Origin of the sequence: Halalkalibacter sp. APA_J-10(15) (genome assembly GCF_023017105.1) — a bacterium.
Taxonomy (GTDB): Bacteria; Bacillota; Bacilli; order Bacillales; family Bacillaceae_D; genus Halalkalibacter.
In genome coordinates, this window is sequence record NZ_JALKEV010000006.1 from 54,206 (window position 1) to 169,548 (window position 115,343).

Here is a 115,343-nt window from a genome sequence, read left to right on the forward strand (position 1 = left end):
TGCTCCGTAGAAGGAAGCATGGATTGAGCGAATATCTATGCGCTTACGCTGTAACTCTCGAAAAAACCAATCTACACTCTCTTCTGCATGAAAAATAATATGCTCATATTGTTCATATGGGAACGGGGGTTCATTTGTGTAATCATTCATTTGTATTCGCGGAAATTCGAATACATCTGCCCCATAATCGCGTAATTGATTCGCTATTGTGCTTTTTCCATTAGAAGTACGAGCAAATAAGATATGTTTGCTAAAAAGTGGTTGTAATTCAAACCAGCTTTCTTTCGTACGTAATTTTGTCACATCTCCAACAAGTGTAATAGCCGGATTCGTAAATTTTTCTTGCATCACTTTATTCACAATCGTCTGTAATGTCCCTGTCAAAACACGTTGCTTACCAAGTGTTCCCCATTGAATGAGCATAACGGGTGTACTTGGGTTCCGGCCGTTTATTGTTAATTGTTCACAAATATAAGGTAAATTTTTGACACCCATATAAAAGGCAATTGTATCAATTCCAGTTGCTAATGCTTTCCAATCTATTTGAGGTTGTCCATTCTTCGACTGATCATGACCAGTGACAATCGCAAATGAAGCGCCATATTCACGGTGCGTAACAGGTACACCTGCATAAGTTGAAGCTCCTATCCCAGCTGTAATGCCAGGAATAATTTCATATTGTACCCCCGCTGCTTCTAACGCTGCAGCTTCCTCACCGACACGACCGTACACACTTGGGTCTCCCCCTTTTAACCGAACAACGATTTTGCCCTTTTTAGCATAATCTACTAACAATTCTTGTATCGTTTCCTGTCTAAGAGTATGACGATCTGGTAATTTCCCACAATAAACTAGCTCAATATCTGGTTTTGTTTGTTCAAGCAATAACGGGTTGACAAGACGATCATACAAAACCACATCCGCCTTCTCTAAACATTGCTGTCCTTTTATCGTCATTAAACGAATATCTCCAGGTCCTGCACCTACTAAATATACATAGCCATTATTCATCCAATCCGCCCCACATTCTAAACCTACTATTTTTATCTATTTAATCAATTATAGTATAGACTTCCATTCTCATCAACGACCTTCGCTAACGCTGTCGCTATTGTACTACTTTATCGACTTATATTTAAACTGACAATAAAAAATGTTAGATAATCTGACATAAGATATCATGATGATTAAAAAGATGTGCTACTATATAAGAAAAGATTAGACATTCAAGCAGAAAAGTTGTGGGGTGGAAAGGATGTCATCATCGTATAAAGATAAAAAGGTCATCACAATAGGAGTAGTGAGTGAACTAACAGGACTGTCGGAGAGAAAAATTCGTTATTATGAGGAAAGAAAGCTTGTATACCCCGAACGTACAAAGGGAGGTACGAGAAAGTACTCCTTTTTGGACGTCGAACGGTTAGTAGATATTGCAAATAAGATGGAAGATGGAATGCAAACATTTGAAATTAGACGAATGGAGCAGAAGCAATTAAAGAAAAAGGAAGTTCGCGAACGCATGCTTCGTGGTCAGTTAAATGCCGCTTTCAAGATGCGCAAATAATGTTGACGAAAAACATCATACACGTAGAGAATTTTCATAATCTTTTGATTATACATTTCTCTATACAAAAAACAAGCATTTCACGTAATGCTTGTTTTTTGTATAGTTCATTCTCATATTTAGGAACAACTGTGACAAACTACACGTAACCCGTTGTTTACTCGAATACAGGAGGAAAGAAAATGAAACGAGTATTTCTCACGTCTCTAATCATATTTACTTTTTACAACTTTATGTATACGACGTCCCATTCATTGGCTCAGGACGTTCATAACGTTGCTATTATCATTGACGATTTCGGAGGACCTGTTAAAGGTGTTGATTCCTTCCTCAGTGGGGATATCCCCATTACCGTTGCAATAATGCCTTTTTTAGAGCAATCAACTGAGCAAGCCGAACTCGCTCATTCAGTAGGTCTCGAGGTGATGATCCACTTACCTATGGAACCTAAAAAAGGTAAAACTTCTTGGTTAGGTGAAAAAGCGATTACGAGTAATTTGTCTAAAAAAGAAATACGAAAAAGAGTGAACGATGCAATTGACAATGTTCCATATGCTAAGGGGATAAACAATCATATGGGCTCAAAAATTGTTGAAGATGAACAGATTATGCGAACGATACTCGAAGTTGTTAAAGAACACGGTTTATATATTATTGATAGCGGAACAAGTCCTAAATCACTTATTCCCACATTAGCAGAGGAAATGAATATTCCATATGCTAGCCGAGACCTTTTCTTGGACGATACACATTCTTCCCACAAACACGTTTCAAAACAAATGGTCAAACTACTCGCAATCGCTCAAAAGAAAAAAACAGCCATTGCTATAGGTCACGTTGGAATTGAAGGAGACGAGACATATAAAGGTATTTCAGAAAGCCTGCCTTTACTTAAAGAAAAAGAAATTAACATTGTACCAATGTCACACCTCATTCATACAAACATCGATGACGATCACGAGAGGTTTTGGCATCCAGTAGAGGAGGAGCATTCATGATCAAACAAATGGAAGATCGATTCGTAACAACATTTACCGCAAAAGATGGTCGTTTCGTTCGGCTTCGACCTGCAACTATTCAAGATGCCGAAAATATTGTATCATCCGTTGAAAGTATTATAAATGAAGGAACCTATTTACAAAAGGAACAAGTCCGAACTGTAGATGAAGAAAAACAGTTCATTCAACATATGCAACAATCAAACAATATGTACACGGTTGTAGAGTTAGACGGTGTCGCCAGAGGAATCGCTCGTGTAATTCGTGGAGAATTAAAAATGAAGCACCATACAGGCATGTTTCGGACATGGCTCTACGAGGATGCTCAAGGTATAGGAATCGGCAAACAGTTGATGAATTATACACTAGAATGGTGTCGTCTGAACAAGCTACGCAAATTGTGTTTAACAGTTTTTTCATCTAATGATGTAGCTGTCAAGCTTTATGAGAAGGTAGGATTTGTGATTGAAGGTATTCAACGAGAGCAAGCATTTATTCACTCTCAATATGTAGATGAGATATGGATGGCTTACTTTTTTCATAAGGATGGTGTTAGCAAGTGAAACGATTCATAACAGGTGCCATCATCCTGACCATTTTCGGACTTGGTCTATTTATTATTAAACAAACCTTTATGACAGAACCTCCCTTCTCTGTGCAAGAAATTGATATCAAAAAACAAATTGAATCCACAGCCATTGACCATTTATTAGCGGAAGATTTGGCATTGTCAACGTCAATTTTTATCAATCAATTATCCGAACAGCTTCAACGTTGGTCCGAGCAAGACTTTTCAGATCGTACGTACTATGAGAACTTCAAAGAAGAATTATCCGAACATCCACATTTCCAAAGCTTCGCTATCGTTGAAAACGATGAAATAATTGTACAAGCAGGTACATTAAAAGAAATCAACCCAGGCGAACTTACACACCGACATCACAAGAGCTTATTTTCTGATCCATACAACGCAGATGGTACACATTACATGATGATCGGTGAAACTCTTTCTGATAATAGAATCGTTATCGGAGAAGTCGATCTCACGTTTATTCAAGATTATATGGAAGATCTTGCTTCTGTAGCTGATACAAATGGGTCCTTTTTCATTTCAGGAAACAACCCAGATGTTGAATGGAGAACGACTGATGATTTACCGAACGATCTACAATCCGAAACAGTCCCTGAGCTCGGTTGGAATATTTATGTTCATTCTGATCATAAAACGATTGATTTAGAAAGAGAATACATCGAACATCAAGCAGTTATTAAGTTCCGTGATAAAGAAACTGCATCAATTTGGTTTGCTGACCAGCCGGAACTGACAATTCTTGAAAATAAGAACCCGTTATTTCTTATTGAATCCAAACAAGATGATACGATCGAATTCATCAACCGCTTAAAAAATGATCGTCACCTTGCCATTGTTGAACCGAATTACACGTTATCAAAGCAAATCAGTACTATTGCAAATCCTGTCTCTACTACTCGTCAATTAAGTAATGTGGAACCAAATGATGAATTTTTCAAGCCATACCAATGGAACTTAAACCAAATCGAAGTTGAACAAGGATGGAATTTTTCTAATGGTGAGCAAATGACGATCGCTATATTGGATACAGGTGTCGATCCTAATCATTCCGATTTAAAAGACAAGCTTATTAATGGATACAATGCGTTAGATGACAGTGATGACTTTAACGACACACATGGACATGGAACTCATGTAGCAGGTATATCTGCTGCATTAACGAATAATATAACGGGAATCGCTGGTGTTTCTTGGGATAGCTATATAATACCTATTAAAGTATTAAATGAAGAAGGAGAGGGCTCATCATACGAAGTCGCTAAAGGAATTTATTGGGCTGTCGATCACGGTGCAAATGTCATTAACATGAGTCTCGGCGACTATCATTCATCCGAATTACTATACGACGCCATACGTTATGCCTATGAAAAAGATGTTGTCCTAATTGCCGCTTCAGGAAACGATAACGTCGAAGACCCTATGTATCCAGCACGTTACCCTGAGGTATTAACTGTTGCTGCTGTGAACGATAAGCGAAATCGAGCATTCTTCTCAAATTTCGGTTATCATATTGACGTAACAGCACCTGGTGAACATATTCCGAGTCTCTTCCCAAATAATCATTATGTCGTCATGTCTGGTACTTCAATGGCAGCGCCACATGTTTCTGGATTGGCCGCTTTGCTACGTTCTAACAACCCACAGCTCTCAAATGATGACATCTATCAAATTATAACGAATACATCAACTGATTTAGGAACAAAAGGCTATGACCCTTATTACGGCTACGGAGAAATTGATGTAAATGAAGCTCTTCGTGCTGTCCATCAATAAACGTAAGCACGTAGCCTAAAAGCATAGTAGAGGCTTGTTTAAAAAGAAAAAATGGAATGACTCCGTTTGTACGCGTCTTATGGCGAGAAAAGCACTCACCACAAGACTTAAAAGATGTCACACATTGCTTCGAGGTTATTCAAAAAGGGAAAAACTCCCTTTTTGAATAACCTCTTATAGAATTTCATTTTCTTTTAAATAAGTTATAATCGTTTCAATTGATTCCTCCACTGAAAGCTGATCAGAGTCAATAATTAGCTCTGGGGATTCTGGTTCTTCGTACGGTGAGCTAATACCTGTAAAGGAAGGAATCTCACCAGCACGAGCTTTCTTATATAAACCTTTAGGATCACGTTGCTCGCATGCCTCTAAGGAGCAACGAACGTAAACTTCGATAAACTCCCCCTCCTCAACCAACTCACGTACACGGTCGCGATCCTCTTTAAAAGGGGAGATAAACGCCGTACAAACAACCGTTCCAGCATCTACAAATAGTTTAGCCACTTCTCCAATGCGACGAATGTTTTCTTTACGATCCTCATCACTGAAACCTAAGCCTTTATTTAAGCCGTGACGAACATTATCTCCGTCGAGAATATAGCTCGCTTTACCTTGACGAAACAATTGCTGCTCTAACGCATTTGCCAATGTTGATTTTCCTGCACCTGATAATCCCGTAAACCATAAAATACAACTTTTATGACCGTTTCTTTTTTGCCGTTCTTCTTTTTTTATCGTTGTATCATGCCAAACAATATTCTGATTTTGTCCCAACTTCTTCACACCTTTTCTCCAACAATTCATTCCTATATTCCTGCACCATCATCATAAGTCGTTCGACGATTTTGTCTTACCGTTCTGTATAAGCTATATGCGCCCGCAGTGGCTATTAAAGCACTTAACAATACAGCTAGTGAATAATAATCTCCTTCTTTAAAAAGAAGAATGAATCCATATGAAAGCACGAGTGAAAACAACGGTGAAACAATCCACACTTTCACAATTTGCTTTAAAATACTTTTTTGCCATAGTCTAAATCCGCCATCGACTGTACCGATTCCAATAATGGCTGATGTCGTCACTTGAGTTAACGGCACAGGTAACCCAAATACTGAGGCTGTAATAACGAGTGAGCCACCCGTGATCGAAACCGTACTTCCTTGCAATAGACTCAATTTCGTAATACGTTTCCCATTCGTTTCAAGTACTCTGCCACCAAGTAAAATCGCTCCTAATGCTACAAAGAAGCCTCCCATTATGATCCCGATATGAATATCAATAAGCCCTGCTCCAACAAGAGGTCCTACAGCATTAGCGACATTGTTCATTCCAGCAGCAAATGCTTCCATGCAAGCACTCACAATTAAAAGAATAGTCAAAGGCTTACGCCATTTCCCTTTTCCATTTAACATCGGATGTTTTTTTTCAAGTCTTTTCACTAAATGTCCAAATACAAAGGCTAACAAGAAAGCAACAATCGGTACAATTACCCAAAACGAAACGATAACGAATAGCGAATTAAAGAATAACGATTGATAGGCTATCCCAGCGCCAACAATGGCTCCAACTACAACTTCACTTGTCGATAGCGGAATTCCAAGTAAATTGGCAATAAAAAGTGAAAGGCATGCAGCAGCAAGAATGATAATGACGACCTCAACATCAACAATGGAAGTCGGAATAATCCCGCTGCCAATCGTGCGAACAACCTCTCCTCCAGACAAAGCTCCTAAAAAAGCAAACGCGCCAACGAGTAACATTGCTACTCTCTTTTTCGGTATGGCACCACTTCCATAAGCTGGTCCCATTGCCGCTGCTGTCCCACTTGCACCGATATTCATTGCGAAAAAACACGCAATTACAATTGCGACAATGGATAAAGTCATACAGGTTCTTCCCTTCTATTAAGCATGAACTTGCTTCTTCATACCTCTAATTAATACCTCTACTACTTCTTTACGACTAAATTCAGGGGGTGGAGTTATACCATCTGAAAGCATTTGACGAACCTTCGTTCCTGATAAGATGACACGATCTTCTTTTCCATGAGGACATGTTTTCGTAGAAGCCATATTCCCACAAGCTTTACAATAAAAACTATGCTCGAAGAAAAGCGGCTCAATTGCTAATTCTCCTTTTTCAAACTCAGAAAAGATCAGTTGAGCATCATATGTTCCATAATAATCACCAACACCCGCATGGTCACGCCCGACGATAAAATGAGTACAACCAAAATTTTGTCGAACAATAGCATGGAATACGGCTTCACGAGGGCCTGCATATCTCATCGCCGCTGGGAAAACAGCTAAAAAGACGCGATCTTTCGGATAATATTTATCTAGTAACACTTCATAGCTTTCCATCCGCACATCTGCTGGTATATCATCAGATTTCGTTTCACCTACTAAAGGATTTAAAAATAGGCCATCAACAATTTCTAAAGCTGATTTTTGAATATATTCGTGTGCTCGATGGACAGGATTTCGAGTTTGGAACCCAACTACACGATTCCACCCTAGCTCAGCAAACTTCTTCCTTGTCTCTTTCGGATCTAAATAATACTCTTCAAAGCGATCACGCTTTAACCGTCTCGTTAACACGATCGGCCCAGCTACATATATATCATGACGATCAAATAACTTCTTCACACCAGGATGAGCTAAATCAGAAGTACGATAGACATTTTCTGCCTCTTCTTTCTTATTAGGCTCATACACTTCTTCAACTGTAATGACTCCATACACATCTCCATTATGAACGAGCTTAACTTGTTCACCTCGTTTTAAAGAATCAGCCACACCTTTATCAACTGGTAATGTAATTGGAATACTCCAGATCGTCCCATTTGAAAGCCTCATATTACGCACGACACTTTCATAATCTTCCTTATTCAAAAAGCCCGTTAAAGGACTAAATGCCCCAACCCCAATTAATTCTAAATCTGATAACGCAAATGAATCTAATTGAATTTCTTTTGTAAGTGATGAAACATCATAGTCAGGTTCAAAAAGTTGAACTAATGTTCCACCATGTGCTTGAATTGTTGTCATATTTCATTTCCTCCTTATTATATGCCACTACCATTAACATGGAGTCCGCACTCTGTCTTTTCTGAATTCGCCCATCTGCCACTTCTAGGATCTTCTCCTTCGGCAACGGGTTTCGTACAGTATTCACATCCAATGCTAGGATACCTCTTATCATGTAATTCATTGTAAGGAAGTTTGTGAAGGCGGATGTACATCCAAATTTCTTCTTCTGTCCAATGAATTAACGGACACACCTTTATCGACTTAAAACGGTTATCCTGATTAACAAATTGAGTGTTTGCCCTAGTGGGCGATTGTTCTCGACGCAATCCTGAGAACCATGCATCGTATTTATTCAATTCCCGTTGTAATGGCACAAGCTTTCGAATTTGACAACATGCATCAGGCTGTCTTTCCCATAGTTTATCTCCATACTTCTCAACCTGTTCTTCAGGTGTCAATTCAGGCTTAGCCAGTTCGATTTTCAATGAAGGGTATTTTGATTTTACTTGATCAATCAAATCGTACGTTTCTTTGAAATGAAAATCTGTATCTAAAAAAACAATTTGTGCATCTTTTTTCACCTTACTTATTAGATCAATTAAGACCATTCCTTCTGCACCGAAGCTACAAGAATACACGATGTTATCACCGAACGATTCATACGCCCATTTAATGACTTCAAGTGTATCTTTATGTTCAAGCTCTTCATTAATTTGTTTATACTCGTTCTCTTGCAATTGCTCATAGGTTAAATTCATCAGCCTCTCCCTCCTCACAAAGTCGAAATTCATTTAATTCCTATAAAAATGATATGATTTATTTGTTTAATAGTATTCTATCTATTTCCAATGGTTTTGTCAATTGAGATTTCATATATCTAACATGAAAATTCATTATTAATAAAACGACCTAAAACGTTTCTTCGATTCTCACTTATCTGTACAAAAAAAGCCTAGAAAACAACTCAATTACGAGTTCTCTTCTAGACTTTCAATTATTCGACGAAATTAACAATCTCCCCAGTAACATTTTCAATTTCTACATTCCCTTGAGCACTTTCAATAATCGTCACATCGCCATCAACATGATTAATCGAAATATGACCAGCCCCACTTCGAACAGACACTGTGCCGTTAAAGCCCTCTAGTTCAACATCGCCCGTTCCATTCGTTATGACAATATCTCCTGCAGAATCAGCAACAACTGTATGACCTGTTGCATTATTTATTCTCGTCTCCCCTATAACATTCATTAACTGAACGGAACCAGCACCATCAGTAATCGTTACATTTGCTTCAACATCTTCAATGACAAGACTATCCGTCCCGTGCTGAACTGCAAGTTCTTCCTGTAATCCTTGAATATGTAACATTCCCGCATTCTGTTTTAGTTCAACCTTCAAATGCGCAGGCACCGTAATCTCTAAATGAATGTCACCCTCTTCAGATTCGTTTGCTATACGTTTGATTGATGTTTTCAACATAGCCACACCATCAACATTTTCTAATGATAATGTAAGATTGCGCTCTAAGAAAGCCGCAGCTAGCTCTTCTTCACTACTTATAGCAGAAAACGTCGCTTCAACTTCAATCATATTCGCACTGTCGCTTGAACGAATCTGAACATCACCTTCATCATGATCAATCAAAAAGGAATCTATATGACTTGCATCAAGCTCTAATACTTGCTGCTGTTCGACCGTTTCTAAATTGCAACCTACTAATAAAATAGCAAGCGCCAAACTACTAATTTTTAAAAAATGTTTCATTATGTACCCCTCTCCACATGTTCTTCATTCCTTAGTTTACAGGAAGTCAGATTAGAAACAAACAAATAAAATCGTCATGATTGTGACAATTACTCACCTTATAGGTACAATCACAGCAGGCTGCTTCGTTTGATAAACAAATTCAACTTTATACCCTTGCTTCCTCCTTTTTAAAAACGTACGTTCAGTAATTGGTCTAGGAGTTGACCACTGTAACGAATCGAGACAATCCCATGAAAGGTGTGTAATGATTTCACTTTTATAATAATAGCAATTCCCTGATGGATAGTGATGACAAATATATTTAACTGTTTGCTTTGTATGCATCTAAAAAGTACCTCCTTTTTATCGTAATTGTTCCCGAAAAAACAGAAGCTTATAATTCGATATCGATAAACAAACATGCTACTATATAATTTGCAAGATACTAATAGCGATATTGGAGGGACTTCCATGACGAATAAATTATTTTCACCCGTTACGTTTAAAGGAATTACGTTAAAAAACCGAATTGTGATGTCACCTATGTGTATGTACTCTTCTGACACGAAAGATGGTCATGTGCGTCCTTTTCATATAAGTCATTATGAATCTCGGGCTGTTGGGCAAGTTGGTCTTATTATGGTTGAAGCAACAGCCATTACCCCAGAAGGACGCATCTCAGATCAAGATTTAGGTATTTGGGATGAAAAGCATACAGCAGGACATCAACATATCGTCGAGCGCGTTCACGAGCACGGCGCGAAAGCTGCGATTCAACTAGCTCATGCCGGGCGTAAATCAACCGTTAATGAAACGATATATGCTCCTTCATCTATAGCATTCGATCAAATAAAGAAACCAACCGAATTAACATCTGACCAAATCAATGAAATGATTACCGCTTTTACAAACGGAGCGAAACGTGCAAAAGAAGCAGGCTATGACATTATTGAAGTCCACGCTGCTCATGGGTATTTGATCAATCAATTCTTATCACCTTTAACAAATAAACGAACCGATCAATATGGTGGAACGTTAGAGAATCGTTTCCGATTTTTACGTCGTATTATCGAAAGTATACAAAATGTGTTGAGCGGCCCGCTTTTCGTTCGAATTTCAGCAGATGAATATTCCGATCAAGGAAATTCGTTAGAGGATTTCATTGCATTATCAACTTGGTTGAAAGAATTAGATATTGACTTAATAGATGTTAGTACTGGTGGAGTCATTCCGGCTGGTCCAAGCGAAGTGTATCCTGGATATCAAGTGCCTCATGCCGAAGCCATCCGGCAAGGAGCCAATATCGATACAGGTGCAGTTGGTCTTATCACAACTGGTATTCAAGCTGAAGAAATCCTTCAAAACGGCCGTGCAGACTTAATCTTCATCGCGAGAGAGCTTTTGCGAAATCCTTATTGGCCACTTAGCGCAGCAAAGGAATTGCAAACAACCATCCAAGCACCCAACCAATACGAACGAGCTTGGTAAGAGGAAACGCTTTGCAGTTTGTTTAACCTTTTGTATTCATTTAAAACATATCCACAACGCTATCCGCGTATCATTCCCTAAATAAGCACAAATAAAAGGATCTCTAACGCTTCATTCAACGTAAGAGATCCTTTCTCATTTTTAATACTTGTATAATTGACGACGCAACAACTCATCTTTGTCTTATCATCTTCACGCATAAATATTCACGAGCAAGCCTTTAATTTCACCAACCATATTCAATATATCTAATCCTTTTTTTTGTTTATCAAGAACGGCATCCGTTAAATCAAGGAGCTTTCGATCAACTTCCTTGACGATTTTATAAATTTTCGTTCTACCTCGACGATTAAAGCCCCGTCGTTCCTCTAGACTTAATCCAAACTCAACAGCATCTTCCATAAATTCTTTCACAAGCTTTTTATATTTTCGCAATTCGTCAACTGTACGAGTTTCCGACAAAACTTTCCCTTGGTCATCAATCTTTTGCATTAATGCCGATAGTCGATCATAGGCCTTCTCATTACGCTGCTTGCCGATGACTTCCTTAAATGACACACTCGCTTCCGGTCCTTTAGGCTTCATGTCTGTTTTATTGATACCTGCTTTTCCGACTCGCTGAACATCCACGCTGTCACACCACCTTGTTCCCATTTCATTAGTACGATTATACCAAATGATTCGTGTTTCGTCTCTATGTAAGAAAAGCGCGGTAGCGTCTTTTCTTACTAGCGTTGTGCGGAGCCGTTACAACGAAGCCAACGCTCTTCTTTGAATGATCCCACTTGCTTCTTCGGTTCTTCTCACATGTCTCCCTCTAATTTTATACTTTCTTAGAAAAAGAAAGAGACATCTCTAGAAGTGACTCTAGGAGATGCCTCCTCTACTCGTTATATTATTGTAAAAGCTGGAGTACACCTTGTGGTAATTGGTTCGCTTGCGCTAACATCGCTGTCGCAGACTGGTTCAAAATGTTATTTCGCGTGAATTCAGTCATTTCAAGCGCCATATCTGCATCGCGAATACGAGACTCAGATGCAGTTAAATTCTCATGAGTCACTTGTAAATTGTTAATCGTATGCTCAAGACGGTTCTGAACAGCACCGAGCTTAGCACGCGCATCAGACAATCGGTTTACGGCTTGATCAAGAGCAAAGATCGCTTGGTTCGCTGCTTCGTTCGTTAATACATTCACATTTTCGATATTTAACGTCACAACATCCATTTTCGGAATATCAATCATGACGTTTTGATTCGTATTCGGTCCAATTTGGAAAGATAAGGCGTTGTTTGTGATGGTGAATTCTAGTGTTTCATTTTCTTCAATGGACGTGTTAAATTGATATTCAACTCCACCGTGCTTAAATAAGCCATTCGTTGATGTTAATTCTCGAGGCGACTTGATCGGATTACCATCCGCATCATTTAAAGTAATCGTCGCCGTAGCTTCCATTTTCACTTTTACCGTTCCAGCAGAGTCGATTTTTGAAGTATCAATCGTGATACCAAAAATGTCCATTTCTGCCTCACCTTCATCTCCTATACCAACAACTTTCGTTCCGATTGGCAAGCCGTCTGGATCAAGGATTTCAACCTCCGCATCTTCATTTGGGCGCACGTCTCGAATGCGAATCGTATACTCACCAAACTTCATTTCTTCGTCAGCATCAGCAGCAGGGAAGTTTGTAAACTTAATGTCAGGTTGAGGAGCCGTCGTTCCTAAACCCGCTGCTGGTTGAGTAATTTCATAATACTCTACAACATCTCCTACCTCCACTTCATATTGACCTGACTTAAAGTTCGCATCAGTCACAACAGGATAACCTTGTAAATTAATATCATTTCCTGTTTGGTCATACGTCGTCATTACCGCACTATAACCATTCAACAGCTTTCTCGTATTGAACTCTGTCTTCTCCGAAATGTCATCAATCTCTAGTTTTAATTGATCAATTTCCTTTTGGATTTGCTCACGATCATATTCTGTATTTGTATCATTTGCCGCTTGAACTGCTAATTCACGCATTCTTTGTAACATCGTATGTACTTCTTGCATCGCACCCTCTGACGTTTGCATTAAAGAAATCCCATCCATCGCATTACGCTCAGCCATTTTCAAGCCACGAATTTGTGAACGCATTTTCTCTGAAATCGCTAGCCCCGCCGCATCATCCGCAGCACGGTTAATTCGTAATCCCGAAGATAACTTTTCTAAATTCTTCGATGTACTAAATTGATTTGCATGAAGGTTACGATACGCATTTAACGCTTGAATATTGTTGTTAATTTTCATTGTTCAATCTCCTTTTTTATGACTCATACATGGAAGTCGATTCATATGCTTGAGCTTTTTGCTTAACAAGTGATGATTGCGGATCTTTCTTCACCTTCATCGCCTCATTCCAAGCTGACATAATCGATTCTACTATTTGGATCACTTCACGTATGATTTCATTGTCTTTTTTATAATTAGCTTCAATAATCTTGTCAGCGATATAATTGTAAACTTGATCTAGTTGATCGGCTACGATCCCAGCTTCATAGTTTAAACCTGCACCTAACCGATAAACAATATCGCCTGCTTTTTTTAATTTTTCATTTGCGTCAATATATTCCTTTTGTTCATTATGTGCAAGCGCCTCTTCTAAGTTCGTTAAAGCTGCTTCATATAACAAAGCCGTAATTTGCTCAGATGACTTTTGATGAAGTGCTTCGTTTGTGAGGAATGCAGTCAATGTTTCCACCTCCGCTCTCTCATTATTACTATCGGTTTGTTTCTTCTAATTTTTAATAGTTTTTCTCCATTTCTTCTATTAATAATAAAACCTCTGCCATAATTGAATAGAGCTGTGGAGGAATATTATCTCCTAGATCCATATCTAGTAAATTTTCAACGAGTAATGGATCTTCTTGCATATGAATATCGTTTTGCTTTGCAATATCAATAATTTGACTTGCGACTTGACCTTTCCCATGCGCGACAACCTTTGGTGTATCCTCATTATGATCATAGCGAATCACTGCTGCAGAAGGTCCATTACTTAGCTTTCGTTGCTTATGATTAATATGCTTGGAAATAATCATACTTTAAAATCAAACCCTTTCTCCGTAAATGTCGCTCGTTGCCGAGGTTCATCCATCTCTTTACCTTTTTCTTGGTCATTATCCTCTTGTAAATGTGCAAAGTGTATTCCCTTAATGTTAAAACCAAGCTCTCCAAGCTTATCAATCGATTGTTGAACAAAAGGCTCCATTTTTGCCTGAAAGTCCAGTTGATCATTTTTCAACGTAACAGATAATTGACGATCCTTTACCGATACGAGAATACCAATATCCCCCATCTTAGGTGTTTGCATTAAGAAATAGATACTACAATTTTCCCAATCAACTTGCTCGTCTTCATTACGAGAATTAACGAATACTTTTAAGTTCTCTACTTTCTCTTCTAATAAAAACGGTAGCTGAAAGAATAAGCTTTGCATATTTTGCTGATCAGACCGACTTAATAGCTGTTGGCCAGTCAAGTTATTTAATGCTTGATTTGCAAGCTGATTGGCACGTGTTCCCTCTTCTTCTCCACGCGCAAGCTGCATTAACAATGATTTCAGATTCTGTTGTTGTTCATGAGTGTGCTCACGGTTACCTGAAGCAAATTGTTGTGCTAATTCACTATCACGATTTAAACCAAGACTACGAATTAATTCAAGCATAGCTCGAGGCGATGGTTCAGCCGGTATCGGTCTTATCGTTTCTGACATCTGTCTCGGCCCGTTTTGCTCAGGCAATTGCATATTTCGAACCGCCTCTTCCCTAGCAGCCGTATAGTGCTTAACCTTCGTTTCAGAAGGTTGAAAATGGACTTTTTCAACGAGCTGACTTACTTCTCTTACGATTTGATTTGCTTCTCGATGAGAGCCTCTCGCTAACAATTGCTTGGCTTCGGCTAAACGATTACTCGCTTGCATTAATTCTCTTTCTGTTTTCATATCTGTAAAGAGCATCATTTCACTTTTTAAAATCGCATTGTCTAACCGTTTAATCGTCTTTTCAAGCATTGGTTTCGCTTGTTGCTGTGCTTGGCTACGAAATTGTTCAATCAATCTAGCTGTTTGATCTAACGATCGATGTAGCTCTCTTTGAAATTGTTTAAAATCAGCCGTTAATTGTGCCATTCTCTCTGTCACAGTCGTAACAGCTATCATTTTGTTTGCTGATTGCTGACTCGTTTGGAATTGCTCATTCTGAATATAAATTGATTCTCTACTCGAAGGTGTTGGTTGAGTTTGTTGTTCGAGTTGCTGCAAAGAATGAGCGACTTCTTGCCTTGCTTTCATCTCTCTTCCTGACTGTTCTGTTTGTTGTGCTGCTGCTATTTGTTGCTGGATATCATTCTTTATCGTCTCTGAAAACGGACGATTTACTAGCTGAGTCTGGATTTGTTCGATCGCTCGTTGAAAGTTCGGTTCTGTTTGCAATGAACGTAACGATTGCTCAACAAATTGATGAATGACGTTGGATAATGATCCTGGCGAACTCGTTTGAGTATTTAGCGTCATCGCTTCAGCAGAATTTGTTTGTGAAAGCGTCATTGCGACTTGTTGAATTGCTTGTTCAGCTCTTCCTTGACTTAAATGCTGACGTACACCTTCAACTAATTGCTGTATTTGTTGTATCGTTAGGGATGTACGATTCTCGTTCGTGAGTAATACGTGTAATCGTTCAGCAGTTCGACCTGTATCCGTTGTCGACTCGATTATTCGCACTACTTGCTGGGTAATATCTTGTTTTGCAACTGTATGAGATTGGTTATGAGACAAAGCTTGCATAACACGTTCATTTGCTGCCTGTTGTAGCTGAACGGATTGTCGAATAGCTCGATCAAGTTGATCACGATTTGGCAGATTCATTTGAGCTAGTCTCTGACGTATTTCCTCCGTTACGCCACGTTCTTGTATTTGTTGTCGTAATGAGCTAAATTCTTTCGATTGTGGCAAAGCTTGAAGGATCCGATCAATTGCCGCTTGCTGCAGCTGTCTGGCCTCTTTCGCTAAACGTTCCGTTGCTTGTGACCCTTCAGAAGAATGACTCAAATGTTGTTGCATTCGTACAAGTCTCTCAATTGCTTGTCTAGGATCAGATTGAAGGAGTTGACGTATTTCTTCAACATGAACTCTTTGCCCTTGTCCTGATTGAGAGGCATGTTCTCTAGAAGGAGGTTTGATTTCTTGCTTTATTTCTCGCGCAAGATCGGTTAAGACTTGGTTTAACGGTCTTCCGTGTAGAGCTTCATCAACAGCCCGTAAATGACTTGGCGTTATGTCAAGCCTTTTATTTGCTATCGCTTGAATCGTTTGCAAGCGGTCATTCGCATTCCCTGTTTGTATAAATTGTTGTAAGTCACGTACAGCATTTCTATTTAACGAAACACCTTGTTCATGTAAAATCATAGCAGCCCTTGTCAATTCGCGACTTGGTTGTTGTACACCTAAATGCTGCAATCGTTGCTGCATTTCACCTTGGCTACTTGTTAATGGTCGACCTTGTCCCGTTTGCCTAGTTTGCTCTTCTGCAACCTTAACCCGAATTGAATCTCCACGATTCTCTGTTACCTGCACATGAACACGCTCTTTTGACGGTAAGGAGCCTTCAAATATTACAGGGACATCGCGCCCTCTAATGGAAACAATGGCGTCCCGTTCTCCTGTTCGCTCCTTTATTGTTGCTCTATAAACATCTCCCTCTCTTAGTTGATTTTGACTGTCAAATTGTTTCGAAGAAGACGTCAATTGCTGCTGAATTTGCATGTGCTTTCACCTCCGCACTCTTTCATCCTACTTACTATATCGGCAGATGTGAAGAAACTATTAATGATAATTGTCATCATTTATTTTCTTCCTATATCCCTTTTGAACACTTCCATCCCCGAATTTTTTCCGAAGATGCTTTATCGTTTGCTGTAACCTTTCCATTTTTTCGTCTTCCTTATAGGAAAATAAGTCGAGTTGTCTGTATGCATATTGTTGATCGATTAAATCATACGTGCTAATGCCTAATAATCGAACTCGTTCACCATTCCAAGCATGGTCAAACATCCGTTTTGCTTCCATTAAGAGATCTTGCTCACTTTGAATAGGGTCAACAAGCTTTTTACTTCTTGTAATCATTTTCCAATTAAAATAACGAATTGTTATTTGAACTCCGTATGCACACACTTTTTTCGCATGTAATCTATGTTGTACTTGAACAGCTAATTTTGAAAATGTTTCATTGATTAATTCACGATTTGCTGTATCGGCATGTAACGTTTTTGAATGGCCAATTGATTTAAATTGACTATATGCATTAGGATCTACTTTTCGGTGATCAATCCCATTGGCCCTTTCCTGAAGCTTCAACCCACGATCACCAAATTTCTTTGCTAACAATTCTTTGTCAGCCACTGCTAAATCACCGATTGTATGAATCGATGTTTTTTTCCACTTTTCTACTGTTTTTCGTCCAATACCGTGCATCTCTTCGATCGGCATTGGCCAAAGCACCTGAGAAACATCACGTTTTCGTACGATCGTTATACCATTTGGCTTCTTCATATCACTGGCCATCTTCGCTAGAAATTTATTCGGAGCGATTCCAATACTACAAGGTAGTCTTAGCTCGTCAAATATTCGTTTTTGAATTTGTTTAGCTAACGAAACAGGGTGAATATCAGTCATATCCGTAACATCCATATATCCTTCGTCTATAGAAACTTGCTGTACGTTTGGCGTATACGAAAACAAAATATTGAAAATCGCCTGTGATGCTTTACGATAGGAATCACCATTAGGCGGGAGAACAATGAGCTCTGGACAAAGCTTCTTCGCCTGCCAAATCGGCATCGTTGTTTTTACTCCTTTAGCACGCGCTTCATATGTACTCGTCACAATAATTCCTTTACGTTCTTTGGGATTTCCGGCAATTGCTAACGGTTTTCCTGACAACGTTGGATCTTTAGCAACTTCAACTGAAGCAAAGAAGCTGTTCATGTCTAAATGGAAAATGATTCTAGCGAGCACATTGTTCTCCTCCTTTCTTTTTTATTAACGAATTTATGTTAATAGCATGTTAAAAAATTAAAAAAGCACCAAAAAATATAGCAATGACTGCTTTCGTCCTCTTGACTCCCCCACAGTACTTCTAAGAATTTTACACCTTCTTATCTTTTCAAAAAGGAACAAATCGTCCTCTTTGAACAACCTCTAAAAGTTGATGTTCTCCTTAAATTACTTTAAGCTGAGATTAGAAAGTATGTTTATACAAATTGAGAGGTGAGTGTTCGCATGACGAAACAAACTTCATACAATCATCTTTTTCAACAAGTATATCAAATTCAAGCTCATTCAGGCTCAAAGCAAAAAAAATCACCAACAATAGCTGAACTAGCTGCGATCGTCGGTGACACTGAAGAACATATATTAGAATGCCTTGAGTTTGGAAAAGACGTTTTTCATCATTAACCCTTTATTGTATTTGTTGCAACTTTTTTAATAATAGCCACTACAGCTTCTGATAATTTCACTAATTCAACGATTGGCATTCGTTCATTCTTCGTATGTATTTCTTCATAACCGACAGCTAAATTAACCGTTGGGACACCATGACCAGCAAAAATATTCGCGTCACTACCACCGCCACTTTGTAACAATTGAACTTCTCTACCTATTTCAGCCATCGCTTTTTTGGCAACCTTTACGACTACGTCATCTTCACTAAGTTTAAACCCTGGATACATAACGTCTACCTCTACTTCAGCCTTAGCACCATATTTTGCAGCCGTTTCTTCAAATGCTTTCTTCATTTTTTTAACTTGCTTTTCCATTTTTTCTTGAATAAGTGAACGTGCTTCTGCGACAATTGTTACGTGATCACATACGATGTTTGTTTGCGTACCGCCTTCAAACCGACCAATATTTGCCGTCGTCTCTTCATCTATTCTGCCTAGTGGCATTTTAGAAATAGCTTTTGCAGCAACTGTTATAGCTGACACCCCTTTTTCTGGCGCTACCCCAGCATGAGCGGTTTTCCCTAAAATCGTTGCACTTATTTTTGCTTGCGTAGGAGCTGCAACAATAATGTTTCCTACTTGACCATCACTATCTAGAGCAAACCCAAACTTTGCCTTCATATCATCAGGATTCATTTCCTTCGCTCCAACTAGACCTGATTCTTCTCCAGCAGTAATGATAAATTGAATGAGACCATGTTCAATTTTATTTTCCTTTAGTACTCTTAACGCCTCAAACATAGCCGCAATACCCGCTTTATCATCTGCCCCTAGGATTGTAGTCCCATCGGTTACAACATAACCATTTTCTATTTTAGGTTTAATCCCTTTACCGGGCACAACGGTATCCATGTGAGAGGTAAAATAGATCGGTGTAGCATCCTTTTGTGAGCCTTCTAGCGTACAAATTAAGTTACCTGCTCCATGTCCCGTTCTACTTGCTGAATCATCCTCCACTACGGAGACACCTAATTGTTGAAATTTCTTTTTTAATACTGGTGCTATTAATTGTTCTTCTTTTGTTTCTGAATCAATTTGAACAAGCTCTAAGAACTCTTCGACTAATCGTTGTTCATTTACCATAACATACTAAACCTCCTTTATTTCCCTTCTTATCGTAACGCTGTCGCTATAAAACAGCAAGTTATATCATCGTTTATCTCAATTTATAACAGTTACTACTGTAAACCCTCTTGTCCTTTCAACGAGTAACAAGTAAAATAGACGTATAGACTTGATAGCGATTACGCCATAAGCATGTTTTAAGAGGAGGGGTCAGTATGCCACGTAAATTCCAGAAGCTCATTATATATATTATGATCATTACGATGGTTCTAGGAACGCTTTTAATGGGAGTCTCAATCTTCTAATCATTATTATCATATTGCAAAAGGGGATTCCATATCAGGTCATCCCCTTTTTGCGTTATGGAGTATTAAATTGCCCCATACTCTTTCGCTAATTCCACTACCTCTAAATCTGTTGTATCAGTTATTAACATCTTTGTTCCTAATGGGATTTGTTGAAATAGTTCCTCTACATGCTCATTAGCCATTCTTATACAACCTGCAGTAACAGCCTTCCCAATTAGATCAGGTCGATTTGTGCCGTGAATACCATATATACGCCCGTCCGTATTGTTCGCATCAAAGCCAATCCAGCGTGACCCTAATGGATTTTCTGGTGATCCACCTTCTATATTTAACTTGCGATAATATGGATTTTTGGCCTTTACAATAATTTGAAATAGACCAATCGGTGTCTCATCGCCATCTTTTCCAATTGCAATTGGGTATGTTGACTGAACTTCACTTTCATGTATAAAAGAAATCTGCTTGTCTGACACACTCACTATTAGAAATGGGTCTCCCACTGTCGGATTCTCTCCTAAAGGCCATATAGGCGAAACCGCAAGGACAGTTAATAAAAAGAAGCAAAGTGATCTCACTACAAACAACCCCTTCTTTTTATTCTATAGTGTGGTCATTACAGTTTCTTCTTATCCAACTCATTCCATAAACGATCTTTAATATGCAAATATTCACTTAGTTCATTCATAATATAAAATAACGATGCGCGAATTTCGAATTCTTCCCGTGTTTTCGGAAGGTTGGTTTTTTGAAATCCTTTCTTAATGTCCTCAAGCTTTTCTAAGAAATAAGGAACTTGATTAGCTGGACTAATGGCCGCACCTAATTCCTCTAGAAAACCTGCTAGTACGACATTTTGTTCATACGTCTGGTCAATAGAGGATATATAAGGCATAAGTCTCTCAAGTAACTCAAATTGCTTTTCTCGCATTTTAAAGTAATAGTAATAACGATCCTCATATCGAAGGAAGTGGTTATGTATATTAACTAACGCTTCATTTTGTCCTGCTTTTAATAATTCATCTGTTTCATATATTTCTTTCCCGTCCCAGTCACTTTCGCCATACCTTAAATAAACAGCCAATTCAAAAAAGATTTTCTTAAAATGCGCTTCGATCTCTTTATGATAATGTCGAAGCTTCCTTTCACTACTTGGCATATAAGCATTCATAATTAACGCGACCCCAACACCGATCATAATCAGTAGCAATTCATTTATAATTAAAGAAAGAGTTACTTCTTGAGCTGTATACATATGCAAAATGATGACAGCGCTTGTGACAATCCCTTCTTCTACTTTCCACATGACTGCTATTGGAATAAAGAGTAATAAAACAACAGCTAAAGCCCATGGAGCGTAACCAATTAAACTAAAAACAATTGAGCTGACAACAAGGCCAATTAAACATGCTGCAATTCGATACCATGACGCCTTTACAGAATCACGTTTCGTTGTCGAAATACAAAGTAACGCCAAAATCGCCGCAGACCCATAAAAGTCTAAATTCAGCATTTGTGCTATGGCAACAGCTACTCCGACTCCAATAGCTGTTTTTAATGTACGATATCCAATTCTAAATGGCATTCATTAGACTCCTTTTCTGTTCAAACTAGCACTATTATTATTCGTATTTTATCATATGAAGCCACGATACATTCCAACATGTATATATTCTTTACGAAAAATCTCTTCGCGGCCTTTTCTATTTCAATGAAAAAACTCGAATAATAAGTCTCTGAAAGACCTTTATTCGAGTCACTATATTGATTTATAATACTTTATCAAGGAATTCTTTTGCTCGATCGGAAGTTGGCGCTTCGAAAAACTGTTTCGGTGGTGTATCTTCAACTAACTTTCCCTGGTCAAGGAAAAGAACACGATCGGCAACTTCTCGGGCAAAGCCCATTTCATGTGTTACAATAACCATCGTCATACCTGATTGAGCTAGTTGCTTCATGACATTCAGTACTTCCTTAACCATCTCAGGATCTAAAGCAGAAGTTGGCTCATCGAATAACATCACTTCAGGCTCCATCGCTAATGCCCGTGCAATCGCTACTCTCTGCTTCTGACCACCAGACAAACGACTAGGGTATTCTCCACTTTTTTCCAATAATCCAACATCCTGAAGTAATTGCTTTGCTCTAGTTACAGCACTTTCTTTTTTCTCTCCTTTTACGTTTTGAGGAGCATACGTAATGTTTTCAAGAACGGTCATATGAGGAAAAAGATGAAAATGCTGAAACACCATTCCAATTTGCTGTCTAGCTATTCGAACGTCCGCTTTAGGGTTTGTCAATTCCTTCTCTCCGACCCATACTTGACCTGAGGTAGGTTTTTCTAATAAATTCAAGCAACGCAAAAAGGTAGACTTCCCTGAGCCCGAAGGACCAATCACCGCAACGACATCACCTCGTTCTATTTCTGTTGAGATCCCTTTTAACACTTCAATTTGCTGAAATGACTTATATAAATCATCAACTTTAATCACTGCGTTGCAACCTCCTCTCAATAAATCGGCCAATTAAAGTCAATCCCATCACAAGAATGTAATAGACTAGTCCAATTAATAGGAACGTTTCGAAATACGTGTACAGTTGAGCATTTACAATTTGAGCTCTTCTCATAAGGTCCATAACCCCAATAACAGACACAATAGCGGATTCCTTCGTTAAATTAATAAACTCATTAAAGAGAGCAGGTAATATGTTACGAAAGGCTTGAGGTAATATAATATGAAGCATCGTATGTCTGTAAGGAACCCCTAATGCATCAGCAGCTTCTTGCTGTCCTTTATCAACTGCTTGAATTCCTGCACGAATAATTTCTGAAACGTAAGCAGCCGAATTTAAACCAAAAGCAAGAACGCCTGCTACATATGCACTAATATCAATTCCAAATTGAGGGACACCAAAATAAATGATTGATAACTGTAGTATAAGAGGAGTACCACGAAAAATAGATGTATAAGCATTTGCTAAAAAGCGTAAAATTCCAACGCGTCCAATCTTAAAAAATGCCAATATGATTCCTAACAATAAACCAATAATCAATGAAACACTAACGAATTGTAGCGTAACCCATATCCCTTCTAGGATAAAAGGAATATGGGGCACGATTCGATCAAAACTCAAATCCATGCCCTCACTCCTTCCCTTAACCAAAAATTGGTTTATTCATCTTCGGCATCAAACCATTCTAAAATAAGTTCATTCATCTTGCCATTTTCCATCATTTCATTTAGTTTTTCATTAAAAGGTTCCACTAATTTACTTTCTTTCGGAAAAGCAATAGCAGCTCCTAATTCCTCTTCATCTTCTACTGGCACTTCAAAACTCATTAGTCCTTCTTGAGCTCCTAGAAACCCTTCTGCTACTTTATCTTCCATTAAAATGGCATCAATACGACCAGCTAATAACTCTTGGACAATTTCTGGAATACGGTTTAATTTAACAACTTCAAAGCCAAAATCATCAGCTATTGCTTCTGCTTCTTGCTCTTGAATTGATCCGAGCTGTACAGCGACAGTCTTTCCTTCTAAATCTTCCATCGTATGAATATCAGAATCTTCTGTTGTGACAATTAAATTCTTCGCTAAATAGTAAATATCAGAGAAGTCAACACTTTGACTACGTTCATCATCTGGGGTCATTCCCGCCAATACAAAATCAATTCTTCCTGATTCTAAAGCTGGAATTAACGAATTAAAATCCATATCTTCAATTTCAAGTTCATATCCTAGCTCATCTGTAATATAACGAGCAATGTCAATATCAAACCCAACTATTTCTCCTGTTGCTGTATCAAATGATTCATATGGTGGATAATCAGCAGATGTTCCCATTACTAGTGTTTCTGAATCATCCGAGCCACATGCAACTAACGCAAAGCTAACGATAATAGTCATTACTAAGTACACGAATATTTTTTTCACTTTAAATCCCCCAACTATTTTCAATATAATAATTATACTTGTATATGCATATTAACACACAGCCTTTAATTTGCAAATACTTTTATAATCTCTTAATAAATACACGAAATTTTTTGTACTATTTTTATTTTCGGAATAATCGAGTTATTAGAATAATCAATTAAATTATTCCAATATATTAAATCACTTAAAAAAAGATGACTATACTAATCATTTATATAAGTCACCTCTTTTCTTATCTATTTAATTTGTCAACCATTTCAATTAATCCATTCAATGGATCTTCAGTTATATAAAATTAGCTACTAAAAAACTGTCCCAAGTTAACTGACTTGAGACAGTTTATTTTATATAGTCAAAGTGTAGTACCATTAGCTTCTATTCTAATCCGCCATCATCCATCGGCTCTTCCATTCCTGGGTCATTCATTCCTGGCTCATCTACTCCTGGCTCTCCTTCTACATCTCCACATGCTGCTAATACACTTACAGCTAACGCTCCTGCTGCTAATCCTGATAATAACTTTTTCATTATTCTTCTCCTCCTATATTAATCATTATTTTTTATAAAGCTCCTACTCTTACTCTAATCCTCCATCATCCATTGGCTCTTCCATTCCTGGGTCATTCATTCCTGGCTCATCTACTCCTGGCTCTCCTTCTACATCTCCACATGCTGCTAATACACTTACGGCTAACGCTCCTGCTGCTAATCCTGATAATAACTTTTTCATATTCATCATGATTTCCTCCTTAAATTTTATATAATTGGTTTGTGCTCATCTATCTATACCCATTATTTAATATTTAAAACAAAAGCTACCTAAAAAGTTAAAATAAACTTATTAGGTAGCTTTTCTAGTTACTAGATTGGTAACTTTACATTATTATTCTAATTCTAAATCTTCGTCACCAATCGGCTCTTCATCAAGTTCTGGTTCATCATCTAAAGGCTCATCTCCAATCGGATCTTCACCTACTGGATCTTCAATAGGTTCTTCATCTCCTACTGGATCGCCACCATCTACATCTTCTGGAGCTGGCTCGTCTCCACAAGCTGCTAATACGCTAACTGAAAGCGCCCCCGCTAAAAGTGTATAAAGAAATTTCTTGCTCATCTAAAATTCCTCCTTAGAATTGTTCGTGTTGGAATTTAATTTGATGTGCTTCCAACTAGTGCTCATTGTACAGAACAAATTTCTTGCTTGAAAGGGAATTGGGTCTATTTACAACCTTTCCCTTTTTCATTTGATATTTTTTCAACTTCTATCATGATTTTATAGGCAGATATGTATTTGTGCCATTTTATAGGCATGCTCTTTTATTTAGCGCTCAAACACAAAAAAGATACCACGATGATGTGATATCTCCTTTACTCCTTCATCACGACAAGCTTTTAACGTCTTAGAACATAGGTGGAAGATGAGGCGGATTCGGTAAAGCCGTATTATGCATATACGGTGGAGCTGGTTGTAGCCTTGGTTTCTTGCCAAGTGGCTTAGGATTAGGAACATACGTAAACTCACCCAATCCATCCATACTTGGTCCTTGCGCCCAACGACCATGCTTGCTTTCCGTTCCTCCTGATAAATCATAATAATCATATGCAACTTCATGCTTTTCTAACGAGCGTGGGAACGTACTCGGTACAACAATGTTTTCTTTTTCTTCTAATTCGCATATTGCAGCATACCATTGGTTTTGATGCATCGTATCTCGTGCAATAAGCCATGATAGCATATCTTTGACACCCTCATCGGTTGTCATCTCATATAAACGAACTGCTTGAAGACGCCCCTGAGATTCATATGTTAAATTTAGACGAAAATCAGCTAGTAAATTTCCACTTGCATTAATGTAACTAGCTGTCCAAGGATTCCCGACACTATCTGCAGGCATCGCTCCTAGTCCAGCAACAATGGCATGCTGTGGGTTCATTCCGCCTAATATTGCTCCAACAACAGGGTCTTTAGCTGCTACTTCTTGATCTCCGACAGGAGCATTGTCTAACAAACGTGCGATCATCGTTGCTAGCATTTCAACATGCGCTAGCTCTTCTGTACCTGTCGCAAGTAACAAATCTCTATACTTCTCTTCCCCTCTTGTATTCCATCCTTGAAATAAGTATTGTAAAGCAACGGAAATTTCACCAAATTGCCCCCCAAGTATTTCTTGCAACTTTTTGGCAAATACAGGATCTGACCTTACAGGCTTAGCATGATATTGAAGGTTCTTTACATGATAAAACATTGTATCGGCTCCTCTTCTTATTAGTCCTCTATACTTTATTCATACAAACGCCTATATGTTCCATTCATATAAATACGTCAATTTAAATGAGCATATTTTATTAGCAAAGTTCACTATAAAAGCTTAAAAAATCCGAATGCTAAATTAGCATTCGGATTCAGCCTGTCGACAGGTTTTTGCGAGACATTGTCGACAGGTTTTTGATTAGTAGTCAGGGTGCGGCTCTTCGACCTCGCTACCGGGATGGGGGGCACGCTTTCCGCAGGCGGGCGTTGAATGAACCGGCTGCGCCGGTGGATTTCAACCTGCCCTTTCTTCCTGAAGGAGTCGGCCCTCCCATCCCGTCCGCTTTTTCTAGTGAAAAAAGGTCATTTACCGCATACTAGAAGACGCATTGGACAAGGGTATTTCCGCTCCTTTCTTAACTCTTTTCTTTCTGCCACATCACATGACGATTCAATTTTTTGGTCATACTCTGAAATAACATCCTCTACTTTCTATACCATCTAGGTAAGTTCTTCAAGTGTGACTTGTTTTTCACTTCTACTTTCCATTTCTTGAATAATTTCCTTTTCGAGAAATTCGTTGTAAATTTCATTGGACTTTTCAATTAATCCTTGATGTTCGTTCTCAATCGACTTCTTCCAGCCAAACGTAAACGTATTCGCATTTGCTTCGATCTTTGTACCATAAATAAAGATCGATTCTTGATCGATGAGCTTTTCTTCAACTGGTTGACAGCGGAATTGAATAAAGCATTGGCGGTTTAATTCCTTTACTTCTGGTGAAAAGCGATATCATCCGTTTGTCATTTCACTTCTAGATCTAAAGGTAAAACGATCTGATTCATGTTATCATGTTTAAACATAAGGACACTTCCTTCTGATTTGATTTGGTGTGGTACCTTGATTTTATCAGAAGTTGTCCTTATTTTATGGTGTAAAATATGCTGTTTTTATAAATATTTCAGCTCTAAACCATGGGTTATGTTCATAGTGAAATGGAGCGGAAGCCACTCGACTCCTGCGGGACATAGAGGAAGGACGAGACCCCACAGGCGTAGCCGAGGAGGCTCGGCACCTCCCCGCGGAAAGCGAGTGGCTGGAGCGCAATGAAACGAACCTTTGGCAGCTACATATACCGTGAAATTTGAGGAAAGCCCAAAATAATGAAAGCCGGTGAAAATTTACTTGACGTAAAATCTCACCGGCTTTTCATTTCAGAGGAGGGTTTTGTCCCAGCCCCGTTTTGTCTACGGTCTGAATCCGAATGCTAAATTAGCATTCGGATTTACTTTGATTCATACACATGACACCCTTAAATGGATTATAGAATGTCTAAATTCACTAACAGAGCAAGTAGGATTTGAAGCAACAGTTGGATATTTATACCAATTTGAGTATCGGTAGTCGTAACATTAACATTTCTTGAATTTTCAATAACTGTTTTTTGTAAAGAGATTTGTTTAATTTTTGCGGACTGTAACAATTCCTGAGTAATCTGTTCAGCTTCTTGACTGTCAGCAATTGAGATACTAACGACGAGAGCGATGGCCGCTTGTAATGCTGCTTGTAGCTGTACAGCTGCTTTCGTATCTGTTGTGGTGACAGTAACATCACACGAATCCTTAATGAAAATATACTCTTCAGACTGTTGAAGCGTTTTATTCACTTGCTGAGCACTTTGATCAATATCACCTTCATCAGCTGGTGAACAAGGATGCTTTGCTTTTCTATCTAATGCTGACCACGTACTTGTATCTCCTCGATCGTTAGAATTAGAGTAATATACATCTTGATTCATATTATCTTCCTCCTTTCCAGTTCTACTTTCACTGTATGCTTGTCGCCAAATAAGGAGTGTTCGATTACCCTAGTACTTTAACCTAACTTTTAATAGTCGAAGGATTTATCTTTTTTTCTTGAAGATTTTTACTTGTTTAAGGTCATTTTTACTTTCAACCATTTTTTTATTATCCTGAATTTGATTTACGATATTGATTTTATTTGATGGGTTTTCGACTGTATTTTTAGTCTCATTAGCTTCCGATTCCGTAAACGTCTTCTCCTGATTCTCAATAAACTCCTCGACTTGATTTTGCAGCTTAGTCACTAAATCCTTTAATGCTTTTTTATCAGCTTTATTATTTATTTTCTGAAACGAGTGTTTTTTCATCACTTTTTTTACGAATACATCTACTAACTCCTGTTCAATCATTTCTTCCTTCATATGATCACCCTCCTATAAAGTTATTGTAGTAGGCTTAAATAGTATATGTATGCGTAGGTATAATTGTATGGACATATGTCATCCTCTTTGTAAATTATCATCTCCACTCTATGCAAGAAAATCCCATATTCCAAAAAAACTGGTTCAGTCATATGACCAAACCAGCTTTCTCATCTTATTTCTTTGAATCTGAATCATCATTAAATTCCTCATAAAGTTCTTCCTTCACTTGTTCGTAAATGTCCTCTCGAACTTCTTCTTTCACCTGCTCATAAACATCTTCTCTTACTTCTTCCTTTACTTGTTCATAAACATCTTCTTTTAAATCATCATACAAATCATCTCTAATTTCTTCGCTCATTTTCTTTTGTCGCCGTCTTTTTCTCTTTACATTTTCCTTATTATAATCCCTTCCTATCATGATTAAGACGGAAATAATCATGAATGTCATAATAATAGCAAATGGTAATGCTGCAATAATCGATGCAGTTTGCAGAGCTCCGAGTCCCCCATCTCCACTTATCAAAAGTACACTCGCTGTACCAGCAATTAAAACACCCCACAACAACTTCACTGTTAAACCTGGGTTAAGGCTACCTCTAGACGTCATCGTTCCTAACACATAAGAAGCTGAGTCTGCAGAAGTAATAAAGAATATTAATATTAAAATTACGGCTAAAAAGCTTGTAAGCATACTTAATGGTAGTTCACCTAACGTAGCGAATAAGGCAATTTCAACATTGTCCATGACCAAGTCCCCGATTGGAACCGTACCAGCAATTTCAATACTTAATGCTGTTCCTCCAAATGAAGTGAACCAAATAACGGCTAAGAAGGAGGGGACTAGTAGAACTCCTGCCATAAATTCACGAATCGTACGTCCGCGAGAAATTCGTGCAATAAATATTCCCATAAATGGCGCCCACGCAATATGCCATGCCCAGAAGAAAATCGTATTCCTCCCTAACCAACCACTCTCTGCAAATGGTGTCATCGTTAAGCTCATTTCTGCCACGTTCGTAATATAACCACCCAATGTGGTAACAATGCTTTCTGCAATAAATAAGGTTGGACCCACAACTATGACAAATAGTAATAACAATCCAGCAACTGCCAAATTAATATTACTAAGTCTTTTAATTCCTTTATCTAAGCCTTTCGCTGCAGAGAACATAAATAGCACCGTTACGATTGCAATGATCGTAGTTTGAGTCCATACATTGTTTGGAATAGTGGAGATGTATGACAAACCACCTGTAATTTGCAGGGCGCTTAACCCAAATGTTGTCGCAACCCCCGTACATGTAGCAATAACTGCCAGTATATCAATAGAACGACCAAACCAACCATTTACCTTATTACCAATTAACGGATAAAATGCAGAGCTAATAAGTGCAGGCCGCTTCTTTCGAAATTGAACATATGCAAGTGTTAATCCTACTATTGAAAAAATGGCCCATGGGTGTAAAGCCCAATGGTAAACAGCATATCGTAAGCCAGCCACAGCAGCAGCAGATGTTTCTGCTGTATACCCCATAGGTGGATCTAAATAGTATAAAACAGGTTCAGCCACTCCCCAGAAGACAAACCCTACTCCGATTCCAGCAGCAAATAACATGCCAATCCACGAATACCAGGAATACTCTGGTTTCTCATTCGGTTCTCCTAAACGCATCTTTCCGTATGGACTAATTGCTAATATAATGACAAATACAACAAAGAAAGCAGTAACAAGCATATAAAACCAACCAAAATTAACGAGCATCCAATCTAAACCATCATTAGCAGTCCTACTTAGTGTATTTGGTGATAATGCTCCCCATAGTACAAATAAACCAACGATAATAGCGGAAATTATTAAGACACTGCTGACTTTTTCTTTTTCGACTATTCTTTGATCATTCATTGTCAAACCTCATTTCTATTCAAATTATAAGACCATTTCCAATGATGAAGGAAAAACCTTAATTGAAAAATAAGACAAAGAAATATACCCGTAACAAGTTACATTCAAACGTGTGTTATTACTTTCTCAACGATCACTAAAAAGTATGCAACAAATCGATATAGAGTATGAAGGAGGTGATCATATGAATGAACAACAAAACAGCCGCTTATCGATTCTATTTATCGTCGGTGTTGACGATGAAGGAGCAAACGTGACGAAGGCGAAAACATTCACGAATATTAAAGGCACAACAACAGATGAAAGCTTACTTCAGTTCACTAACGCGATCGTATCTTTGCAGCAGTATCCTGTAGCCGATTCCATTCGAAACAATCAGTATTCCATTATGTAAACATTAGGAGGAGAAAAAAATGAGTAAACGGTTAGAATTACAATTTGAAAATGAAGAAGGACGTCTTGTCACCATTTCTGTTGATGATCCAATTGAACCACTTGATGGTGAATTAGTTGCACAATCGATGAATCAAGTTTTAGCAGAAGATGCAATTGAATCTAGTGGTGGTAACCTTGTAGCAATTCGTGGAGCACGGATTGTCGAACGCAATGTTACTGAAATTGAATTACCTTAATGGATGCGGCCATTGATCTTTTTGTTCCTCTTATTGGTGAATATGGATTTCCACTTGCTATTACACTCTATCTTCTGCATCGATTAGAGCAAAAAATCGATCGAGTTACAATGGCGGTGGAACGTTTGCCAGAACAGTTGGAACAAAACAGATTACCTGCTCGACTCGCTAAATAAGACATCTAACTTTACGTGGGCACTGAAAAAGTTTGGTTTTTAACTTTTTTGGTGCCCTTTGGTCAGCTCGATGTCCCATTTGGAATATTCTTCAATTCATATCCTCCTATATTCTTGGATAAAAATTGGAAATCAGTAAACACTATCAGAGCACCATATAGAATATAGGTTACAGAATAATTATTACGTTAGCGCAGGTGGAGAACATGGGAATCGAAAAACGTGCAGAAGTATTATTTTGGAGCATTGCCTTCCCCGGATTTGGACAGTTCCTTAATAAAAAGTATGTAAAAGGAATCTTTTTTATTATTTTGGAATTCACCATTAATGTTCAAGCTAGATTAAATTTTGCTATTATGCCTAGCTTTTATGGGAAAGGAGAACTTGCTAATGCAAGTGTTGATTATCAATGGATTATGTTCTATCCTTGTGTCTATTTATTTTCCATGTATGATGCTTATCGTGATGCAGGTGGAGAAGCCATTCGCTATGCTTTCATTCCATTTGTCACATCTGCATATTTCGGTACCGTCGGAATCATTTATTCTAATAGTATAACAATCTTTAATCATATACTTGGGGTAATTTGGTCCCCAATTCTCTTACACTTAAGTGGATATGTAGTCGGACTATTAATTAGAAAATTAGTTATGTTGATTATTTCTCGTAAGCAAGTACACAGTCAATAAGTCAAAATCATGGTATACTTCTTTAAAGAAGGAGGGAGCAATCATGGTAGCTAATTCCGTTGAAACAGCAACATTTGCTGGTGGATGTTTTTGGTGTATGGTTAAACCTTTTGACCAATTTGAAGGAATCGAACGTGTCATATCTGGCTATACAGGCGGGCATACAGAAAATCCAACTTACGAAGAAGTTTGTTCAGAAACAACAGGACATTTTGAGGCTGTTCAAATCACATATGACCCAATGATTATTTCCTATGACCAGCTACTTGCTATTTTTTGGTATCAAATTGACCCAACTGATCCTGGAGGTCAATTTTACGATCGCGGCAATTCGTATCGCACCGCTATTTTTTATCACAATGAAACACAAAAACAAAAAGCTGAATTATCTAAGCAGGAATTGGAAAGCAGTAATCGTTTTTCCGAAACGATTGCCACACATATCTTACCTGCTAAAACCTTTTACCCTGCTGAAGATTACCACCAAGATTATTACAAAAAAAACCCAGCTCATTATACAAGGTATCAAATCGGCTCAGGACGCAAAGCATTTATTGAACGCCACTGGTATGGAGGAGAGAAATAATGTCTAACGATCATAAAAAATCATTAAAAGAACGATTAACACCGATTCAATTTCATGTTACGCAGGAAAACGGAACCGAGCCTCCCTTTCAAAATGACTATTACAATCTTGAGGAAGAAGGAATTTATGTCGATCTTATTTCAGGAGAACCTCTATTTAGCTCAAAGGATAAATTTGACGCAGGTTGTGGATGGCCAAGCTTCACAAAACCAATCAATGAGAATGAAATTAAAGAAAAAAAGGATATGAGCCACGGAATGATCCGAACTGAAGTTAGAAGTACAAAGGCGGAATCCCATCTCGGTCATGTTTTCCCAGACGGACCCGCACCAACAGGGCTTCGATACTGTATTAATTCAGCTGCACTACGTTTTATTCCGAAAAAGGACTTAGAGAAAGAAGGATACAGTAAATATATAGAGCTTTTTTCTTAACAAACACCAAGTGATCCAAGAGAATCTCCTTTGATAATGGGAGGAGATTCGAGGGCACTGAAAAAGTATTAACCAACTTTTTCAGTGCCTTTGATTTGATAGCAGTGGCTTCCCTTGTTGCGCTCCTGATACGAGAAACCTACTCGTATTAGCCTTTTTAAAACAGGTAATCGTTTCGCACATTGCTCCAAGGAAACCGAAAAAACTAAAAATCAATATTTCTCAGTGCCCCATGGGAGTCTCGTATTTATTTAACTCTCATCATATGTATATCTGACAACATATCGCTTTGATTTTAATCGCTTAATTTCGACAAGTGGACCAATTTCGTGACCATTGATCCAATTATCTTCTATTTTTGCTTTGACGCAGCCAGCTTGAAATTTCGAATAAAAAACTTTACTATAATAAATCCACTTTGGTGGTTGCTTCAATTTGAACACCTTCTTTTCATGTTTTATTTATTTTACATAATCACTTTGAATTACACAAAGACTTCTTCTTGGCAATCATTATATTATTTTTGTACACTAGTATAAGTATACATAGAAAGGAATTTAATTTATGGCAAAGAAACCGTTACAAGGAACGATTCGTGATGATCGTATTACAAGTAGAGAATTAGACGAGGATATTCCACTAATCGTTTATACCCCTCCTCATTACACCCCCCTCCAATCCTACCAAGTACTTATATGTCAGGATGGGAACGACTATTTCCAAATCGGACGAATTCCACGGGTCGTTGAGGAACTTTTAGATGAGGGAGAAATCAGTGAAACGATTATTGTAGGAATTCCTTATCCTTCTGTCGACATTAGAAGAGAACGATATTTTCCAAAGGACATCCAAAATGAAGCATATATTCGCTTTTTAGCAAACGAACTGCTCCCATACTTAGACGAACATTATCCGATTGAACCACTTGCTCATGCAAGAACGTTAGCAGGCGACTCACTAGGAGGAACGGTTTCGTTAGTGGCAGCAGTTCGATACCCTAGTCTATTCGGGAAAGTGATGATGCACTCTCCATTTGTAAACGAGGATGTGATCAATGAAGTAACAAATTGTAAACATTCAGAAGATCTCTCCGTCTACCATGTCATCGGACTACAGGAGACTGCTGTCAATACAACTGATGGCAACATTGTTAATTTTCTCCCTCCTAACCGTGAATTGCGAGAGGTTATGGAGCAAATGTCATTCACTTATGAATACTATGAATTTGATGGCGATCATAAGTGGGTTCATTGGCAAAAAGATTTGCCTAGAGGAGTAAAACATTTATTATCATAAATGAAATGAACATCGTGAGAAAGAGGAATGATTGATTATGGAGATAATTCAAGTAACGAATATACATCAACGACAAGATGCCTACGATGTACGTACTAAGGTATTTGTCGAAGAACAACATGTTCCACTTAATGAGGAAATCGATCAGTACGAAGAGGAAGCGATTCATTTTGTCATGTACAACCACGATTTACCGGTAGGTGCAGGTCGCCTTCGTTTCATTGAAGACGTCGGTAAAGTAGAACGTATTTGTCTTCTCAAGGAAGCTCGTGGAACGGGAGCCGGACATGCATTAATGGAAAAAATTGAAGAAACAGCCTACTCAAATGGTTACAATAAACTGAAGCTACATGCTCAATGTCAGGCTGAAGGCTTTTATAAAAAGCTCGGATATGTGACTGTATCCAATGAGCCTTTTCTAGATGCAGGAATTCCTCACGTTGCGATGGAGAAGAACCTTTAAAAAGTTTTAACTAGTACGCTTGTCTTATAAAGGGATTCTTTCCACCGACGCTATTGGGATTGGTGCACGCTCAAGCAGACGGGCACTGAGCTTGTTGGCTATACCATTGAATTTAAGTTCGCCCTATCCTCCTGCGTGCGAGGCTTGTCATTAAATAACCAACGGAGAAGGAGCTTATGTTATCTAAGCTCCTTCTCTTTGCATGCTATTCTTTTTCTTTTAGCTTAGTTTGTACAGATGCTAGCTTACTAGACATTGATGCTGCTTTATCTCTTCGATCATCAATGCGAATATTGGTTGCAACTCGATGGATTCCTTTATTAAATGGCGCTTCGTGAATTGCTTGAATAACCTCAAACAAGATTGGTAGCTCCCCTTCAATGATCGTATTCATTGGCGTCAATTCAAATTCGATTTTTCCCTCATTCTTATAAGTCTGAAGGATCGTTTGTATATCTGCGACATACCGACTGACGCTTGCTGTCTCTGTCCCGACTGGTATAACCGTAACGTCTACAATCGCCATACGTCTCACCTCACTTTGAACCGGTTTTCTTTTCACTTTTAATTTATTTGGAAACTCTTCTGCTGCAAGCTTTCGGTATGATTGAATGGAGGCAACTAAATGTATACGCTCAGGTTCAGTTGTGGTCACAAATTTCTGTAGCCAATATGAAATCGCCAAGATCGGCTTTCGGATAAATGAGAAAGCTTTTACTCTCATTAAACGAATCACTATAGGAACTAGAATAACACTCATATATGATGCAAACATTAAAGACTGGCTCCACTCATTGAAAACAAGCCAAAGATATAAAGTCAAAATAATCACACTTAAAAAATACACAACAACGCTATTTGTTGAACAGTTCCGATTAGTAATAGCAGCTTTTTCTATCATCTTTAACCTTCCACGACTAATAATCCCCTTATCACTAAACACTTTATGCTCAGCCCCGTGATACTTTTTTAATGGTGTCGGAAAGATAAAGTGAGTTCCGAATAGACAATAAAATAACGTATAATATGGTAACCCATTCCACTCGAAATCTGATACCACTTTTGGAACTATGATCAGTACAACAACAAGCATGATGAGCCCTTTATACCATAGCGGCATCGATAATGTCACTTGTGCAATCATTTTCATTAGTGTTTGCCCGTTTATTGGTTTAACCCAACTTCGTAATCTGCCGTTTTCATGATAAGCACATGAAACATGGTTCTTTCCTATATAAAATATGCCATTTTGAAAAGACATTCCTCGAATGCGCATCGAGCATCACCTAATCTATTGATTTATCAATTGATCTCTGTTCACTTCACGTGAAATAATCCAGTGGGGTACTTCCAATGCTTCTCCGAAAGTGGGAGATTCAAAAGCCGCATCTTCAAGATCCATAGGTACATGATTGGTCCACGTATGTAAATAATGTACATGCAGTTCTTTATCCGCTATTTCATTGTTTCCAAATTCAATTTGAAAACGTCCGCTATTTCCATAGCTTACTTGTTCAACAAGCTCATTTGGAAACACAAAGATAATGCCGTTTTCAACATCAACACCTTCGATTTGCTCAATCACTTGGTCTCCATATGTCAGTTCAAGCGTCGCATTTGTATAATTTAAATCATGATTAGCTGAGTATATCCCGATATAATCATCACCATATAAGCCTTCCGAAGGCATGACGTTCCAATTCCATTCACCATTTATAACAATAGAAGATTCCCGCTCTTCATATTTCACATTGAGATCAACATGATCCTGCAACTGTTCATTTGTAATTGATTCTACCCCATTTAGAAAATAATAACCACCTACAAACATAATGACCATTAGTAAAATAGGTAAAATCAATACAGTTTTATTACTGTTTAACATTTAAGATAATCCTTTACTTTCTCGGTTTTGACGATAAGCTGCATGATTCGTTGGTCCGATACCACTTCCTATTTCTAATGAGTACGTAATAGCTGCTGTTATATAAGCCTTAGCCTCTTCCACGGCCTTAATAATCTCGGTTCCTTTTGCAAGCTCTGCTGCGATCGCTGCTGCAAACGTACAGCCTGTACCGTGCGTATGTTTCGTATCCACACGTTCTGTAGTAAGCTCATGCATCTTGTGACCATCATAAAGAAGATCAATTGCTATACGATCCTCAAGATGACCACCCTTCAATACAACATACTTCGGACCAAATTGGTGTAGAGCCTCAGCTGCTTCTTTCATCTCTTTTACTGTCTTAATACCATCTAACCGTAACAATTTTGCCGCTTCTGGGAGGTTAGGCGTAATCACGGTTGAAATGGGTAACAAATCATCTACTACTGCTTGTACTGCTTCATTTTGCAGAAGAGTTGCACCACCTTTAGCAACCATAACAGGGTCAACAACGATGTTCTCCACTTGATACTCTTTCAGCTTACGAGCGACAAGCTTAATAATGTCAGCAGAAAATAGCATCCCTGTTTTGACAGCATCGGCTCCAATATCAGACAATACAGCATCCATTTGTGTTTCAATCGCTTCAAGTGTTTGCGGGTATACTCCATGAACACCTAATGTATTCTGAGCTGTTAAAGCCGTAATCACACTCATGCCATACGTCTCTCTCTCTTGAAACGTTTTTAAATCGGCCTGAATACCTGCGCCACCACCACTATCTGACCCAGCAATTGTTAAAGCTTTTGCAATTGACATATTCCTCTCCTCCTATGAAAATCGTTCAGGTATACACGATTGTAACGGTGAATAAATTGACTTACGACCATCTAACAAATCAGCGACTGCAACGGCAGTAATTGGGCTTAACAATATTCCGTTGCGATAATGTCCTGTTGCAAAGGTAATATGTTCGGCTTCTTGGAGCTTCCCAATCAAAGGGAAGCCATCCTGCGTTGCCGGCCTTAAACCTGCCCACGTATGAAAGGGGTTCTTTTGCGTTAAATGCGGAAATACTCGCTTATTCCAATTCGTTAGTCGTTCAATTCCTTTTTCGGTAACAGATGTTTGAAATCCAGCTATATCTTCTGATGCCCCATTCACTAATGTTCCATTTGCCTTTGGAACAAAGTATCCTTGACTTGTATAAATAATATGATTCACATCATTCTCTTGCATGTCATACGCACAAATTTGCCCTCTAATTGGATACACAGGTATGCGAATATGAAAAACATGCTCAAGCTCACTAGCCCACGCCCCAGAACAAATAATAAGTTGTTCTGCCCGGAAATCCTTGCCTGACTTAGAACGTAGATGAACCGCTTCCTTCCATTCTAAAATCTCAACAGACTCTAATCGGTCACTAATGGTTACACCATTTTCACGACAGGCTTGTTCTAATGCGAGAACATAATCAGGAGCAAAGACATGACTTTCTTCTGGATAATACATTGCAGCTTTTAAATCCTTTGACAACAACGGTTCCATCTTTCTTAGCTGCTCACCAGTAAGAAGCTCAGCTTCTGTCCCCCATTGTTCTTGCCATGACTTACGTGTTTCAAGCGCTAGCACATCTGCCTCATGATACACAGCATGTAAACTACCACTTTCGCTATATTCAAAATCTAGCTTTGATACTCGTTTCACTTCTTGCTGCCATTTCTTATACATTCGTAAACTATCTAGACATAATTGAAAAAAATCATCCGGATCCTCTCCAATTTCTGAAAAGGGAGCAAGCATTCCTGCTGCTGCACCCGAAGCTTGTCCTCCACATACTGTCTTCTCAAGAATCGTTACGGCATAGCCTCTTTGACTTAACTCAAAGGCAGTAGCTAAACCAATAACGCCTCCTCCTAAGACTAGAACACGTTCCCCCAAAGTTGCTCCTCCTTAAATCAATTCGAAATAAAAGATGGTAGTCCACTGCTAGCAGTAGCATACTTTTTCTTTTGAATTCGACCTGCTTCATATGAAAGTCTACCTGCATCTATTGCATACTTCATCGCCTGTGCCATTTTGACTGGATCCTTCGCCTTAGCCACTGGTGTATTCATTAGAACTCCATCCGCACCTAATTCCATTGCTTGTGCTACGTCCATCGCTGAGCCTAAACCTGCATCGACAATGATCGGTACTTCCGCTTGCTCAACGATAAGCTGAAGGTTATAAGCATTCAAAATTCCAAGGCCAGTTCCTATCGGAGCACCACCAGGCATGACTGCTGCAGCCCCTGCTTGCTCTAACTTCTTACACAAAACGGGATCATCTGACGTATATGGTAATACGACAAACCCTTCGTCAACAAGGACTTCTGTAGCCTTTAACGTTTCGATCGGATCAGGTAATAAAGTCTTCTCATCTACACTAATTTCAACTTTAATCCAATCACTTAAACCAGATGCTTTAGCAAGACGAGCAATTCGTACAGCCTCCTCTGCTGTTTTCGCACCAGATGTATTAGGCAAATACGTAAAAGACATTCCTTCTAAATGCTGTAAAATTGCATCCTCAGTAGGTGCTTCTAAATTGACACGGCGTATCGCAAACGTTAAGACTTCAGCCTCCGATGCTTTTATCGCTTCATTTTGGACAAAGGGGTTTGGATACCTACCTGTCCCTAAGAAAAACCGTGATGATAATTCCTTCCCTGCAATCGTTAGACGTTTATTATTCATCGAGATCATCCTCCTCCAACAAATTGAACGAGTTCAATTTTCATTCCTTCTTTTATCGCTGTCGTTGTCCAATTTGAACGGTCTATAATCTCACCATCAACTTCTGTTACAACTAATTGTGATTCCAATTCAAAATGTGCGACAACTTCATCAAGTGTACCAACGTTTAACTGATGTTCCTCACCATTAATTAGCAGTTGCATCACACACACTCCCCTTTACTTCGATAGTTTCCTTACAAATTGTTGACAAACTGACTGAATATCCTCAGCACCAACAATTTCACTAATCATACAAATTCTAGAAGCTCCGGCCTCTAACACTTGATCAACATTATGCAATTTAATCCCGCCGATTGCGACAAAAGGAATCGTAATTTCGGCTACAACCTGTTTAATGTATTCAGTTGTTACAGGATCAACGACATCAACCTTGCTTTTAGTTGAAAATATCGGACCGACACCAATATAATCAGCGCCAGCCTTAACAGCTGCACGAGCCTCTTCGATATGGTGGGTCGATAATCCAATAAGTTTGTTCCCGACGATTTTCCTTGCTTCTTCAATTGGTAGATCATCTTGACCAATGTGAATACCATCAGCATCAACAGCTAATGCAACATCGATATGATCATTCACAATAAAAGGGACATCATACTGCAATGTTAACTGACGTAATTTTTTTGCTTTTTCAAAAACCTCTTTTTTACTGCTTCTTTTATCACGAAGTTGAATCATATCGACTCCGCCTTTGATAGCTTCTTCCATAACGTCAATTAAATCCCGACCTTGATGGAACTCCTCACCCGTAATAGCATATAATTGAAACTCTTTCATTTCTTCTCCCACCCTTTAATAGAAAACAATTTGATAAGAAAACGCGATAGCGACTTTTCTTAAACGCTAATAACCGTACCCGATCAACGGAATACGGCTACATATGAAAAAATCATGTGTATCGACTTTCCTACGCTGGTATCAGCCAGATCAGGTACAAGGGTATAAGATAAACACCTTATTCTCAGTCTCTTATGAGACACCCCTAGTCTTTTTATTAGAGGTTGTTCCAATAGGGCAAGTATTTCCCTATTGAATGACCTCAAAGCAATGAGCGCAGTCGCTCCATCTTTTAAAAGTCTTGTCGTGAATGTTTTTCTGACCACATAACACGTAGCGAACGGAGCCATTGCCGTTTTTTGGTACTTTTTGAATATGCTCAATTACTATTCCATTGACTCCATTATGACAGAGTTTCATTCAAAAATGCAAGCTACTCATCCTCTAATAAATAAATCATGTTTCCTCGATCAACATCATATATTCGCTCATAGCGATCACCAATTAACACTGCATCTCCTGATGGTGACACACTTAATGGCTCATGTCGATCAAATGTTGTAATCTTTCTCTCTGAATCTTCTTTCACACTATAAGCGACTAATTCATAGCCATCTTCATAGCTAAAATAATCACTGCTATATTTAGGACGCAAATAATAGAAAACATCATTTACTGAGTCATACGTGTAAAAGGGAATCCACCATTGCTCTGAATACGTATTTAATATCGGCATTTCTATTTTTCGATACGGCTCTTGATTTTGATAGAACGTATACGTTGAATAGAGTGAATCTGGAGATTGAACCGTAACAGCTAGCGACAGTTCATTTGTAAAACTTGCAAAAGCAATAATATCCTCTTGCCATGACGTCGTTTCCTTTGTGTCAGTATGATAAATGACTAAAGGAGCATGGTAACTTGGCTCAAACTCATCCCAATTCAAATAAGCAAACGTTGATTCGGATAACCATTGAACATAAGGGTGCGTTAAATCAACTTCAGTTAACTGATCTACTGTTATATCTAAATGATAAGCTACAAACTTCCAATCAGGTAGAAAAGAGATAAGAACCATCGACGTCGGATCATAAGAATTCCAAAAAACAGAATATTCCTCACCAAGATCTTCAATGATTCTTTTTATTTGCCCTTCTTCATTAATCACCACTAATGTCGATTTGTTATCAGTACTATATGTTTGTATAGCAAACAATGATTGATCAGCATTACCTTTCAAATCGACAACCCATCCATCGGTCTCAAACAATAACTCAGATGTTCCCGTAAAAAGATGGTACGTATAGACGTAGGACCGTCCATCAGACTCCTCTAAATAAAGAATATGGTCTTCATTATACCAATCAACGATTTCAATAAAAGAGGACGATACATTCTGAAACGGTAGGATGTTTGTTCGCTCTAAAAATGATGATGGCAATTCTTTCGGTACACTTGAATTCATTGTTCGAGTGGGGTTAGGACTAGCCTCAAGCTCAGCCATTGAACAACCATTTAATACAAAAACAATAACGAAAAAAAAGATATATTTCTTCAAAATTCTCCCCCCACTCCATAAGATGTCTATCACTATCATATCCGACTTTTATCCTCTTTACTATATAGACGTTTCAAATTCAAAAATGTTTCATTATTTTGAAAACAAATTAAGTAAAAAAAATCAGCTTCTTTTTTAAAGAACGACGTGCTCTTTCATAATAAAGCAGCTAATCATGTTATCCATATGAAAAAAGGCACTTCACCTCAGAAGACGAAATGCCTTTAAATGCACCATAATTATTGCCCTTCGAAAAACCTCGCTCCAGAAATCCCAGGCTTTGTCATCTCATCTGGATCTAATATCTCTTTTAATTCCTCTTCAGACAAAATGCCACGCTCAAGACAAATATCTCTCACTGATGCCCCGGTCTTAATTGCCTCCTGTGCTATACGTGATGCCATTTCATAGCCAACGTGTGGGTTAATAGCTGTTATCACACCAACGCTCTTTTCGACTAACTCACGACAACGTTCAATATTTGCTGTCATATCTTGAATAGCATACTCCCTAAATACTCGTATTCCATTTTCTAAGATAGAAAAAGATTGTAACAAGTTAAACACAAGAACAGGTCCCATCACATTTAATTCTAATTGCCCAGCTTCTGAGGCTAATGATATCGTATGATCATTACCCATTACTTGAAATGACACTTGATTAACAACCTCACACATGACTGGATTCACTTTACCTGGCATAATGGATGACCCCGGTTGCCTAGGTGGCAAATTAATCTCATGAAATCCTGTACGTGGGCCCGAGCTCATTAAACGTAAATCACTGGACATTTTCGACAAGTTCATAGCCAAGATTTTTAATGCACTCGAAATTTCCGTGTACGCATCTGTATTTTGTGTGGCATCAATTAAATCTTCCGCTGTTTTGAATGGATAGCCAGTGCATTTGGCTAAATGGTACGAAACCTTTTTAATGTACTCCATTCTTGCATTTAAGCCCGTACCAATTGCCGTTGCCCCCATATTGATTGCATATAAATGTTGCAAGGATCGTTTGATTCTAGTTAAATCTCGTGTTAGAACTCGTTGATAAGCACCAAATTCCTGCCCTAACTTAATAGGAACTGCATCCTGCAGGTGAGTACGTCCCATTTTTAAAACAGAGTCAAATTCATGTTCCTTATCTTTCAACGCTTCAATAAGCATATTTAATTCCTCTAAAAGCGAGTCTGCTAAACGCAAGCAAGCAATTCGAATTGCTGTAGGAAACGTATCATTTGTTGACTGCGCCATATTAACATGAGTATTAGGACTTACACGCATGTAAGCCCCTTTTTTCCCACCTAACAATTCAATGGCACGGTTGGCAATAACTTCATTTGCATTCATGTTAAAAGATGTACCCGCTCCACCTTGAATCGCGTCCACGATAAAAGAGTCATTTAATCTACCAGCTATGACCTCTTCTGAAGCTGTGACAATCGATTCTCCTATTTCTTTAGTCAAGGCACCTGCTTCCAAGTTAGCTAATGCGGCAGCCTTCTTAATAAATCCAAATGCTTTAATGAGCTCAGGGTGAGGGGGATAGCCTGTAATCGGAAAATTTTCAACAGCTCTCATTGTTTGAATTCCATAATAAGCCGCTTGCGGCACTTTTTTTTCTCCGAGAAGGTCTCGTTCTATTCGATATTGTGCCATTTATCAATCCCCTTTGTAAAAGACATGATGATTGCATTCGTATAATAGTATATGATTTCTAAGGGGAAGCTAACACTCCATTTACCCTTGCTTCGCTAACCAAGCACCACCAATAATTCCGGCATCATTACCTAATGAAGCAATTTTGAATTCCGCTCCTGATGCCACTCGTTCGAGTGCAAAACGGTTAAACTCTCGTGCTAAAGGATTTAACAAATGATCTCCAGCTTTTGATACACCGCCACCGATAACTATTTTCGCTGGATTTACGGTATTGGCTATATTGGCAAGCGCTAACCCAAGATGAAAACAGACTTCATCGACAACCGAAAGTGCAACAACGTCACCTTCTGCAGCAGCCTCAAACACTTCCTTTGATGTGACAACATCTTTATTAGCTAACCTTGATTGAGGGTTTATGTCGATTGCTTCTTTTGCTAAGCGTGCAATTCCAGTAGCTGAAGCGATTGTTTCTAAGCATCCTGTTTTTCCACAGTTACAAGGTGCGCCACCTTCTGGGATCGATGTCAGATGACCAATCTCTCCTGCCATTCCATTTACTCCATGGAGAATTTGTCCATTCGTTACGAGTCCTCCACCTACACCTGTACCTAATGTGACACAGAGTAAATCAGCAGCTCCATCTCCTGCCCCTTTCCACATTTCGCCTAAAGCTGCAATGTTTGCATCATTATCAACCGTTACCGATAATCCCGTTTCCATTTCAAGCTCTTCCCTTAACGCAAAGTCTTTCCAGCCTATGTTTACTGCTTGATAAATAAAACCCGTTTTCATTTCAATAAAACCCGGTGCTCCAACTCCGATTGCTTGAAGACGATCATATGATTCATTTAATTCAGAGCACTTACTCTTAATCGCCTGTCCGATATGAACCGTAATATTACGTCCGCCATTATTTGTATCTGTCGGAATTTCCCATTTCGTAACGACCTCACCTGCTCCCGTTACAAAGCCTAACTTAATTGTTGTACCACCAATGTCGACACCTACATACCATTTGTCCATGATTATTCACCCTCTACTCCTTCTACAATTCGCTGTTCTTGCCGAATGATGTGAAGAGCTTGCATATATAACGTCGTCTCTATCATTTTCCATTCATGCAATTCACGTAATTCATCTACCATTAATGACAGATCAAGAGAACGTTCACCTGTATAAATAATCGTTCCGTATTTTTTTAACAGTTGACGAACATCATACATTGACTTCATCACATTCACCTCATAATCTATTATAACAGCTTCAACATACCTACGAAAAGAAGCCAAATGAGAGGAGTGTACACATGATAAGAATATCGCCATAGAAATTGTCTTATTTGTATTTGAATGACAATTCCAAATGCCATAGCAAAAAAGAATAAAAGCCCCGCAAATAACGTAAAAAACGTTCTCATTTCCAGAATGCCCCATTCAAAGCCCATTAAGAAAAAGAGTAGTGCGAGCAAAGCTGGTAGCACCCGATCCTCTGGATGAAAAAATCCTAAAGTTGGATGATAACGAGTAACTGCTGCAATAATAATCAATAATGAAACAATCGAAATGACGATTTCAACAAACCGAAACGCAAACCAGCTAGGCATAAACATGCCAAAAATCATACCAACATAACAAATAAAGCTAAAGGCAAGCGCAAATAAAATGACTTGTAATGGGCGGGGGGGATATTTAGGTGCTGCTAATAAACCGCCCATTGTTAAGCCGATTGTTGCGACAAACATCACAACGATGATCAGAATCCACATACCCTCTCCTCCTTCACCAAATAGACTCTTTATATCCTATGAAGAAAAAGGTAAGATAAGAAGGACAAACATTAGAAAGAGGGATTAGCATGGATCAAAAAATGAAGGATATTCTTGACCGTGGCGTTTTCGGTGCACCAGAGATAAAAGCTGAAGAACGAAATGTTTTTCTTACTACTATAATTGAACGTATTTACATAGCTCTTACTAAGCGACAAGTATACAAAAAAGGAGCCTACCCTGAAGTCATTGCATTTATGAAGAAGTATCCAAATGCACATCTCTATGTGAATAGTGATCTAAGCTATCAGCACTACTCAAATTACCTTCAAGAAGCAACCAAGCACCATATTTCGTATACCATTGTTAATTCAGCCAAACCAACTTCTATCGGACTCGTATTAGCACATCCAACACAAGTCGTTCCAGAGAAGGAAATCTTCCTCAAGGACGACCTGTACAAAAAAGACATGAAAGAAGAATAGACGGACTTTTCTTGTTCTTCTTTTCATCGGTCTGGATCACCAGGATGTAGAATACTCGGCCTTTGATGCTTATAAGGCATCGCTTTACGAACTAATACATCACTAAAGGCTTTTGCATCAAAAGGTAGAAATGGCCATAAATAGGGAACACCTAGCCCTTTGTAATGAACTAATAGTAGTAACCAAAGTGTAGTCCCTACTGTGAAACCTGTTACTCCAAAGGCAGCAGTCAAAATAAGTAGTGCAACTCTTACTAAACGATTAGCTAAGCTCAATTCATAGCTTGGTGTAGCATAAGACCCTATTGCAACAGCCGCTAGATATAGAACGACTTCAGGTGAAAATAAACCGACTTCTATTGCTACTTCACCAATTAAAATCGCGGCAACAAGGCCTAATGCAGTAGCTAAAGCATTAGGAGTGTGGATAGCGGCCATCCGTAGCATTTCAATTCCAATTTCAGCAATGAGAAATTGGACAAATAATGAAATGACTCCTGTTTCCTGTTCACCAATAAATCCAAATGCTGCAGGTACGAATTGTTCATGTGTCGCTAATAAATACCACATCGGCAAAAGAAATAAAGATGCCCAAACAGCAATATAACGAATAAACCTATGTACAGCTCCTACAAGTGGTTTTTGTCGGTATTCCTCTGCATGCTGTAAATGGTGCCAAAAGGAAGCAGGTGTGATCATAACACTTGGTGAACCATCTACCATAATTAAGATGTGGCCTTCCAACAGATGAGTTGCAGCAACGTCTGGCCTTTCTGTATACCTTACAAGTGGATAAGGATTAAGAGAGTGCCCATAAATATACTCTTCAACCGTTTTGTCAGCCATCGGAAAGCCATCTGTATCAATTTTCTTTAACTCTCGCTTTAGTTTTTTAACAAAACGTTGATCAGCAATGTCTGCTACATATGTAATGGCCATATCCGATTTTGAACGCCTACCTACTTTAACATATTCTACTCTCATTGTTCGATCTCGAACTCGTCTACGAACAAGAGCAGCATTCAAAACTAACGTCTCGACAAAACCATCTCTAGCCCCTCTAATCACTTTTTCCGAATCAGGTTCTTCAGGTCCTCGCACAGGATACTCCCGTGTATCAATTAAAATCACTTGATTAATTCCATCAACAATGAGAGCCGCTGGCCCTGATAAGACTTGATCAATGACTTCATCAAGATCATCACTTTTTTCAATCTCGACATATGGAATTTGATGCTTCATTAATTTTTCCAATGGTTCAATTTGTAAATCTTCATCTGACAATTTAGTCAATTGCTTTTGGATCTCCGTTAGTGCCTGATCTTTTCCAAAGCCATCGACTAGAAATAAGCTCATTTGCCGGCCACCATATTCGAGCTCCAAATGAATTAAGTCAAAGTTATCATCAATAGCTAACTCTTTTTTCAAATAAGAAATCGTCTTATGATAATTTTTGATTGCTGGATTTGTTTGTTCTTCATTCACTTGATTCCACCTCACTTATGTAGATTATTTGCATAAGCAAGTAATTCCATACAACTAGATATTCGTTGCATATCACCATAGGATGTAACATATACATGACAAAAACGGTTGTCCTATAGGTGGAGGAACAAATTATGAACAAATGGAAATATGCAATCGCTCTATTAAGTTTATCCTTTTTCGTCGGCTTATTTCTTGTCTTTTCGCTAAGGCCCGAACCATTACGAGAAACCTTAATCTTTTTTCCGATTGATGAAAGTGCTCAATTTCTTGAATCTCGATCTGCTATTACCATTTCATCTTCTAAGGATGAAGATGAATACATATTAAATTGGGAAACCTCTTCATTACTAGACCAAGAAGCCTTTTTACGACAAGATGTATCGTTATTATTTGAAGATGGATTGCTAAAAGACATCCAATCCACATGGAAGAAACAGACAGACTCGATAACAATGAACAAACATGTTCCTTCAGATGATAGTGGACATTATCGTGTCGTAACCTTCCACCATGCCGAAATTCATTACCCTAATGACCATATACGTAGCGCCCAAGCGCTAAGCTTTGATCGTCTATATGTGGTCGATTCCCCACTCTCGCCATTGGAGGCCTTTAGAATTCCAGAAACTGAACAGCAATGGGAGAGCAAGCGAGTATTAGATTACATTTTGCAACAACAACAACAATATGATTGGGAAGATCTATTTGAATATTATCATTTACCTGAGGACGAATATGTCAAAATACCATTAACTGATTTCATTCAATATGAACAGCTACCTGGATTAACAAGAGAAGAATCACAACGATTTCTAGGTGGGTTATGGGAAGGATTGTACAAACACTATATACTGGGCATAGCACAAGAGGACGGAACGGTTTCTAGTCCAATTGGAAGTACCGTCCCGCTCATATTATTACCGAAAACGACTGATCACTTTTTTATTCTATTCCGCACACCAGATGGAAATCCCGTTCAATTTATTCAAACGATAAGCTCCTAATCTAATGTTAGACTTCTTTCTAATTCCACATATTCCTCTTTCGCTTCAATTTCAATTGCACGGGCAACAGCTGTCCGTGCTTGTTCATATTCACCAAGCTCTGTATAAATAACAGCCATATTGTAATGGGCTTCGTGGAAATCCGCTCGTATTTCTACAGTCTTTTCCAATAAAGGTAAAGCCTCTGCATAGTTACCGTTCATTGCTTGAGCAACAGACAATAAAAATGTCGCTTCAGGCATAGTAGGCTCCATCTCATATGCTCGCTTTACATGTGGATACGCTGCTTCGACCTCATCATCCTGTAAATACATTTGACCGATAATGAGCTCTGTTGTCACATTAGTCATCTTCGCTTCATTCACCCAGCCAAATGCGATTAAACTAGCGATTACAATTAGAGTGATGATCGCAAATACGAATCGCTTCCATGTTCGATGTTGCTTTGGTAATTGAACGATAGCGGCAGCAAGAAATCCACCGACCAACCCTCCGATATGTGCACCGTTATCGACTACTGGCACGACAAAACCGAATACGAGGTTAATAGCCAAAATAACGATTACGTTCTTTCCCATTGTGCGAAAGAATAAAGATGGATGAACAAATCCGAAATAGAGCAACGCACCAAAGCAGCCAAATATGGCTCCAGATGCACCTGCAGACACACTAGCGTTAAAGGCAAAGCTTGCAATCGACCCTAACAGTCCAGCAATGAGATAAATGATGACGAAGCGAGTGGTCCCGTACATTCGCTCAACGACTCCACCTAAAAAGAACAATGCCAAAGAATTCATAAAAAGATGAATAACTCCAATATGTAAAAACATTGCACTAATGAAGCGCCACCATTCCCCATCCATTATGCGTGGATTGTACTTCGCACCAAAATCAATTAGCGTCATGATATCTGTACTACTCCCAGCCCATTCCGTAATGATAAACATCATCGCAATACTCACTAATAAAAAATAAGTCGCATAAGGTTTTTTTCCATGTTGGAACATCGATTTTTCCTTTTCTTTTTCTAGCTCATGGACATGTTTAATTTGTTGCTTTAATAAATAGGTGTGTAGCTCAAGCTGCTCCACTTGTTCCGAATAATATAGATCTCTTAAATCGCGTTTCTCTATTTCATCTTTTGTGAGCACAGTTGAAAAGACGCGACTCTTTCTTCTTTTATTTGCGGCAAGAGGCTTTTGAATATCCTCCCAATCATCAACCGGGGGATACAACGATACATAAATATTCTTTCCTTCGACCTCTCGATAATGAAGTCTTGTTCGAATAGATTCAAAGAGAATAACCGCCTTTTCGACATCACGCCTTAACTCTCCAGCCCAATCCAAATCACGGCGAACAAATCGCACAATTTGGCGCGGCTTCGACTTTTCATTAACGAGCCACACCTCTTGATCACGCATAGAAATTAACCGCCACTTTTTCTTTGTTACATAATCATGTACAAGCATCCAAAACAAATAATTTAGCCTTACCTGATCCATACTGACCCCTCACTTTAATCCCGCATCAATTATGCTCACATTACTGTCATTATACTAAAAGATAGACACGTAACGTCACATTATGCTTAAAATGAAAAAAAGCGGTCGTTTTCACACCGCCTTTTTTAAAATATACTGTTGTTAAAAAGTTTGGGGACGATTAAATTGTAACACTGAGCCGACAATTTTATCACGTACAAAGGGAATTTGCATAGCAAAACTAACAGCAAGCTTACGTAACAAACGCTTACTTAACAGCAGGTTCATAACACGATAACGGTACTTATACACAAAATAAATCGTTATAACAATCGAAAACATTGAAATGAGACGTTGCAACATAAAATGCCTCCTTATGCTTTTAATGAATGCCAATGAAAAAAGACAAGCCGTCGCCATTGAAAAAGCACAAATCACCTTTTTCACTGTTCTCCTTTTAATGTGCAACGAATCACGCATTTTATCCTTATCAATTGTTTACATTATCCTCCAATATATTGGTTAAAAATGGATTTCGCTCTTGAGACATCTTCTGTGCCTTGAACAAGCACACGTCCATCAGGAAAAAGAACAAGCCTTTCTTCACCTGATAGATGAGCTCGGAGTAGAAATGGCGTCTTTTTCACTTCTGCTACTTTTGATAGCCTTTTTGACCAAGCTGCTAAGTTCAGCTCTTGTCCTGTATGAATTTGAACCGTTTCTCGACCGCATAACGTCGTAATATGATCCTCTTCGTCAGATAATGCGGGAAATTCTCTCTTCTGGCAAGTTGGACAATGTTCCTTCGGCTGATCCATTTTCAAATCAAATTGATGATTGCCCCAAATATCAAAGCTTTTCAATGTATGGCGTAACGCTTTACGATCATCGACTAAATATTTCAGTACTTCTACGACTTGGTATGATGCAACGATATCAACGACAGGACTAATCACGCCAATCGTATCGCATGTTTGTCCGTCGCCTGCACCTTGGTTAATGAAGCACCGTAAGCAAGGAGTTTTTCCCGGTATAAAGAGGGCAGACATTCCTCTTGAACTAACTGCTCCGCCGTAAGCAAAGGGAACACCTGCTTGAAACGCCATATCATTTAATAAAAAACGAGTTCGAAAATTATCTGTACCATCCAGCACGATATCAATTCCATCCATTAAAGCAGGAAGAGTATCCTTCGTAACATCTGTCACATATGCCTCTATTTCAATTGAGGAATTAATACGCTCAAGTTTTTGTTTTGCTGCAATTGCCTTTGGGGTAGCAGCGAGCACATCATCCTCATCAAAAAGCATTTGGCGTTGAAGGTTACTCTTCTCGACATAATCGCGATCCACTAAACGAACAATTCCAATTCCTGCACGAACAAGATGGTTCGCTAACACCGTACCAAGTGCACCGACTCCGACAATTAGAACAGACTTTTTCGAAAGAGCCTCTTGCCCTTCTTTCCCAATTGGAGCAAAAAGCATTTGACGTGAATAACGCTCTAATTGTTCTTCGTGATCCATTTCAATTACCTCCTATACAATAAACCAAGCGATAATCATCGCTATAATGGCGGCACTAATCGTACAGCTCATATTTACGATATCATTATTGACCCACTTTAAGCCTCTTATTTGCTCAGTCCTACTTCCACAATGTATTTTTCTCTCCGTATTCATTCTACAACGGTTGCAGCGATAAAGAACTTGACTGTATGCTCCAATTAAAGTATCCATAACATTTCCAACAAAACCGGAAATCGCTATAATAATTATCATAAGTAAACTATTCGTGACATCGAATAGTAACCCTATACATGCGATAACGAAGCTACCAACTAAAGCCGCAAAAGTGCCCAATGTAGAAATGGCACCAGATGTGCCTTTATCAACTCGTTTACACGTTGCGATATGTACAGGTCTCTTTTTACTAAGTGGACCTATTTCTGATGCCCAAGTATCCGCATTGGCCGCTGCTAAGCTAGCAAAAAAACCAATCGCATAAAGCGGAGAAAGGAATACCCCATAAAGAACAGACATGACTGCAGCCACTCCACCATTAGCCAGCACTTGCATGCCATCTCTTGTACTCCCTTTTTCATTAATGTCATCCTCTTTAAGATGCTGCTTAAATGAACTTAAAAAACTAGAACTAAAAAAGAACAGCCCTAATGTGAGCAGTCCTATCCAGCCAAAACCCCAAGTAATCGCAAACCCTACGAAAATAGCGGCTATCGTTCCCGATGCCGTCAATTTCTTCGCAAGCTTAGCGTATATAGCTAACAGTAATACACCTACATAGGGAAGCACTGCTAACATGTCAAACACCTACTCTCAGTGATGACGTAATCAACTGGTCGATCATGAGGCTCAACAGGCAGCTCTGGTTGGATTTGTACATCTGTTGCTAGCGCGACTGTTTGACCTTCGTAATTCGTTAAATATCGATCATAAAAGCCGCCACCATAACCAATTCGAAATCCATTTCGATCAAATGCAACCCCTGGAACTACGATCAAATCAATGTCTTCACTTGAGTACTCTGCCGCCTTTTGAGCAACTGGTTCAAAAAGATGCTTCGGTGTTTGTACGACGTCATCCCAATTATTAATTCGGTAAAAGTCCATTGCTTTTGATTGAAAATTGGTTCGTGGTACGACGATATGTTTGTTTTCCTTCCAGCCTTGTTCAATAATTGGATATGTATGAACTTCACGCTTTGTTGAAATCGTGATCGCTATGACCTGTGACTTATTCCAAAATGTCGATTGAAGGAAGCGTGAAGCAATGAATTGACATGTTTTATTGAAATTTTGATCTGAAATACTCTCAAGCTTATTCAATACGTTTCTGCGAATCACCTGCTTACTGTCCACTAACGTCACCCTCTCCCTCTTATGTCAAGGTAGCCCTATATCTATCTATAAGAAAAAAGAAGCAGTGGAAAATCCAGCTGCTTACTTTGTTTCGCGGTGAAGCGTATGACGCTTTAATCTTGGGCTATATTTCTTAAATTCGATACGCTCAGGATTTGTACGTTTATTTTTAGTCGTAATATAATTGCGATCGCCTGTCTCAGTGCAAGCAAGAGTTACTTGTACACGCATGTGATATCCCTCCAAACTGTGCTTAGTTCATACTTGAATATAATAGCAAAACTTTCAGCAAGGATCAAGTTCTTTTTCATTAAGGAGTTAGGATAATTGCTGTTTCGATGTTGTGTCGTGCTGTGCCATCCATTTTTCCATGTGACGATTGTATAACTCCTCCTCACAATGTCCAGTTATATACCAAATTCGACCAATCCTCTCCCCGTAGCCTTCAAGATCGATATTAATCACTGCCATTCGTGAATGCTCTCCACGCCAAATCGGTGATAACGTTAATACACCAAGCGCTTCATTCCATATAGATTTCTCATTTCCAACTGCTAATTGATAACGATGATCTTGAAAAAAAGACGTTGACAGAAGCGTTACACGGTCTCGCTCATACGTAACAATGGATTGCTTCGTTCGAGAGACCATCGAAACAGGGATACCTTCTGTTACATATTGCTCTTTTTTCACAATAACTCGAACTTGCTGTGATTTTTTTGTGCCGTTTTTCACAATGAACGTTAATTCAGACAGTTCCCATGAGCTTGCAAGATCTTTTACAATCGTTACTTGTATGTGCCAAAAACGATGATAGGCATTTAATACTGGACTTTCCGTTCCTTTTCCTTGTTGCAACGAAACATTCCACTCTTTCGATTTCAACCATGATACTTGTCCATCTAACCATATACCTAATGATCGAATAATTGTAAACCATTCCATATTCATTGTAGCTACCTCCCGCTTTTATTTGTCGCCATTTAACACACTCTATCTGAAAAACCTTTGTACATCAGATCTTTTTGTGCTTGTCTGTAATGATGAACCGCTTTAATCGGCCGCCAATAGCCTGCAACGTAACAACCATAAATGGGGCTTTCCACCTTGTTAAAGCCATTCAAAATCAATGTCTTTAAGGAATTTATCCAACCGGGTTCTATGATGTATATGTCCGTATTAATCGTATGAATAGGTATACGTTGATTTGCCATACCATCATGTTTCACCTGAACAATTTGACCCGTATTTGTCGTTGTCATAAGAGGCTTTTCTTTCACTTTCACGGACTCTTTCGTTAATAAGGTGCATGGACTTTTGCGAATCATATGAACGTGAATGGCTTCTCGCAGGTTCATCTCGGTCAGACACACATCATTTAAGAACACAATGGGCTCGCTAGCTAACTCCCTCAACCATTCGAAGGAATTGACACTCTTGGGTTCTTGATCAACGTTCAAATAAGTAATATGACAACCAAACTTTCTTCCATCTCCAAAATACTCATTCAGATGAGATAAGCGATCAAAACCGATGATGACAATTTCATAGATACGATGTTGCTTTAACCAAGCTATCATATATTCTAAAATGGGCTTTTGTAATAATGGGAGCATTGATTTAGGAACTGAGCTTGTAAATGGATGTAACTCGTTCATCCGACCATCTGTCATAATCACTGCTTTCATAAGAAGCCTCCTCTAGTTATTTGTCATTCATTTACGATGTATATTTATCATACCGTCCACTAGGTAGAGGAACAAGGAGGTCAATCTGTCTTTTTTTGTCATATGCTTAATAGAACGATGCACACAAACGGAAAAAAAATTATTCGTCATCATTCGCATGCAACCTCTTGTCAAAAACAAAGTCGTTTTAGGATGAGAATCGACGAAACCGAGAATTTTGTTCATGAAAAACGGGGTTTCTCGTCACAGGCTAATAGATGTATAATGATAGAAGTGTGAACAGAAAGAGAGGACAACAAAAAGTTATGGTAGAAATCATGATAATCGTATTATTTAGCTGCTCATTCCTCCTTTTTATCCTATCATTCATGAAGAAGGATCGAACAGTCGAATTAGAGCAGCAAATAGAAGAGCTTTCCATTCGTCATATGCAGGAATTGTACAAGCTTAAGAAAAGAGTCGATGAGCTAGAAAGTCAAACTCGTTTAAATGAGCAGCAGTCAGCTTTTGTCCAAAAGGCAAAGTCAAGCTCACAGCAGCAACTTCTCCGTGAGGTCATAGGTTTATTTAATCAAGAATTAGAATTGGAAAGCATCGCAGAGGAAACAGGCTTAACCGTTATCGAAGTCGAACGCTTATTACGTCCTTATATTACCGAACTGCAGGAGAAGGAGGAATTGTAATGGCAGCAAAAGGGTTACAGCAGTTTGCTGGTGGATTATTTCTAGCAACGGCACTTATCGGTGGAGCTCTGTACGTTTCTCATAGTCAAGAGGAAGTGACAGATGCTGAAGAAGACCGTGAAGCACCACTAACTTCTCATGAAGAACTTTCAACGACACAATTAATTGAACAGCTCGAACAAGAGCAGTATGTTGTCATATCTGAAGATGAGTTCGCTGAGCTACATGCTCAGTTAGACGAACAAGAAGATAGAACTGAAGAGAATGAGGATGAAAGACAGACGACCTACGTCATGATTCTGGAGATTTCTCAAGGGATGACTAGCTATGATGTCGCTGAACAATTAGTTCGTGGGCATATTATTAATAACGAGCAAGACTTACTTTCCTATGTACAAAACGAACAGCTCTCTCACCGTCTACGAACCGGAAAGTATGAGGTAACGAGTGACATGACGATCGAGGAAATTGTCGAGTTAATGACATAGAATGAGTATAAGTACTAATTACGTCGTAAAAAAGAAGAGTGTCTTAATTAGCACTCTTCTTTTTTTACAACTATTCAATTACATCAGGATCATTCTCATCACTATCGACATTCTCTAAGAGCGGGGCATCTGGCTTGACCGGTCCATGACGCATCGAGTCTTCACGTTCAAAGTACCAATCTAAAACGTCCTTAGCAATCTCTTGTGCCATTCCGCCTCGTCCACCTTGATTATTTAACTTCACTTGCGGAACAACAATCGCAAAGGCTATTTCCGGATCATCATATGGGGCGTAACCGACTAACGTTTGATTATTCCCATCTACAGCTCGGCGATTTCCAGGCTCTCCTACGGCTACTCGTACTTGGGCCGTTCCTGTCTTAGCAGCTAAATTATAAGAGGTGCTGCTGAGATTTCGATAGCCAGTACCTCCTGAATTAGTTACAACATCGCGGAACCCACGTTGTACTTGTGCAATTTCATCGTCTGTATTATTAATCCGATTTAATAATTTCGGTTCAAACTGTTGAATAATCGCTCCTAATTCATTTCGATCAGCGACAGGCTCTCTTATTTCACTGACGAGTCTTGGCTGCATCCGGTAGCCGTCATTAGCAATCGTTGAGACATACTGCGCTAATTGTAAGGTCGTATACGTATCAAATTGACCAATCATAAAATCGGCTAAATTACCTGGGTTTAATTCCGACCCGTGGAGACCATTTGATGTAGATGGTAAATCTACCCCCGTCTCTGTCCCTAGACCAAATTGACTGAAGTTATATCGAGCACGGTCAAACGCTTGATGAGTAGTTGCTGTCGGAAACGAGCAGCTTGCCGTATTAGAGTTATAGCAGCCAGCCATTCGAAGACCGATTTCAAACATGTAAACGTTTGACGACACCTCGAGCGCACGACGGTCACTAACCCAACCATGCGTACTTCGGTTAATTGAGCTTTTCTCAATAAAACCTCCTTGCCCATCATTAAGACGAATAATTCGGTCGTTCAATTGATCACCAGGTGAAATAATCCCCTCTTGATACCCTGTTAGTACACTCGCTCCTTTAATAGATGAACCCATTTCAAATACTTTGTTCACAGCACCGAGATGATCGGCATACGTCGAGCGTTCACTATCATGAGGATCGAAATAACCAGCCATTGATAAGATGTCACCTGTTTTCGGGTCCATAAAGATCGCATAGGCCGCACGATCTGATAGGAATGGATTACCTGTTGTCACTTGTTTCTCAATCGCTTGCTCGACGACTTGCTGTAGCTCCATATCTAGCGTAAGAACAAGATCATTCCCTCTTTGTCCTTCTCGTTCCTCAATAGCACGATTAACGGTTTGGTTTCCTGATTGTGTCATCACACTTTCGACAACAGCCTTCTGCCCACGGAGCACATTTTCATATTGTGCTTCAAGAAAGCTCGTTCCAACAATATCAGAACGGTCATACCCACGTGCAAGGAAAGCATCTAATCGCTCTCGCGGAATTTGACCTGTTGAGCCAAAGAAGCTCCGGAATGATTCTCCATATACATAGGACCGTCGTGAATCTCGTAAAATATCAACTCCATCCAAACGATAGAGATTTTCACTAATGACATGTGCCTCATCTTCTGATATATCTCGTTTAATTCGTTGCGGTGTATTCGCATAACCACGTACCATTTCACGAAACACAGCGATTGTTTGCAGCTCTTGCTCAGAAACGGCTTCAACCATTTCATCGGTGATCGCTTCAATTTCCAATAAATATTCTTCCGTATTATCTAAATCTCTGCGATCTTCTGCTGGAACTAGCTCCAATCGATCTTCCTGACTCATATTAATAAGAATATAATCACGTATATCACGATCGGTTACTCGACTTGCATCCATTTCTAACAATGGAGAAAGCTCAGACGCAATTCTCATTAATTCAACATTACTCGTTCCCTCAGATGGGTTTGTATATGTGACAGATAGCTCTAATTCATTGTCTACAACAACATGACCATAACGATCAAACATAACCCCTCTAGGCGCATCAATGCGGGCTGTCGCATTGCTCGTTCTTTGCAATTCCTTCACATACTCTTCCCCTTCAACGATTTGCACCATTCCTAATCGCAGTATTAACGCTGCAAACAGAATGAATACTGCGAAAAAGAGTACATTTAAGCGTGCAGGAACATGATGCTTTTTCTTGCCCTTCTTCATTCTCCCCACATCCCGTTCCTCCTTGCATAACAGAATAGACACCCACTTAAGGTGTCTATTCTGTTCATAAAGTGTAACCCGCGTATGCCGTTGCTTCAATTGTTTCATGAACCTACACTCGTAGGTGGGTGTTCGCAGAATGTCTTCCAGTGTCCAAGTCACGTTGGCTTACTGTCTAACATTCAATATAGAACTCCCTATTTTCAATCAAGGTTCGAAACAAGGAGAAGCTGACTAACACGGCAGGCGACGTTATTTGTCTTATTTGATTCTATTATACCATTCGATTGACGGTTGTCAAATGAAAACGCTATCATTGTATCGTTATTTTTATACTGTTGAACTACCTGAATCACCCTCACCTTTATCCTGTCGTGAGAAAGCATAATTGTCTCCGCCCTTGTTCGGCTTGAAATCAACCTTTCGGATAAAGAAGTATATCACAGCATGTCCTGCCCCTAAAATAAGGAGCAATATCGGAATGCCTCTTTCTTCCGAAAAAAAGGTAACCGTTGCAATAAACGTTAACACTGATACAATTCGACCTGTATTTAAAAATAATTCTCTCACAACAATGTATTCAACTCTCATCTCTGCAGCCTTCCAGCCCTTTCCAATTACATCATACGTAAGCGAAACATACGGAACTAATAGTAATGGATAAGCCATTGAAATAATAACCCCGTATGTGATTAATTTTGTAAATGTTAAGTCTCCAAAGACAATAATAAATATAGCTAAATACAAAATAGTCCCACCAATGAAAATAAACCTTTTTCTACGTGTTGACTTAATCACTCTTGTTACAACGTAATAAGCAAGAAATTGCACCCCTGATGCAACGAGTCCGTATGTACCAATCGCTAGCTCACTTCCCGTTGCAATGTACACCCATACTACTATGACGAACATAAACGTCCCTTCACGTAACCCTTGAAAAAAATGAGCATGTAATATTTGCTTCCAATTGTGATTTTTTTTTCGTTCTGCCAAAATCCGTTTGAAAAAAAAACGACCTTCTGCAGAGCGTCGCTTAAGCATAAAACTCATTAATACTGCAATGACAAATAAAATTAATGATATCGTAAAAATGACCGTATATCCGGTGAATTTATTCATTTTAGTAATAATAATACCTGACATAATCGGTCCAATCATTCCAGCAAATGATGTTAAAAGACCTAAAAAGCCATTAAAAAAGTCCCTTGTTTCAGGCTCCGTAATTTCAAAGGTTAGCACATTAAATGCTAGCCAATAAAACCCAAACCCCATTCCTAATAATACACCTAACAAAATTAAATACGAGTTGGCTCGATCCCCTAGCAATAGTACTGTCGTAAAAAAGACGGCCAATGTTATAACTCCTGCTCGCAACACGATAACTCGGTCGATTTTCTTTGCGACTTTCCCAGCAAAAATGAAAGCAATAGGCTGCATCACGACCGAGCCTAAATTATACAAAGCCAAATCAATAAATTCACCTGATTGCTTCCATAAATACACGTTCACAAATGTATTTGATAAGGCTACACTTAAAGCGTATAACCCGCCAATTATTAATAACAAAACTAAATCACGTGTTACCTCTATATCTCCAATGACCTTCTTTATAAACGATACCTTCACGAATCTCCACCACCCTCACAGATAGTGTGTCACGTAAGAAAGTCGTTATACACACGAAAATACAAAGAAGAGTTACGAGAAGAATGAATGCCCACAACGAAAAAGAAGCTTAAGCCAAAGGCTCAAGCTCTCGAAATACATTGTTATTTTGCTGCGCTATAAAGCTTCGCAACCTCGTCCCAGTTCACTACATTCCAAAATGCATTTATGTAGTCTGGACGACGATTTTGATAATTTAAATAGTATGCGTGCTCCCAAACATCTAATCCGAGAACAGGTGTCTTTCCTTCCATTAATGGTGTATCTTGATTTGGGGTACTTGTAATTGCTAGCTTTCCGCCGTCAACAATTAACCAAGCCCATCCTGAACCAAAGCGAGTTACACCAGCATTTGCAAATTCTTCTTTGAATTTGTCAAAGCTTCCGAACGCTTCATCAATGGCTGCTGCAAGCTCACCTGTTGGCGCGCCTCCACCATTCGGGCTTAGAAGCTTCCAAAATAATGTATGGTTAGCGTGACCACCACCATTATTACGAACTGCTGTACGGATGCTTTCTGGAACAGCATCAAGGTTAGATACTAGCTCTTCTACACTTTTACTTGCAAGCTCATCATGTCCTTTAAGTGCATCATTTAACTTAGTTACATAAGTGTTATGATGCTTTCCGTGGTGAATGTTCATTGTCGCTTCATCAATGTGTGGTTCTAATGCGTTTGCTGCATAAGGTAATTGTGGTAATTCGTATGACATTTAAATCTCCTCCTACAAACTAGTTTTTTAAGGTTAACTTAATAAACAAAAATGTTTAAAAAGTCTTTCCAACACTTACATTACCAAAATTTAAATATCGTTGCAACAAATAATGCTTACAAATCTAAAAAGAGGCAATGAATACTTAAAAACCTTTTTTACTATACCCATGAACGTCTATCCTTAAACAAAATAAAAAAGCCCCTCTAAGGCGCTTTACTGATTTCTTATGTATGGCGGAGGAAGAGGGATTCGAACCCCCGCGCGGTTTAACCCGCCTGTCGGTTTTCAAGACCGATCCCTTCAGCCGGACTTGGGTATTCCTCCATAAATAAGTTGGTGGACCCTGTAGGACTCGAACCTACGACCGATCGGTTATGAGCCGACTGCTCTGACCAACTGAGCTAAGGGTCCTTATTTCTTTTTATGTATAATGGTAGCGGCGGAGGGGATCGAACCCCCGACCTCACGGGTATGAACCGTACGCTCTAGCCAGCTGAGCTACACCGCCACATGGCTCCACAGGTAGGATTCGAACCTACGACCGATCGGTTAACAGCCGATAGCTCTACCACTGAGCTACTGTGGAACATTTCAGAAAGACAAGGATTATAATAACATGACCTATTTAACGTGTCAATCATTTTTTCAAAACTCGTTTAACACTGCTTTCATAAAGTACCATAAATGCTTAGAAGTGACAACCATTTTTAAAAAATACCGTCTCAACTTTTTCAAAACTCTCAACAAAATCGTTAAATTTCCATAACAGAGACGTCCTAAAAAGATACAAAATAACCCTTTATTAGACGCCTCCAACTCATTAAGTCATTAGTGATGATCGTCTGCGATAACCGCTTCTGCAATATTAACTGAATGATCACCAATCCGCTCTAAATTACTAACAATATCAACAAAAACAATCCCGGCAGATCCTGTACATTTTCCTTCATTGACACGTTGGATATGCTTCTTTCTTAGCTTTCTTTCCATCTTGTCAATCTTCTCTTCCTTTTCAATGACAGAATTCGCCATATCATGATCAAGAAGCTCTAATGACTGTATTGCTTCTTTTAGTGTTGACAAAGTTAAATCGCACATTTCCTTTAAATCATCCACTGCGCTTTCTGTTAAATTGACCTTGTTTGCTTTTTGATAATCCTTAAGCTCTACAATGTTTTCAATGTGATCACCAATCCGTTCAATATCGCGAACCGTATCCATTAAAACCGAATGGAGCTTCGAATCTTGAACTGATAACGACCTAGAGGAAATTTGAATTAAGTAATCGGTAATTTTCCGGTCTAAATTATTAATCGCTTCTTCAAATTGAACAGCGATCTCAGCATGACGCTTTTGGCCATTCACCAAATATTGGCTAACTTCAAGTAGACCTTTTTCTGAAAATTCAGCCATACGTAACACTTCCTGCTTCGCTTGTCCTAAGGCAATAGCTGGTGAACTTCCGATGAAACGAGGGTCAAGATGCTTTGCTTTATACTCAATGTTGATCTCATCACCTGGTATAAGCTTCGTCACAATCACCGCCAATACGGCTACGAATGGGAGCTGAATTAATGTATTTGACACATTAAAAATACCGTGCGCAAATGCAATTTGCATTCGTTCATTTAAGCCAAGCTCTACTGATAAGTACGATACTAATTCGTAGAATGGAATAAACAACAATAACACAATAATCGTTCCAATTAAGTTAAAAATGACATGAGTTAACGCAGCACGTTTCGCTGCAATCGAAGCTCCAATTGAGGCTAATATCGCTGTAATCGTCGTTCCGATATTATCACCAAATAAGACTGGCAATGCCGCATCTAATCCCATAGCCCCTTGTTCATATAACTGCTGTAATAACCCAATCGAGGCACTTGAGCTTTGAACCGCAACGGTGAAAATAGTACCGATTAAGACCCCAAGGAGCGGCATATTGCTCATACTTACTGTCAAATCAGCAAACACTTGTAAGTCACGGATTGGTCGCAAGCCATCACCCATTAATTCAAGACCGTAGAATAAAGCTCCGAAACCAAATATAACTTGTCCAAAGTTGTTTACTTTTTTATTTTTAAAGAAAAAAATCAGCGCTGCACCGCATGCGATAATCGGCAATGCATATGCGGAAATTTTAATTCCAATAATGAAGGCTGTAACGGTTGTCCCTACATTTGCCCCCATAATAACGCCAATCGCTTGCTTTAATGTCATAAAGCCGGCGTTCACTAATCCAATTGTTAATACAGTCGTTCCTGTACTTGTTTGTAACAATACGGTTACAAATATTCCTGCAAATACCCCCATTACAGGATTTGTTGTAAATTTGTCTAGAATATCACGTAATCTCTCCCCAGCTACCTTCTGTAGACCATCCCCCATAAATTTAATACCGAATAAGAAAATTCCTAGACCACCAAAAAACATGAACAAGAGCGTCTGTAAATCCAAAATCCTCATCCCTTCATTTGAAAGTCATGTCGCTTCTTTTTTTCTATTTTTTCGACAAAGCTCAACATGGACACCTAGTCTATTATTAAGTATTACATAACGTTTTGTAAACACAAAAGTGAGAAATAATTTAAATAAGTTTTACCATTTTAAAAGAAGCTATGTAAATGGTTCATTTCGAACTCAACTTTCATCAAAAGATCACATTTTAATAACTAAAAACTGACTATATGTTAAAGTTTTGATAATATATATTCGTATCGTTAAATCGGAAAGGAATGTCGTATGAATTTTTCCAGTTGGTTTTATAAAAGCCTTACTCAATTTAAAGTGATCGCTTATAGCCGCTTTCGTCCAATTACATCAACCATTGGTCATGTGTTTTTATTCGTTCTCATAGCAAGTCTTCCATATTTCTTTATCATGAATACATCGATCTATCATTCCGTGCAGCAACTTAAAGATACAATCCATTTAGGATTACCATCGTTTTCCATTGAGAATGGAGAACTACTACTAGAAGAAGACACACCCTATTTTCAATTAAAGAACGATCAGCTAGGGACGCTTCTTTTTGACCCAAATCAATCCTTTTCAGAGGATCACTTAGCCGACAGTCGAGGAATTGTATTCTCACAACATGATCTACATATAATTGATTATAACGAGTCATTGACTGTATCTTACTCGCTATTAGGTTTAAATGGTGTAAATGAAGGAGACATCAATGATCGTGTAGAACAGCTGCATAGCTTCATACCGTTGTTATTAATCATTATCACTCTATTCCTATATGCCATTCTATCTGGTTCTGCTTATTTAGGGATTACTTTATTAGCGTTTCTTGCTCTACCTATTCGACAAAAACGCAACCTTGAATACCGCCACCTTTGGAGCATAGCTGCACATGCGATCACATTACCTACCCTTCTCTTTTTTTGGGTAGATACTTTAATAATCGACCTTCATATCATTTGGTATATCATTGTTAGTATGAGTATGATTACTCTTAGTATTCGTCAAATCCCCCTACCTCGTAAAACAACTTGAGAAAAAACACGATAATTAATATCATTCTGAACTGCTAAAAAGAGTCACATAAGCCAAAAAACAGCTTATGTGACTCTTATCTAGAATCCTCTATTCTATTATTGCTCGTCATTTTCTTCAATCTGTTTAACGACAATGCGAGTTCCATCAACAGAAACGACAATGATATCGGCATTAGCCTCCAGCCACTGTCCACCACTCGTTGCACTGTACTGACGATCTTCAATGACAATTGAACCAGTAGGGCGAAATGGACTTAGTGTTCGACCTTTCTTTCCTACAAGCTCTTTGTATTCATCGTTAATGGAGTTATATCCTAAGTCACCAGTTAGCCGATCCTTTAAGGTCATCCTTGCCCATAAATCCCTTGAAGGAAATACTTTCAAGAAGAGCAACGAGCTGAACCCACCAAGGATAAACCCCATCGAAACAAATACACCATAGAGAAAGGTCGGTGAAGGAATTGCTAGACCTACAATCATTAAGACAACACCTATAAGTGCAACCGAACCATCAGTAATTACCTTCCCGTCTATAATAATGAGTAATAGACCTATAACATATAAAATAACGACCCACATACCTGCATCTGTTGAAACATGGTAAGAGAAAAAAGTTGCCATAATCGCAACACCAAGAATAGCAAAAATCCCTTTCGCTCTCACAAACAATTCACCAATCAAAAATAACGTACCTAAAAATACAAATAAAAAGCCAATTGTTTCAGAATCTAACCATTGCATCATTCCACCTCCTATTCTCACTACACTTTTATTTACGATCATCACATCAATTGGTTTCACTTACTTTCAAAACTAATTATAACAAGTGATATTCTATAAAAAAAGAGTACCGCACATTTTAAAAGGTTGTCCAAAGGAGCTATTTTCTCCTTTAAGAACAACCTCTAGCAAAGTCTATCGCATTGATCGTAAAGATTAACTAAACCAGCCTTTAATGACATCAATGAGACGACTGAAGAAATCCAATACGCTCCGAATAAAGCTTTGTGTTTCTTCACGGTTCAAATAATCACCTAGGTTATCACGTACATTATTAATTTGGTCCTGTACTTGATTCCAGTCAATGTTTAGATCTTTCATTCGCATAAACAACGAAATAAGCCCATTAAGCTCTTCATCTGTTAATGTAATTCCCATTTCATTAGCAATACGTTGGATGAGCGCACGAAGATCCTCTTCCGATTCAATCGGCTGATCTCCTATTTCTTCTTTAATACGATTCATTAATTCAGTCGCATTTTCAGCACCAATCGTATGGCTTAGCTCCCCAGTCTTCACCATCTCTTCATTGGCAATTTGCTTCTGCTCCTCAGGTATTTCGATCTCCATTGCCACTTCGTACGCTTTTAACAGTCCCGTTAAGGCAGCAGTACCCGAAACATCTATTGGTGCTGTTACATAAATGTCTGCATCCTCTACTCCTGCTGTAATTAAAGCATTCATATACATTTCATCAGAAATCCAATCAATTCGATTCGTCTCAACCGAAAGACCTTCTCCACTTTCAAGCAACGTAATTTTTGATGAAGAAAGAGCGTTCGTTCCAATTCTGGCAGCACTAATATAGCTTCCTAAATATTGATGCTCCTCCTCGTTAGAGACATAAACAATGAGGTTGTCCTCTGTCACACCCATTTCATTCATTAGCTGCTGATGCTGTGACTCACTTAAATCCTCTCCTAACGTTACAATGACATCGCCAGGCATTGCATCTGCCAACGCAACAGCAGGTAGAACCGTTGGTAGAAGAAGAAGTCCTATTAAAAAGAACAAAAAGCTTTTTGTTATCAGTCGTTTCATCGTTTTCACTACTCCTCTGCATTCATACTTCCATCATAGATCAATAAAGTACGATCTATTCTTTAAAGAAACACCTTTTCCGACAATAAGAAAAGGGACTTAAGACTTATTTTTAGCTTATATATGTGACATTTTCTCGTGATCACAATCATGTCCAATCGGAAAACAGTGCCAGCTCATCGTCATAAATAAAGCTAATCCACTTATAAAAAAGAAAGCATTAAAAATAAGTTGTTCCATATTTGTCATCCAAATGCCAAACAGAACAGGTCCAAAGGCGACACCTAAAAATCGTATCATTGAATAACTTGCAAAGACTGCACCTCTCGTTTCCTTTGACACAATAGCTGCTAATGCCGCATTAGCAGCAGGCAAGAAAATACCAAGACCAGCTGCAAAGAAAAACATAGCTAGTACAATAAATGAAAAGCTTTCACGAGCAAACAGTCCTAATGTTCCAGCGACCATCAGCATCACACCATAAAGCATCATCCGTTTGTACATATCTGTAGTATTTTTCAAAAAACGTCCAGTTACATAGGAACATACAGTTAGTCCTATAAGAGGAAAAGCGATTATGACTCCATTCCATTCACTTGGAAAAGGAGAAGCTTGTTCTGATACATACGATAAATAAAATAAATAACCGAACAACAAAAACATTCCAACTCCTCCACCATACGTAATTGGAAGAAGCCAACGCCAGTGCTCTTGCCACATTTGATTTTGCGAACGAATCAACTGTTTCAGCGATAGCGACGAGTTAGTTATTGATTCTTTTCGTATTGAAATAAAAATCCCTGCTAAAGCAAGTAGTGCAATAGCTAAATATAAGATAAAACTTATATTCCACGATAAGAGTAACATAAAACCTCCTAAGATTGGACTGATCAATTTCCCCACTCCATTATACACTTCAATTGTACCGAACGCTTTTAACCGTTCTTTCCCATCATATAATTCAGCAATAAAAGCCATTGCTAATGGGCTTACGATTCCAGCGCCTACTCCTTGAATGACGCGTCCTGCAATAAGAAAGTTCCAGGAAGCACTTACATAAAATAAAGAAATTGTGGAGAGGATACACCCTCCTATAATGAGAATCAAGCCAATAGCGCAAATCCGCTTCCGGCCAAAATGATCTGAAACGATACCACCAATTAGGACAAAAAAAGCAGCGGGAACCGAGAAGCTTGTTAAAAACCAACCACTTTCAACAGTTGTTAATTGAAATGTTTTCTGAATAGATGGCACTAGTGGGATGAATAAAGAATTCCCCATTACCATAATAAAAGGCAATAATCCAATAAAAAATATCGAAATCGACATATTGGACCCCTTAGTATTCACTTTATTCACCACCTTTTGCATTATACGAAGAATTTTTTTCCATATTAAGCATAAATCATCCTTTGCAATCATATACTTCTTAAATAAGAGAAGACGGAGGAGGACAAGCATATGAAAAGACTGTTGGCATTTATTCTTATTTTCATTTTTTTATACAGCACTTATTATGATCTAACGATTGGCACTTTACCCAACGGACTCTCTCAAAAAGATCAACAAAGAGACTACTCGTTAGAGTCAGAAACAGAAGCCAATGAAGTACATACAACAGAAGTCATTACGTCAAACAATGAACCATACGAGGTTATTCAAGTAGAGCATGGACAAACCGTTCTTTCTGTCGTCGAGCATTTACATACAGGGCCGATTCCAGCAACGATCCAAGAAATTATATTTGATTTTAAACAATTAAATGGAATTGAACCTGAAGAAATGCAAGTTGGACACGAATATTTATTTCCAATCTATCCCTAATTACCCTTCACTGTTCCGTTTGTTATGAGAAAGATGCACCCTTTTTGTACAACCTCTTAAAGACCATTTATTATGTGAATTTTTAAGTCAGTGAGTTTTATCCTTGCCAAATGAAACAAGTCATTGATAAAATGAATGAGACTGTCTTAGGAATTTGTGAAGGTTTCCCTTCAAAACAAAGGAGCGATTGGTCAATGACCGAACTAGTTCATCGTACAAAAACTCGTCCCGTAAAGGTCGGAAATTTGACGATTGGAGGAAATAATGAAGTTGTCATTCAAAGTATGACAACAACGAAAACACATGATGTAGACGCGACCGTTGCAGAAATTAATCGACTTGAGGAAGCAGGCTGTCAAGTCGTCCGAGTTGCATGTCCAGATATGCGTGCAGCCGAAGCGATCGCAGATATTAAAGCGAGAATTAACATTCCACTTGTAGTGGATATTCATTTTGACTATAAGCTAGCCCTAAAAGCCATTGAAGGTGGAGCTGACAAAATTCGAATTAATCCAGGAAATATTGGTAGACGTCATAAAGTGGAAGCCGTCGTCAAAGCAGCAAAAGAAAAAGGAATCCCTATTCGAATTGGTGTCAATGCAGGATCTTTAGAAAAGCGTATTTTAGACAAGTATGGTTATCCAACAGCAGATGGGATGGTTGAAAGTGCTCTCCATCATATTAAAATTCTAGAGGATCTTGATTTTCATGACATTATCGTTTCGATGAAAGCATCAGATGTGAATTTAGCGATAGAAGCATATGAAAAAGCGGCCAAAGCATTTAGTTATCCCCTGCACCTCGGAATTACTGAATCTGGAACACTCTTTGCCGGAACTGTAAAAAGCGCTGCTGGACTGGGAGCTATTCTAAATTTAGGCATTGGTAATACGGTTCGTATTTCTTTAAGTGCCGATCCTGTAGAGGAAGTGAAAGTTGCTCGAGAGTTATTAAAATCATTTGGATTAGCAGCCAATGCGGCAACTCTTATATCATGCCCTACTTGTGGTCGAATAGAAATTGACCTAATAAGTATTGCCAATGATGTTGAAGAATATATCTCTACAATTAAAGCGCCAATTAAAGTAGCCGTTCTCGGATGTGCCGTAAATGGACCAGGAGAAGCACGGGAAGCTGACATTGGAATTGCTGGCGCTCGTGGTGAAGGCTTGCTTTTCCGCAAAGGAGAAATTGTTCGTAAAGTACCAGAAGAAACAATGGTTGAAGAGCTAAAAAAAGAAGTCGATAAGATAGCGGAAGAATTCTTTGCCAAAAAGGCAGAAGAAGAGACGACTGTTTAATTGTAAAGCAAAGAAAGGGAGTGCTGTTGCACTCCCTTTCTTCATGATCTCCCGCTAGAAAAATGGTGAAAAGAATACGGTCATAATAATGGAAACCGCACCAATACCAATTGCCCAATTCCCCATTGCATTTGATCCAACTCTCCGTGAAATAAATCCTACAACAATACCTGCTGCACCAAGCAAAATCGGTAAGAAAAACAGTGACAATATAGAAAGTACGATCGCAAATGTGCCGACGCCACGACCCGCAGCTACGTCATTCGGATTAGCTTCAGCTGTTTCTGCATCCTCAGAGCGTCTATCTATTCCAATCCCATTTGCATATTCCATCGCTGTTTCCTCATCGTAATCCTCATCATACGTATATTCAGGAGCATACTCTTCGTCGTAGTTTGCTTCTGAATTAAATTCATCATTCGGTTCTGAACTCAAGCCTTGTCCATTGTCACGACCATCAACATGGTTATTAACCAATGTTAATGAGCGATCATTATCATCGACTAAACGAACAGGCTCATTTTGATTTGGCCCTTTGTTTTCTGCCATAAGAAGTCCCTCCTTTTTGAGATATGTTCGGGGAACAGTTTTAGTATGACTCAACCTTTTCAAAATTATCGGTGTTAAACTTTACAAATTTATAACTAGACCTCGATTCAAAATTACTGTAAGGTAAAGTTGTTGAGGTGATAATATGAAGAAGAAACGTATGGGTTTTGACATTGACGGGACAGTTACCGATCCAAATACATTTATTCCCTACCTAAATAAGCATTTCAAAAAAAATTTAACGCTAGATCATTTGATTGAATACGACTTAACGTCAATATTAGGTATTACTGAAGAACAATTTTGGGAGTGGATGGGACAGTTTGAAGGAACGATCTATTCAGAAGCTCCGATTGCAATGAATGCAGAACAAACGCTACATGAGTGGAACAAACATCATGATCTTGTTTACATTACAGCAAGAAGGAAGCATTTAACTGATATTACCCATCAATGGTTTACCGAAAAACAATTACCTTTTGATCACATTGAATTAGTTGGCAAGCACGATAAGCTAGACGCCATTAAAGAACACGCAGTAGACATATTTTTTGAAGACAAGCATGATAATGCAGTCGCGATAGCTGAAGAGTTTCAAATTCCTGTCATCTTATTAGATACTCCCTACAATCGCCTACCAGCACCTGAACTCGTCATTCGTGCTACAAATTGGTTAGAGGCAAAAGCATGGGTGGAAAGATGGTTAGCAGAGCAAGCGTTACAACGCCAATAAACATCTTTCACTATAAAAAGAGTGTGGCTAAGAAGAACGCCACACTCTTTTTTATTTTATTTACATTTCGGTTTAAACGTATGACAGCACGTTTGTGCAGGCTCCTGTGCGTGATTCGTTTGCTCACTTAATTCTTCACTAAATTCTGCAGAATAGTCACGTTCAGCATGCGCATCCATTTCCACTAAAATCGCTTCCGCTTGACAACGGTTTCCATTTCCCCAATAAGAACAGTTTGATACATGACACTTCACAACCGGCTTGGCCATTTGTATCCCCCTCCTGATTTTTAGCTTGTACAAGCGAAGGGAAATCACTCGTGTGAAGTGTTGGCATTATGACTTACAATCTTCACACTTACCATAAATTTCGAATTTATGTCCTGTTACCTCAAAGTCAGGATATGAACTTGAAATCGAATCCATTGGACAGTTATCAATATGCTTTGTTTTCCCGCATTCTAAGCAAATTAAATGGTGATGGTGAGAGTTCGTAGAACATGTAAAACGAAATCGTTTTTCTCCGTCTAATTCTGTTGTTTCCAATATTCCTAATTCCGAAAACAAAGCTAAATTACGATAAATCGTGTCAAAGCTCATACCTGGGTAATCAGGCTGTAAGAACTCTAACACATCTTTAGCCGACAAATACCTTTTTTCGTTCGCAAATAGATGTAGCATATCCTCACGTTTACCTGTGTGCTTATATCCACGTTCCTTTAGGCAATCCATTGCTTCTGTTACATTCATTCCTAACCACTCCTCTTACCGATGTAGCCTGTATATAATTGACGATTTATTTAAATAGTACCTGCTTTCCTTTCTTATATACTAACACCAAAGTAAGAATAAACAAAGCAACAATCACGATCATCCCACCTGTAGCAATCATAAACTGATAAGAAAGGTACATGCCCATTAATACAGCAAGTTCAGCAAAGATAATCCCATATAAAAGGAGTTGCTTAAAGCTTTTCGCTAATTGAATACTCGTTGCCACGGGAATGACAATCAAAGCGCCTATTAACAAAATACCGACGACTTTAATCGACATCGAAATCATAAATGCTGTTAAAATGGCAAAAATTAAATTGATTGCTCGTACAGGAATTCCTGATGTTTTTGCGAACTCGTGATCAAATGATACGGAAATAAACTCTTTGTATAAAAGTAAAACAACCGATAAGATCACAATTGTCGTTGCTAAAATAAAATAGATGTCACCCATTGTTACACTGACAATGCTTCCAAACAAGTACGAATACCATTCCTGATAGCCCGTCCTTGCTAAGCTAATGAAAATTGCACTCAATCCAATCCCTGTAGACAAAATGATTGGAACAGCTAATTCCTGAAAATCCTTATAAATCAATCGTAGCCGTTCTGTCAACAGAGCCCCTACTATCGCAAACAATAAACCGAAGAAAATAGGACTAACAGATGAAAACCAATGACTCATCGTTCCTAATAAAACACCTGCTGATATTCCTGTTAACGTAATATGTGAAATCGATTCTGAAATAACAGACACTCTTCGAACGAGTAAAAACGAACCAATAATTGGTGCTATCAACCCAATGATCACTCCTGCAACGATCCCACGTTCAATAAATGATAATTCAATCATATAAGTCGACCTTCTTTCTCTTGATTGTCGTTTTTACCGTTAGTGAAAGAAGTAAGATACAAACAGCCACCATCACAATCATTCCACCAGGTACAACATCGAGATAAAAGGCTGAAATAAGACCAACAATAACTGAAAGCTCACCAAATACGATCGAATAAACAAATAATTGCTTAAAGCCTTTTGCAAATCGCATCGCTGCTGCAACAGGTAACGTCATAAGTGCTGATACGAGTAAAATTCCGACGATTCTCATTGAAACAACAATGACTAAAGCCACCATCACAATAAAAATAAAATGAACGAGCTTTCGATTAATTCCTGACACAATGGCTTGATCTTCATCAAAGGATAAAAAGAATAATTCCTTAAAAAATAGTACAATCACAATAAAGACAAAGCCTGTAATGACAGTTATTGTCCATACATCTTGTCTACTGACTGCCATAACAGTTCCAAATAAATATTGAAACAAATCATTATTAAAACCATTTGCTAATGAAAGAAAAACAACACTTAACCCAATACCACCTGATAAAATAATTGGTATCGCAATTTCTTTATAATACGTATACGCTGTTCTCAGCTTTTCAATTAGCAATGAGCCAATAACCGAAAAGAACATCCCCATCGAATAAGGACCAACAACAGGAAGCTGAGGCCATGTCTTACCGATAAATAAACTTGCAGCAATTCCAGCTAGCGCAATATGAGATAAGGCATCTGCAATAAGAGAGAGTCTCCTCACAACAAGAAAGACACCTAATAGCGGAGCCAAAAAACCAATTAATATTCCTGCATATAGTGCATTTTGTAGAAACTCGTACCGTAAAAACAACTCAACCATTTCGTTAATGACCCCCATGATTATGAGTGAGCAAATGTACGTCATGACCATAAAAGGCCGATAAGTCTTGATTGGCTTCAAAATCAGCTGTGTTGCCATGAAAATGAAGAGACTTATTAAGACAGGCAACATCTGTTACATGATTAGTCATTGCCCCAATGTCATGAGTCACCATAATCAATGTAATGCCTTTTTCACAATTTAATTGATCAAGTAAGGAATAAAATTGCTGTACACTTTTCACATCAACACCAACTGTCGGTTCGTCAAGAATAAGAAGCTCAGGATCACTAACTAAGGCACGAGCGATAAAGACACGCTGCTGCTGACCCCCAGAAAGTTCGCCAATATTTTGGTGAAGATATTCACTCATTCCTACTATTTCAACCGTCTCTCTAACTTTTTGCCTATGCGCTTTTGTTAAGAAACGAAACATCCCCACTTTTCCATACAATCCCATTGATACGACCTCAAATACAGTAGCAGGAAAACCACTATTAAAACTGTTAGCCTTTTGTGAAACAAACCCAATTTTATCCCACATACGAAATTTAGACACTTTCGTACCGAACAATTCTATTTGACCTTGTTGCATCGGTAACAAGCCAAGCATTAACTTAATAAGTGTAGATTTACCAGAGCCATTTGGTCCAACTAATCCTAAAAAGGCTCCCCTCCGTACAGTAAAAGATATATCCTCAAGGACGTTTCGATGATCGTAACGAAAAGAAACTTGATTCATTTTTATGGCTTCATTTAATTGCTGTTTCGTCATCTTTGTCCACCTTCTTTATTCATATAATTGAGTAAGAATAATTACGATTTAAATTGTATCCTTTCCTATTATAGACCTTTTTTGTCATCTGTCCACCCATAAGCTATACTAATGAAAAGTTCCTTCATTTTATTGAAAACTGATTTGGTTAGGAGTGCTAGTATGTCTACTTTATTTGCGATCGTTGATATGGGATCGAATTCGATACGTCTTGTCATAAATGAAATTGAAAAAAATGGACGTTATAAGGAGCTATATAATTTTAAAACCGTTGCACGATTAAGCTCTCACCTTGATGATCAAGGTATTTTATCAAATAATGGGATTCAATTGATTCTTGATACGTTATCTCGTTTCCAAACCATTTTGAACGCTCACCGAATTAAAAATGTGCAGATTATTGCTACTGCTGCGATGCGCAAAGCTGAAAATAAACAAGAAATTATCAAATTAATAAAAAAGAAACTAAACCTCGACATCCAAATTTTATCTGAATATGAAGAGGCTTTTTATGGTTACTTAGCAGTCGTTAATTCGATGTCAATTGAAACCGGACTTACGATTGATATCGGTGGTGGAAGTACAGAGATTACTTATTTTCATAACAGAAAGCTCGTTTACTATCATAGCTTTCCATTTGGAGCCGTTACGTTGCAAAAGCAGTTCTTTTCTTCTGATCGGTCGCAATCGAAACAAATTCAGCTATTACGAAGGTTCATCTTAAATCAACTCAAGTCCTTATCGTGGCTAAAGTCACTAACAGTCCAATCTGTTATCGGCATTGGCGGGAGTGCTCGTAATTTATCTTTGATACACCAGAGGCAATCACAATATCCACTTACGGGTATCCATCAATATGAATACCCTACAAGCGAACTCATGCAGTTGAACCAACAGCTTCAACGAACGAATTACGAACAGCGTTTAACGATTGATGGTTTATCAAAAGATCGAGCGGACATTATTATACCTGCAGCTGAAGTAATTGCATCCATTGTTCATTATGTTAAAGCCGAAACATTCATTATGAGTCGTAAAGGATTAAGAGACGGTGTCTTTTATGAAGAATTACTACGTAAGATGGAAACAACCTTTTTTCCTAATGTCGCTGAGGAAAGTTTATTTCAATTAGCAAAATCCTACGAAATACAATTGAATCAAGCTAATCAAATTCATTTCATCGCAAAGAAATTATATGAACAACTCTCACCTCTTATGGTGAACCATAATGAAGATGAAACCTTGCGCATCCTTCGTTATGGAGCGAATGTTTTTTATATGGGGCAATACATTAATCAGGAAATGAGTAGTCAAAATACGTTTTACTTGCTAACAAACATGACCATTGATGGTTTAAGTCATCAGGAACGGCTCGCGATCGCTTTACTTGCTTCCTTCAAATCAAAATCTCAGTTACAAGCATACGCGAAGCCTTTCAAAAAACTTTTATCTAAGACCCATTTGAAATTATATGAAACATTAGGTGCTATTTTAAAAATCGCTTATGTCCTTGATTGTACACATCAAAAAGCCATTATCGATATCGGACAAATAAAAAAAGGTAAAACAGGCTACGTCATTCCTATTATTTATAAGAATGACCCTTACTTTGAGCAATTTTACGCAGACAAATATATAAAACATTTAGAAAAAGCGCTAAAACACTCCTTTGCCTTACATTTTCAAGAGGCTACCGTTCTATCTCACTAATCTTTACATAAAATTTACAATCGAATGTTAAAATGAAGTAATGAACTGTAGAGGAAGGTTGAGTTACATGGTGCAAAGTCAAAATGATACTAAAAAAATAATGATAGACCTTGAAAACCCAGCTTATTATAACAATCGAGAATTAAGTTGGCTTGCATTTAATGAACGTGTATTAGAAGAAGCTATTGATGAGCGAAACCCTTTGTTAGAACGACTTAAATTTTTAGCCATATTTAGCTCAAATCTTGATGAATTTTTTATGGTCAGAGTGGCTGGACTCCAAGACCAAGTAAAGGCAGGATTTAATAAACCAGAAAACAAGGCTGGATTAACACCTAAGCAGCAGCTTAGTCGCATCTCGAAAAAAAATCACGCATTAGTGCAATTACAAGATAACGTGTTTACTGAAACATTGCTACCGATGCTTTACCATGAAGGATTTCAATTCTTATCTATTGATGAATGTGATGTTGAACAACTTTCCTTCCTAGAGGATAAGTTTCAGCACTACATTTTCCCAGTTTTAACACCAATGGCAATAGACGCCTATCGACCTTTTCCAATGCTTCTTAATAAGAGCTTAAACCTCGCTGTCTTATTAACGAAGCATGGTCAATCAGACCGTGATCAGCTCGCTATCGTTCAAGTTCCTGCAGTACTAACAAGATATATACAGCTACCTGAAACAAAAGGTAAGGAACAATATATATTACTTGAACATGTCATTAGCCATTTTATTTATCAATTATTCAAGGGATATACTGTGAAGTCCGTTTCACCTTTTCGAATAACAAGAAATGCCGATTTAACGATTCATGAAGAGGGGGCACGAGACTTGTTAAGTGAAATTGAAAAGGAATTAAAAAAACGAAAATGGGGCGAGGCAGTCCGCCTTGAAATGCAAGAAGGAATGATGGATCAAAATGTTCTGCATTTGCTTCAAGATGTACTTGAATTGCACGAGAATGATATTTATTCGTTACAAGGGCCTTTAGATCTTACCTTTTTATTTAAGCTTTATAAACAACTATCTATAGAACATGAGCATTTAGCCAATGAAACATGGATTCCACAACCTCCAGAGGATTTAATTGGTGAAGAAGATATTTTTGATGCTATCTCAAAAAAAGATATTTTCTTACATCATCCATATGAGTCCTTTCAGCCTGTCGTTGATTTCATGACTAAAGCGGCTGATGATCCAAATGTATTAGCCATTAAACAAACGCTCTATCGTGTGAGTGGCGATTCACCGATCATTCACGCATTAGCACTCGCTGCAGAAAATGGAAAACAAGTGACCGTCCTAGTCGAGTTAAAAGCACGCTTTGATGAAGAGAATAATATTCAATGGGCAAAAAAACTAGAAAAAGCTGGCGTTCACGTCATTTATGGCATTACTGGCTTAAAGACACATAGTAAAATTACGCTCGTTGTACGTCATGATCACGGACAAATTCAAAGATTTGTTCATTTAGGTACTGGTAATTATAATGATTCGACGGCAAAGCTATATACCGACATGGGGCTATTAACTTCAAATGAGAAGATTGGTATTGATGCAACGAATTTTTTTAATCATTTAAGCGGCTATAGCGAAAAGCCTAATTGGCACTTTCTATCTACCGCTCCACTTGATATTCGCGATACGTTCGTCATGCTTATAGAACAAGAGATTCAAGCTCATCTCGAATCAGGAAACGGACGAATTATCGCCAAAATGAATTCACTTACTGACAAACCGTTGATTTTAAAGCTATATGAAGCTTCTCAAGCCGGAGTAGAAATAGATTTAATAGTAAGAGGAACTTGCTGTCTTCGCCCAGGTATCGAAGATGTGAGTGAAAATATTCGTGTGATCAGTATCGTTGACCGTTTTCTTGAGCATAGCCGTATTTTTTATTTTCATCATGGCGGAGACGAAAGGTTCTATCTGTCTTCGGCAGATTGGATGACACGCAATATGGAAAAAAGAATCGAAATTCTCTTTCCGATTATCTCACCTTCCATACAAGCGCGAATTAAAGATATTTTAGAACTCACCTTAATGGATAATATGAAAGCACGTGAACAAAAACCCGATGGAGATTATCAATACATCGAACGCCCCGCTCAAAAGCAACCGATACAAAGTCAACTGTACTTCTATGAAATGGCTTCCCGTTTTTTTATAAGCGACGCTGAATAGGCAAAGACGGTTCCTCCGTCTTTGCTTTTCTTATTTATTGGCTTTCCCTTTCCATATGTGTTGGTATAGTAATAGTCACCGTTGTACCTACATTATACGTACTTTTAATTTGAAAGCTACCACCATGATCCTCAACAATTTTTTTACAAAGGGCCACTCCAATACCCGTTCCACTTTTTTTAGTTGTGAAAAAAGGGCGACCGATTTGAGCAAGAACGTCCTCAGGAATACCTTTTCCATTGTCCTCAACTGAAATCGTATAGTATTCGTTATTCAAAGTAGTCTGAATATGCAACCTGCGTTCTACGTGCTCCTGTTCAAAAGCTTCAATTGCATTTCGTAAAAGATTTAACATGACTTGCTTAATCATTGATTCATTTACAAGAACTTTAACCTCTGACTCAATAAATTGATACGATAAATGAACGTTATGCAATAAACATTCTGATTTCATAATCTCGACTAATGACTGCATAATATCCAATGGTGAATGAATATTTCGACCACTTTTCTTCTTTGATACCGAAAGAAAATCTTCTATAATCGCATTCATACGATCAAGTTCAGATAAAATCGTGGAATAATATTTTTCATAATCATTTGTTAAATTAGATAGCTGCATAAATCCTTTGATGACCGATAATGGATTACGTAATTCGTGAGCAACACCTGCAGCAATATGTGACACCGCTTCCATTTGATGATGAAAGGTTAATAAATTTTGAAACTGCTTTTGTAAACTTTTGTCTTCTATACAAATGATCACACGATCCATCGAGTAAGGTAATGCTTTCACAGAGTAAAGATTTTCTTCTAGTTCACATTCTACTGTCACACGTTCCCCACTCATCAATACTTTTTTTGTAGCAGTTTTCATAGCTGAAAAAATCGGATGACTTAATTCCATTTCAGTTAATGATTTGTGTACAACATTATTTTCTTCAAGACGTAACGATTCTAAAACCGAATCATGACATTTAACAATATACAGCTGGTTATTTACTTCAAGATAAGGAATGCCAAGATACTCCATCAACTTGTAGTCTGGTTCATTCGAATGACCTTTTTTTATGGATATGATCGAATTCATATGAGATGCATCCATTAAATATCGCACTCCTTTTTTTACCTTTGTAAAGCAATTTCTATCACATTCCACAAATTAACAAGGCTATACATGCACATGTATTCATTAATAAACTTTCGACTAACTTTCTAGAAAATCCTTTTTTTTACTTAAATTATTTCTAGTTTTTCGAATTATACTCTTTGATTAAATCACCATTTATGATCGTTTTCATATACTAAACACATAAGCGTAGCCCATTTTATCATTAAGTATGTTGAAAGAGGTGTCCTGATGAATAGTATTATGCAACAGCTTGTTAATCAGAAAGTTAATTCGATCACATCACCTGAACTTATTCAATTAGCAAAGCAATATAACGTTGCTTTAAGTAAATCACAAGCAGATAAAGTGATCACTATTTTACGTTCAGAACATATTAATGTCGCTGACCAAGCACAACTCGAACGCATGCTACATCGTCTCCAAACGGAAGTCGATCCATATGTCACATCCGTCATTCAGCAGCTTTTAAAGCAATTTCTATAGGCGTTGTGCGAAGCCGTTACAACGATTTTAAGGGTTGTTATGAATTTGGGTTCTTTCAAATATCGTGTAACGAGTGAAGCGATTACCACCCGCGAATTCACTTGGATCTTCTTTGATTTCTCCGTAACCACTTCTGTAAAATATAACGTTTTCATTTTTATAAAAAAACGTTTAGTCCGCTTCCTCGCATAGACTAAACGTTTTTTATTTTTAAATGGGATATCACTATCCATTTGCACCGATAATTTTTTCAAGCAAACTATTTTCAAATTCACCTTTTGTTAACATTTCAATTTCATGCTTATATGGTGGTTTTTTGTTTTTCTTATCTTCACCAACATATGGCGTTTCCAAAATTTTTGGAACGTCTTTTAATTGTGGGTGGTGCACAATATAATGAAGTGCTTTATAACCAATATGACCAAAGCCGATATTTTCGTGACGATCTTTCGCTGCTCCTCTTTCATTTTTACTATCATTTACATGTAATACTTTTAATCGATCTAATCCAATAATGCGGTCAAACTGATCTAATACACCATCAAAATCTTCTACAATGTTGTAACCCGCATCGTGTGTATGACATGTATCAAAACAAACAGATAACCTCTCATTATGAGTAACACCATCCATAATAGCAGCTAATTCTTCAAATGAGCGCCCACATTCAGAACCTTTCCCTGCCATTGTTTCTAAAGCAATTTGGACATCACGCTTTTCTTCAAATACTTCATTTAATCCTGAGATAATCTTTTCAATTCCTGCTTCTGAACCTGCTCCAACATGAGCGCCTGGATGCAGAACAATTTGCTTTGAGCCTAGCGCCTCTGTCCGTTCAATTTCAGAACGCAAAAACCGAACTCCCAATTCAAATGTTTCTGGTTTAGTTGTATTTCCAATATTAATAATATACGGTGCATGAACGACAATGTCGGACATGCCATTTTGTTTCATATGCTCTTGTCCTGCTTCTATATTTAATTCATCAATGGCTTTTCTTCTTGTATTTTGCGGAGCACCTGTATAGATCATAAACGTCGTAGCGCCATATGATACAGCTTCTTCACTTGCACCTAATAGCATTTTCTTTCCATTCATGGATACGTGTGAACCAATTTTCAATGTCATCATTTCTCTCTCCCTTTAGGCATTGCTATTTTTTCTGTCTTCTTTTTCGCCTTGCTTGTTCATCCTGTAATCGCTTTGCTTTTTTCTTATATCCTGGTTTTACTCTTTTTGGCTTAGCAACAGCTTTTCCACCTGTATTAACCTTCTCCACTTTTTTATGTGGACGGCTATCTTCTGTTTGACGATTTATACTTTTTCTCTTTCCAGGAACCCCTAATGGTGGTCGATCTAGCATGATCCAGTTTCCTTGCTTATAATCAGCGTACGTAAATGAAATACCTCTCTTTAATAGCTTCTCAATCGCCTGTTGATCCTCTGATTCAAAAATAGTAAAAGCAATACCATCTGCACCAGCACGCGCCGTTCGGCCAACACGATGAATATAAAAATCTAAATCTTGAGGCAAATTATAATTAATAATATGACTTACTCCTTTAATATCAATACCTCTTGCTGCTAGATCCGTTGCAACTAAATATTGAACCTTCACCTCATTAACAAGTCTCATCACTTGTTTTCGTGCTCTCGGTTGTAACCCGCCATGCAATTTCTCTACATTTAGGCCCTCATGCAGCAGCCTATTTGCAACCTCATCAGCTTGTTCCTTCGTATTTGTGAATATAATCGCTAAATATGGATTAATTGATTTCGCTAACTCAGCAACAAAGTCTAATTTAGCTCGATGACGTAACGGTACAATTCGATGTTCTATTTTTTTCGCTGCCACTTGATTAGGTTGAACTTGTACATGACGTGGATCATTCATATATTTTTTCAAGAAAGGCTGTAGCTTTTCAGGAATGGTCGCAGAAAACACCATCATTTGCAACTGTTCGTCCATCCTAGATGCAACTCGATCCACATCATCAATAAAGCCCATATCGAGCATTTGATCAGCTTCATCGACAACAAGCATTTTTGCTGTATGAACATGAAGAACTTGATCTTGCACTAAATCAGCTAATCGACCTGTCGTGCCTACGACTATTTGAGGCTGTACTTTCATCCCTTCAACAATTCGCTGTCGATCCGTACCACCGACTAATAACTTTACATGAACACGCTGTTCCTCGTTTGCGACATCAACGAGATTCTTTAACTCATTAAAAAGCTGAGATGCTAACTCTCTTGTAGGCGCTGTAATGACAGCTTGTACTTCATGTCTTGCTAAATCAATCTTATCAATGATCGGTAATAGAAAAGCCAACGTCTTTCCTGTTCCGGTTTGAGATTGTCCAATCACGTCTTTTCCACTCTTAATTGCCGGGATAAGCCGCTCTTGAATATCTGTTGGAAGCTGAAACCCTTGTTCACTTAACGCTTCAATTAAATATGATTTTAGGTTAAATCGTTTAAAATTATCTGCTTTCATATCAATTCCCACTTTCTCCTGCATCATCGCAATAGTTCATTTTACCATACTCTTTTATAGCTTGGCTATAATCACAGCAAGTATCACATATGCATATAACTATTTATAAGGAATCTGATAAGAAAATTGGAGTAGCAGCTTTTCTTAATTGCGTCGCAGGTAATCACTATAATGATTCTGAGTTGCTAAAAACGTGACCTAACTTCATATCCACGTGTAACGTACGAAGCAGACACTCTTCACAGAATGACTTACTGCTCTTTTATTTAATAAATGTCTATTGAAAGGAGTTTCGATTATGCATCAATTTGGACCACCATTTGGCTCAATTCCTATGCAATCAGCTATGACAAGTGGTATGATTCCACCAACCCCTCCTCCATCTTTCCCTGGGTCAGCAGCAGGTTCACTTTTATCGGGTGGAGGTGGTGGTGGGCTTTTATCACGTCTTTTCGGTTTAGGTGGCGGAGCTTCTCAAACAATGGGAGGCTTAATGGGAAGTGGCCTTTCATCTGCCACAGGTAGTGGAATGAATTTAACAACAATGCTTACAAATGCTCAACGTATAGTCGGTCTAACACAACAAGTCATGCCAATGGTTCAACAATATGGCCCTTTAATCCGCAATATGCCGATGATATGGAAGATTATGAGAAGTTCTGATAGTTCTGATGACGGCGAAACAGTATCCGGCAACGAAGGTGTGGAAGATCATAACACCTCTACCGCCGATTCAGAGGGAACCACGCCCGTTACAGTAAAAGAAGAAGTAGAGGTTACGTCCAAACCGTCTAAACAATCAAACAAAAAAACAACAATCAATGGAATTCCTGCTCCAAAATTGTATATTTAAATGAATTTTGCATATGAATAGAATAGACTTTTTAAAATTTAGTAATTGACAAACAAACCCTATCAGTAGTAAAATTTACTTTTTGTATTTTTTTTGGTATAATAAAGGTAATACTCGATTGGAGGAATGCCCATGTTTAATGTCGGCGACCATGTTGTCTACCCTTTCCACGGAGCTGGAACAATAAAGGATATTGAAGAGAAAGACGTATTAGGTGAAATCCTTTCCTACTACATTCTTCATTTTCCACTAGTTGATGTGACGTTAATGCTCCCTGAAAACCGTATTAATGATTCTGGTTTACGAAAGGTGATTGATCAATCCGAACTAGATTCACTTATAGAAGCCTTACAAAATGGACCTGACTTACCGCCAACTACAAGTCATTTCTCTCGCGAAACCGAAAATTTATTAAAAAGTGGTAGTATCATCGATGCTGCACACTTAATATCGTCTCTTTCACGTAAACAGACAGAAAGAGCAAACGGTCTCCATATTCAAGATCGGAATCACCTGCAAAAAGCCCGACAGATGATTGCAAGTGAGCTTGTTCTTGTCAATGATATGTCTGAAGAGCAAGCATATGAATTTATTGATGATGCTTTACTTGAAATGAAACAAGCGTAAGGATTGTCACATTCGATAAACTCCTTTATACTAAAAGAATAAATAAGCATAGAGATGTTTCAACTAATCATTGGAGCATCTCTATTGTCTTTGTATACCGTTGGAAAACAACGAGGAGGCCAAAAGCTATGAATGTTAAGAAAATATCTCCAAGAGGCTACTGTTACGGCGTTGTCGATGCAATGGTTCTTGCTCGCCAAGCAGCAGCAAACCTAGATTTACCTCGCCCTATTTATATTCTCGGAATGATTGTCCACAATAAGCATGTAACAGATGCATTTTCTGAGGAAGGAATCATCTCATTAGATGGACCAAACCGATTAGACATTTTACAAAAAGTTAATAAAGGTACAGTCATCTTCACGGCTCATGGGGTTTCTCCAGAAGTCCGTAAGCTAGCAAAAGAAAAAGGCTTAACAGTCGTAGATGCAACGTGCCCTGATGTAACCCGTACTCATGATCTCATTAAAGAAAAGCAAGCTGAAGGGTATGAGTTCATTTATGTTGGAAAAAAAGGGCATCCTGAACCCGAAGGCGCCATAGGGGTTGCTCCACAAGCAGTCCATTTAGTAGAATCTGTGGAGGATGTAGAAACATTGCACCTAAGCTCTTCTAAAATCATCATTACAAATCAAACGACAATGAGTCAATGGGATGTAAGTGACATTATGAAAAAAGCGATGGAGCTATACCCCCATGCTGAAGTTCATAATGAAATCTGTTTAGCCACTCAAGTTCGTCAAGAAGCTGTTGCCGAACAAGCTAAGGAGTGCGACCTTGTAATAGTAGTAGGTGATCCTAAGAGTAACAATTCAAATCGTTTAGCTCAAGTATCTGAACAAATTGCTGGTACGAAGGCTTATCGAATTGGAGATTTATCTGAATTGAAATTGGAGTGGCTTTCAAACGTCGAGACTGTTGGAGTTACTTCAGGAGCTTCTACACCTACTCCTATAACGAAAGCAGTTATTACCTTTTTAGAACATTATGATGTAAGTAAAGAAGTGACATGGGAAACACAACGCGAGATTAATCTCAAGAAAATTCTGCCTAAGGTAAAATTGAAATAAGCATTGACTCTTAATGGGTTTCCTTGGACAAACTGAGGAACACCTTCCCAAGTGTTATCAACAAAAAATAAGCGAAAACGTAAAAACGCTATTGAGAGTCATTTCTCAATGCGTTTTTACTACAGATGAGTTAACTTGGCATCCTATCCATTTTACACAAATTGAAATGGATCTGTATGTATTTTTGATGCGATTACTTCCGTTGAAGCTTTTTTCTCGTGAATAACATTTTCAAAGAAGTGTTTAACGGACTCCTTCATAATTTTCTCTACATTGTGACCAGGATCAACAACGGATAAACCAGCCATCATAGCATCATGAGCAACATGATAGTATACATCACCCGTTACGATAACATCTGCTCCTTTAAAAACCGCATGATTTATGTATTTATTTCCATCTCCACCTAAAACAGCTACTTTTTTGATCGGAGTTTGAAGGTCACCAACGACACGCGCACCTTTCACACTAAATACTTGCTTAACATGTTCCGCAAAGACTTCCAAAGAAATTTCCTTCTCCAATACTCCAATTCGCCCTAACCCTAACACATTACCTGTGTTATCAAGTGGATAAATGTCATAAGCAGGCTCTTCATACGGATGAGCTTTTATTATTGCATTGAGCACCCTCTTCTTCATAGTCACTGGAAGAATTGTTTCAATTTTCACCTCTTTCACTTCCTCTAGCTTTCCGCGTTCACCAATATGCGGGTTCGTACTATCACCAGGTAGGAAACGACCGATACCTTTAGAGGAGTAACTGCAATGACTATAATCGCCAATGTTCCCTGCTCCTGCTTCCCCTAAAGCACGTCGTATATCCTCTTCATGACTTTCCGGTACAAAAACAGCTAACTTTATTAAATCAACGGACTGTGTAGGGGCCAATACATCTATATTTTTTAACCCTAATGCCTCAGCCATCCTATCATTCACACCACCTGGAGCCACATCCAAGTTTGTATGAGCTGCATAAATCGTAATATCATGCTTTATCGCTTTTTCAACAATTCGGCCATGAGGTGTATCTGTATCAATTTTCTTTAACGGTCTAAACAAAAGTGGATGATGCGCAACAATTAAATCCACCTTTTCATTAATCGCTTCATCGATTACTTCTTCAAGTACGTCCAGTGCCACCATAACCTTGCAAATCGGCTTGTTTAATGTACCAATCATTAATCCATTTCTATCCCCTTCAACTGCATAGGATTTCGGTGACCACGCCTCAAACTCTTGAATAAGCACTTGTCCATTTAACGGTTTCATTGAATGACCTCCTCTACCATCTCAATTGTTTTCTTTAGTTCCATTTTCTTTCTTTGTATTTCCTTATCTTCCTGCTTTGCTTTTTCAAGTGATCGTATAATACGTTTCCAGCCTTCAATTTCAAGCTCCCACTTTTTCCTGAAGACAGATGATTTTTCTTTCATTAAATACGGACCTACTAGCATTTTCACTTCTTCATTGTCTAAATATATCTCTTGATCATCTCCACGTTCAGCTACAAGGATTTCATAAATCTTACCATCTTCTTCTATAATTGATTCATGAATAAGCTTCCAATTTCGTCTTCTTAGCCAGTTACGAACTAGATGTGCTGTTACATTTGGTTGTAAAATGAGCCTTGAAACCCCGTCAAGCTTATCCTTTCCTTCTTCTAATATCGTTGAAATGAGTCCTCCCCCCATTCCGCAAATTGTAATGACATCAACTTCACCTGACATCATGACATTTAAGCCGTCGCCCTTTCGCACAGAAACATCTTTCTCTAAACGTAAACGTTTCACTTGAGCTTTAGCTGATTGATAAGGCCCTTCATTCACTTCTCCTGCCACTGCAAATTTCACTTTATTGTGCAGGCTTAAATAACACGGTAAGTAAGCATGATCTGAACCAATGTCTGCTAACATAGCACCTTCTGGAACTTCCTTAGCAACTGCCAACAACCGTTCTGACAATTGAATTGCATTCACAGCATATCCCTCCTTTCCTTTTTCAGTGCCCGCGAATATATTTTTTGTGTCTTTTAAACACTCTTTTATAGGAAAAGAAAAGGTATTTCAAAAAGGATCCCTCCCTTTTAAAATACCCCCTTCTCATTATTCAGACTCTGATAATAAATATTGTGCAATCGCATCTGCCTCTAGATCACTCAAATTATCAAAAGCAGGCATCGTACCAGGTCCTGTATGAATAATATCAACGATCTCTTCGGCTGTTAGTTCTCCTTCAAGAGCATTCAATGCAGGACCAGATGTCCCCGCTAAATCTCCGCCATGACAGGAAATACATGAACGTGAATATAATTCTTCTCCTGCTACGATTGGGTCATCAATGACAATCTCTTCTTCTGCTTCTTCGTCTGAATCCATTTGTGCTCGTTGATCCATCGCCCAAAATGATAGGGCTACCATTAATAAAATTCCAACAATTGCTGTTATAGCAAAAGGTAATAGTGGTTTTCCTTTCAATGTCATATCCTCCTTCAATTGTAATGAAAGCTCGTCAAGTTATGAAGACGTTAATAATTCCCTATCTCATTCTACTGTAAAATGAAATGAAAGAAAAGGGATTGTCTCTAGTTTTGCTTTTTTTGTCACTCTTTTATCGAATATAGATGACAATCGCTAAAATGAAAGCCATTACTCCAGAAAGGAAAAATAATTTTGATTTCCATTTCCAACCTATTAATGCCCAGATTAACCCATTTATGAGTGTTGCCAATCCTAAAACAAGCATATGATTTTCCATTATGGCAAAGCCTATTTGCATCATCAATAAATAAACAATCATCACAGCCATTAATTGATATAGACGAGCGAGTACTAATGAATGCTGTTCGACTTGCTTAGCAATCATAAAAATAGCTACAGTAAAAATAATCGCAATTCCGATTTGCAATAATAATGGAAATTGAGTAAAATAAAAGATAAGAGCTGTTAACAAAAACATAGCGTACACCATTATTAACGGAATTAGAGTGAATTTTTTAAAGAAGCCTTTTTCACTAGCTCCTTCTCCTTCCATATATAAGGTTAATAAAAAATCACAATAATGCTCTGGTAACAGCTTAGAATTTCGCCAATGCTTAATTTCTTGAATAACGATTTCTTTTCGCTCTTTCCTCATGTTCTCCTCCTGGATTTAAAAGAAAAGGACTGTTCTTTTGTTTAAAAGAGAACAGCCACTTGTGATCTACCTATTACTCCTTTTAACCTAGAGCTTATTCTAAGAAATCCTTTAATCGTTTACTTCGACTAGGGTGACGAAGCTTTCGAAGTGCTTTCGCTTCAATTTGTCTAATTCTTTCACGAGTAACCCCGAACACTTTCCCAACTTCCTCAAGTGTACGTGTTCGACCATCGTCTAAACCAAAACGCAGACGGAGCACATTTTCTTCACGATCAGTTAATGTATCTAGTACATCCTCTAATTGTTCTTTCAAAAGTTCATATGCTGCAGCATCTGACGGAGCTAAAGCCTCCTGATCTTCAATGAAATCTCCTAAGTGTGAATCATCCTCTTCACCAATTGGTGTTTCCAATGATACAGGCTCTTGGGCTATTTTAAGAATCTCACGAACCTTTTCAGGAGTTAATTCCATCTCCTCTGCCACTTCTTCAGGGGTAGGCTCACGACCAAAATCTTGTAGCAATTGCCGTTGCACACGAATAAGCTTATTAATCGTTTCAACCATATGAACGGGAATTCGAATCGTTCTTGCTTGATCTGCAATCGCACGAGTAATCGCTTGACGAATCCACCATGTTGCGTACGTACTAAATTTAAACCCTTTATCATAGTCAAATTTCTCAACAGCCTTAATTAAACCCATATTGCCTTCTTGTATTAAGTCAAGGAAAAGCATACCACGACCAACATAACGCTTCGCAATAGAAACAACAAGACGTAAATTAGCTTCAGCTAATCGGCGTTTCGCTTCTTCATCTCCTTGCTCAATTCTCTTTGCAAGTTCAATTTCTTCTTCAGCTGACAAAAGCGGTACTCGACCAATTTCCTTTAAATACATACGAACAGGATCATTTATTTTTATACCAGGAGGAACACTTAAATCATTAAGATCAAATTCTTCCTCTTTCTCAGTCTGTTGCAGACTTGGCACAACATCATCAGAATCATTGGAAATTTCAACACCTTGCTCTCCAAGGTATTCAAAAAATTCATCCATTTGTTCCGAATCCTGGTCAAAAGCGGCTAATTTCTCTGTAATTTCGGTATATGTTAACACACCGCGCTTTTTCCCTAGCTCTACTAATTGTTCTTTCACTTGATCGATTGATAATTCACCTTCCGCTAACGGACGTAATGGCTTATCAGTCATTCGATCCCCTCCTTCCATTGTTCCAACCAACGCTTAATTTAACTTTCTTACAGCATCTGCTTCAGTCGTTGAATTTCTGTAAGCATCATTGCTGCTTTTATTGGATCCTTTTCTTTCTTCACTTCAAGTTCCTTCTGCTGTAACTCTACCCGTTTTGGATAAGTTTCAATCCATCTCATGTAATCATCAAGCTCTCGTTCGTCATATTCATCATTGACACTAAGCAAAGTAAGCTCAGTTGCTAATCTTGTCAGTTGTTCATCCGTCAACTGCTGGATAAACAAACTAGGGTCAGCCTCATAGCCTTTAGCATAATAAGCAAATAAATAAGCAGCTAAAGCTTGATGCTCATCAACATTAAAAGCACCACCGAGTCGACTTTGGACAACTTCAGCAACATGTTCGTCTCTTAACATGTGTGCTAGTAATATCCGCTCTGCATTTTGATATGCTGGCAAGAGCTTCTTTGTTTCAAACACTTGCTTTCTAACGTTGATAACATCTGACTTCTCTCTTTTTGATTGACCCTTCTTTTCTCGAAAAAGGCGATATTGCTCTTGCTTCAATGCCTCTAATGAAAGAGAAAATTCATCAGCTAGCTGGCGAATATAATGATCTCGTTCAACAGCTTTTTTCAAGCTTGCAATTTCGCTTAGAACCACTTCAATATATCTCATTCGCTCAGATTCATCTTGAAGATTTCGACCTTGCCGTAAGTACAACATTTTAAATGCCATTAACGTAAGACTTGACCCTATTACATCCGTTTTAAAACGTTCTGCACCGAACGCTTGAATGTAGTCATCGGGATCATAACCGTCAGGCATTTTGGCAACCTTAACGATACAACCTTCATTCTGTAAGATTGAAGCATTCTTATAAGCCGCTTCTAATCCCGCCGCATCAGAATCATAACAGAGAGTCACCATTTCTGCATTACGGCGCATCATTCGAGCTTGTTCTTCTGTTAGTGCTGTCCCAAGTGTTGCTACACCGTTCGTTACACCAGCAGACCAAGCAGCTATGACATCCACATACCCTTCAAACAAAACAATAGAGCTTTGCTTTCGTATTGAAGACCTGGCTAAATGCAGTCCATATAATGTTTGACTCTTATGAAAGATAGCTGAATCTGAGCTGTTTAAATATTTTGGTTTTTCGTCTGATATCGTTCGCCCACCAAACGCGATAACTTGACCTTTAGCATCCCAAATCGGGAACATGAGCCTATTACGAAATCGATCATATGTCCCACCGTCTGACTCACGTTCGCCTAATAAACTAGCTTCAACCATCTCTGCCTGATTAAAATTTCTCTTTGTTAATAACGTCGATAACGCATCCCACCGATCTGGTGAAAAGCCAATTTGAAAATATTCAACCTGCTCTCTAGTGAATCCTCTTTCTTCCACGTATTCTCGACCTGGTTTTCCTTCTTCAGTCAGCATCAGTACATGATGATACATTTTTGCAGCTACGCTATGTGCCTTTTTCATATTCTGCTGAGGTTTAGAAACATTCGTTGAATGAGTTCCTTCAATAGAAACATCGATATTTGCTCTTTTCCCAAGTTGAACTGCTGCTTCAACAAATGACAAATTTTCTAGCTCCATTAAAAAGGTAAAGGCATTTCCTCCAGCACCACACCCAAAGCAATGATACAATTGCTTATCAGGTGATACAGAAAAAGAAGGAGTTTTCTCTCCATGGAATGGGCATAATCCACTATATTGTCGACCTTGCTTTTTCAATTGAACATGATCACTGATTACATCGACAATATCAGTAGAACGTCTGATTTGTTCAATGACTGAATCTGGAATACGAGTCGTCATTTGATTCATCTCCAACATGCATTTATTCGAGCTTTTTTGCTATAATCCTGCTTTTTTTTCTAAAATTTCTTTCAGGCTCGCCTTAAATTGATCTCGATCCTCCTGTTTATAAGGTTTTGGTCCTTTCGTACGCCTTCCCATTCTCCTTTGTTTTTGAGAAAGAAAGCGCACATCTAACAATTGATCCATATCTTTCTCCGTGAATTCTTTACCTCGTGGTGACAAAACATACATACCTTTAGCTAGCAATAATGACGCTAGAGCATGGTCTTGTGTCACACATATGTCGCCTTTTTTTGCATGGTTAGCTACATATAAATCGACTGCTTCTTTTTCTTCGTCGACCGTAACTATTTTTGCTGGTTTTGGTAAAGACAAAAAATGCGCATAGGAGGATACAAATACCATTTCTACTACATACGCTTTGCACAAATCAACGATTTCATTTTTCACAGGACATGCATCAGCATCAACATATACTACGATTGGTGAAATGTTCATATTACTATCATTCAACATCCCTTTCAAATTTCCTGCTTCAATCGTAAAGAAATTGGTTGATTTTTGTCGATTGTAAAATATAATCTCTTCCCCGCTCGTTTTCCTTTACTATCTTTACCAAAAAACGAAGAATAAGTCTTGACTTTTTAAATTTATTTGATCTTTTTGCAAATATGCCATATTAAAGACGAAAAATTTAGTTTCATTTTTCTTCACTTGTTATTGTCTAAACATATTAGAAATTAAATTAGCTGTTTCTTCGACTGCTTTATTAGATACGTCAATAACCGGACACCCAATACGCTTCATAATCGTATCAGAATAGGCTAGTTCTTCTTTAATTCGAACCATATTAGCATAATGTGCGTCTTCCTTTAATCCAAGCGCTTTTAACCGTTCGGCACGTATACCATTCAGCTTTTCTGGGCTTATCTTTAACCCTATACACTTTTTAGGAGAAACTTCAAATAATTCCCTTGGAGGCTCAACTTCTGGTACTAGAGGCACATTCGCTACTTTTAATTGTTTATGTGCCAAATATTGAGATAATGGTGTCTTTGAGGTTCTCGAGACACCAATGAGAACGACATCCGCTCGCATAATCCCCCTTGGATCACGACCATCATCATATTTTACCGCAAATTCAATTGCTTCTACTTTACGAAAGTAATCTGCATCTAGTTTATAAATAAGACCAGGTTCAGAACGAGGATGTACATTAGTTAATAATTTTAATTCTTGTAACATTGGCCCGATAATATCAACAGCATGTACACGTTCCTCTCGTGCCTTCAAAATAAGGTAATCTCGAACCTCAGGAACAACAAGTGTGAAAGCAATCAGAGCATGTGTCTTTTTAGCCAATTGAATAATTTCAACAATTGTTTCCTCATCATCGACAAACGGAATTCTTCTTACTTCAATTCCAGCCCCATTAAATTGACTTGCCGCCGCCTTTACAACGAGCTCAGCAGTTTCTCCTACTGAATCCGAGACAACATAAACAATTGGCTTTGTTTCATGTCCTTCCACTACTTATCCCCCTTCCCTTTTCTCGAATATTTACGTAGTAAACACAAGCTCTTGAAAATTGGCAACAGATTGTATGACAGAGGCAAGTGCCACCATCTGATTCAATCGGTTTTCTCGAATGTCATGAACTTCAGACATGACCATAATATTGTCAAAGTAAGTATTAATCGTTGGGGTGATACTGCTTAATGCATCTATAGCCTGATTCACCTCACCAACTGATAATGCTTCATTTATCGCTTGCTCTAATGTTACACATGCCTCATATAAATGCTGTTCTTCTTCCTTTTCAAATAAATCTGTTAAAACTGAACCAGATTTTGTTGCCTTTTTTGAAATATTCGTCACCCGACTTAATGCATCAACCATATTTTTAAAATCAGTTTTTTGACGTCTTTCTGAAATGACTTGAGCCTTCTTTACAACTGTTGGAATGTGCCCTATTACTTGTGCTAACACAGCATCAATCACATCATACGCCATACCACCTTCTTGTAACGCTGCTCTTACACGTAGCTGGAAGAAGTGCTGTAATTCACGCTTGACCTCTTCACGATCCCTTTTTAAAACCTTCTTTTCTTCGGCAATGTCAAGAATTTGGACCAATAATTGTTCTAGCGTTACATTTAACTCATAATCTCGCAGCATTTGAACGACACCTGCAGCTTGGCGTCGAAGCGCATAAGGGTCCTGTGATCCAGTCGGAACGAGGCCAATCGCAAAGCACGTGACAATTGTATCAAGCTTATCAGCCATACTAACAATGGCGCTAGCGAGCGTATCCGGACTATTATCACCCGCATAGCGAGGTTTATAATGTTCGAAGATCCCGTGAGCAACAGCCTTTTCTTCACCAGCAAACTCTGCGTACACTTCACCCATTCGCCCTTGTAACTCGGTAAACTCACCAACCATTTGAGTAACAAGGTCAAATTTAGCAATGGATGAAATACGTTCAGCTACTTGCTTAGTTTTATCGTCAACCGCTACTAGCCGACTAATGATCGTAGTCCCTTTTTGAACACGTCGAACCTTATCCGCAATCGAGCCTAATTCTTCATGATAAACTATTTGCTCAAGTTGTGCGAGCGCATCGTCGATCGCTAGCTTTTGATCCTCTGCATAAAAGAATGCCGCATCTGATAGTCGTGCCCGAAGTACTTTTTCATTTCCTTTAGCTACATTCTCTAAATGATCTCGGTTACCATTACGAACAGTGACAAAGTAGGGCAACAGTTGACCTGCTTTGTCTTCTACAGGAAAATACCTTTGATGTTCACGCATCGAAGTAATCAACACTTCTTTAGGCAATGAAAGAAACTCTTTATCAAAGCTCCCAAACAAAGCTGTTGGGTACTCAACTAAATGATGGACCTCGTCTAACAAATCGTCATCCACTGGTATAACCCATTTTTTTTCATTTTCTATTGTCTCAAGCTGTTGACGAATAATAGCTTTTCTTTCATTCGCATCCACGTAAACAAACTGTTCTAATAACAAACTTTTATAGTCTTCCGGCCTCGCAATTTTCACTTGGCGTCCAAGAAAACGATGTCCGTAAGTTATGTTATTTGTTTCAATATCCGTAATAGAGAACTTCACGACCTCATTCCCAAACAGGGCAACAAGCCATTGGATTGGCCGAGCATACTTTAATGAATGTGAGCCCCAGCGCATATTTTTAGGGAAGTGAAGAGACGTAATAATCTCCTTTAATTCGGGTAATAGCTCCATTGTTTGTTTACCAGCAATAAATTTATGAGCATAAATATACTCGACACCCTTTAACTCTTTAAAGAATAAATCATCAGTACTAACTCCTTGCCCTCTAGCAAATCCCTGTGCCGCTTTACTCCAATTACCTTCTTCATCATAGGCAATTTTCTTCGCTGGTCCTTTTGCCTCTTCTTCAATATTAGGCTGTGTTTCATCTAAATTTGAAATAAGAATCGCTAATCGACGAGGAGTTGCATATGCTTGAAGATCACTATACTGTAAACGTTTTTCATCTAACCAGGCCGCTACCTTTTCTTCTAATTGATTAATGGAAGGAGTGACAAATCGTGCTGGCAATTCCTCCAAACCAATTTCCAATAGAAAACTCTTACTCATATTTACTCTCCTCCTTCCTTCAACATTGGGAACCCAAGACGTTCACGCTCGTCATAATATAGCTTCGCCGCTGTCCTTGCGAGATTTCGTACACGACCAATATAACCTGTACGCTCTGTTACTGAAATCGCACCACGAGCATCTAACAAATTAAACGTATGTGAGCACTTTAGAATATAATCGTAAGCAGGAAACACAAGATTCTCATCAAGCGCCCTTTTCGCCTCTTGCTCATACGTTGAAAATAAAGAAAATAGCATGTTCGTATCAGAAACTTCAAACGTGTATGTGGAATGTTCAAATTCAGGTTGCTTAAAAATATCACCATATGTAAAACCTTCTACCCATTCAAGGTCAAATACATTTTCTTTATCTTGAATGTAAGATGCTAGGCGCTCTATTCCATACGTAATCTCTGCAGATACAGGGCTTGCTTCAAGTCCACCCACTTGTTGAAAATAGGTAAACTGTGTGATTTCCATACCATCTAGCCATACTTCCCAACCAAGACCGGCACACCCTAATGTAGGATTTTCCCAATTGTCTTCTACAAAGCGAATATCATGCTCAAGCGGATTAATTCCAAGTGCTTTTAAACTATCAAGATACAGTTCCTGAATATTTATCGGTGATGGCTTCATGATAACTTGAAATTGATGATGCTGATAAAGCCGATTTGGATTTTCACCGTAACGTCCATCGGCAGGTCGTCTTGATGGTTCAACATACGCTACATTCCATGGTTCAGGACCGATTGTGCGCAGTAATGTGAACGGACTCATCGTCCCTGCACCCTTTTCTGTATCATACGCTTGCATGATCATACAATTTTGCTTTGACCAAAATTCTTGCAGCGTTAAAATCATTGTTTGAACGTTCATTTGCTCGCTCCTCCTGCATTCTTCATTTAAAGTGTAAATATATCTCTAAAGGCTTTCGAACAACAAAAAAACCCTCGTCCTATGCCTTCATTTGACATAGGGACGAGAGCTATATCCCGCGGTTCCACCCTATTTATTAACGTAATAATTTACATTAATCTCTTTCAACGTTATGCTCCAGAACGCCTTCCTTACCGTCTTAAGCCCTAGCTCGCACCACCCTAGGTTCGCTTTCTTAAGATACAGTAAATACTACTTTCCTTCAACGCATCATATTCATATAATATGCATCATACTCAAATTCTAGCCTGCTGTCAATAATATTTCAAAACTAATGGACGTCATTTTATTCATTTAAATCAAATCGCTCTAATTGTTCCAAAAACCGCTTTGATTTTAACCTTAGACCTGAATACTCTTGATAATAAGAATCAATAATCATTTGAATATACTTTTTTGTCTCATTTTTCAGTGAGATGTGACCAAGTCGCTCTAAATCTACATAATAGAATAAACGCAAAAGCTTCACATGCTGTGGATTTAGTTGGAACGCATGAGGATCTTTATTTCTACATTTTGGACAAAGAAATCCAGCATTCTTTATGGAAAAAGCAATAGGCTGATTTATAGATCCGCAGCTTGAACATTGATCCAGCTCGGGCTTTATTCCGGCAACAGCAAGCATCTTTGTCTCAAAAATCATTTTTAGGACATCTACATCTAATCCCTCATCGATATAAATCAATATTTGATAAAGCAATTTAAATATCTCTGAATACCTTGTCTTTTCATCCGTTAGTTTATCCGTTAACTCCAGCATGTAGGAAGCATGAGCGGCTCGCCTAAGATCACTCCTAATATCACGAAATGAGCTTGTAATATCAGCTTGTTGTAAAACACCTAGGCCACTACTCGTTTGAATCACAAAAATACCATACATAAACAATTGAGAAGCAGCTGACAATCGACTTTTAGGCTTTTTCGCTCCACGAGCCATCACGCCGATTTTTCCTAATTCTTTCGTAAATAACGTCACCACTTTATTTGTTTCTCCGTAATCAATCGTACGAATGATAATCCCTTCAACTTTTTGCATCATCATAACACAAGCACACCTTCATGTTAGGTGTCAATCATACTCAATGGGTAGGTGAATCAAATGTTTCACTTTGTTCCACGTCATCTTGTCCAAATTGTTCATCTGAATCTCGCTCTAATTCCTTCAGTAACAAATACGTGTCTACGTTGCCTGTCATTGAAAAGACTTTCCATGAAAAATCGAGCATATCAGACTCCACCTTTCTAAAAGATTAACGTCCTATACTAGTATGATGACCGCTATTTTCTATATCATGTTAAGGAAAAATTGTTAATTAAAAAAGCTTGACAAAGCCAATTCTCCTTATTTTTCTACTGTCATTCCTTACTACAATGATAATCGACTAAACCAAAAAAAACAATGGCTAGCAGCCTAGCCATTGTTAAACTCTCATTACAAAGAGTAGACAACTTTCAGTATTCGTCCTCTTTAAAACCATACTCCTGCAAGTGCCTTGCTTTGTTACGCCAGTCCTTTTGAACCTTTACCCATAATTCTAAGAACACCTTTGAACCAAGTAATGATTCAATATCTGCACGAGCTCGCTTTCCTACTTCCTTTAGCATCGAACCTTGTTTTCCGATAATAATCCCTTTTTGCGAAGAACGTTCTACGATGACCGTCGCTCCAATGTAAACAGTCTCATTGCTCTCTCTCTTCTTCATTTGCTCAATGTTAACAGCAACAGAATGAGGAATCTCTTCACGAGTTAAATGTAGAACCTTCTCTCGAATTAGTTCTGCTACGACAAATCTTTCTGGGTGATCTGTCACTTGGTCACTAGGATAATATTGCGGCCCCTCATCTAAATATTCAGTAATTTGTTCGAGTAAAGTTGGAACATTATTCCCTTCTAACGCTGAAATAGGAATGACCTCTTCGAATGGATATTTCGTATGATATTCATCAATCACACGCATGACCTTTTCAGGCTCAATTTGATCAATTTTATTTATAACAAGAAAGACCTTCGCTGAAGCTTCCTTTAATCGTTCAATAATATACTCTTCACCTGGACCGTAACGTTCAGTGGCATCAATGACATATAGGACGAGATCGACATCTCGCAACGTATTTTGCGCTACTTTCATCATGAAATCACCAAGCTTATGTTTCGGTTTGTGAATGCCTGGAGTGTCAATAAATATAATTTGTGATTCATTACTCGTATAAACACCTTGAATTTTATTACGTGTGGTCTGTGCCTTATCAGACATGATTGCGATCTTTTGCCCAATCACATGATTAATAAGTGTGGACTTCCCAACATTAGGGCGTCCTATAATCGAGACAAACCCTGATTTAAATTTATTTGCTTGATTATTCATTCATATCCTCCGCTTTAAATGCTCCTGGTAATAAATCTGAAACAGTTGTTTCCTCAATATCGCCCTTCATATTTGACAAAATGACGGTTGTAAGCGGATGGCATAACTCAGCCATCACTTGACGGCAAGCTCCACATGGTGATACAGGTGCATCTGTATCAGCTACAATCGCAATCCGCTTCACATTGCGTTTTCCATCAGAAACAGCCTTGAACAACGCAGTCCGTTCAGCACAATTCGTTAATCCAAATGAAGCATTTTCAATATTTGCACCTCTTACAATTGAACCATCCTCTAACTCCAAAGCAGCTCCTACGGGAAATTGGGAATAGGGCGTATATGAATAGGCCCTAGCTTCCATCGCTTCTTTAATTAATTGCTGCTTGTTCATATCCTTTCATCCTTTCGTTTCCTTACTCTAACGACCATTTGACCTTCTTCATATTCTCCTTCAAATGATTCACCTTGACCTTCATCATCAGGTGGCACAACCACTCCTCCTGAAATAATAAATTTAAGCCCTTGCTCTACTGTCATATTCAAGAAAACAACATCTTCACGAGGAATTAAGACAAGCCAACCAGATGTAGGGTTCGGAGTAGTCGGTAAAAAGACATTAATACAGCTTTTTGATGTCAACCTTTGCACCTCACCACGCGTTTCACCGGTCTGAAATCCAACCGTATACAACCCTTTCCGAGGATATTCAACGAGTACAACATTTTTAAAAGACGACCTTTCCTGAGCAAAAGCGTGAATAATTTGCTCAACAGAGGTGTAAATGGAATTAGCTATAGGTATCTTTCGAAATGTATGATCAATCGAATAAAAAACTTTCGAACCCTTCCCTTGGAGACGCATCGCGCCAACCCATGTCACTAGAAGAATCGTTAGCACAAACCCAATGCCTAGCAACCGCTCTGAAAAAGGGGTGTACACGCCGAGAAAATAAATACGATCATACACGCTTGTAATAACATTTAATCCTTTTAAAACGTCCGTTATAAATGAACCTAAAAAAGCATCCACTAAACTAAACAATAGTTGCAATACATAAATCGTTGCAATTGCAGGCAATAGAAAAATGAGCCCTGCTATAATATTTTTTTGGAACCTTTTCCACATGACTGAAAGTACCCCTCTCCCAACCATATAAGAAACATGAAGCAAACTTTTTCTTAATGGCACCTATACTAAGTCTAACAGATATTACTCTTAATCCGAACGACCCATACCATTAAGATAGACGCTTTTCACTAAACATAAACCATTCCATTACGACAATAGCTCCAATAACGGAGGTAGAAATATAAGTATACCTATTACAACAGCAAAGAAGCAATAAATAAACACGCCCGCTGCAGCAATATCCTTTGCACGTTTAGCTAATGGATGATACTCATTTGTCACTAAATCAACCGTACGTTCAATAGCTGTGTTCATAATTTCTAAAGCAAGCATGCCGGCTATGACTAGTAATAGAATGAGCCAGTGGATCAACGGAACACTTAAAAAGTAAGCGCTCAATAGAGTAATAATGGCAACAATAAAATGAATATTCATATTTTGTTCATGCTTAAGTACATAAACAAGCCCTTGCGATGCATAATAAAATGATTTCAGCAGTCGTTTAAAGCCACGTCTATTTCTATCTTGTAAGTCCATAATCCATCAATATGTTCTCTTGCCTCGAGAACATTTCCTTCTCTTCGGCTTCTGTTATATGATCATAACCTAGTAAATGTAGCATACCATGAACCGTTAAAAAACCGAGCTCTCGTTCAAACGAATGATTGTATTCATCTGCCTGCCTTTGAATATGGGAAACTGAAATAATAATATCACCTAACATATTTGGCAAACCGTCACCTATAACACGAACTTCTTCTTCTGATTCTTCATTTAACGCAAAAGAGATCACATCTGTAGGATGGTCCTTATTACGATATTGTGCGTTAATTTGTTGAATTTGTCCTTCGTCAACAAAAGTAACAGACACTTCAACCTCTCCCTTTACCTGTTCATATTCAACGGTCTTAATTATAATTTGTTCAACAAGGAGTTTATGTGTTTCCTGTAAAGTATCTGTTTCATCAATAAGGTCAATAATGACACTCATTTTTTATCTCCCTTTCCTTTTATATCTTCGGGGTACTCAATTCGTTGATGAAACGTTCCCTTTAACGTTTCACACATTGATCGTGCAACTTGATCCAATTCTTTTAGTGTCAAATCTGACTCATCAAACTGACCATCCTCAAGCTTGTCCCTAATAATCTTACGTACTAAAGATTCAATTTTATCTAGTGTTGGCTTTTGCATCGAACGAACAGCTGCTTCCACACTGTCTGCAATAGCCACAATAGCTGATACCTTCGTTTGCGGCTTCGGACCTGGATAGCGGAACTGGGATTCAGAAATCTCCTGTTCACTTTCTTGGTTAGCCTTATGATAAAAATACTTCAATAGTGTTGTTCCATGATGTTGCTCCGCAATATCAATGATTTCCTTAGGCATTTTAAATTCTCTAAGCATTTCCGCTCCATCATAAGGGTGTGCCGTTATAATGGTTCGACTTAACTGTGGTGATATTTTATCATGCGGATTTTCCATTTTCATTTGATTTTCGATAAAGAAATGAGGACGCTTCGTCTTACCTAAATCATGATAATAAGAAGCGACACGTGCTAGTAAACCATTTTCACCAATTACCTCACAAGCACCCTCTGATAAGTTTCCAACGACCACACTATGGTGGTACGTACCTGGAGCTTCGACTAAAATTTTTCTCAGCAGTGGATGATTCGGGCTCGACAATTCTATTAGTCGTGTAGACGATAGTATTCCAAACCCTGCTTCTAAAAACGGTAACAATCCAATCGTTAAAACAGATGCAACAAAACCTGATAAAAAGGCAAAGCCAAGATGCATGCCCAACTCAATCCAAGAAGGTTGAACAGATTTTAAGAAGAGCAATGTCACGACAACGACGATGTTAATACCTGAGACGAACAAGCCTGCACGGAGTATTCGAGATACTCGATTCGACTTTTCGAGGAAATAAGCGCCTGCAAATCCACTAAACAGCATATAAAATCCATATGTGAAATTAAATGTACCTACCGTATCATTATTAAAAAAGACACTGCCCATTATCGCGAATATGACACTTGTAAATAAAGCAATTCGAGTATGAATCAATAGCGTAATCAGCATCGCTCCAAGTGAAACAGGTACAGCATATGCTAATCCGATAATTCCTATGACTTCTAATAAACTAACGACTTTCATTAAAATAACCGTAATTAAGAAAATGATAATAAACATGAGTAAATGGCTATTATTCGTTTGAACAGACGTCTTAGCTTGGCTTAAATAGTAAGATAACATCGCCATCATTAACATTATTAACATGGCGAGTCCTATATAAGGTAGAAAATGCACTTGATCATCCAATAAACCAACTATCCGCAATTGCTCATACACTTCATGGCTGATCATTTCTCCTTCACGAACAAGAAGCTCTCCTTCACGAATAAGAACTGGCTCGACATTTTCAGCAGCCTCCTCACGAAGTTGCTGAGTCGCATCAGCGTCATAAATATAATTCGGTATGATCGCAAATTGTGCCACTTCAACCATTGCGTCCAGTAATCGATTACTTACAGTAAAAATTGCAATTTGGTTCTCAACCTCTCGCTTGGCATCAGATACATCACGCGTCGAGATCGATTCACTCATAATTTCATAAACCGCATTTGTAGTCGATTCTCGCGCTATTTGCAATTGTGAATCAGTCGCTTGTAAAAAAGTTAATAGTGTATCATCAGAAAGATCATTGCTTGTCCCAGGTGAGAGTACCTCCTTTATATACACAAGTCGCTCTTCGAGTAATTCCTCTTCAGTACTTAAGGCAAGTTCATCCTCCTCAAGCTCCTCTTCTTCAAGCTCTTCTTCCTCTTCGTTACGAACTTGAGTAATGAGGTCAAATATATCATGCACTTTGCCCACCTGGTTTTCAGCATATTCGCGCTTTAATTCATAAACAGGAGCGATAGAATCTCGTGCTTCTGCTCGTCTCTCATCTGTTTCAGACCTATGCTCAACTGTAAAGGGCGAACGGATATCACGGTCGGCCATTTCAGAAAGTCGGACATCTAACGTATCATGTATAATATTCCCAATCATCAAAAAGTATAAAAGTACGCTAACAATCATGAATAATATAATACGTATGTAACGATGATCCCTTAGGCGTTGCCACCATTTTAATTGATCAATCGGTGATTGTTTTTTCATCAATTTCACCCCAACTTTTTAAGAAAAGCGATCAAAATTGTTTATTCACTAAGCACTGACAGTATTGAAAGATCGCAAATGAGTATGATCTATGTACGTTAGTTATATAAAAGTCCTGCCATAATAGCAGCTTATAGCAGGACTTTTGAAATAAAATCAGCGTCACTTATTTAAATAGATTCCATTACTTTATAGACGTTTCATCAACTAGTATGGTTTCATTCATTGTGCTGCTCATAAGCATTTACTATTTGCTGAACAAGCGTATGTCTAACAACGTCTGCTTGTTGCAAGAAAATAAACCCAATCGAAGAAACATTCTGCAGGATATCCATAGCAACCTTCAAACCTGATTTTTTCCCACGGGGGAGATCAACCTGTGTTAAGTCGCCATTAATGACCATTTTCGATCCAAATCCAAGTCGTGTAAGAAACATTTTCATTTGTTCTGGTGTCGTATTTTGGGCTTCATCTAAAATAACAAATGCATCATCAAGAGTACGACCTCTCATGTAAGCTAGTGGCGCTACTTCGATCGTTCCTCTTTCCATAAGACGTGTCGTATGCTCTGCGCCTAATACATCGTGCAATGCATCGTATAACGGTCTCAAATAAGGGTCAACTTTTTCTTTTAAATCCCCTGGTAAGAACCCTAGACTTTCTCCAGCCTCTACTGCCGGTCTTGTCAGTACAATTCGTTTCACTTGACCAGCCTTTAACGACGCGACAGCCATTACTACAGCTAAATAAGTCTTTCCTGTTCCAGCAGGACCTATTCCAAAAACCATGTCCCGTTGCCTTAATGCTGTTACATAATGGCGCTGCCCTAACGTTTTCGCCATTATTGGTTTACCTTTAATCGTTGTAGCTACAGGCTCATCATATAAATCAACCAATTCATCGAGACGATTTGTTTCAGCTAGTTTGATTGCATATACAACATCACGCTCAGAAATCGTAATACCTTTTCGAATTAGTTGTGTAAGAGTCATTAATATATGTTGAACGAGCTCACCTTGAGCCTCGTTCCCTGTAACGAGTACTTCTTCACCTCTCGTTACAAGTGTAACACCTAATTGCTCCTCAATTCTTTGTAGGTGACGATCATTTGGTCCAATGAGCGCTTGTGTCTCGTTGGCATTTTTGACTTCTAACGTAATTGTTTTCACTTCTGACAATAGACTCAATCTCCTTGAATAATCGGCTGCTCCGATGTAATATCTTCTATTACTTGGTAATGTATTTGTAACTTTACTTTACCATTCTCAAGTGCTTCGTGCAAAACTTTTTCTCCAATCACTTCGGCATCATTCGGCAAATGTTGTATAAGTTCTGCTTTCGCTCTTTTTTTTGCAGCAGCAATTGCTTCGTCTTTTGTATATGTCCGTTCATAATCGACTGATTCATAATAAGTTACACGTTCATATGAAATCGGCAATGTCCATTGAAAAAAGCGAATTGGTTTCACATGGTTATCCTGTTCTACTTGCTCAAATGAATGCTTCCCAAACCCCCAAATAGGTAATGATATTCCACCAATCTCCAAATGATGTTTAACCTTTCGCTCCCCACTTAATGTTGTAAACAACGCTTCTAATGGTACTTCCACCTCGGACTTGTACCAAATCTCACCCAATATTACCGCTTGTGCAGCGACAATCTTCTGTTCTTCTTCACCCTCTTTACCGATGTATCCTGATACTAAAAGGTCTCCTTCACGAACAAAATCATTTATTTTCACTACTGATTGTCCATGTTCAACAAAAACTTTATTAATAATGGCTTCCTTAGTGGCTACTAAATGGCGCGGACTGTAACGCTCAGCCTCTTCAGGCAATTGCTGTTCAACGACTTCAAATTCATAAGTTGTCCCTTTTTGCCGTACACCAATCCATGTTGCATCTTCAACTCGTTCACTCACTTCACGTTGTATATACTCTACATTCGGTAATGTAAATTGAAACACACCTCGTTTCACACCTAGTTCCTGAATCACTTGACGTAATTCATTTTCAACTTTCGGTGAAGCACCCTTCACCTCAATATTCCAAACGACATTAGATAACAGAAGGATAAGAACAAAGAAAACAGCTATACCAGCAACAAATCCAAATCTACTTCCCATGCTCTTTAATAGAAATGGCCATCCTCTTCGATGGGTAAACACTATTTTACACTGAGACTGTCTTAACAATGGCCTTAACCGTTTAACATCCTCTAGATGGAGAGATGCAATAATTGCATCATTATTTACCCTTTTAACATTCCATATCGTAATACCTTCATTTATACAATGATTTAATACTTGTTCAACATATCTCCCCGTTACTCGAATGCGAACAACTCCTGAGATATTAGACAGCCATTGATTCCTCAATAATAACCCCTCCTTAACAGTAAAAAATGCCTTATGTACTTTTATTCTCATCAACATAAATCACTTGGTCTATTCTTCCTTCTAAAAGCAATTCTTCTGGCAAGATCGTTTTAATAACAAATTGATCTCCTTTTATCAAAAGCTGACCTTGTTTCAATAACAAACGTAATTCTTGGTTGGAAAATCGTAAAACACCTCGATGATTCTCTATATAAATATGAAGTTGGCCAATCATTGTAATCCGCGGCAGGTCCATCATTACATCAGCGGGTAGGCCCATCTTCTTAGTCATCCAGCTTCGCACTTGTTGACGCCACTTCTTCATTTTCAGACCCCCTCTCTCATATCTCTATGATGCAAAACAAAAGAGAAGAACTATTCTTGGGATGGTTTTTCCAAGAGTATTCTTCTCTTAACTCACTTATTTTTCGTTACCGTTTCTTATTTCTATTAGCTGAGTGCAAGGAGACCAATTCGTCTAAACATAGTCAATTACGGTTCTATCCTATGTTAAAAAACAACAAAAGAGCACAGAATGAATCCCATGCTCTTTTGTTTCATTATCCATTTCTTCGATTTCGCACAAATGTTTGATGAGGCTGTCTTGCGCGTGGTCGCCCAAGAACCTCAGCCCAAACAACACCCTTCATCGCTTCTTTATTTGAAATTTGATCGAATTGCAAGTTTAATCCATTCGATTCAGATGCGACAGGTTCTCCAGACTGAGCACTAGAACGTTTTCGAATTTTCTTTAAGCGCTCATCAAGTTTGCGTTTTTTCTCACGCTGTCTTTCTTGCTCTTGCTTTAGATCTGAATTCTGTTGTTCAACTTCACTTGCTTTTACAGGCTCAGAACCTGGCCATGATGTCTTTTGTTCAAATTCATCTGTGTTAAAGAGGTCACGCCAATCGATTTGTTTTTCATTGGCCGTTTCAGCTTTTGGCTCTTGCTGCGGTTGTCCAGGAGACGTTTGCTGCCGTTGCCGTTGCTGTTGCTGTTGCTTCTCATTGTTTTCCTTCGTCATCCGACCAAAAAAGCTAATCAACCCACCTACAATAATAATAAATGGTAGCAAGCTCGAGAATAAATCAAAAACATTCATGATGTTCCTCCTTTCCTTTTTTGGGAGGATTACAATTTTTTTTAATCTTTGTTTTTATCGTTTGTTTCATCAGAGGCTTTGCTAATTGAATCACGCATGTCTGTATCTGCCATTACATTTTGATAGTTCATGTAATCCATGACACCCATATTCCCTTGACGTAATGCCTCTGAAAGCGCCATAGGTACTTCCGCTTCCGCTTCAACAACCTTCGCACGCATTTCTTCAACACGAGCCTTCATCTCTTGCTCATGAGCAACGGCCATAGCACGACGCTCTTCCGCTTTCGCTTGAGCAATTTTCTTATCAGCTTCTGCTTGGTCTGTTTGTAATTCTGCCCCAATATTTTTACCGATATCGATATCAGCAATATCAATCGACAGGATTTCAAACGCTGTACCAGCGTCAAGCCCTTTACCTAATACTGTTTGTGAGATCATATCTGGATTTTCAAGAACTTTCTTATGGTTATCCGCAGAACCAATTGTCGAAACAATCCCTTCACCTACACGGGCAATAACCGTATCTTCTCCAGCACCACCGACTAATCGATCAATGTTTGCACGTACCGTAATACGAGCCTTCGCTTTCACTTCAATCCCATCCATCGCTACACCGGCAATAAATGGTGTCTCGATTACTTTCGGGTTAACACTCATTTGAACCGCTTCTAATACATCACGCCCAGCTAAATCAATCGCCGCTGCACGCTCAAAGCTAAGATCAATGTTGGCACGTTGCGCCGCGATAAGTGCATTAACAACACGGTCAACATTACCACCAGCTAAGTAGTGTCCCTCTAACTTTGATGTACTTAAGTCAAGACCTGCCTTAACCGCTTTAATTAATGGATTAACAACGCGTGCTGGAATAACTCGACGTAACCGCATTCCAACTAATTCAAAAATTCCGATTTTTACCCCAGCTGCTAACGCCGAAATCCAAAGCATGACTGGAACAAACGTAAATAATACAGCTAACAAAATTAAAATAATCGCAAGACCAACGAGCACCGTAATATTTCCTGCATCTAATGGCATTTTCCATTCCTCCTATAAAGTTATTTACTTTCTCTCACAACAATTCTTGAGCCTGCCGTATAGACAATCTCAATTTTGCTTCCTTGTTCAATATATCCTCCCTCAGTGACAACGTCAAGTCGTTCATTTTCAAAAACGGCTGAACCCGCAGGACGAAGGGGGGTTAATGTTTCACCAATTTGTCCAACTAAGTCTTTTCTCGTTTCATTTGTAATATACCCTTTTTCATTGCTTGTCGAATCAGTTAAGACCATTTTCTTCATCGGCCCTCTGAACCCAAAATATTTAAAGATCAACACAGCTGCAACAGCTGTCACAATGATCGCAATCGCAATGTAGATCAACATACTCGTCATCGAAAATGAAGCTAACAACATTCCACCGATAACTGAGCCAATACCAAGCAAACCAAATATTCCGAATCCAGGTATAAATATTTCAATTAAAATTAACGTAAAGCCGACTCCTAATAAGATAAATGATTCCCAGCCAGCAAATCCTGCGATCATATGACCAAAAAAGAAAAGCAATAAAGCTGAGGCACCCATAATGCCAGGTACGCCAAAGCCAGGTGAGTACAGCTCTAACACAAGTCCTAAACTACCAATAGACAGTAAGATTGGGATGACAATTGGATTTGTCACAAAACGAGCTAATTGCTCCGCAAAACTAACCTCCATATCTTCTACAATCGCATTGTCTAACCCAATAAACTCCAGTAATTCAGAACGATCACTTGCAATAGCTTCTGCATAACCTACTTCTAGCGCTTGATTTGCACCTAATGTTAATAGCTCTCCCTCAGGTGCTCTCACTTCAGGTAAGTCAATATTCCGATCAGCCATAGCTAACGCATATATAGGATCACGATCATTTAATTCTGCTGCAGCCTCCATTCGACTCAACCAATAAGACTGTGTCTTTTCATCTGCTGCATTTCCTGCTCCATCAATTACAGCAGCCGAGCCCATACTGGCATTAGGGTGCATAACTATTCGGTCTGTATTAAGCGCTATGTAAGCACCTGCTGAAATCGCGTCAGGGTTCACAAACGTAGTAATCGGAATATCTGTATCTTGAATCAGCTTCGCAATATTTCCCGCAGCATCCACTGCACCGCCCGGTGTATTCATCTCTAATACGATATGATCTGCTCCAGCCTCAAAGGCTGCTTCAAATGAACGACTCATAAATGCTTCAAGGCCTCGTTCAACCGCTTGCTCAACAGGAATAAAGAAGACAACTGGACGTCCTGCTTCCTCATCGTTGCTATGAACAAGAGCTTGCACTGGCATTAAGAAAATAGCCATCATGATACAAACGAACGAAAAACGCAACATGTGCCTTCGCATAAATTAAACCCTCCCTTCTTTGATGTCATAATAACGTATACGAATACACACTTCCATAGGTTTCACAAAAATAATTAATACGATTAAATATTCTCAATTTTAATTTGTTTCACTGATTATACTTAAAATAACTCAAACGAAATATACACTTATATTAAGAAAAAGGTGTCACCAAGCACCTCGGTGACACCTTCTTCTTAAGCTCATCATTAATTAGGAGCCTAAAATGTTTTATAAGATAGCCTCTATTGCGTCATGTTAAGACAAATGTTGTTGAACTAGACGATTCACAAGGCCACCATCAGCTTTCCCTTTAACCTTAGGCATAATGGCTCCCATAACTTTTCCCATATCTGCCTTTGAAGAAGCCCCTACTTCAGCTATCGTATCTTTCACAATAGTCGAAAGCTCATCTTCTGATAATTGTTCAGGCATATACGCTTCAAGTATGGAAATCTCTGCACGAAGCTTAACAGCTAAATCTTCACGATCTGCTTTTTCAAACTCATGGAGGGAATCCTTGCGTTGTTTCAGTTCGCGATTCAGCACCGTTAGGCTATCATCATCTGTCAATTCGCGTCCGAGCTTAATTTGCTCATTCTGTAATGACGATTTCACCATACGGATTACAGAGAGTTTATCTTTTTCTTTGTTCTTCATCGCTGTCTTCATATCTTGATTTAATTGTTCAAGAAGATTCAATGAATACACCTCTCTTAGAACTTACGCTTTCTTGCTGCTTCAGATTTCTTCTTGCGTTTTACACTAGGCTTTTCATAGTGCTTACGCTTTTTAACCTCAGCCAACGTTCCTTCTTTAGAGAGTGATCTCTTGAAGCGACGAAGTGCAGCATCAATCGATTCGTTTTTGCGAACACGAGTCTCTGCCATTGTATATCCCTCCCTCCGAAACAAACCAACATCAACACGTACCTCTTAAGTAGAATGCACGTCTTATAGAATTATAATATATAGCCAACTTTTGGTCAACTCAAACTTTCCGTGCACAACGTATGAAGATTTTACTGTCATGCTTGTTCATTTTTGTCCATAAGTTGTTAATAGAGGTGATGACATGATAAAAGAACTCGTTTCACTTTTAGCTGTATACATAACCCTATTTCTTTTTGGAATGATCGTGCTGCGAACCGGCCTCTTCCAACTAAGTGGACAATCGTTCCACCGTTGGCTCCATCAAATGACCGATTCACCTTGGAAAGGCTTAATCGTTGGAATGGTTGCTACTGCTGTTTTGCAAAGCAGCTCAGCCATCATTGTTATGACTGTTGGACTAGTAGCAACAGGCTTTATTCAATTTCGTCATTCAATTGGTATCATATTAGGAGCTAATATCGGTACGACAGTAACAACTGAATTACTTACATTAGATGTGTCTGCAATGATCATCCCGTTACTCGTCATTGGATTTCTATCACTCCTTATTCCAAAAAAAACTACTTTTTCTCTCGGTTGTTCCACCTTTGGATTAGCATGCATTTTTATAGCGATGAATGGGCTAGAATCACTTGCCTATCCTTTATCTTCTATCCCAAATATTCATTCCTTCTTTCACATAACGAATGAACATCTCTCTTTCGGTATCGGTTTAGGAACGATTATGACGGCATTTATACAATCGAGTACGGCAACGACAGCTATCGCAATGGGCTTCATGAATGATCATATACTAGACTTACCTGCTGGTATTGCGATTATGCTTGGTGCCAATATTGGTACTTGCATTACCGCATACCTTGCTAGCTTAGGATCAGGAAAAAGCGCACGGTTAGTAGCCTTTGCGAATATTTGGTTGAACGTCATTGGTGTTATCCTCTTCTTACCGTTCATCCATGCTTTGAGCTATATTTCACAAATGCTGACATCTGATCCTATGACACAACTTGCCCATGCTAGTTTGTTATTCAATTCAGTTTGTTCCTTTCTGTTATTACCTTTAGCAAATTACTTTGCGTCTTTGATTGATCGTATTCACTCGTAACAAAAAAACTGGGACATAATGAACGTGTTGAGCTAAAAATCAGAACATTATTCTACTGTAGTGGATGAAATATACGGAGACTCCTAAGGGCTGAAGGAGAGACCACTGAAAAAGTGCTCGTTTACGTCGGACTTGAGTCCTCGCTCCCGGGATGGGGGGCACGCTTTCCGCAGGCGGGCGTTGAACGAACCGGCTGCGCCGGTGGATTTCAAACTGCCCTTCCCTCCTGCAGGAGTCGGCCCTCCCATCCCGTCCGCCTTGTTGAGAGGTAAGATAGACATTCCCTACTCTTCAACGATAAATAGAAAAGGCAATTCTCATCCGAAAATGGACGGAATTTGCCTTTTCTTTTTAATTAAAATCTTATTAGCACGAGGAGACCCACCTTTTCCCGCGGAAAGCAAAATAAAGTTCAGGAGCGGTTTATGTGCATCGCCACATATTTGTTCGTATTCCCATGGTCAAAACTTTTTTGTCCGAGACTCTTTAGCATTAGTTTGATGACTCACTAGAAGGTTGCTGTAATTGTTGCTCCGTTTGCTCTAGCTGCTCCGTTAATGTCGTTAAAACATCCATTGATTGTACAGATTCATCAATCGAATTCAATAGCTGAGTCACTTGTTGAACGTTTTTTTGTAGTTGGCTATACAATTGCTGTTGCTGTTGCTTAGCCTGCTGATTCATTTGTTTTACTTGTTGTAACAACATCTGTTGATCCTGCTGATTTGATGGAGAAACGGTGGTTGGTTGTTGATATGATTTCATTTTTACTTGCTGTAAAGTCGTTTGCATCGATTGAAGTTGGTCGTTCACATCTGGTGTTAACTCTTCACCTGCTTCCAGCTCATTTTGCATCTGATTATATTGCTGTTTAGCTTCTAAATCATTTACCTTCACCGCATAAGCCCCTTCCAACTGTCGATCTGTCTGATTTGTCTGAACTGGAATAGTTGCTACTGTAGGATTCTTCTTCGAAAAGTAAGCAAGCATCCCAATTGTTGCCACTAAAATGGCGACGATGCCTACAAGCCATAATTCCATGTCATCACTCCCTCGTATCGATTCTATAAGTAGTATGAACGACTCCATTCAGAACTATTAATAGAATATGAATGACAATAGAAATCACAAATCAATTACCTAATTTTAGAAAAGTCTTGATCTTATTTCTTAACTAGAATATTATCTCTGTATAAGGGATACAGAAAGGTGTGAAGTTCAATTAATATTGAGTTAGGAAACAATCACGAGCAATCTTTAAAGCTCTTTATCGTGCTTTCTAGAGCTTCTATATGGTTAAGCAAGCATTCCGATAGACAAATTAGTAAACACGGCTTAACTACAACTGAATTTGCCGTACTAGAGCTCCTTTATCATAAAGGAACCAAGCCACTTCAGCAAATCGGTGAAAAAATACTTACATCGAATGCGAATACAACTTATGTCATTGATAAATTAGAAAAAAAACAGTTCCTAAAAAGAAAGCGTTGCTCAACCGACAGAAGAACGATTTATGCAGAATTAACCGATGCAGGCCGTTCATTCATTGAAGACATTTTTCCCGAACATGAACAAGTCATTAAAGATGCAACAGCAGGACTATCTGAAGAAGAAATGCTCCAAGCCATTGAATTATTAAAGAAAATTGGCTTATATGCGAAAGAGCATTATTAATTAGAGCGCACCCATACGTTTTACACTTAAAAGGCGACTAGAAGACAGCTACCTCTTCTAATCGCCTTTTTCTCAATATGCTGATTCTCCTTTTTCACCGTTCACGATTGCTACTCCAGCACTAGCCCCTATTCTAGTTGCCCCTGCTGAAATCATCATTTTCGCACCTTCTAAATCTCGTACACCACCAGATGCTTTTACTCCTTTTTCCGGTCCAACCGTTTGACGCATTAATTGTATATCTTCAACTGTCGCACCACCTGTTGAAAACCCTGTAGATGTTTTCACAAAATCCGCACCAGCTTTCACCGCTAATTCACACGCACGACGCTTCTCTTCTTCTGTTAATAAACTTGTTTCAATAATAACTTTTGTCAAAGCTTGTCCACTAGAAGCATGAACGACAGCTCTAATGTCACGTTCAACTAAATCGTTATCTTTGCTTTTTAAAGCTGCGACATTTATAACCATGTCGATTTCTGTTGCTCCATTTTCAATTGCATTTTTTGTTTCGAAGGCTTTTGCATCTGTCGTATTTGCTCCTAGTGGGAATCCAATTACCGTGCAAACCTTTACGTCCTCCTCATCTTGCAACAACTGAGCAGCTAGCTTCACCCAAGTTGGATTCACACAAACTGAAGCAAAAGAATATTCCTTTGCTTCTGTACAAAGCTGAACAATGTCCTTCTCACTTACATCCGCCTTTAAAGCTGTATGGTCAATATATCGCGAAATTGATTGATCCAATTCCCTTCGTCCTCTCTATGTATAGTCTTTTCACTCATCATAACACAAAGTTATTGTAGTATTTGTAAAAAATGCTGTAACATACATTTCACTGCTCGACTTAAAGTATACGAAACCTTATAGCGGCTTTTCTTAGTTTATAAAAGATACAGATTATTAATATAAGGAAAAGAATGTCCCAAAAGGTTAAAACATCCCTTCTGAAACATTCCATTTTCTCTCCGTACACAATTAGCTTCTCTCCACCATATTAATAAGCTTGAACGCTCTCTTTACTCTTAGCTTCTTTTTGAATATTTCGCTCACTGACAATTCGAAAGACAATATTCGCTATTTTCATCAACGTAAATCCGATTAAACTGCACGTGAAAAACGGAATTAAACCAGGTATATACATGACTAAATATTGCACAGCGACTACCGTGACTGCCATCAAGATCATATATTGCGGATATGATAATGTAAGCATGAGTGCCACTTTTAATTTATCTATTGGCTTCACATCAAAATGGACGTATACCGGAAAAAACATTAATAATGAAAGCAAATAGATAACCGTTATAACAAGTAAGACATACCTAATCACTTGCATCCACATGATTTGATCGGAAAGAATCACAAAGTTCGCATAAATGATATACCCGATAAATACGAAAAACACTCCAAACAAATTGGCTTGCACAAACTCTTTTTTATAATAGCGCCAATAGGTCCGAGAGACTGAAAAATCACTCGTTCCTTTTATCCACTTTCTCATTACAGCAAACATAGCTACTGTTGCTGGCATGACACCTAATACAACAAGACCAAGAAGTGTGAAAGCTATCCATAAAATATTTATATATGCGAGGCGTGAGATGAAGACACTAATTCGAAAAAAACCGCCCATTAAACCGCTCATTTCCATATCACACCACCCCTTTTATAAATCTTTTAATTGCAAACTCGCTAAAATAAAGGTTCCTACACCATGTAAATCATTTACACTCGTTTCTCGATTTACATAATAGTCATACACGCCAATGGAAGTCCCGATACAAATACCAGTTAATGAAATGTTTCCACCTGGTTCTTCTTGTATATAAGTAGATACAATACCTTCATAACCTTTTTGCGCATACTCGGCATAAGCGCTATCAATATACCCACATTTGACCGCTTTAGCAATCGTATAAACAAACAAGCTAGAGCAAGAACTTTCAAGCCAGTTATCCTCCAGATGACCTTTATTAATAATTTGATACCACAGTCCAGTCTCATCGTCTTGATAGCGAACAAGATTGACGATTAAATTTTGCAAGACGCTGAGTAAATCTCCCCTTTTTTCATGGTTTTCTGGTAATAAGCTGATGAGATCGACTACTGCTAATCCATACCACCCTAATGAACGTCCCCATATTTCAGGAGCTGTATGTGTTTCTGGAACACTCCAAGCTGTTTTTCCGCTTTCATCCCATCCATGAAAATAAAGGCCCGTCTTTGGATCGTACGTATTCTTTCTCATTAATGCTTCCTGCTTCAATACTAGATCCACGAGCTCAGGCTCATTAAACTGTTGTCCATACTGCATCGTGAAAGGTCCTGCCATATACAAGCCATCTAGCCACATTTGATACGGGTATTTATCCTTATGCCAAAATCCACCCTCTGACGTTTTGTTAATCGTTTTTAATAAATTACGTAATTTAGACGCAGCTACCTTATAGCGTACTTCGCCTGTTTGTTCATATAACGGTAGTAGCAGTAGACCAGGTTGTATGGCGTCTAATTGGTCACGCTCAAAATAAAAATTACCATGTTCATCAACGAGCTTATCAACGTATTCCTTCACATAATGAAAATAAGCATCGTCACCTGTTTCTAAATAAAGCTGGTAAACCCCACAGAGAAAGACACCTTGATGATAATGCCAACGATTAGCAGGCGGTAGCATATTCGGCTCATATTCACTCATTACACTCTTGCTCGCCTTTACGGCCCATTCAAGCGCACTTTTACCTTTTACTATGATTTGACTCATCATTCTACCTCCTTAATTTAGTAAATCTTCACGTAATGGTGTAAATGTATCAAGCAATAAGCCATTTTCTAGTGCAACAACACTATGAACAGCGTTACTAGGTATCGTTAATGTTTCACCTTTTTTCAGTATGATTGTTTGATCATCCACCTTGAATTCAAACAATCCTTCTAAACAATACGTTAACTGTTCATGTGGATGGGCATGCTCATCACCAATTCCACCTTTTTGAAAATGCACTTCCATAACCATCAAATTTTCCCCTGGTTGATGAATCTTTCTTTTCACTAGTTGATTCACTTCTTCCCATTGACCAATTGCCATATGAATCATCCCCTTTTCACTTTTTAATTAAATAAGGAACCCCCAATTGTAGTACTAATACAAATGAAAGGACGAGCGGAACCGTTGTCGGATTGATTTCACTCGCAAATAGCATAAAAATAACGACTCCTAGACCTCTCCCCCCATTAATAATCGCTTCCCGTAAAACAACCGTCTCCACTCGAAAATGTGTTTTCAAAGGTATTCGATCAAGCCAAGTAAAATAATAGACTCCATACGTATTCGCTTGTAACGGTCTAAAGAGTGAATAGATTGACATAAATAATAAAACCGTCCATATACTAATCTCCCAAAATAAGAAGCTAGCTGACAAGAGCATTCCAGCTGCTGAGACGAATAAATACGTTCGAGTTTGATCTAACCTTCCAAAGCGAGCTATTACATAGCTAGCTAGAATGGATAATGATAGAAACAACGCGTTTGTCGTACCGATAAAGCTTTCATTAGGAAATATCACAAATAATAAAATCGGTGGGACATACATCATGATCCCTTGAGGAAATCCCAATAAAAACCAACCAACAAGTGCATAGCCAAACCTTTTTTCTCTTTTCAAAATAAGAGGCAACAATTTCATATAATATTGAGTATGATGTGACTCTTCTTTATTTAGTTGAAAGCTTCCGATTGTTGCAAGAATAAACATGACAAATGCGAATGTAAAAACAATCGTATAACCTAGCAAGCCATCTTGAAAGCTAATCACATATCCTGCAACTGCTGGACCAATTAAATTCGCAACACCCATAAGCGCTTGATTCCAACCTAAATAGCGATGACGATTCTCATTGTTTGACACTTCATGTGCCAATGTAAAATAACTTAACCAATAGGTCGATTGCGCCATTCCGCGTATTAGTGCAAACCAAACGAAATACTCGACCATGCTCTCCCTTGTTGCGATCACACATAAATAGAAAGCAGCTGTTAAAAAGATGCCATATCGATACATAACAAGATGGCCTTTTCTTTTTGCTAACCTTCCTATTAAAAGTGTCGTCACAGCTTGTGCCATAATGGCCGTGACATTAAATAAACCATTAACCATTAAACTTTCAGTTAAGCGCCATAAATATAAATTAATAAAAATTAATGAAAGTGAATTCCCAAATTGAAAAATCGTATGATTGACTAATGTTAATACCGCTTGTTTTGAGAGTCTTTTTTCTTTGCGTATTTGAAAAAATGACATACCTCTATAACACTTCTCTCTACTCTATGAAATGGATTCTACGTATTCAAAAAATTCCACTGCCTCCTCCTGTAAAGGCAACACCTTTTTCTTAGCTAATCGATAGCATTGCATTCGAATAAGCGTTGCTTGTGTACTTGCATTCATATCACCTTCCACTAATCCTTCCCCTAAGAATACCGGTTCAGGCATATGAGGATAACACTCTCCTTCTTTGACTTGCGCAACATTAGGCGCCTTTGGTGAATGGTCGATTTCCCTTGAAAATCCTCCATCTATTCGCTTTAATCGACTTATGTTTTTAGTTGTTATTTGAATGATTTCTAACAATTCCTCATCAGAAAGGTCTAAATCAAGATAAACAAGGAGATCTATAGGGTTGCGAATGTAGCACATGTCAATGGCCTTCTCCGTCCTTAAGCACGTGATAATGCTTTTATAAATCTTGTCACGATTCGGTAACGGAATATGGAATTTACTATAAAACGTATGAAGTTTAAATGTCCCAGAAATTTGAACATATAAACTTCCCTCTCCCCATAGCCCGGTTTGTTGATCTTGTAGCGATGCTA

General features: G+C 38.5%; 128 protein-coding genes, 4 tRNA genes, 1 other RNA gene, 2 pseudogenes and 1 riboswitch (2 of these 136 running past the window's edge). Of the genes and pseudogenes, 31 read left to right on the plus strand and 104 right to left on the minus strand.

Annotation, left to right across the window (positions count from 1 at the left end; genetic code table 11):
• Window positions 1-1,011, minus strand: the 5' portion of a protein-coding gene (gene cobA / locus MW695_RS08760; protein ID WP_247104904.1) for a uroporphyrinogen-III C-methyltransferase. The gene continues 438 nt to the left of window position 1, outside the view; 1,011 of the gene's 1,449 nt are visible here — the first part of the coding sequence; the start codon lies at window positions 1,009-1,011; its stop codon lies beyond the left edge, outside the window.
• 244 nt (window positions 1,012-1,255) lie between these two features.
• On the opposite strand from cobA, the gene MW695_RS08765 reads away from it, so the two are divergent.
• From MW695_RS08765 to MW695_RS08780, 4 genes are all read left to right on the plus strand, one after another.
• Complete coding sequence (locus MW695_RS08765) at window positions 1,256-1,564, plus strand: MerR family transcriptional regulator (protein WP_035343743.1); 309 nt, start codon at window positions 1,256-1,258, stop codon at window positions 1,562-1,564.
• Window positions 1,565-1,746: 182 nt separating this feature from the next.
• Window positions 1,747-2,562: a divergent polysaccharide deacetylase family protein gene (locus MW695_RS08770; RefSeq protein WP_247104905.1), complete on the plus strand. Its 816-nt coding sequence runs from the start codon at window positions 1,747-1,749 to the stop codon at window positions 2,560-2,562.
• A complete protein-coding gene (locus tag MW695_RS08775) occupies window positions 2,559-3,125 on the plus strand; it encodes a GNAT family N-acetyltransferase (protein WP_247104906.1) in 567 nt (188 codons plus the stop codon). The genes MW695_RS08770 and MW695_RS08775 overlap by 4 nt, the downstream gene beginning before the upstream one ends.
• Complete coding sequence (locus tag MW695_RS08780; RefSeq protein WP_247104907.1) at window positions 3,122-4,927, plus strand: S8 family peptidase; 1,806 nt, start codon at window positions 3,122-3,124, stop codon at window positions 4,925-4,927. The genes MW695_RS08775 and MW695_RS08780 overlap by 4 nt, the downstream gene beginning before the upstream one ends.
• 174 nt (window positions 4,928-5,101) lie before the next feature.
• Here MW695_RS08780 and cysC read toward each other — a convergent pair whose 3' ends face one another.
• The 6 genes from cysC to MW695_RS08810 all read right to left on the minus strand — a co-directional run bounded on the left by cysC (window position 5,102) and on the right by MW695_RS08810 (window position 10,054).
• Window positions 5,102-5,701, minus strand: a complete 600-nt coding sequence (gene cysC, locus MW695_RS08785) for an adenylyl-sulfate kinase (protein WP_274169701.1) — start codon at window positions 5,699-5,701, stop codon at window positions 5,102-5,104.
• Window positions 5,702-5,733: 32 nt separating this feature from the next.
• Entirely contained in the window at window positions 5,734-6,813 is a 1,080-nt protein-coding gene (locus tag MW695_RS08790) for a sulfate permease (protein WP_247104910.1), read from the minus strand.
• A gap of 18 nt (window positions 6,814-6,831) precedes the next feature.
• Window positions 6,832-7,977: a sulfate adenylyltransferase gene (gene sat, locus MW695_RS08795; protein ID WP_247104912.1), complete on the minus strand. Its 1,146-nt coding sequence runs from the start codon at window positions 7,975-7,977 to the stop codon at window positions 6,832-6,834.
• Between the two features lie 17 nt (window positions 7,978-7,994).
• Window positions 7,995-8,717: a phosphoadenylyl-sulfate reductase gene (locus MW695_RS08800; protein ID WP_247104914.1), complete on the minus strand. Its 723-nt coding sequence runs from the start codon at window positions 8,715-8,717 to the stop codon at window positions 7,995-7,997.
• Window positions 8,718-8,953: 236 nt separating this feature from the next.
• Window positions 8,954-9,727, minus strand: a complete 774-nt coding sequence (locus tag MW695_RS08805) for a DUF4097 family beta strand repeat-containing protein (RefSeq protein WP_247104915.1) — start codon at window positions 9,725-9,727, stop codon at window positions 8,954-8,956.
• A gap of 93 nt (window positions 9,728-9,820) precedes the next feature.
• Window positions 9,821-10,054, minus strand: coding sequence for a hypothetical protein (locus MW695_RS08810; RefSeq protein WP_247104916.1), 234 nt, complete (start codon window positions 10,052-10,054; stop codon window positions 9,821-9,823).
• A gap of 126 nt (window positions 10,055-10,180) precedes the next feature.
• Between MW695_RS08810 and namA the strand changes: the two genes are divergently transcribed.
• Window positions 10,181-11,197 carry an NADPH dehydrogenase NamA gene (gene namA, locus MW695_RS08815; protein WP_247104917.1) on the plus strand — a complete coding sequence of 339 codons (1,017 nt, stop codon included), beginning with the start codon at window positions 10,181-10,183 and terminating at the stop codon, window positions 11,195-11,197.
• Between the two features lie 192 nt (window positions 11,198-11,389).
• Here namA and MW695_RS08820 read toward each other — a convergent pair whose 3' ends face one another.
• The 6 genes from MW695_RS08820 to MW695_RS08845 form a co-directional block, all read right to left on the minus strand.
• On the minus strand, window positions 11,390-11,827 hold the full coding sequence (locus MW695_RS08820) for a YaaR family protein (RefSeq protein ID WP_247104918.1): 438 nt from the start codon (window positions 11,825-11,827) through the stop codon (window positions 11,390-11,392).
• Between the two features lie 265 nt (window positions 11,828-12,092).
• On the minus strand, window positions 12,093-13,490 hold the full coding sequence (locus tag MW695_RS08825; RefSeq protein ID WP_247104919.1) for a flagellin N-terminal helical domain-containing protein: 1,398 nt from the start codon (window positions 13,488-13,490) through the stop codon (window positions 12,093-12,095).
• A 16-nt stretch (window positions 13,491-13,506) separates the two neighbouring features.
• On the minus strand, window positions 13,507-13,932 hold the full coding sequence (locus MW695_RS08830; RefSeq protein ID WP_247104920.1) for a flagellar export chaperone FliS: 426 nt from the start codon (window positions 13,930-13,932) through the stop codon (window positions 13,507-13,509).
• 52 nt (window positions 13,933-13,984) lie between these two features.
• Window positions 13,985-14,281: an EscU/YscU/HrcU family type III secretion system export apparatus switch protein gene (locus MW695_RS08835; protein ID WP_247104921.1), complete on the minus strand. Its 297-nt coding sequence runs from the start codon at window positions 14,279-14,281 to the stop codon at window positions 13,985-13,987.
• On the minus strand, window positions 14,278-17,001 hold the full coding sequence (locus MW695_RS08840) for a coiled-coil domain-containing protein (RefSeq protein WP_247104923.1): 2,724 nt from the start codon (window positions 16,999-17,001) through the stop codon (window positions 14,278-14,280). The genes MW695_RS08835 and MW695_RS08840 overlap by 4 nt, the downstream gene beginning before the upstream one ends.
• 60 nt (window positions 17,002-17,061) lie before the next feature.
• A complete protein-coding gene (locus tag MW695_RS08845) occupies window positions 17,062-18,252 on the minus strand; it encodes a DNA polymerase IV (protein ID WP_247104925.1) in 1,191 nt (396 codons plus the stop codon).
• 264 nt (window positions 18,253-18,516) lie between these two features.
• On the opposite strand from MW695_RS08845, the gene MW695_RS08850 reads away from it, so the two are divergent.
• Window positions 18,517-18,693, plus strand: a complete 177-nt coding sequence (locus MW695_RS08850) for a hypothetical protein (RefSeq protein ID WP_247104927.1) — start codon at window positions 18,517-18,519, stop codon at window positions 18,691-18,693.
• On the opposite strand, the gene MW695_RS08855 is transcribed toward MW695_RS08850, so the two are convergent.
• The gene (locus MW695_RS08855) at window positions 18,690-19,823 is read right to left on the minus strand and encodes a M20/M25/M40 family metallo-hydrolase (protein WP_247104930.1); all 1,134 of its coding nucleotides are present in this window, start codon (window positions 19,821-19,823) and stop codon (window positions 18,690-18,692) included. The genes MW695_RS08850 and MW695_RS08855 overlap by 4 nt on opposite strands.
• A gap of 197 nt (window positions 19,824-20,020) precedes the next feature.
• On the opposite strand from MW695_RS08855, the gene prli42 reads away from it, so the two are divergent.
• Window positions 20,021-20,110, plus strand: coding sequence for a stressosome-associated protein Prli42 (gene prli42, locus MW695_RS08860; RefSeq protein WP_156314987.1), 90 nt, complete (start codon window positions 20,021-20,023; stop codon window positions 20,108-20,110).
• 65 nt (window positions 20,111-20,175) lie between these two features.
• Here the strand turns inward: prli42 and MW695_RS08865 are convergent, their stop codons facing one another.
• The 13 genes and pseudogenes from MW695_RS08865 to MW695_RS08920 form a co-directional block, all read right to left on the minus strand.
• Entirely contained in the window at window positions 20,176-20,688 is a 513-nt protein-coding gene (locus MW695_RS08865) for a L,D-transpeptidase (RefSeq protein WP_247104931.1), read from the minus strand.
• Between the two features lie 38 nt (window positions 20,689-20,726).
• Entirely contained in the window at window positions 20,727-21,695 is a 969-nt protein-coding gene (locus tag MW695_RS08870; RefSeq protein WP_247104933.1) for an aromatic acid exporter family protein, read from the minus strand.
• Between the two features lie 184 nt (window positions 21,696-21,879).
• Window positions 21,880-22,602, minus strand: coding sequence for an amino acid ABC transporter ATP-binding protein (locus tag MW695_RS08875; protein ID WP_247104934.1), 723 nt, complete (start codon window positions 22,600-22,602; stop codon window positions 21,880-21,882).
• Window positions 22,595-23,251 (minus strand): amino acid ABC transporter permease, encoded by a 657-nt coding sequence (locus MW695_RS08880; RefSeq protein ID WP_247104935.1) that lies wholly within the window; start codon window positions 23,249-23,251, stop codon window positions 22,595-22,597. Before MW695_RS08880 ends, MW695_RS08875 begins: the two co-directional genes overlap by 8 nt.
• A 32-nt stretch (window positions 23,252-23,283) precedes the next feature.
• Window positions 23,284-24,045 carry a transporter substrate-binding domain-containing protein gene (locus MW695_RS08885; protein ID WP_247104936.1) on the minus strand — a complete coding sequence of 254 codons (762 nt, stop codon included), beginning with the start codon at window positions 24,043-24,045 and terminating at the stop codon, window positions 23,284-23,286.
• A gap of 378 nt (window positions 24,046-24,423) precedes the next feature.
• On the minus strand, window positions 24,424-24,576 hold the full coding sequence (locus MW695_RS08890) for a hypothetical protein (RefSeq protein WP_247104937.1): 153 nt from the start codon (window positions 24,574-24,576) through the stop codon (window positions 24,424-24,426).
• Between the two features lie 49 nt (window positions 24,577-24,625).
• The gene (locus MW695_RS08895; RefSeq protein ID WP_247104938.1) at window positions 24,626-24,784 is read right to left on the minus strand and encodes a hypothetical protein; all 159 of its coding nucleotides are present in this window, start codon (window positions 24,782-24,784) and stop codon (window positions 24,626-24,628) included.
• Window positions 24,785-24,931: 147 nt separating this feature from the next.
• Window positions 24,932-25,162, minus strand: coding sequence for a DNA primase (locus MW695_RS08900; protein ID WP_247104939.1), 231 nt, complete (start codon window positions 25,160-25,162; stop codon window positions 24,932-24,934).
• 286 nt (window positions 25,163-25,448) lie between these two features.
• Window positions 25,449-26,294 carry a manganese catalase gene (locus MW695_RS08905; protein WP_247104941.1) on the minus strand — a complete coding sequence of 282 codons (846 nt, stop codon included), beginning with the start codon at window positions 26,292-26,294 and terminating at the stop codon, window positions 25,449-25,451.
• A 544-nt stretch (window positions 26,295-26,838) separates the two neighbouring features.
• Window positions 26,839-27,091 (minus strand): annotated as a pseudogene (locus MW695_RS23165) (IS5/IS1182 family transposase); the annotation flags it as partial.
• 529 nt (window positions 27,092-27,620) lie between these two features.
• Entirely contained in the window at window positions 27,621-28,097 is a 477-nt protein-coding gene (locus tag MW695_RS08910) for a spore coat protein (protein ID WP_247104943.1), read from the minus strand.
• A gap of 105 nt (window positions 28,098-28,202) precedes the next feature.
• On the minus strand, window positions 28,203-28,523 hold the full coding sequence (locus MW695_RS08915) for a hypothetical protein (RefSeq protein WP_247104945.1): 321 nt from the start codon (window positions 28,521-28,523) through the stop codon (window positions 28,203-28,205).
• Between the two features lie 175 nt (window positions 28,524-28,698).
• Complete coding sequence (locus MW695_RS08920) at window positions 28,699-30,429, minus strand: BCCT family transporter (protein WP_247104946.1); 1,731 nt, start codon at window positions 30,427-30,429, stop codon at window positions 28,699-28,701.
• Window positions 30,430-30,613: 184 nt separating this feature from the next.
• On the opposite strand from MW695_RS08920, the gene MW695_RS08925 reads away from it, so the two are divergent.
• The 6 genes from MW695_RS08925 (at window position 30,614) to msrB (ending at window position 32,946) form a co-directional block, all read left to right on the plus strand.
• A complete protein-coding gene (locus MW695_RS08925; protein ID WP_247104947.1) occupies window positions 30,614-30,823 on the plus strand; it encodes a DUF1659 domain-containing protein in 210 nt (69 codons plus the stop codon).
• Window positions 30,824-30,842: 19 nt separating this feature from the next.
• Window positions 30,843-31,061: a DUF2922 domain-containing protein gene (locus MW695_RS08930; RefSeq protein WP_247104948.1), complete on the plus strand. Its 219-nt coding sequence runs from the start codon at window positions 30,843-30,845 to the stop codon at window positions 31,059-31,061.
• Window positions 31,061-31,237, plus strand: coding sequence for a YvrJ family protein (locus MW695_RS08935; RefSeq protein WP_252120710.1), 177 nt, complete (start codon window positions 31,061-31,063; stop codon window positions 31,235-31,237). The genes MW695_RS08930 and MW695_RS08935 overlap by 1 nt, the downstream gene beginning before the upstream one ends.
• Before the next feature lie 206 nt (window positions 31,238-31,443).
• On the plus strand, window positions 31,444-31,926 hold the full coding sequence (locus MW695_RS08940) for a hypothetical protein (RefSeq protein WP_247104949.1): 483 nt from the start codon (window positions 31,444-31,446) through the stop codon (window positions 31,924-31,926).
• Window positions 31,927-31,969: 43 nt separating this feature from the next.
• Window positions 31,970-32,512, plus strand: a complete 543-nt coding sequence (gene msrA, locus MW695_RS08945) for a peptide-methionine (S)-S-oxide reductase MsrA (RefSeq protein WP_247104950.1) — start codon at window positions 31,970-31,972, stop codon at window positions 32,510-32,512.
• Window positions 32,512-32,946: a peptide-methionine (R)-S-oxide reductase MsrB gene (gene msrB / locus MW695_RS08950; RefSeq protein WP_247104951.1), complete on the plus strand. Its 435-nt coding sequence runs from the start codon at window positions 32,512-32,514 to the stop codon at window positions 32,944-32,946. Before msrA ends, msrB begins: the two co-directional genes overlap by 1 nt.
• Before the next feature lie 251 nt (window positions 32,947-33,197).
• Here msrB and MW695_RS08955 read toward each other — a convergent pair whose 3' ends face one another.
• Window positions 33,198-33,380, minus strand: a complete 183-nt coding sequence (locus MW695_RS08955) for a hypothetical protein (protein WP_247104953.1) — start codon at window positions 33,378-33,380, stop codon at window positions 33,198-33,200.
• A gap of 130 nt (window positions 33,381-33,510) precedes the next feature.
• On the opposite strand from MW695_RS08955, the gene MW695_RS08960 reads away from it, so the two are divergent.
• Together MW695_RS08960 and MW695_RS08965 are read left to right on the plus strand one after the other, a co-directional pair.
• Window positions 33,511-34,242 (plus strand): alpha/beta hydrolase, encoded by a 732-nt coding sequence (locus MW695_RS08960; protein WP_247104955.1) that lies wholly within the window; start codon window positions 33,511-33,513, stop codon window positions 34,240-34,242.
• 37 nt (window positions 34,243-34,279) lie between these two features.
• Entirely contained in the window at window positions 34,280-34,705 is a 426-nt protein-coding gene (locus tag MW695_RS08965) for a GNAT family N-acetyltransferase (RefSeq protein WP_247104957.1), read from the plus strand.
• Between the two features lie 205 nt (window positions 34,706-34,910).
• Here MW695_RS08965 and MW695_RS22875 read toward each other — a convergent pair whose 3' ends face one another.
• The 13 genes and pseudogenes from MW695_RS22875 to MW695_RS09025 all read right to left on the minus strand — a co-directional run bounded on the left by MW695_RS22875 (window position 34,911) and on the right by MW695_RS09025 (window position 45,151).
• Complete coding sequence (locus tag MW695_RS22875) at window positions 34,911-35,231, minus strand: MTH1187 family thiamine-binding protein (protein WP_306421128.1); 321 nt, start codon at window positions 35,229-35,231, stop codon at window positions 34,911-34,913.
• Between the two features lie 75 nt (window positions 35,232-35,306).
• Window positions 35,307-35,981, minus strand: a pseudogene (locus tag MW695_RS22905) (DUF1385 domain-containing protein); the annotation flags it as partial.
• A 15-nt stretch (window positions 35,982-35,996) separates the two neighbouring features.
• Complete coding sequence (locus MW695_RS08975; RefSeq protein ID WP_247104961.1) at window positions 35,997-36,590, minus strand: hypothetical protein; 594 nt, start codon at window positions 36,588-36,590, stop codon at window positions 35,997-35,999.
• A complete protein-coding gene (gene thiD / locus MW695_RS08980) occupies window positions 36,591-37,409 on the minus strand; it encodes a bifunctional hydroxymethylpyrimidine kinase/phosphomethylpyrimidine kinase (RefSeq protein ID WP_247104963.1) in 819 nt (272 codons plus the stop codon).
• A gap of 12 nt (window positions 37,410-37,421) precedes the next feature.
• Window positions 37,422-38,534 (minus strand): glycine oxidase ThiO, encoded by a 1,113-nt coding sequence (thiO, locus tag MW695_RS08985; RefSeq protein ID WP_247104965.1) that lies wholly within the window; start codon window positions 38,532-38,534, stop codon window positions 37,422-37,424.
• Between the two features lie 17 nt (window positions 38,535-38,551).
• Window positions 38,552-39,331, minus strand: a complete 780-nt coding sequence (locus MW695_RS08990; protein ID WP_247104967.1) for a thiazole synthase — start codon at window positions 39,329-39,331, stop codon at window positions 38,552-38,554.
• A 5-nt stretch (window positions 39,332-39,336) separates the two neighbouring features.
• Window positions 39,337-39,534, minus strand: coding sequence for a sulfur carrier protein ThiS (gene thiS, locus MW695_RS08995; RefSeq protein WP_247104969.1), 198 nt, complete (start codon window positions 39,532-39,534; stop codon window positions 39,337-39,339).
• 15 nt (window positions 39,535-39,549) lie between these two features.
• Entirely contained in the window at window positions 39,550-40,167 is a 618-nt protein-coding gene (thiE, locus tag MW695_RS09000; RefSeq protein WP_247104971.1) for a thiamine phosphate synthase, read from the minus strand.
• A gap of 110 nt (window positions 40,168-40,277) precedes the next feature.
• A riboswitch (TPP riboswitch) is annotated at window positions 40,278-40,384 on the minus strand.
• A 216-nt stretch (window positions 40,385-40,600) separates the two neighbouring features.
• Entirely contained in the window at window positions 40,601-41,725 is a 1,125-nt protein-coding gene (locus MW695_RS09005; protein ID WP_247104973.1) for a membrane lipoprotein lipid attachment site-containing protein, read from the minus strand.
• 239 nt (window positions 41,726-41,964) lie between these two features.
• Window positions 41,965-43,383, minus strand: a complete 1,419-nt coding sequence (locus MW695_RS09010) for an aspartate ammonia-lyase (RefSeq protein WP_247104974.1) — start codon at window positions 43,381-43,383, stop codon at window positions 41,965-41,967.
• A gap of 81 nt (window positions 43,384-43,464) precedes the next feature.
• Entirely contained in the window at window positions 43,465-44,409 is a 945-nt protein-coding gene (locus MW695_RS09015) for an ROK family glucokinase (RefSeq protein ID WP_247104976.1), read from the minus strand.
• A 2-nt stretch (window positions 44,410-44,411) separates the two neighbouring features.
• Window positions 44,412-44,618, minus strand: coding sequence for a YqgQ family protein (locus tag MW695_RS09020; protein WP_247104977.1), 207 nt, complete (start codon window positions 44,616-44,618; stop codon window positions 44,412-44,414).
• Window positions 44,619-44,638: 20 nt separating this feature from the next.
• The gene (locus MW695_RS09025) at window positions 44,639-45,151 is read right to left on the minus strand and encodes a hypothetical protein (protein ID WP_247104978.1); all 513 of its coding nucleotides are present in this window, start codon (window positions 45,149-45,151) and stop codon (window positions 44,639-44,641) included.
• A gap of 89 nt (window positions 45,152-45,240) precedes the next feature.
• Between MW695_RS09025 and MW695_RS09030 the strand changes: the two genes are divergently transcribed.
• Window positions 45,241-45,636 carry a YueI family protein gene (locus MW695_RS09030; RefSeq protein ID WP_247104979.1) on the plus strand — a complete coding sequence of 132 codons (396 nt, stop codon included), beginning with the start codon at window positions 45,241-45,243 and terminating at the stop codon, window positions 45,634-45,636.
• A gap of 23 nt (window positions 45,637-45,659) precedes the next feature.
• On the opposite strand, the gene MW695_RS09035 is transcribed toward MW695_RS09030, so the two are convergent.
• Window positions 45,660-47,120: a spore germination protein gene (locus MW695_RS09035; protein WP_247104980.1), complete on the minus strand. Its 1,461-nt coding sequence runs from the start codon at window positions 47,118-47,120 to the stop codon at window positions 45,660-45,662.
• Between the two features lie 134 nt (window positions 47,121-47,254).
• Between MW695_RS09035 and MW695_RS09040 the strand changes: the two genes are divergently transcribed.
• The gene (locus MW695_RS09040; RefSeq protein WP_247104981.1) at window positions 47,255-48,127 is read left to right on the plus strand and encodes a hypothetical protein; all 873 of its coding nucleotides are present in this window, start codon (window positions 47,255-47,257) and stop codon (window positions 48,125-48,127) included.
• Here the strand turns inward: MW695_RS09040 and MW695_RS09045 are convergent.
• From MW695_RS09045 to MW695_RS09080, 8 genes are all read right to left on the minus strand, one after another.
• Window positions 48,124-49,632: a rhomboid family intramembrane serine protease gene (locus MW695_RS09045; protein ID WP_247104982.1), complete on the minus strand. Its 1,509-nt coding sequence runs from the start codon at window positions 49,630-49,632 to the stop codon at window positions 48,124-48,126. The genes MW695_RS09040 and MW695_RS09045 overlap by 4 nt on opposite strands.
• 141 nt (window positions 49,633-49,773) lie before the next feature.
• On the minus strand, window positions 49,774-49,974 hold the full coding sequence (locus tag MW695_RS09050; RefSeq protein ID WP_247104983.1) for a sodium:proton antiporter: 201 nt from the start codon (window positions 49,972-49,974) through the stop codon (window positions 49,774-49,776).
• A 140-nt stretch (window positions 49,975-50,114) separates the two neighbouring features.
• The gene (locus MW695_RS09055; protein WP_247104984.1) at window positions 50,115-51,137 is read right to left on the minus strand and encodes a ThiF family adenylyltransferase; all 1,023 of its coding nucleotides are present in this window, start codon (window positions 51,135-51,137) and stop codon (window positions 50,115-50,117) included.
• Window positions 51,138-51,149: 12 nt separating this feature from the next.
• Window positions 51,150-51,932, minus strand: coding sequence for a DUF92 domain-containing protein (locus MW695_RS09060; RefSeq protein WP_247104985.1), 783 nt, complete (start codon window positions 51,930-51,932; stop codon window positions 51,150-51,152).
• Entirely contained in the window at window positions 51,926-52,498 is a 573-nt protein-coding gene (locus tag MW695_RS09065; RefSeq protein ID WP_247104987.1) for a 5-formyltetrahydrofolate cyclo-ligase, read from the minus strand. Before MW695_RS09065 ends, MW695_RS09060 begins: the two co-directional genes overlap by 7 nt.
• A gap of 72 nt (window positions 52,499-52,570) precedes the next feature.
• The gene (gene rpmG, locus MW695_RS09070; protein WP_034624960.1) at window positions 52,571-52,720 is read right to left on the minus strand and encodes a 50S ribosomal protein L33; all 150 of its coding nucleotides are present in this window, start codon (window positions 52,718-52,720) and stop codon (window positions 52,571-52,573) included.
• A gap of 87 nt (window positions 52,721-52,807) precedes the next feature.
• The gene (locus MW695_RS09075; RefSeq protein WP_247104989.1) at window positions 52,808-53,440 is read right to left on the minus strand and encodes a hypothetical protein; all 633 of its coding nucleotides are present in this window, start codon (window positions 53,438-53,440) and stop codon (window positions 52,808-52,810) included.
• Between the two features lie 32 nt (window positions 53,441-53,472).
• Window positions 53,473-54,177: a sugar phosphate nucleotidyltransferase gene (locus MW695_RS09080; protein ID WP_247104991.1), complete on the minus strand. Its 705-nt coding sequence runs from the start codon at window positions 54,175-54,177 to the stop codon at window positions 53,473-53,475.
• 368 nt (window positions 54,178-54,545) lie between these two features.
• Here MW695_RS09080 and MW695_RS09085 point away from each other — a divergent pair, with 368 nt between their 5' ends.
• On the plus strand, window positions 54,546-54,860 hold the full coding sequence (locus MW695_RS09085; RefSeq protein WP_247104993.1) for a hypothetical protein: 315 nt from the start codon (window positions 54,546-54,548) through the stop codon (window positions 54,858-54,860).
• Window positions 54,860-55,348, plus strand: a complete 489-nt coding sequence (locus MW695_RS09090; RefSeq protein WP_247104995.1) for a hypothetical protein — start codon at window positions 54,860-54,862, stop codon at window positions 55,346-55,348. The genes MW695_RS09085 and MW695_RS09090 overlap by 1 nt, the downstream gene beginning before the upstream one ends.
• Before the next feature lie 70 nt (window positions 55,349-55,418).
• Here MW695_RS09090 and MW695_RS09095 read toward each other — a convergent pair whose 3' ends face one another.
• The 9 genes from MW695_RS09095 to MW695_RS09135 form a co-directional block, all read right to left on the minus strand.
• Window positions 55,419-57,560 (minus strand): peptidoglycan D,D-transpeptidase FtsI family protein, encoded by a 2,142-nt coding sequence (locus MW695_RS09095; protein WP_247105111.1) that lies wholly within the window; start codon window positions 57,558-57,560, stop codon window positions 55,419-55,421.
• A 71-nt stretch (window positions 57,561-57,631) separates the two neighbouring features.
• A non-coding RNA gene (ssrS, locus tag MW695_RS09100) (6S RNA) lies at window positions 57,632-57,812 on the minus strand.
• Between the two features lie 78 nt (window positions 57,813-57,890).
• Window positions 57,891-59,186 (minus strand): MFS transporter, encoded by a 1,296-nt coding sequence (locus MW695_RS09105; RefSeq protein ID WP_247104997.1) that lies wholly within the window; start codon window positions 59,184-59,186, stop codon window positions 57,891-57,893.
• A 143-nt stretch (window positions 59,187-59,329) separates the two neighbouring features.
• Window positions 59,330-59,938, minus strand: a complete 609-nt coding sequence (locus tag MW695_RS09110; RefSeq protein ID WP_247104999.1) for a superoxide dismutase — start codon at window positions 59,936-59,938, stop codon at window positions 59,330-59,332.
• Between the two features lie 234 nt (window positions 59,939-60,172).
• A tRNA-Ser gene (locus MW695_RS09115) sits at window positions 60,173-60,265 on the minus strand.
• 10 nt (window positions 60,266-60,275) lie between these two features.
• Window positions 60,276-60,352, minus strand: a tRNA-Ile gene (locus MW695_RS09120).
• A 20-nt stretch (window positions 60,353-60,372) separates the two neighbouring features.
• Window positions 60,373-60,449: transfer RNA gene (locus tag MW695_RS09125), tRNA-Met, on the minus strand.
• A 3-nt stretch (window positions 60,450-60,452) separates the two neighbouring features.
• A tRNA-Asn gene (locus MW695_RS09130) sits at window positions 60,453-60,527 on the minus strand.
• Window positions 60,528-60,769: 242 nt separating this feature from the next.
• A complete protein-coding gene (locus tag MW695_RS09135; RefSeq protein ID WP_247105001.1) occupies window positions 60,770-62,398 on the minus strand; it encodes a Na/Pi cotransporter family protein in 1,629 nt (542 codons plus the stop codon).
• A 285-nt stretch (window positions 62,399-62,683) separates the two neighbouring features.
• Here MW695_RS09135 and MW695_RS09140 point away from each other — a divergent pair, with 285 nt between their 5' ends.
• Window positions 62,684-63,448 (plus strand): DUF1189 domain-containing protein, encoded by a 765-nt coding sequence (locus tag MW695_RS09140; protein WP_247105002.1) that lies wholly within the window; start codon window positions 62,684-62,686, stop codon window positions 63,446-63,448.
• 98 nt (window positions 63,449-63,546) lie between these two features.
• Here MW695_RS09140 and MW695_RS09145 read toward each other — a convergent pair whose 3' ends face one another.
• The 3 genes from MW695_RS09145 to MW695_RS09155 form a co-directional block, all read right to left on the minus strand.
• The gene (locus MW695_RS09145; RefSeq protein ID WP_247105003.1) at window positions 63,547-64,191 is read right to left on the minus strand and encodes an NfeD family protein; all 645 of its coding nucleotides are present in this window, start codon (window positions 64,189-64,191) and stop codon (window positions 63,547-63,549) included.
• Window positions 64,192-64,386: 195 nt separating this feature from the next.
• A complete protein-coding gene (locus MW695_RS09150) occupies window positions 64,387-65,271 on the minus strand; it encodes a DUF1002 domain-containing protein (RefSeq protein ID WP_247105004.1) in 885 nt (294 codons plus the stop codon).
• Between the two features lie 117 nt (window positions 65,272-65,388).
• Window positions 65,389-66,621, minus strand: coding sequence for an MFS transporter (locus MW695_RS09155; RefSeq protein WP_247105005.1), 1,233 nt, complete (start codon window positions 66,619-66,621; stop codon window positions 65,389-65,391).
• A 111-nt stretch (window positions 66,622-66,732) separates the two neighbouring features.
• Between MW695_RS09155 and MW695_RS09160 the strand changes: the two genes are divergently transcribed.
• Both MW695_RS09160 and ispG read left to right on the plus strand, forming a co-directional pair.
• Window positions 66,733-67,095, plus strand: coding sequence for a hypothetical protein (locus tag MW695_RS09160; protein ID WP_247105006.1), 363 nt, complete (start codon window positions 66,733-66,735; stop codon window positions 67,093-67,095).
• Between the two features lie 194 nt (window positions 67,096-67,289).
• Window positions 67,290-68,396, plus strand: coding sequence for a flavodoxin-dependent (E)-4-hydroxy-3-methylbut-2-enyl-diphosphate synthase (ispG, locus tag MW695_RS09165; protein WP_247105007.1), 1,107 nt, complete (start codon window positions 67,290-67,292; stop codon window positions 68,394-68,396).
• A gap of 54 nt (window positions 68,397-68,450) precedes the next feature.
• Here ispG and MW695_RS09170 read toward each other — a convergent pair whose 3' ends face one another.
• Window positions 68,451-68,945 (minus strand): DUF4190 domain-containing protein, encoded by a 495-nt coding sequence (locus MW695_RS09170; RefSeq protein WP_247105008.1) that lies wholly within the window; start codon window positions 68,943-68,945, stop codon window positions 68,451-68,453.
• Between the two features lie 145 nt (window positions 68,946-69,090).
• Here MW695_RS09170 and MW695_RS09175 point away from each other — a divergent pair, with 145 nt between their 5' ends.
• The gene (locus MW695_RS09175) at window positions 69,091-69,678 is read left to right on the plus strand and encodes a hypothetical protein (RefSeq protein WP_247105009.1); all 588 of its coding nucleotides are present in this window, start codon (window positions 69,091-69,093) and stop codon (window positions 69,676-69,678) included.
• A gap of 56 nt (window positions 69,679-69,734) precedes the next feature.
• On the opposite strand, the gene MW695_RS09180 is transcribed toward MW695_RS09175, so the two are convergent.
• The 5 genes from MW695_RS09180 to MW695_RS09200 form a co-directional block, all read right to left on the minus strand.
• A complete protein-coding gene (locus tag MW695_RS09180; protein ID WP_247105010.1) occupies window positions 69,735-69,947 on the minus strand; it encodes a DUF1540 domain-containing protein in 213 nt (70 codons plus the stop codon).
• 66 nt (window positions 69,948-70,013) lie between these two features.
• On the minus strand, window positions 70,014-70,427 hold the full coding sequence (locus MW695_RS09185) for a Fur family transcriptional regulator (protein WP_247105011.1): 414 nt from the start codon (window positions 70,425-70,427) through the stop codon (window positions 70,014-70,016).
• Window positions 70,428-70,473: 46 nt separating this feature from the next.
• The gene (locus tag MW695_RS09190) at window positions 70,474-71,304 is read right to left on the minus strand and encodes a metal ABC transporter permease (RefSeq protein WP_247105012.1); all 831 of its coding nucleotides are present in this window, start codon (window positions 71,302-71,304) and stop codon (window positions 70,474-70,476) included.
• Window positions 71,297-72,151, minus strand: coding sequence for a metal ABC transporter permease (locus MW695_RS09195; protein ID WP_247105112.1), 855 nt, complete (start codon window positions 72,149-72,151; stop codon window positions 71,297-71,299). Before MW695_RS09195 ends, MW695_RS09190 begins: the two co-directional genes overlap by 8 nt.
• A gap of 4 nt (window positions 72,152-72,155) precedes the next feature.
• Window positions 72,156-72,926 carry a metal ABC transporter ATP-binding protein gene (locus MW695_RS09200; protein WP_247105013.1) on the minus strand — a complete coding sequence of 257 codons (771 nt, stop codon included), beginning with the start codon at window positions 72,924-72,926 and terminating at the stop codon, window positions 72,156-72,158.
• Window positions 72,927-73,088: 162 nt separating this feature from the next.
• Here MW695_RS09200 and ppx point away from each other — a divergent pair, with 162 nt between their 5' ends.
• Entirely contained in the window at window positions 73,089-74,636 is a 1,548-nt protein-coding gene (ppx, locus tag MW695_RS09205; protein WP_247105014.1) for an exopolyphosphatase, read from the plus strand.
• Window positions 74,637-74,703: 67 nt separating this feature from the next.
• The gene (locus MW695_RS09210; RefSeq protein ID WP_247105015.1) at window positions 74,704-76,824 is read left to right on the plus strand and encodes an RNA degradosome polyphosphate kinase; all 2,121 of its coding nucleotides are present in this window, start codon (window positions 74,704-74,706) and stop codon (window positions 76,822-76,824) included.
• A 34-nt stretch (window positions 76,825-76,858) separates the two neighbouring features.
• Here the strand turns inward: MW695_RS09210 and MW695_RS09215 are convergent, their stop codons facing one another.
• Complete coding sequence (locus MW695_RS09215) at window positions 76,859-77,929, minus strand: two-component system sensor histidine kinase NtrB (RefSeq protein WP_247105016.1); 1,071 nt, start codon at window positions 77,927-77,929, stop codon at window positions 76,859-76,861.
• A 255-nt stretch (window positions 77,930-78,184) separates the two neighbouring features.
• On the opposite strand from MW695_RS09215, the gene MW695_RS09220 reads away from it, so the two are divergent.
• Entirely contained in the window at window positions 78,185-78,439 is a 255-nt protein-coding gene (locus MW695_RS09220; RefSeq protein WP_247105017.1) for a DUF2624 family protein, read from the plus strand.
• A gap of 225 nt (window positions 78,440-78,664) precedes the next feature.
• Here MW695_RS09220 and MW695_RS09225 read toward each other — a convergent pair whose 3' ends face one another.
• Window positions 78,665-79,567: a deoxyribonuclease IV gene (locus MW695_RS09225; RefSeq protein ID WP_247105113.1), complete on the minus strand. Its 903-nt coding sequence runs from the start codon at window positions 79,565-79,567 to the stop codon at window positions 78,665-78,667.
• A gap of 25 nt (window positions 79,568-79,592) precedes the next feature.
• On the minus strand, window positions 79,593-80,939 hold the full coding sequence (locus MW695_RS09230; protein ID WP_247105018.1) for a DEAD/DEAH box helicase: 1,347 nt from the start codon (window positions 80,937-80,939) through the stop codon (window positions 79,593-79,595).
• Window positions 80,940-81,237: 298 nt separating this feature from the next.
• Between MW695_RS09230 and MW695_RS09235 the strand changes: the two genes are divergently transcribed.
• From MW695_RS09235 to MW695_RS09245, 3 genes are all read left to right on the plus strand, one after another.
• Window positions 81,238-81,792: a YqfQ family protein gene (locus MW695_RS09235; RefSeq protein ID WP_247105019.1), complete on the plus strand. Its 555-nt coding sequence runs from the start codon at window positions 81,238-81,240 to the stop codon at window positions 81,790-81,792.
• Window positions 81,793-81,924: 132 nt separating this feature from the next.
• Window positions 81,925-82,419, plus strand: coding sequence for a CarD family transcriptional regulator (locus MW695_RS09240; protein WP_035343596.1), 495 nt, complete (start codon window positions 81,925-81,927; stop codon window positions 82,417-82,419).
• 128 nt (window positions 82,420-82,547) lie between these two features.
• The gene (locus MW695_RS09245) at window positions 82,548-83,489 is read left to right on the plus strand and encodes a 4-hydroxy-3-methylbut-2-enyl diphosphate reductase (RefSeq protein ID WP_247105020.1); all 942 of its coding nucleotides are present in this window, start codon (window positions 82,548-82,550) and stop codon (window positions 83,487-83,489) included.
• A gap of 152 nt (window positions 83,490-83,641) precedes the next feature.
• On the opposite strand, the gene MW695_RS09250 is transcribed toward MW695_RS09245, so the two are convergent.
• The 26 genes from MW695_RS09250 to rpsU all read right to left on the minus strand — a co-directional run bounded on the left by MW695_RS09250 (window position 83,642) and on the right by rpsU (window position 107,685).
• Window positions 83,642-84,760: a Nif3-like dinuclear metal center hexameric protein gene (locus MW695_RS09250; protein ID WP_247105021.1), complete on the minus strand. Its 1,119-nt coding sequence runs from the start codon at window positions 84,758-84,760 to the stop codon at window positions 83,642-83,644.
• Window positions 84,757-85,467, minus strand: a complete 711-nt coding sequence (locus tag MW695_RS09255; protein WP_247105022.1) for a tRNA (adenine(22)-N(1))-methyltransferase — start codon at window positions 85,465-85,467, stop codon at window positions 84,757-84,759. The genes MW695_RS09250 and MW695_RS09255 overlap by 4 nt, the downstream gene beginning before the upstream one ends.
• A 126-nt stretch (window positions 85,468-85,593) precedes the next feature.
• Entirely contained in the window at window positions 85,594-85,965 is a 372-nt protein-coding gene (locus MW695_RS09260) for a c-type cytochrome (protein WP_247105023.1), read from the minus strand.
• 133 nt (window positions 85,966-86,098) lie between these two features.
• Window positions 86,099-86,623 carry a hypothetical protein gene (locus tag MW695_RS09265; RefSeq protein WP_247105024.1) on the minus strand — a complete coding sequence of 175 codons (525 nt, stop codon included), beginning with the start codon at window positions 86,621-86,623 and terminating at the stop codon, window positions 86,099-86,101.
• A gap of 94 nt (window positions 86,624-86,717) precedes the next feature.
• Window positions 86,718-87,836, minus strand: coding sequence for an RNA polymerase sigma factor RpoD (gene rpoD, locus MW695_RS09270; RefSeq protein ID WP_247105025.1), 1,119 nt, complete (start codon window positions 87,834-87,836; stop codon window positions 86,718-86,720).
• A gap of 47 nt (window positions 87,837-87,883) precedes the next feature.
• Window positions 87,884-89,671 (minus strand): DNA primase, encoded by a 1,788-nt coding sequence (dnaG, locus tag MW695_RS09275; protein WP_247105026.1) that lies wholly within the window; start codon window positions 89,669-89,671, stop codon window positions 87,884-87,886.
• A gap of 39 nt (window positions 89,672-89,710) precedes the next feature.
• Window positions 89,711-90,190 (minus strand): YaiI/YqxD family protein, encoded by a 480-nt coding sequence (locus MW695_RS09280; RefSeq protein ID WP_247105027.1) that lies wholly within the window; start codon window positions 90,188-90,190, stop codon window positions 89,711-89,713.
• Between the two features lie 201 nt (window positions 90,191-90,391).
• The gene (locus tag MW695_RS09285) at window positions 90,392-91,204 is read right to left on the minus strand and encodes a pyruvate, water dikinase regulatory protein (protein WP_247105028.1); all 813 of its coding nucleotides are present in this window, start codon (window positions 91,202-91,204) and stop codon (window positions 90,392-90,394) included.
• 30 nt (window positions 91,205-91,234) lie between these two features.
• A complete protein-coding gene (glyS, locus tag MW695_RS09290) occupies window positions 91,235-93,316 on the minus strand; it encodes a glycine--tRNA ligase subunit beta (protein ID WP_247105029.1) in 2,082 nt (693 codons plus the stop codon).
• A 2-nt stretch (window positions 93,317-93,318) separates the two neighbouring features.
• The gene (gene glyQ, locus MW695_RS09295) at window positions 93,319-94,197 is read right to left on the minus strand and encodes a glycine--tRNA ligase subunit alpha (RefSeq protein ID WP_247105030.1); all 879 of its coding nucleotides are present in this window, start codon (window positions 94,195-94,197) and stop codon (window positions 93,319-93,321) included.
• A 346-nt stretch (window positions 94,198-94,543) separates the two neighbouring features.
• Complete coding sequence (gene recO, locus MW695_RS09300) at window positions 94,544-95,299, minus strand: DNA repair protein RecO (protein WP_368859657.1); 756 nt, start codon at window positions 95,297-95,299, stop codon at window positions 94,544-94,546.
• 37 nt (window positions 95,300-95,336) lie between these two features.
• The gene (locus MW695_RS09305; protein WP_081727969.1) at window positions 95,337-95,483 is read right to left on the minus strand and encodes a YqzL family protein; all 147 of its coding nucleotides are present in this window, start codon (window positions 95,481-95,483) and stop codon (window positions 95,337-95,339) included.
• Window positions 95,484-95,709: 226 nt separating this feature from the next.
• Window positions 95,710-96,624, minus strand: coding sequence for a GTPase Era (gene era / locus MW695_RS09310; RefSeq protein ID WP_247105031.1), 915 nt, complete (start codon window positions 96,622-96,624; stop codon window positions 95,710-95,712).
• Entirely contained in the window at window positions 96,617-97,015 is a 399-nt protein-coding gene (locus tag MW695_RS09315) for a cytidine deaminase (protein ID WP_247105032.1), read from the minus strand. The genes era and MW695_RS09315 overlap by 8 nt, the downstream gene beginning before the upstream one ends.
• On the minus strand, window positions 97,012-97,749 hold the full coding sequence (locus MW695_RS09320) for a DUF502 domain-containing protein (RefSeq protein WP_247105033.1): 738 nt from the start codon (window positions 97,747-97,749) through the stop codon (window positions 97,012-97,014). Before MW695_RS09320 ends, MW695_RS09315 begins: the two co-directional genes overlap by 4 nt.
• Before the next feature lie 150 nt (window positions 97,750-97,899).
• A complete protein-coding gene (locus MW695_RS09325) occupies window positions 97,900-98,289 on the minus strand; it encodes a diacylglycerol kinase family protein (RefSeq protein WP_247105034.1) in 390 nt (129 codons plus the stop codon).
• Window positions 98,273-98,743, minus strand: coding sequence for an rRNA maturation RNase YbeY (gene ybeY / locus MW695_RS09330; RefSeq protein ID WP_247105035.1), 471 nt, complete (start codon window positions 98,741-98,743; stop codon window positions 98,273-98,275). The genes MW695_RS09325 and ybeY overlap by 17 nt, the downstream gene beginning before the upstream one ends.
• Complete coding sequence (locus tag MW695_RS09335; RefSeq protein ID WP_247105036.1) at window positions 98,740-100,923, minus strand: HD family phosphohydrolase; 2,184 nt, start codon at window positions 100,921-100,923, stop codon at window positions 98,740-98,742. The genes ybeY and MW695_RS09335 overlap by 4 nt, the downstream gene beginning before the upstream one ends.
• 218 nt (window positions 100,924-101,141) lie before the next feature.
• Entirely contained in the window at window positions 101,142-102,101 is a 960-nt protein-coding gene (locus MW695_RS09340; RefSeq protein ID WP_247105037.1) for a PhoH family protein, read from the minus strand.
• A 5-nt stretch (window positions 102,102-102,106) separates the two neighbouring features.
• Window positions 102,107-103,300, minus strand: coding sequence for a sporulation protein YqfD (gene yqfD / locus MW695_RS09345; RefSeq protein ID WP_247105038.1), 1,194 nt, complete (start codon window positions 103,298-103,300; stop codon window positions 102,107-102,109).
• Window positions 103,301-103,331: 31 nt separating this feature from the next.
• On the minus strand, window positions 103,332-103,625 hold the full coding sequence (yqfC, locus tag MW695_RS09350) for a sporulation protein YqfC (protein ID WP_247105039.1): 294 nt from the start codon (window positions 103,623-103,625) through the stop codon (window positions 103,332-103,334).
• A gap of 235 nt (window positions 103,626-103,860) precedes the next feature.
• Window positions 103,861-104,403 carry a hypothetical protein gene (locus MW695_RS09355; protein WP_247105040.1) on the minus strand — a complete coding sequence of 181 codons (543 nt, stop codon included), beginning with the start codon at window positions 104,401-104,403 and terminating at the stop codon, window positions 103,861-103,863.
• A gap of 41 nt (window positions 104,404-104,444) precedes the next feature.
• On the minus strand, window positions 104,445-105,443 hold the full coding sequence (gene floA / locus MW695_RS09360) for a flotillin-like protein FloA (RefSeq protein ID WP_247105041.1): 999 nt from the start codon (window positions 105,441-105,443) through the stop codon (window positions 104,445-104,447).
• 20 nt (window positions 105,444-105,463) lie between these two features.
• Window positions 105,464-106,795 carry an NfeD family protein gene (locus MW695_RS09365; RefSeq protein ID WP_247105042.1) on the minus strand — a complete coding sequence of 444 codons (1,332 nt, stop codon included), beginning with the start codon at window positions 106,793-106,795 and terminating at the stop codon, window positions 105,464-105,466.
• Between the two features lie 258 nt (window positions 106,796-107,053).
• On the minus strand, window positions 107,054-107,497 hold the full coding sequence (locus tag MW695_RS09370; RefSeq protein WP_247105043.1) for a GatB/YqeY domain-containing protein: 444 nt from the start codon (window positions 107,495-107,497) through the stop codon (window positions 107,054-107,056).
• A gap of 14 nt (window positions 107,498-107,511) precedes the next feature.
• Complete coding sequence (gene rpsU / locus MW695_RS09375; protein ID WP_003323311.1) at window positions 107,512-107,685, minus strand: 30S ribosomal protein S21; 174 nt, start codon at window positions 107,683-107,685, stop codon at window positions 107,512-107,514.
• Window positions 107,686-107,869: 184 nt separating this feature from the next.
• Here rpsU and MW695_RS09380 point away from each other — a divergent pair, with 184 nt between their 5' ends.
• Window positions 107,870-108,793: a Na/Pi symporter gene (locus tag MW695_RS09380; RefSeq protein ID WP_247105044.1), complete on the plus strand. Its 924-nt coding sequence runs from the start codon at window positions 107,870-107,872 to the stop codon at window positions 108,791-108,793.
• 492 nt (window positions 108,794-109,285) lie between these two features.
• Here the strand turns inward: MW695_RS09380 and MW695_RS09385 are convergent, their stop codons facing one another.
• Window positions 109,286-109,834 carry a hypothetical protein gene (locus tag MW695_RS09385; RefSeq protein ID WP_247105045.1) on the minus strand — a complete coding sequence of 183 codons (549 nt, stop codon included), beginning with the start codon at window positions 109,832-109,834 and terminating at the stop codon, window positions 109,286-109,288.
• 231 nt (window positions 109,835-110,065) lie between these two features.
• Here MW695_RS09385 and MW695_RS09390 point away from each other — a divergent pair, with 231 nt between their 5' ends.
• The gene (locus MW695_RS09390; RefSeq protein WP_308446079.1) at window positions 110,066-110,467 is read left to right on the plus strand and encodes a MarR family winged helix-turn-helix transcriptional regulator; all 402 of its coding nucleotides are present in this window, start codon (window positions 110,066-110,068) and stop codon (window positions 110,465-110,467) included.
• Between the two features lie 72 nt (window positions 110,468-110,539).
• Here MW695_RS09390 and deoC read toward each other — a convergent pair whose 3' ends face one another.
• From deoC to MW695_RS09420, 6 genes are all read right to left on the minus strand, one after another.
• Window positions 110,540-111,214: a deoxyribose-phosphate aldolase gene (gene deoC / locus MW695_RS09395; protein WP_247105046.1), complete on the minus strand. Its 675-nt coding sequence runs from the start codon at window positions 111,212-111,214 to the stop codon at window positions 110,540-110,542.
• A 250-nt stretch (window positions 111,215-111,464) separates the two neighbouring features.
• Entirely contained in the window at window positions 111,465-112,121 is a 657-nt protein-coding gene (locus MW695_RS09400) for a YesL family protein (protein WP_247105047.1), read from the minus strand.
• Between the two features lie 15 nt (window positions 112,122-112,136).
• Window positions 112,137-113,234, minus strand: a complete 1,098-nt coding sequence (locus MW695_RS09405) for a glycoside hydrolase family 88/105 protein (RefSeq protein WP_247105048.1) — start codon at window positions 113,232-113,234, stop codon at window positions 112,137-112,139.
• A gap of 12 nt (window positions 113,235-113,246) precedes the next feature.
• On the minus strand, window positions 113,247-113,558 hold the full coding sequence (locus tag MW695_RS09410) for a cupin domain-containing protein (protein ID WP_247105049.1): 312 nt from the start codon (window positions 113,556-113,558) through the stop codon (window positions 113,247-113,249).
• Between the two features lie 16 nt (window positions 113,559-113,574).
• Window positions 113,575-114,771 carry an MFS transporter gene (locus tag MW695_RS09415; protein ID WP_247105050.1) on the minus strand — a complete coding sequence of 399 codons (1,197 nt, stop codon included), beginning with the start codon at window positions 114,769-114,771 and terminating at the stop codon, window positions 113,575-113,577.
• Between the two features lie 24 nt (window positions 114,772-114,795).
• Window positions 114,796-115,343: the final stretch of a prenyltransferase/squalene oxidase repeat-containing protein gene (locus tag MW695_RS09420; RefSeq protein ID WP_247105051.1), read on the minus strand. It continues 577 nt past the right edge of the window; 548 of the gene's 1,125 nt are visible here — the last part of the coding sequence; its start codon lies off the right edge, out of view — the gene reads right to left on this strand; its stop codon occupies window positions 114,796-114,798.

Coding starts and splice junctions, on each gene's coding strand:
- MW695_RS09180 (WP_247105010.1), bottom strand. CDS start 69,947: ATGGCCAAGCCGGTTGTGAAGTGTCATGTATCAAACTGTTCTTATTGG.
- MW695_RS09140 (WP_247105002.1), top strand. CDS start 62,684: ATGAATTTTTCCAGTTGGTTTTATAAAAGCCTTACTCAATTTAAAGTG.
- MW695_RS08935 (WP_252120710.1), top strand. CDS start 31,061: ATGGATGCGGCCATTGATCTTTTTGTTCCTCTTATTGGTGAATATGGA.
- MW695_RS09220 (WP_247105017.1), top strand. CDS start 78,185: ATGAATAGTATTATGCAACAGCTTGTTAATCAGAAAGTTAATTCGATC.
- MW695_RS09235 (WP_247105019.1), top strand. CDS start 81,238: ATGCATCAATTTGGACCACCATTTGGCTCAATTCCTATGCAATCAGCT.
- MW695_RS09090 (WP_247104995.1), top strand. CDS start 54,860: ATGGCAGCAAAAGGGTTACAGCAGTTTGCTGGTGGATTATTTCTAGCA.
- MW695_RS09365 (WP_247105042.1), bottom strand. CDS start 106,795: ATGCGAAGGCACATGTTGCGTTTTTCGTTCGTTTGTATCATGATGGCT.
- MW695_RS08810 (WP_247104916.1), bottom strand. CDS start 10,054: ATGCATACAAAGCAAACAGTTAAATATATTTGTCATCACTATCCATCA.
- MW695_RS09280 (WP_247105027.1), bottom strand. CDS start 90,190: ATGTTGAATGATAGTAATATGAACATTTCACCAATCGTAGTATATGTT.
- MW695_RS09095 (WP_247105111.1), bottom strand. CDS start 57,560: ATGAAGAAGGGCAAGAAAAAGCATCATGTTCCTGCACGCTTAAATGTA.
- MW695_RS09315 (WP_247105032.1), bottom strand. CDS start 97,015: ATGAACAAGCAGCAATTAATTAAAGAAGCGATGGAAGCTAGGGCCTAT.
- MW695_RS09355 (WP_247105040.1), bottom strand. CDS start 104,403: ATGAATGTTTTTGATTTATTCTCGAGCTTGCTACCATTTATTATTATT.
- MW695_RS09050 (WP_247104983.1), bottom strand. CDS start 49,974: ATGTTGCAACGTCTCATTTCAATGTTTTCGATTGTTATAACGATTTAT.
- MW695_RS09405 (WP_247105048.1), bottom strand. CDS start 113,234: ATGAGTCAAATCATAGTAAAAGGTAAAAGTGCGCTTGAATGGGCCGTA.
- MW695_RS09265 (WP_247105024.1), bottom strand. CDS start 86,623: ATGAGGAAAGAGCGAAAAGAAATCGTTATTCAAGAAATTAAGCATTGG.
- MW695_RS09250 (WP_247105021.1), bottom strand. CDS start 84,760: ATGAAACCGTTAAATGGACAAGTGCTTATTCAAGAGTTTGAGGCGTGG.
- MW695_RS08790 (WP_247104910.1), bottom strand. CDS start 6,813: ATGACTTTATCCATTGTCGCAATTGTAATTGCGTGTTTTTTCGCAATG.
- MW695_RS09225 (WP_247105113.1), bottom strand. CDS start 79,567: ATGACATTGAAAATTGGTTCACACGTATCCATGAATGGAAAGAAAATG.
- MW695_RS08930 (WP_247104948.1), top strand. CDS start 30,843: ATGAGTAAACGGTTAGAATTACAATTTGAAAATGAAGAAGGACGTCTT.
- MW695_RS09030 (WP_247104979.1), top strand. CDS start 45,241: ATGGATCAAAAAATGAAGGATATTCTTGACCGTGGCGTTTTCGGTGCA.
- MW695_RS09150 (WP_247105004.1), bottom strand. CDS start 65,271: ATGAAACGACTGATAACAAAAAGCTTTTTGTTCTTTTTAATAGGACTT.
- MW695_RS08905 (WP_247104941.1), bottom strand. CDS start 26,294: ATGTTTTATCATGTAAAGAACCTTCAATATCATGCTAAGCCTGTAAGG.
- MW695_RS08775 (WP_247104906.1), top strand. CDS start 2,559: ATGATCAAACAAATGGAAGATCGATTCGTAACAACATTTACCGCAAAA.
- MW695_RS08915 (WP_247104945.1), bottom strand. CDS start 28,523: ATGAAGGAAGAAATGATTGAACAGGAGTTAGTAGATGTATTCGTAAAA.
- MW695_RS08925 (WP_247104947.1), top strand. CDS start 30,614: ATGAATGAACAACAAAACAGCCGCTTATCGATTCTATTTATCGTCGGT.
- floA (WP_247105041.1), bottom strand. CDS start 105,443: ATGCCATTAGATGCAGGAAATATTACGGTGCTCGTTGGTCTTGCGATT.
- rpoD (WP_247105025.1), bottom strand. CDS start 87,836: ATGACTGATAAGCCATTACGTCCGTTAGCGGAAGGTGAATTATCAATC.
- MW695_RS09400 (WP_247105047.1), bottom strand. CDS start 112,121: ATGGAAATGAGCGGTTTAATGGGCGGTTTTTTTCGAATTAGTGTCTTC.
- MW695_RS09245 (WP_247105020.1), top strand. CDS start 82,548: ATGAATGTTAAGAAAATATCTCCAAGAGGCTACTGTTACGGCGTTGTC.
- glyQ (WP_247105030.1), bottom strand. CDS start 94,197: ATGAACGTTCAAACAATGATTTTAACGCTGCAAGAATTTTGGTCAAAG.
- MW695_RS08800 (WP_247104914.1), bottom strand. CDS start 8,717: ATGAATTTAACCTATGAGCAATTGCAAGAGAACGAGTATAAACAAATT.
- MW695_RS09170 (WP_247105008.1), bottom strand. CDS start 68,945: ATGGCAGAAAACAAAGGGCCAAATCAAAATGAGCCTGTTCGTTTAGTC.
- MW695_RS08880 (WP_247104935.1), bottom strand. CDS start 23,251: ATGGATTTGAGTTTTGATCGAATCGTGCCCCATATTCCTTTTATCCTA.
- MW695_RS09410 (WP_247105049.1), bottom strand. CDS start 113,558: ATGGCAATTGGTCAATGGGAAGAAGTGAATCAACTAGTGAAAAGAAAG.
- MW695_RS09200 (WP_247105013.1), bottom strand. CDS start 72,926: ATGACGAAACAGCAATTAAATGAAGCCATAAAAATGAATCAAGTTTCT.
- MW695_RS09055 (WP_247104984.1), bottom strand. CDS start 51,137: ATGGATCACGAAGAACAATTAGAGCGTTATTCACGTCAAATGCTTTTT.
- MW695_RS08900 (WP_247104939.1), bottom strand. CDS start 25,162: ATGAGCAAGAAATTTCTTTATACACTTTTAGCGGGGGCGCTTTCAGTT.
- rpsU (WP_003323311.1), bottom strand. CDS start 107,685: ATGGCAGAGACTCGTGTTCGCAAAAACGAATCGATTGATGCTGCACTT.
- MW695_RS09080 (WP_247104991.1), bottom strand. CDS start 54,177: ATGAAAGCAGTGATTATGACAGATGGTCGGATGAACGAGTTACATCCA.
- MW695_RS08960 (WP_247104955.1), top strand. CDS start 33,511: ATGGCAAAGAAACCGTTACAAGGAACGATTCGTGATGATCGTATTACA.
- MW695_RS08895 (WP_247104938.1), bottom strand. CDS start 24,784: ATGAATATGAAAAAGTTATTATCAGGATTAGCAGCAGGAGCGTTAGCC.
- MW695_RS08840 (WP_247104923.1), bottom strand. CDS start 17,001: ATGCAAATTCAGCAGCAATTGACGTCTTCTTCGAAACAATTTGACAGT.
- MW695_RS09060 (WP_247104985.1), bottom strand. CDS start 51,932: ATGTTAGCAGTGCTTCCCTATGTAGGTGTATTACTGTTAGCTATATAC.
- MW695_RS09075 (WP_247104989.1), bottom strand. CDS start 53,440: ATGAATATGGAATGGTTTACAATTATTCGATCATTAGGTATATGGTTA.
- thiE (WP_247104971.1), bottom strand. CDS start 40,167: ATGAAAGAGTTTCAATTATATGCTATTACGGGTGAGGAGTTCCATCAA.
- MW695_RS08920 (WP_247104946.1), bottom strand. CDS start 30,429: ATGAATGATCAAAGAATAGTCGAAAAAGAAAAAGTCAGCAGTGTCTTA.
- MW695_RS09110 (WP_247104999.1), bottom strand. CDS start 59,938: ATGTCATACGAATTACCACAATTACCTTATGCAGCAAACGCATTAGAA.
- msrA (WP_247104950.1), top strand. CDS start 31,970: ATGGTAGCTAATTCCGTTGAAACAGCAACATTTGCTGGTGGATGTTTT.
- MW695_RS09020 (WP_247104977.1), bottom strand. CDS start 44,618: ATGAAGTCAATGTATGATGTTCGTCAACTGTTAAAAAAATACGGAACG.
- recO (WP_368859657.1), bottom strand. CDS start 95,299: ATGATGATGCAAAAAGTTGAAGGGATTATCATTCGTACGATTGATTAC.
- MW695_RS08805 (WP_247104915.1), bottom strand. CDS start 9,727: ATGAAACATTTTTTAAAAATTAGTAGTTTGGCGCTTGCTATTTTATTA.
- MW695_RS09210 (WP_247105015.1), top strand. CDS start 74,704: ATGGTGCAAAGTCAAAATGATACTAAAAAAATAATGATAGACCTTGAA.
- ispG (WP_247105007.1), top strand. CDS start 67,290: ATGACCGAACTAGTTCATCGTACAAAAACTCGTCCCGTAAAGGTCGGA.
- MW695_RS08990 (WP_247104967.1), bottom strand. CDS start 39,331: ATGAATAATAAACGTCTAACGATTGCAGGGAAGGAATTATCATCACGG.
- MW695_RS09325 (WP_247105034.1), bottom strand. CDS start 98,289: ATGGACTTACAAGATAGAAATAGACGTGGCTTTAAACGACTGCTGAAA.
- ybeY (WP_247105035.1), bottom strand. CDS start 98,743: ATGAGTGTCATTATTGACCTTATTGATGAAACAGATACTTTACAGGAA.
- MW695_RS09025 (WP_247104978.1), bottom strand. CDS start 45,151: ATGTGGATTCTGATCATCGTTGTGATGTTTGTCGCAACAATCGGCTTA.
- glyS (WP_247105029.1), bottom strand. CDS start 93,316: ATGAGTAAGAGTTTTCTATTGGAAATTGGTTTGGAGGAATTGCCAGCA.
- MW695_RS09160 (WP_247105006.1), top strand. CDS start 66,733: ATGAAAAGACTGTTGGCATTTATTCTTATTTTCATTTTTTTATACAGC.
- MW695_RS09175 (WP_247105009.1), top strand. CDS start 69,091: ATGAAGAAGAAACGTATGGGTTTTGACATTGACGGGACAGTTACCGAT.
- MW695_RS09145 (WP_247105003.1), bottom strand. CDS start 64,191: ATGCAATGGTTAGATTCTGAAACAATTGGCTTTTTATTTGTATTTTTA.
- MW695_RS09190 (WP_247105012.1), bottom strand. CDS start 71,304: ATGATTGAATTATCATTTATTGAACGTGGGATCGTTGCAGGAGTGATC.
- MW695_RS08940 (WP_247104949.1), top strand. CDS start 31,444: ATGGGAATCGAAAAACGTGCAGAAGTATTATTTTGGAGCATTGCCTTC.
- MW695_RS08850 (WP_247104927.1), top strand. CDS start 18,517: ATGACGAAACAAACTTCATACAATCATCTTTTTCAACAAGTATATCAA.
- MW695_RS09010 (WP_247104974.1), bottom strand. CDS start 43,383: ATGGCACAATATCGAATAGAACGAGACCTTCTCGGAGAAAAAAAAGTG.
- sat (WP_247104912.1), bottom strand. CDS start 7,977: ATGACAACAATTCAAGCACATGGTGGAACATTAGTTCAACTTTTTGAA.
- MW695_RS09415 (WP_247105050.1), bottom strand. CDS start 114,771: ATGTCATTTTTTCAAATACGCAAAGAAAAAAGACTCTCAAAACAAGCG.
- MW695_RS08965 (WP_247104957.1), top strand. CDS start 34,280: ATGGAGATAATTCAAGTAACGAATATACATCAACGACAAGATGCCTAC.
- MW695_RS08910 (WP_247104943.1), bottom strand. CDS start 28,097: ATGAATCAAGATGTATATTACTCTAATTCTAACGATCGAGGAGATACA.
- prli42 (WP_156314987.1), top strand. CDS start 20,021: ATGCCACGTAAATTCCAGAAGCTCATTATATATATTATGATCATTACG.
- MW695_RS09335 (WP_247105036.1), bottom strand. CDS start 100,923: ATGAAAAAACAATCACCGATTGATCAATTAAAATGGTGGCAACGCCTA.
- MW695_RS09385 (WP_247105045.1), bottom strand. CDS start 109,834: ATGGAATTATGGCTTGTAGGCATCGTCGCCATTTTAGTGGCAACAATT.
- era (WP_247105031.1), bottom strand. CDS start 96,624: ATGAATAATCAAGCAAATAAATTTAAATCAGGGTTTGTCTCGATTATA.
- MW695_RS09015 (WP_247104976.1), bottom strand. CDS start 44,409: ATGGACAAATGGTATGTAGGTGTCGACATTGGTGGTACAACAATTAAG.
- MW695_RS09240 (WP_035343596.1), top strand. CDS start 81,925: ATGTTTAATGTCGGCGACCATGTTGTCTACCCTTTCCACGGAGCTGGA.
- MW695_RS09045 (WP_247104982.1), bottom strand. CDS start 49,632: ATGGATCAGGTAAGGCTAAATTATTTGTTTTGGATGCTTGTACATGAT.
- rpmG (WP_034624960.1), bottom strand. CDS start 52,720: ATGCGTGTACAAGTAACTCTTGCTTGCACTGAGACAGGCGATCGCAAT.
- MW695_RS08835 (WP_247104921.1), bottom strand. CDS start 14,281: ATGATTATTTCCAAGCATATTAATCATAAGCAACGAAAGCTAAGTAAT.
- MW695_RS09215 (WP_247105016.1), bottom strand. CDS start 77,929: ATGGATGCATCTCATATGAATTCGATCATATCCATAAAAAAAGGTCAT.
- ppx (WP_247105014.1), top strand. CDS start 73,089: ATGTCTACTTTATTTGCGATCGTTGATATGGGATCGAATTCGATACGT.
- MW695_RS09195 (WP_247105112.1), bottom strand. CDS start 72,151: ATGGTTGAGTTGTTTTTACGGTACGAGTTTCTACAAAATGCACTATAT.
- MW695_RS08765 (WP_035343743.1), top strand. CDS start 1,256: ATGTCATCATCGTATAAAGATAAAAAGGTCATCACAATAGGAGTAGTG.
- MW695_RS22875 (WP_306421128.1), bottom strand. CDS start 35,231: ATGGCGATTGTAGACGTTACGGTTATACCAGTCGGGACAGAGACAGCA.
- MW695_RS08870 (WP_247104933.1), bottom strand. CDS start 21,695: ATGCCATTTAGAATTGGATATCGTACATTAAAAACAGCTATTGGAGTC.
- MW695_RS08890 (WP_247104937.1), bottom strand. CDS start 24,576: ATGAAAAAGTTATTATCAGGATTAGCAGCAGGAGCGTTAGCTGTAAGT.
- thiS (WP_247104969.1), bottom strand. CDS start 39,534: ATGCAACTGCTAATTAATGGTGAGGAACATCAGTTAAACGTTGGTACA.
- MW695_RS08825 (WP_247104919.1), bottom strand. CDS start 13,490: ATGAAAATTAACAACAATATTCAAGCGTTAAATGCGTATCGTAACCTT.
- dnaG (WP_247105026.1), bottom strand. CDS start 89,671: ATGACGACTCGTATTCCAGATTCAGTCATTGAACAAATCAGACGTTCT.
- MW695_RS09230 (WP_247105018.1), bottom strand. CDS start 80,939: ATGAAAGCAGATAATTTTAAACGATTTAACCTAAAATCATATTTAATT.
- thiD (WP_247104963.1), bottom strand. CDS start 37,409: ATGTCAATTGCAAAAGCTTTAACAATTGCTGGGTCAGATAGTGGTGGT.
- MW695_RS09040 (WP_247104981.1), top strand. CDS start 47,255: ATGAACAAATGGAAATATGCAATCGCTCTATTAAGTTTATCCTTTTTC.
- MW695_RS09320 (WP_247105033.1), bottom strand. CDS start 97,749: ATGTGGAAAAGGTTCCAAAAAAATATTATAGCAGGGCTCATTTTTCTA.
- msrB (WP_247104951.1), top strand. CDS start 32,512: ATGTCTAACGATCATAAAAAATCATTAAAAGAACGATTAACACCGATT.
- MW695_RS09305 (WP_081727969.1), bottom strand. CDS start 95,483: ATGCTCGATTTTTCATGGAAAGTCTTTTCAATGACAGGCAACGTAGAC.
- MW695_RS09185 (WP_247105011.1), bottom strand. CDS start 70,427: ATGAATGTAACAGAAGCAATGGATTGCCTAAAGGAACGTGGATATAAG.
- MW695_RS09085 (WP_247104993.1), top strand. CDS start 54,546: ATGAAGAAGGATCGAACAGTCGAATTAGAGCAGCAAATAGAAGAGCTT.
- MW695_RS09380 (WP_247105044.1), top strand. CDS start 107,870: ATGATAAAAGAACTCGTTTCACTTTTAGCTGTATACATAACCCTATTT.
- namA (WP_247104917.1), top strand. CDS start 10,181: ATGACGAATAAATTATTTTCACCCGTTACGTTTAAAGGAATTACGTTA.
- MW695_RS08975 (WP_247104961.1), bottom strand. CDS start 36,590: ATGTTAAACAGTAATAAAACTGTATTGATTTTACCTATTTTACTAATG.
- MW695_RS08770 (WP_247104905.1), top strand. CDS start 1,747: ATGAAACGAGTATTTCTCACGTCTCTAATCATATTTACTTTTTACAAC.
- MW695_RS08855 (WP_247104930.1), bottom strand. CDS start 19,823: ATGGTAAATGAACAACGATTAGTCGAAGAGTTCTTAGAGCTTGTTCAA.
- yqfC (WP_247105039.1), bottom strand. CDS start 103,625: ATGAAGAAGTGGCGTCAACAAGTGCGAAGCTGGATGACTAAGAAGATG.